The 113,944-nt window shown below is 67.2% G+C and carries 103 protein-coding genes, 1 other RNA gene and 1 riboswitch (1 of these 105 running past the window's edge); of the genes, 63 read left to right on the top strand and 41 right to left on the bottom strand.

Features of this window, described 5'->3' with window-relative positions:
• From leuC to ilvC, 6 genes are all read right to left on the bottom strand, one after another.
• Positions 1–253: the 5' portion of a 3-isopropylmalate dehydratase large subunit gene (gene leuC, locus ABE571_RS12100; RefSeq protein ID WP_346481980.1), read on the bottom strand. It extends 1,169 nt beyond the left edge of the window; only the first 253 of its 1,422 coding nucleotides appear in the window; its start codon is at positions 251–253; the stop codon falls past the left edge of the window.
• A gap of 41 nt (positions 254–294) precedes the next feature.
• A complete protein-coding gene (locus ABE571_RS12095; protein ID WP_313219644.1) occupies positions 295–1,842 on the bottom strand; it encodes a 2-isopropylmalate synthase in 1,548 nt (515 codons plus the stop codon).
• A gap of 2 nt (positions 1,843–1,844) precedes the next feature.
• The gene (locus ABE571_RS12090; RefSeq protein WP_265309319.1) at positions 1,845–2,942 is read right to left on the bottom strand and encodes a threonine dehydratase; all 1,098 of its coding nucleotides are present in this window, start codon (positions 2,940–2,942) and stop codon (positions 1,845–1,847) included.
• A 114-nt stretch (positions 2,943–3,056) separates the two neighbouring features.
• Entirely contained in the window at positions 3,057–3,311 is a 255-nt protein-coding gene (locus ABE571_RS12085; protein WP_019183810.1) for an ACT domain-containing protein, read from the bottom strand.
• Entirely contained in the window at positions 3,295–5,028 is a 1,734-nt protein-coding gene (gene ilvG / locus ABE571_RS12080) for an acetolactate synthase 2 catalytic subunit (protein ID WP_313219645.1), read from the bottom strand. Before ilvG ends, ABE571_RS12085 begins: the two co-directional genes overlap by 17 nt.
• Positions 5,029–5,067: 39 nt before the next feature.
• Positions 5,068–6,042, bottom strand: coding sequence for a ketol-acid reductoisomerase (ilvC, locus tag ABE571_RS12075; protein ID WP_313219646.1), 975 nt, complete (start codon positions 6,040–6,042; stop codon positions 5,068–5,070).
• A 655-nt stretch (positions 6,043–6,697) separates the two neighbouring features.
• Here ilvC and ggt point away from each other — a divergent pair.
• Positions 6,698–8,416 (top strand): gamma-glutamyltransferase, encoded by a 1,719-nt coding sequence (gene ggt / locus ABE571_RS12070; protein WP_313209160.1) that lies wholly within the window; start codon positions 6,698–6,700, stop codon positions 8,414–8,416.
• Positions 8,417–8,958: 542 nt separating this feature from the next.
• Here the strand turns inward: ggt and ABE571_RS12065 are convergent.
• The gene (locus ABE571_RS12065) at positions 8,959–10,527 is read right to left on the bottom strand and encodes a BCCT family transporter (protein WP_102788207.1); all 1,569 of its coding nucleotides are present in this window, start codon (positions 10,525–10,527) and stop codon (positions 8,959–8,961) included.
• 290 nt (positions 10,528–10,817) lie between these two features.
• Positions 10,818–10,919, top strand: a riboswitch (TPP riboswitch).
• Positions 10,920–11,060: 141 nt separating this feature from the next.
• Between ABE571_RS12065 and thiC the strand changes: the two genes are divergently transcribed.
• The 6 genes from thiC (at position 11,061) to ABE571_RS12035 (ending at position 20,608) form a co-directional block, all read left to right on the top strand.
• Positions 11,061–12,938 carry a phosphomethylpyrimidine synthase ThiC gene (thiC, locus tag ABE571_RS12060; protein ID WP_313209161.1) on the top strand — a complete coding sequence of 626 codons (1,878 nt, stop codon included), beginning with the start codon at positions 11,061–11,063 and terminating at the stop codon, positions 12,936–12,938.
• Between the two features lie 97 nt (positions 12,939–13,035).
• Positions 13,036–13,713 (top strand): ion channel, encoded by a 678-nt coding sequence (locus ABE571_RS12055; RefSeq protein WP_313209162.1) that lies wholly within the window; start codon positions 13,036–13,038, stop codon positions 13,711–13,713.
• A gap of 251 nt (positions 13,714–13,964) precedes the next feature.
• Positions 13,965–16,304: a winged helix-turn-helix domain-containing protein gene (locus tag ABE571_RS12050; protein ID WP_346493780.1), complete on the top strand. Its 2,340-nt coding sequence runs from the start codon at positions 13,965–13,967 to the stop codon at positions 16,302–16,304.
• Positions 16,305–16,417: 113 nt separating this feature from the next.
• Positions 16,418–17,299 (top strand): helix-turn-helix transcriptional regulator, encoded by an 882-nt coding sequence (locus ABE571_RS12045; RefSeq protein WP_313209163.1) that lies wholly within the window; start codon positions 16,418–16,420, stop codon positions 17,297–17,299.
• A 69-nt stretch (positions 17,300–17,368) separates the two neighbouring features.
• Complete coding sequence (locus ABE571_RS12040) at positions 17,369–20,227, top strand: TonB-dependent receptor (protein ID WP_313209164.1); 2,859 nt, start codon at positions 17,369–17,371, stop codon at positions 20,225–20,227.
• 174 nt (positions 20,228–20,401) lie between these two features.
• A complete protein-coding gene (locus tag ABE571_RS12035) occupies positions 20,402–20,608 on the top strand; it encodes a hypothetical protein (protein ID WP_313209165.1) in 207 nt (68 codons plus the stop codon).
• 56 nt (positions 20,609–20,664) lie between these two features.
• Here ABE571_RS12035 and ABE571_RS12030 read toward each other — a convergent pair whose 3' ends face one another.
• Complete coding sequence (locus ABE571_RS12030; protein ID WP_313209166.1) at positions 20,665–21,783, bottom strand: HDOD domain-containing protein; 1,119 nt, start codon at positions 21,781–21,783, stop codon at positions 20,665–20,667.
• Between the two features lie 154 nt (positions 21,784–21,937).
• On the bottom strand, positions 21,938–22,474 hold the full coding sequence (gene ppa / locus ABE571_RS12025) for an inorganic diphosphatase (protein ID WP_019183821.1): 537 nt from the start codon (positions 22,472–22,474) through the stop codon (positions 21,938–21,940).
• Between the two features lie 240 nt (positions 22,475–22,714).
• On the opposite strand from ppa, the gene ABE571_RS12020 reads away from it, so the two are divergent.
• The 5 genes from ABE571_RS12020 (at position 22,715) to ABE571_RS12000 (ending at position 28,517) form a co-directional block, all read left to right on the top strand.
• On the top strand, positions 22,715–23,209 hold the full coding sequence (locus ABE571_RS12020) for a hypothetical protein (RefSeq protein ID WP_313219650.1): 495 nt from the start codon (positions 22,715–22,717) through the stop codon (positions 23,207–23,209).
• Between the two features lie 37 nt (positions 23,210–23,246).
• On the top strand, positions 23,247–23,726 hold the full coding sequence (locus ABE571_RS12015) for a hypothetical protein (RefSeq protein WP_346493768.1): 480 nt from the start codon (positions 23,247–23,249) through the stop codon (positions 23,724–23,726).
• A 116-nt stretch (positions 23,727–23,842) separates the two neighbouring features.
• Complete coding sequence (locus ABE571_RS12010) at positions 23,843–24,343, top strand: sigma-70 family RNA polymerase sigma factor (RefSeq protein ID WP_313209169.1); 501 nt, start codon at positions 23,843–23,845, stop codon at positions 24,341–24,343.
• Positions 24,344–24,477: 134 nt separating this feature from the next.
• Positions 24,478–25,428 carry a FecR domain-containing protein gene (locus ABE571_RS12005; RefSeq protein ID WP_313209170.1) on the top strand — a complete coding sequence of 317 codons (951 nt, stop codon included), beginning with the start codon at positions 24,478–24,480 and terminating at the stop codon, positions 25,426–25,428.
• A 173-nt stretch (positions 25,429–25,601) separates the two neighbouring features.
• On the top strand, positions 25,602–28,517 hold the full coding sequence (locus ABE571_RS12000) for a TonB-dependent receptor (RefSeq protein WP_346493767.1): 2,916 nt from the start codon (positions 25,602–25,604) through the stop codon (positions 28,515–28,517).
• Between the two features lie 93 nt (positions 28,518–28,610).
• Here ABE571_RS12000 and ABE571_RS11995 read toward each other — a convergent pair whose 3' ends face one another.
• Entirely contained in the window at positions 28,611–28,868 is a 258-nt protein-coding gene (locus ABE571_RS11995) for a DUF2789 domain-containing protein (protein ID WP_259259230.1), read from the bottom strand.
• A gap of 165 nt (positions 28,869–29,033) precedes the next feature.
• Between ABE571_RS11995 and ABE571_RS11990 the strand changes: the two genes are divergently transcribed.
• The 5 genes from ABE571_RS11990 to ABE571_RS11970 all read left to right on the top strand — a co-directional run bounded on the left by ABE571_RS11990 (position 29,034) and on the right by ABE571_RS11970 (position 32,066).
• Complete coding sequence (locus tag ABE571_RS11990; protein WP_313209172.1) at positions 29,034–29,621, top strand: biliverdin-producing heme oxygenase; 588 nt, start codon at positions 29,034–29,036, stop codon at positions 29,619–29,621.
• A gap of 49 nt (positions 29,622–29,670) precedes the next feature.
• On the top strand, positions 29,671–30,063 hold the full coding sequence (locus tag ABE571_RS11985; RefSeq protein WP_346482129.1) for a YbaN family protein: 393 nt from the start codon (positions 29,671–29,673) through the stop codon (positions 30,061–30,063).
• Between the two features lie 111 nt (positions 30,064–30,174).
• Positions 30,175–30,906: a tonB-system energizer ExbB gene (gene exbB, locus ABE571_RS11980; RefSeq protein ID WP_313219655.1), complete on the top strand. Its 732-nt coding sequence runs from the start codon at positions 30,175–30,177 to the stop codon at positions 30,904–30,906.
• Positions 30,907–30,915: 9 nt separating this feature from the next.
• The gene (gene exbD / locus ABE571_RS11975; RefSeq protein ID WP_313209174.1) at positions 30,916–31,341 is read left to right on the top strand and encodes a TonB system transport protein ExbD; all 426 of its coding nucleotides are present in this window, start codon (positions 30,916–30,918) and stop codon (positions 31,339–31,341) included.
• Positions 31,338–32,066: an energy transducer TonB gene (locus ABE571_RS11970; RefSeq protein WP_346493766.1), complete on the top strand. Its 729-nt coding sequence runs from the start codon at positions 31,338–31,340 to the stop codon at positions 32,064–32,066. The genes exbD and ABE571_RS11970 overlap by 4 nt, the downstream gene beginning before the upstream one ends.
• 60 nt (positions 32,067–32,126) lie before the next feature.
• Here ABE571_RS11970 and ABE571_RS11965 read toward each other — a convergent pair whose 3' ends face one another.
• On the bottom strand, positions 32,127–34,154 hold the full coding sequence (locus tag ABE571_RS11965; protein ID WP_313209176.1) for a sodium-translocating pyrophosphatase: 2,028 nt from the start codon (positions 34,152–34,154) through the stop codon (positions 32,127–32,129).
• Positions 34,155–34,493: 339 nt separating this feature from the next.
• On the opposite strand from ABE571_RS11965, the gene ABE571_RS11960 reads away from it, so the two are divergent.
• Positions 34,494–34,997, top strand: a complete 504-nt coding sequence (locus ABE571_RS11960; protein ID WP_346493765.1) for a hypothetical protein — start codon at positions 34,494–34,496, stop codon at positions 34,995–34,997.
• Positions 34,998–35,231: 234 nt separating this feature from the next.
• Here the strand turns inward: ABE571_RS11960 and ABE571_RS11955 are convergent, their stop codons facing one another.
• The gene (locus ABE571_RS11955) at positions 35,232–36,488 is read right to left on the bottom strand and encodes a 6-phosphofructokinase (protein ID WP_346464628.1); all 1,257 of its coding nucleotides are present in this window, start codon (positions 36,486–36,488) and stop codon (positions 35,232–35,234) included.
• 141 nt (positions 36,489–36,629) lie between these two features.
• Between ABE571_RS11955 and ABE571_RS11950 the strand changes: the two genes are divergently transcribed.
• From ABE571_RS11950 to ABE571_RS11940, 3 genes are all read left to right on the top strand, one after another.
• A complete protein-coding gene (locus ABE571_RS11950; protein ID WP_019183836.1) occupies positions 36,630–37,193 on the top strand; it encodes an adenylate kinase in 564 nt (187 codons plus the stop codon).
• Between the two features lie 334 nt (positions 37,194–37,527).
• On the top strand, positions 37,528–38,892 hold the full coding sequence (gene mpl / locus ABE571_RS11945) for a UDP-N-acetylmuramate:L-alanyl-gamma-D-glutamyl-meso-diaminopimelate ligase (protein WP_313209179.1): 1,365 nt from the start codon (positions 37,528–37,530) through the stop codon (positions 38,890–38,892).
• Between the two features lie 12 nt (positions 38,893–38,904).
• A complete protein-coding gene (locus tag ABE571_RS11940; RefSeq protein ID WP_313209180.1) occupies positions 38,905–39,483 on the top strand; it encodes an LON peptidase substrate-binding domain-containing protein in 579 nt (192 codons plus the stop codon).
• 53 nt (positions 39,484–39,536) lie between these two features.
• Here the strand turns inward: ABE571_RS11940 and ABE571_RS11935 are convergent, their stop codons facing one another.
• Positions 39,537–41,540, bottom strand: a complete 2,004-nt coding sequence (locus ABE571_RS11935) for a VTT domain-containing protein (RefSeq protein ID WP_313209181.1) — start codon at positions 41,538–41,540, stop codon at positions 39,537–39,539.
• A 102-nt stretch (positions 41,541–41,642) separates the two neighbouring features.
• On the opposite strand from ABE571_RS11935, the gene ABE571_RS11930 reads away from it, so the two are divergent.
• Positions 41,643–42,305 (top strand): serine/threonine protein kinase, encoded by a 663-nt coding sequence (locus ABE571_RS11930; protein WP_346493764.1) that lies wholly within the window; start codon positions 41,643–41,645, stop codon positions 42,303–42,305.
• Between the two features lie 69 nt (positions 42,306–42,374).
• Here ABE571_RS11930 and ABE571_RS11925 read toward each other — a convergent pair whose 3' ends face one another.
• Positions 42,375–43,046: a hypothetical protein gene (locus ABE571_RS11925; RefSeq protein ID WP_346493763.1), complete on the bottom strand. Its 672-nt coding sequence runs from the start codon at positions 43,044–43,046 to the stop codon at positions 42,375–42,377.
• Positions 43,047–43,163: 117 nt separating this feature from the next.
• On the opposite strand from ABE571_RS11925, the gene ABE571_RS11920 reads away from it, so the two are divergent.
• Positions 43,164–43,982, top strand: coding sequence for an NAD(P)-dependent oxidoreductase (locus tag ABE571_RS11920; RefSeq protein WP_313209184.1), 819 nt, complete (start codon positions 43,164–43,166; stop codon positions 43,980–43,982).
• Positions 43,983–44,064: 82 nt separating this feature from the next.
• A complete protein-coding gene (locus ABE571_RS11915) occupies positions 44,065–45,030 on the top strand; it encodes a YiiG family protein (protein WP_313209185.1) in 966 nt (321 codons plus the stop codon).
• A gap of 42 nt (positions 45,031–45,072) precedes the next feature.
• Here ABE571_RS11915 and ABE571_RS11910 read toward each other — a convergent pair whose 3' ends face one another.
• Positions 45,073–45,945, bottom strand: a complete 873-nt coding sequence (locus ABE571_RS11910) for an ion transporter (protein ID WP_313209186.1) — start codon at positions 45,943–45,945, stop codon at positions 45,073–45,075.
• Positions 45,946–46,010: 65 nt separating this feature from the next.
• Between ABE571_RS11910 and ABE571_RS11905 the strand changes: the two genes are divergently transcribed.
• Positions 46,011–47,240 (top strand): acetylornithine transaminase, encoded by a 1,230-nt coding sequence (locus ABE571_RS11905; RefSeq protein ID WP_313209187.1) that lies wholly within the window; start codon positions 46,011–46,013, stop codon positions 47,238–47,240.
• 66 nt (positions 47,241–47,306) lie between these two features.
• On the opposite strand, the gene ABE571_RS11900 is transcribed toward ABE571_RS11905, so the two are convergent.
• Positions 47,307–47,918, bottom strand: coding sequence for an HAD-IA family hydrolase (locus ABE571_RS11900; RefSeq protein ID WP_346493762.1), 612 nt, complete (start codon positions 47,916–47,918; stop codon positions 47,307–47,309).
• Positions 47,919–48,031: 113 nt separating this feature from the next.
• Between ABE571_RS11900 and azu the strand changes: the two genes are divergently transcribed.
• Complete coding sequence (gene azu, locus ABE571_RS11895) at positions 48,032–48,490, top strand: azurin (protein WP_346483141.1); 459 nt, start codon at positions 48,032–48,034, stop codon at positions 48,488–48,490.
• A 272-nt stretch (positions 48,491–48,762) separates the two neighbouring features.
• Here the strand turns inward: azu and hemL are convergent, their stop codons facing one another.
• Together hemL and thiE are read right to left on the bottom strand one after the other, a co-directional pair.
• The gene (gene hemL, locus ABE571_RS11890; RefSeq protein WP_313209190.1) at positions 48,763–50,052 is read right to left on the bottom strand and encodes a glutamate-1-semialdehyde 2,1-aminomutase; all 1,290 of its coding nucleotides are present in this window, start codon (positions 50,050–50,052) and stop codon (positions 48,763–48,765) included.
• 15 nt (positions 50,053–50,067) lie between these two features.
• Positions 50,068–50,700, bottom strand: coding sequence for a thiamine phosphate synthase (gene thiE / locus ABE571_RS11885; protein ID WP_346493761.1), 633 nt, complete (start codon positions 50,698–50,700; stop codon positions 50,068–50,070).
• Between the two features lie 72 nt (positions 50,701–50,772).
• Between thiE and ABE571_RS11880 the strand changes: the two genes are divergently transcribed.
• Positions 50,773–50,964, top strand: coding sequence for a rubredoxin (locus ABE571_RS11880; protein WP_313209192.1), 192 nt, complete (start codon positions 50,773–50,775; stop codon positions 50,962–50,964).
• A gap of 31 nt (positions 50,965–50,995) precedes the next feature.
• On the opposite strand, the gene ABE571_RS11875 is transcribed toward ABE571_RS11880, so the two are convergent.
• The 8 genes from ABE571_RS11875 to ABE571_RS11840 all read right to left on the bottom strand — a co-directional run bounded on the left by ABE571_RS11875 (position 50,996) and on the right by ABE571_RS11840 (position 55,079).
• Positions 50,996–51,841 carry a tetratricopeptide repeat protein gene (locus tag ABE571_RS11875; protein ID WP_123730293.1) on the bottom strand — a complete coding sequence of 282 codons (846 nt, stop codon included), beginning with the start codon at positions 51,839–51,841 and terminating at the stop codon, positions 50,996–50,998.
• 62 nt (positions 51,842–51,903) lie between these two features.
• Positions 51,904–52,356: a DUF192 domain-containing protein gene (locus ABE571_RS11870; protein ID WP_123730294.1), complete on the bottom strand. Its 453-nt coding sequence runs from the start codon at positions 52,354–52,356 to the stop codon at positions 51,904–51,906.
• A gap of 45 nt (positions 52,357–52,401) precedes the next feature.
• Positions 52,402–53,049 carry a ribose-5-phosphate isomerase RpiA gene (gene rpiA / locus ABE571_RS11865; protein WP_346464634.1) on the bottom strand — a complete coding sequence of 216 codons (648 nt, stop codon included), beginning with the start codon at positions 53,047–53,049 and terminating at the stop codon, positions 52,402–52,404.
• A 26-nt stretch (positions 53,050–53,075) separates the two neighbouring features.
• Positions 53,076–53,552 carry an EVE domain-containing protein gene (locus ABE571_RS11860; protein WP_313213073.1) on the bottom strand — a complete coding sequence of 159 codons (477 nt, stop codon included), beginning with the start codon at positions 53,550–53,552 and terminating at the stop codon, positions 53,076–53,078.
• 13 nt (positions 53,553–53,565) lie between these two features.
• On the bottom strand, positions 53,566–54,165 hold the full coding sequence (locus ABE571_RS11855; protein WP_313213075.1) for a 5-formyltetrahydrofolate cyclo-ligase: 600 nt from the start codon (positions 54,163–54,165) through the stop codon (positions 53,566–53,568).
• Positions 54,166–54,244: 79 nt separating this feature from the next.
• Positions 54,245–54,429: non-coding RNA, 6S RNA (gene ssrS / locus ABE571_RS11850), on the bottom strand.
• Positions 54,430–54,561: 132 nt separating this feature from the next.
• Complete coding sequence (locus ABE571_RS11845) at positions 54,562–54,861, bottom strand: cell division protein ZapA (RefSeq protein ID WP_313213077.1); 300 nt, start codon at positions 54,859–54,861, stop codon at positions 54,562–54,564.
• Positions 54,858–55,079: a TIGR02449 family protein gene (locus tag ABE571_RS11840; protein WP_019183857.1), complete on the bottom strand. Its 222-nt coding sequence runs from the start codon at positions 55,077–55,079 to the stop codon at positions 54,858–54,860. The genes ABE571_RS11845 and ABE571_RS11840 overlap by 4 nt, the downstream gene beginning before the upstream one ends.
• Before the next feature lie 165 nt (positions 55,080–55,244).
• Between ABE571_RS11840 and ABE571_RS11835 the strand changes: the two genes are divergently transcribed.
• The gene (locus ABE571_RS11835) at positions 55,245–55,793 is read left to right on the top strand and encodes a UPF0149 family protein (protein WP_121039475.1); all 549 of its coding nucleotides are present in this window, start codon (positions 55,245–55,247) and stop codon (positions 55,791–55,793) included.
• A 7-nt stretch (positions 55,794–55,800) separates the two neighbouring features.
• Positions 55,801–57,126 carry an aminopeptidase P N-terminal domain-containing protein gene (locus ABE571_RS11830; protein ID WP_346464637.1) on the top strand — a complete coding sequence of 442 codons (1,326 nt, stop codon included), beginning with the start codon at positions 55,801–55,803 and terminating at the stop codon, positions 57,124–57,126.
• Positions 57,127–57,337: 211 nt separating this feature from the next.
• On the opposite strand, the gene pepQ is transcribed toward ABE571_RS11830, so the two are convergent.
• The 7 genes from pepQ to rph form a co-directional block, all read right to left on the bottom strand.
• Positions 57,338–58,666 (bottom strand): Xaa-Pro dipeptidase, encoded by a 1,329-nt coding sequence (gene pepQ / locus ABE571_RS11825; RefSeq protein WP_346493760.1) that lies wholly within the window; start codon positions 58,664–58,666, stop codon positions 57,338–57,340.
• An 82-nt stretch (positions 58,667–58,748) separates the two neighbouring features.
• Positions 58,749–59,099 (bottom strand): PilZ domain-containing protein, encoded by a 351-nt coding sequence (locus ABE571_RS11820; protein WP_313209935.1) that lies wholly within the window; start codon positions 59,097–59,099, stop codon positions 58,749–58,751.
• Entirely contained in the window at positions 59,096–61,549 is a 2,454-nt protein-coding gene (locus tag ABE571_RS11815; protein ID WP_346493759.1) for a DUF1631 domain-containing protein, read from the bottom strand. The genes ABE571_RS11820 and ABE571_RS11815 overlap by 4 nt, the downstream gene beginning before the upstream one ends.
• Positions 61,550–61,717: 168 nt before the next feature.
• A complete protein-coding gene (gene hemW, locus ABE571_RS11810) occupies positions 61,718–62,935 on the bottom strand; it encodes a radical SAM family heme chaperone HemW (RefSeq protein ID WP_346493758.1) in 1,218 nt (405 codons plus the stop codon).
• Positions 62,935–63,528 (bottom strand): RdgB/HAM1 family non-canonical purine NTP pyrophosphatase, encoded by a 594-nt coding sequence (gene rdgB / locus ABE571_RS11805; RefSeq protein WP_259259267.1) that lies wholly within the window; start codon positions 63,526–63,528, stop codon positions 62,935–62,937. The genes hemW and rdgB overlap by 1 nt, the downstream gene beginning before the upstream one ends.
• A complete protein-coding gene (locus tag ABE571_RS11800) occupies positions 63,525–63,914 on the bottom strand; it encodes a VOC family protein (protein WP_259259268.1) in 390 nt (129 codons plus the stop codon). The genes rdgB and ABE571_RS11800 overlap by 4 nt, the downstream gene beginning before the upstream one ends.
• Entirely contained in the window at positions 63,911–64,639 is a 729-nt protein-coding gene (gene rph / locus ABE571_RS11795; RefSeq protein WP_123730306.1) for a ribonuclease PH, read from the bottom strand. Before rph ends, ABE571_RS11800 begins: the two co-directional genes overlap by 4 nt.
• A gap of 120 nt (positions 64,640–64,759) precedes the next feature.
• On the opposite strand from rph, the gene ABE571_RS11790 reads away from it, so the two are divergent.
• From ABE571_RS11790 to ABE571_RS11745, 10 genes are all read left to right on the top strand, one after another.
• Entirely contained in the window at positions 64,760–65,620 is an 861-nt protein-coding gene (locus ABE571_RS11790) for a YicC/YloC family endoribonuclease (protein WP_313209949.1), read from the top strand.
• Complete coding sequence (gene gmk, locus ABE571_RS11785; RefSeq protein ID WP_313209951.1) at positions 65,617–66,282, top strand: guanylate kinase; 666 nt, start codon at positions 65,617–65,619, stop codon at positions 66,280–66,282. Before ABE571_RS11790 ends, gmk begins: the two co-directional genes overlap by 4 nt.
• A 112-nt stretch (positions 66,283–66,394) precedes the next feature.
• Complete coding sequence (gene rpoZ / locus ABE571_RS11780) at positions 66,395–66,694, top strand: DNA-directed RNA polymerase subunit omega (protein ID WP_005410877.1); 300 nt, start codon at positions 66,395–66,397, stop codon at positions 66,692–66,694.
• Positions 66,695–66,850: 156 nt separating this feature from the next.
• Entirely contained in the window at positions 66,851–69,010 is a 2,160-nt protein-coding gene (locus ABE571_RS11775) for a bifunctional (p)ppGpp synthetase/guanosine-3',5'-bis(diphosphate) 3'-pyrophosphohydrolase (protein ID WP_121039451.1), read from the top strand.
• Positions 69,011–69,549: 539 nt separating this feature from the next.
• The gene (locus ABE571_RS11770; RefSeq protein ID WP_102788192.1) at positions 69,550–69,942 is read left to right on the top strand and encodes a RidA family protein; all 393 of its coding nucleotides are present in this window, start codon (positions 69,550–69,552) and stop codon (positions 69,940–69,942) included.
• Between the two features lies 1 nt (position 69,943).
• Positions 69,944–72,055 carry an ATP-dependent DNA helicase RecG gene (recG, locus tag ABE571_RS11765; protein WP_346493757.1) on the top strand — a complete coding sequence of 704 codons (2,112 nt, stop codon included), beginning with the start codon at positions 69,944–69,946 and terminating at the stop codon, positions 72,053–72,055.
• Between the two features lie 211 nt (positions 72,056–72,266).
• Positions 72,267–73,202: a nucleoside hydrolase gene (locus ABE571_RS11760; RefSeq protein WP_088432679.1), complete on the top strand. Its 936-nt coding sequence runs from the start codon at positions 72,267–72,269 to the stop codon at positions 73,200–73,202.
• Between the two features lie 112 nt (positions 73,203–73,314).
• A complete protein-coding gene (locus ABE571_RS11755) occupies positions 73,315–73,575 on the top strand; it encodes a type B 50S ribosomal protein L31 (protein WP_019183873.1) in 261 nt (86 codons plus the stop codon).
• Positions 73,576–73,891: 316 nt separating this feature from the next.
• Positions 73,892–75,169, top strand: a complete 1,278-nt coding sequence (locus tag ABE571_RS11750; protein WP_313219666.1) for a citrate synthase — start codon at positions 73,892–73,894, stop codon at positions 75,167–75,169.
• 149 nt (positions 75,170–75,318) lie between these two features.
• A complete protein-coding gene (locus ABE571_RS11745; protein WP_070471146.1) occupies positions 75,319–75,684 on the top strand; it encodes a NirD/YgiW/YdeI family stress tolerance protein in 366 nt (121 codons plus the stop codon).
• Positions 75,685–75,746: 62 nt separating this feature from the next.
• Here the strand turns inward: ABE571_RS11745 and ABE571_RS11740 are convergent, their stop codons facing one another.
• Positions 75,747–76,523: a helix-turn-helix transcriptional regulator gene (locus ABE571_RS11740; protein ID WP_070471149.1), complete on the bottom strand. Its 777-nt coding sequence runs from the start codon at positions 76,521–76,523 to the stop codon at positions 75,747–75,749.
• 96 nt (positions 76,524–76,619) lie between these two features.
• On the opposite strand from ABE571_RS11740, the gene ABE571_RS11735 reads away from it, so the two are divergent.
• Positions 76,620–77,387, top strand: a complete 768-nt coding sequence (locus ABE571_RS11735; RefSeq protein ID WP_346493756.1) for an alpha/beta hydrolase — start codon at positions 76,620–76,622, stop codon at positions 77,385–77,387.
• 18 nt (positions 77,388–77,405) lie between these two features.
• On the opposite strand, the gene ABE571_RS11730 is transcribed toward ABE571_RS11735, so the two are convergent.
• Together ABE571_RS11730 and ABE571_RS11725 are read right to left on the bottom strand one after the other, a co-directional pair.
• Positions 77,406–78,053 carry a hypothetical protein gene (locus tag ABE571_RS11730; protein ID WP_313209970.1) on the bottom strand — a complete coding sequence of 216 codons (648 nt, stop codon included), beginning with the start codon at positions 78,051–78,053 and terminating at the stop codon, positions 77,406–77,408.
• A gap of 165 nt (positions 78,054–78,218) precedes the next feature.
• The gene (locus tag ABE571_RS11725) at positions 78,219–80,648 is read right to left on the bottom strand and encodes a penicillin-binding protein 1A (protein WP_346482845.1); all 2,430 of its coding nucleotides are present in this window, start codon (positions 80,646–80,648) and stop codon (positions 78,219–78,221) included.
• 223 nt (positions 80,649–80,871) lie between these two features.
• On the opposite strand from ABE571_RS11725, the gene ABE571_RS11720 reads away from it, so the two are divergent.
• From ABE571_RS11720 to tkt, 13 genes are all read left to right on the top strand, one after another.
• Positions 80,872–81,930: a pilus assembly protein PilM gene (locus ABE571_RS11720; RefSeq protein WP_019183880.1), complete on the top strand. Its 1,059-nt coding sequence runs from the start codon at positions 80,872–80,874 to the stop codon at positions 81,928–81,930.
• Positions 81,930–82,787 carry a PilN domain-containing protein gene (locus ABE571_RS11715; protein WP_346493755.1) on the top strand — a complete coding sequence of 286 codons (858 nt, stop codon included), beginning with the start codon at positions 81,930–81,932 and terminating at the stop codon, positions 82,785–82,787. Before ABE571_RS11720 ends, ABE571_RS11715 begins: the two co-directional genes overlap by 1 nt.
• Positions 82,784–83,458, top strand: a complete 675-nt coding sequence (locus tag ABE571_RS11710; protein WP_121039421.1) for a type 4a pilus biogenesis protein PilO — start codon at positions 82,784–82,786, stop codon at positions 83,456–83,458. Before ABE571_RS11715 ends, ABE571_RS11710 begins: the two co-directional genes overlap by 4 nt.
• A 38-nt stretch (positions 83,459–83,496) precedes the next feature.
• The gene (locus ABE571_RS11705) at positions 83,497–83,991 is read left to right on the top strand and encodes a pilus assembly protein PilP (protein ID WP_226956626.1); all 495 of its coding nucleotides are present in this window, start codon (positions 83,497–83,499) and stop codon (positions 83,989–83,991) included.
• 20 nt (positions 83,992–84,011) lie between these two features.
• Entirely contained in the window at positions 84,012–85,976 is a 1,965-nt protein-coding gene (locus tag ABE571_RS11700) for a type IV pilus secretin PilQ family protein (protein WP_313219671.1), read from the top strand.
• Between the two features lie 139 nt (positions 85,977–86,115).
• Positions 86,116–87,138: a MoxR family ATPase gene (locus ABE571_RS11695; RefSeq protein ID WP_121041204.1), complete on the top strand. Its 1,023-nt coding sequence runs from the start codon at positions 86,116–86,118 to the stop codon at positions 87,136–87,138.
• Between the two features lie 5 nt (positions 87,139–87,143).
• Positions 87,144–88,067 (top strand): DUF58 domain-containing protein, encoded by a 924-nt coding sequence (locus ABE571_RS11690; protein ID WP_346493754.1) that lies wholly within the window; start codon positions 87,144–87,146, stop codon positions 88,065–88,067.
• A complete protein-coding gene (locus ABE571_RS11685) occupies positions 88,064–88,525 on the top strand; it encodes a DUF4381 domain-containing protein (protein WP_313209990.1) in 462 nt (153 codons plus the stop codon). Before ABE571_RS11690 ends, ABE571_RS11685 begins: the two co-directional genes overlap by 4 nt.
• Before the next feature lie 5 nt (positions 88,526–88,530).
• Positions 88,531–89,529: a VWA domain-containing protein gene (locus ABE571_RS11680; RefSeq protein ID WP_346464016.1), complete on the top strand. Its 999-nt coding sequence runs from the start codon at positions 88,531–88,533 to the stop codon at positions 89,527–89,529.
• On the top strand, positions 89,526–91,274 hold the full coding sequence (locus ABE571_RS11675) for a VWA domain-containing protein (RefSeq protein ID WP_346493753.1): 1,749 nt from the start codon (positions 89,526–89,528) through the stop codon (positions 91,272–91,274). The genes ABE571_RS11680 and ABE571_RS11675 overlap by 4 nt, the downstream gene beginning before the upstream one ends.
• A complete protein-coding gene (locus ABE571_RS11670; protein ID WP_346493752.1) occupies positions 91,271–92,974 on the top strand; it encodes a BatD family protein in 1,704 nt (567 codons plus the stop codon). The genes ABE571_RS11675 and ABE571_RS11670 overlap by 4 nt, the downstream gene beginning before the upstream one ends.
• Before the next feature lie 67 nt (positions 92,975–93,041).
• Positions 93,042–94,385 (top strand): dicarboxylate/amino acid:cation symporter, encoded by a 1,344-nt coding sequence (locus ABE571_RS11665; RefSeq protein ID WP_346493751.1) that lies wholly within the window; start codon positions 93,042–93,044, stop codon positions 94,383–94,385.
• A gap of 150 nt (positions 94,386–94,535) precedes the next feature.
• Positions 94,536–96,545 (top strand): transketolase, encoded by a 2,010-nt coding sequence (tkt, locus tag ABE571_RS11660; protein WP_313209998.1) that lies wholly within the window; start codon positions 94,536–94,538, stop codon positions 96,543–96,545.
• Positions 96,546–96,747: 202 nt separating this feature from the next.
• Here tkt and ABE571_RS11655 read toward each other — a convergent pair whose 3' ends face one another.
• Together ABE571_RS11655 and ABE571_RS11650 are read right to left on the bottom strand one after the other, a co-directional pair.
• Positions 96,748–98,700 (bottom strand): acetyl-CoA hydrolase/transferase C-terminal domain-containing protein, encoded by a 1,953-nt coding sequence (locus ABE571_RS11655; protein WP_346466541.1) that lies wholly within the window; start codon positions 98,698–98,700, stop codon positions 96,748–96,750.
• A 31-nt stretch (positions 98,701–98,731) separates the two neighbouring features.
• Positions 98,732–99,289, bottom strand: a complete 558-nt coding sequence (locus tag ABE571_RS11650; protein WP_313210003.1) for a flavin reductase family protein — start codon at positions 99,287–99,289, stop codon at positions 98,732–98,734.
• 117 nt (positions 99,290–99,406) lie between these two features.
• Here ABE571_RS11650 and ABE571_RS11645 point away from each other — a divergent pair, with 117 nt between their 5' ends.
• Genes ABE571_RS11645 through ABE571_RS11635 form a run of 3 tightly spaced genes read left to right on the top strand, consistent with a single transcriptional unit; the run spans position 99,407 to position 101,545 of the window.
• Positions 99,407–99,772, top strand: a complete 366-nt coding sequence (locus tag ABE571_RS11645) for a BlaI/MecI/CopY family transcriptional regulator (protein ID WP_313210006.1) — start codon at positions 99,407–99,409, stop codon at positions 99,770–99,772.
• A complete protein-coding gene (locus ABE571_RS11640) occupies positions 99,765–100,976 on the top strand; it encodes a TonB family protein (protein WP_346493750.1) in 1,212 nt (403 codons plus the stop codon). Before ABE571_RS11645 ends, ABE571_RS11640 begins: the two co-directional genes overlap by 8 nt.
• The gene (locus tag ABE571_RS11635; protein ID WP_313210010.1) at positions 100,973–101,545 is read left to right on the top strand and encodes a hypothetical protein; all 573 of its coding nucleotides are present in this window, start codon (positions 100,973–100,975) and stop codon (positions 101,543–101,545) included. Before ABE571_RS11640 ends, ABE571_RS11635 begins: the two co-directional genes overlap by 4 nt.
• A gap of 33 nt (positions 101,546–101,578) precedes the next feature.
• Here the strand turns inward: ABE571_RS11635 and ABE571_RS11630 are convergent, their stop codons facing one another.
• Together ABE571_RS11630 and ABE571_RS11625 are read right to left on the bottom strand one after the other, a co-directional pair.
• Complete coding sequence (locus ABE571_RS11630; protein WP_346493749.1) at positions 101,579–102,391, bottom strand: MBL fold metallo-hydrolase; 813 nt, start codon at positions 102,389–102,391, stop codon at positions 101,579–101,581.
• A 10-nt stretch (positions 102,392–102,401) separates the two neighbouring features.
• The gene (locus ABE571_RS11625) at positions 102,402–103,217 is read right to left on the bottom strand and encodes a S1/P1 nuclease (protein ID WP_346493748.1); all 816 of its coding nucleotides are present in this window, start codon (positions 103,215–103,217) and stop codon (positions 102,402–102,404) included.
• 119 nt (positions 103,218–103,336) lie between these two features.
• On the opposite strand from ABE571_RS11625, the gene ABE571_RS11620 reads away from it, so the two are divergent.
• Entirely contained in the window at positions 103,337–104,035 is a 699-nt protein-coding gene (locus tag ABE571_RS11620) for an aspartate/glutamate racemase family protein (protein ID WP_346493747.1), read from the top strand.
• Between the two features lie 81 nt (positions 104,036–104,116).
• On the opposite strand, the gene ABE571_RS11615 is transcribed toward ABE571_RS11620, so the two are convergent.
• On the bottom strand, positions 104,117–104,746 hold the full coding sequence (locus tag ABE571_RS11615) for an OmpW family outer membrane protein (protein WP_259259304.1): 630 nt from the start codon (positions 104,744–104,746) through the stop codon (positions 104,117–104,119).
• A gap of 200 nt (positions 104,747–104,946) precedes the next feature.
• Between ABE571_RS11615 and gap the strand changes: the two genes are divergently transcribed.
• From gap to pyk, 6 genes are all read left to right on the top strand, one after another.
• The gene (gap, locus tag ABE571_RS11610; RefSeq protein WP_346466536.1) at positions 104,947–105,948 is read left to right on the top strand and encodes a type I glyceraldehyde-3-phosphate dehydrogenase; all 1,002 of its coding nucleotides are present in this window, start codon (positions 104,947–104,949) and stop codon (positions 105,946–105,948) included.
• Between the two features lie 176 nt (positions 105,949–106,124).
• Complete coding sequence (locus ABE571_RS11605; protein ID WP_346481880.1) at positions 106,125–108,809, top strand: DUF2339 domain-containing protein; 2,685 nt, start codon at positions 106,125–106,127, stop codon at positions 108,807–108,809.
• Positions 108,806–110,167: a DUF3999 domain-containing protein gene (locus tag ABE571_RS11600; RefSeq protein ID WP_346466534.1), complete on the top strand. Its 1,362-nt coding sequence runs from the start codon at positions 108,806–108,808 to the stop codon at positions 110,165–110,167. The genes ABE571_RS11605 and ABE571_RS11600 overlap by 4 nt, the downstream gene beginning before the upstream one ends.
• Before the next feature lie 159 nt (positions 110,168–110,326).
• Complete coding sequence (locus ABE571_RS11595; RefSeq protein WP_313210031.1) at positions 110,327–111,502, top strand: phosphoglycerate kinase; 1,176 nt, start codon at positions 110,327–110,329, stop codon at positions 111,500–111,502.
• Positions 111,499–112,140 (top strand): HAD-IA family hydrolase, encoded by a 642-nt coding sequence (locus ABE571_RS11590; protein WP_313210033.1) that lies wholly within the window; start codon positions 111,499–111,501, stop codon positions 112,138–112,140. The genes ABE571_RS11595 and ABE571_RS11590 overlap by 4 nt, the downstream gene beginning before the upstream one ends.
• A 213-nt stretch (positions 112,141–112,353) precedes the next feature.
• Positions 112,354–113,820, top strand: a complete 1,467-nt coding sequence (gene pyk, locus ABE571_RS11585) for a pyruvate kinase (RefSeq protein ID WP_123730337.1) — start codon at positions 112,354–112,356, stop codon at positions 113,818–113,820.
• The last annotated feature ends 124 nt before the right edge of the window (positions 113,821–113,944 follow it).

Genomic DNA, 113,944 nt, shown 5'->3' with positions numbered 1-113,944 from the left:
CGCTGGCATAGGGCAGCTTGCCGTCGGCACCGGCCGGCAGGGTGGGGGTGGAGTGGTCCATCGTCGCCTTGGTCCGGTCCGGCCGGCGCGGGGAGAGGCCACGCTCGCGCAGTTCGGTGAAGGCCTGCGGCGAGGTCACCTCGTGGATCAGGTGCAGGTCGATGTACAGCACGGCGGGCGCGCTGTCGGTCTCGGGAACGACGACGTGGGCATCCCACAGTTTGTCGTACAGGGTGCGGGGAGCTGGGGTCATGGACTGGCCTTGCTGCGGTTCGGGGTACGTAGTGGGGGTGCTCAGGCCGCGGCGGTGGCCGCGGGCTGCTCGGCCGTCGCGTTGCGCTGGCGCAGCAGACGGTTGGCGACCTCCAGCCACGCCAGTGCGGAGGCTTCGATGATGTCGCGGCTGGTGCCGGTGCCTTCGTACTCCACGCCCTCATGGCGCACGCTCAGGTTGGCTTCGCCGCGCGCATCGGCGCCGATGCCCACACTGTGCACGTGGTAGCTGTCCAGCATCAACTGCACGCCGGTGGCGGCCGACAATGCGCCGAACAGCGCATCGACCGGACCATCGCCCTGCGCCGTCTCGGCAACGCGGTTGCCGTCAGGATCGGACAGCTCGACCAGCGCGTTGGCGCGGCTGCCGACGTCGCTGATCGTCATCGAGGCCAGCCGGTAGCCGTTCTGGGTAGCGCTGCCCTGCATCAGGGTCTGCAGGTCGGCGTCGGTGACCACGCGCTGCTGTTCGCACAGTGCCTTGAACTGTTCAAAGACGTGCTTCAGTTCCTCCTCGTACAGGAAGAAGCCCAGCGCACGCAGGCGTTGTTCGACCGCAGCGCGGCCACTGTGGCGGCCCAGCACCATCTGCGAGGATTCCCAGCCCACGTCTTCCGGGCGCATGATTTCGTAGGTGCCGCGGTGACGCAGCATGCCGTGCTGGTGGATGCCCGACTCGTGGGCGAAGGCGTTGGCGCCGACGATCGCCTTGTTGCGCTGGACCGGCATGCCGACCAGGCGCTGCAGCAGCTGCGAGGTGGCGACGATGCGCTGGGTGTTGATGTGCGTGTCTTCGTCGTAGAAGGCGTTGCGTACCTTCAGCACCATCGCGATTTCTTCCAGCGAGCAGTTGCCGGCGCGCTCGCCGATACCGTTGACGGTGCACTCGACCTGACGCGCGCCGCCTTCGATGGCGGCCAGCGAGTTGGCCACGGCCAGGCCCAGATCGTTATGGCAGTGCGCGCTGAAGATGATGCGGTCGCTGTCCGGGACGCCGGCGATCACGCGCTGGAACATCCCGCGGATCTCTTCCGGCGTGGTGAAGCCCACGGTGTCGGGCAGGTTGATGGTGGTGGCGCCGGCGGCTACCGCCACGCGGGCGACCTCGATCAGGAAATCTTCCTCGGTCCGCGTGGCGTCTTCAGCGGAGAACTCCACATCACCCACGTAGCTTCGGGCCAGGCTGACGTGCTTGTGCACCGACTCCAGCACCTGCTCGCGGCTCATGCGCAGCTTGTGCTCGCGGTGCAGCGGGCTGGTCGACAGGAATACATGCAGGCGCGGGTTCGCCGCTGCCTCCAGCGCCTTGGCCGAGGTTTCGATATCGGCGGCCAGGCAGCGCGACAGCACGGCCAGGGTCGGGCGGCGGACTTCGCGGGCGATCATGGCCATCGCTTCGCGGTCGGACTGGGAGCTGGCCGGGAAGCCGGTTTCCATGACATCCACGCCCAGCTCGTCCAGTGCGCGGGCCATTACCAGCTTCTGCTGCGGGCTCATGCTGCAGCCGGGCGATTGCTCGCCGTCGCGCAGGGTGGTGTCGAAAATTCTGATTCGGGGGGAGTTGGGCATGGTCACCAGGAGGTCTCCTCGACGGCAAGGTCGGATGGGATGGCAGAGGTAGGAATCGAAGCGGAAATCGGGGATGTCGCGAGCACGGTTGGTAGGGGCGGGCGTGTTCGCTCGCTGGCGCGGCGGCGCGGCTTGCGCGGGGGGCGGGGACGGATGTCGGCCAGCAGCTGGGCCAATACCAGCGCATCGATGTTGCCGCCGGAGACCACCGCGCACTTGCGCTTGCCGGCGACCCGGCGGCCGGCGGCCAGTGCCAGCGCGCCGGCACCTTCGGCGATGACGTGCTCTTCCAGCGCCAGCCGCACCAGGGTCTCGCGCAGCTCGGCTTCACGCACGATCACCACATCGTCCAGCAGCGCACTGCACAGCTTGCGGGTCAGGAAACCGGGAATCTTCACCTTGACGCCGTCGGCCAGCGTGGCGACGGGGGCGATTTCACGCACGTCGCCGCGGATGGCGCGGGCCATCGAATCGACGCCCTCCACCTGCGCACCGACGATGCGCACGCCCTGCGATTTCAGCGCCAGCGCGACGCCGGAGGCCAGGCCACCGCCGCCGATCGGCACGATCACCACGTCCGGCGCATGCGGGGCCAGTTCAATGCCCAAGGTGCCCTGGCCGGCGATCACGTCCGGGTCGTCGAAGGCGGACAGGAAGCGATAGCCGTGCTGGTCGGCCAGGGCACGGGCGAAGGCGTAGGCCTCGTCGTAGCTCTCACCGTGCTGGCGCACGGTGGCGCCCCAGTGGGCGACCCCGGCGATCTTGGTGGCCGGTGCACCGTGCGGCATCACCGTGATCGCCGGAATGTTCAAGCGGTAGGCGGCCCACGCCACGCCCTGGGCGTGGTTGCCGGCCGAGGCGCAGATGACCGGGCGGTCATCGCCGCGCTCACGCCCGGCCAGCAGGGCGTTCAATGCACCGCGCACCTTGTAGGACCCGGTGCGCTGCAGGTTTTCCAGCTTCAGCCAGACGCCGAAACGCTCGGCGTAGTGCAGCGGCGTGGGCGGCAGGAAGCGGCGCAGCCGCGCCTGCGCGGCCAACACATCGGCGACGCTTACGTCGCCTACCTCCGGTTCCTGCGGGGTACGGCTAGCCGGCATCACGCACCCGGCCATGGTGATCGTCGCGGCGCGGTACGCGCTGCGACGGCGCACGGTGCGACGCACGACCGAGAAGACACCTCCGTACCGGCACCGATGCAACGGTGCGGGCGTTCATGCGGATACTCCGGGTTCCAGCGCGCTGATGCGCACCGAAACACAGTCGTAGATCTTCTCGATCTGGCGACGCAGGGTTTCCGGCGGGCGGGTGGAATCGACCACCAGCTGCAGGTGCCAGCGGCCGTCGTCGGCGGCATTGGGCGCACCGGCGATCGCGCGCGGCGCGAAGCCGCGGCGTTCGGCCATGCCGATCACGCGCAGCAGCGCGCCTTCGGCCGGGGTCAGCACCAGGTCAAGCCGGTATTGCATTGGGGAACTCCTGGGACTGATGAGCGGGGTTGCTTTCCAGCATGGTGCTGTTGGCGTTGTTGGGCGGCACCAGCGGCCACACGTTGGCACGCGCATCGATGGCCACATGCAGCAGCGCCGGGCCGGGCTGGGCCAGCATCGCGGCCAGGCCACCTTCGACATCGTCACGCGCCTCGATGCGCGTGGCCGGAATGCCAAACACCTGGGCCAGTGCGGCGAAGTCGGGGTTGTCGGACAGATCGATCTCGCTGTAGCGCTCGGCGAAGAACAGTTCCTGCCACTGGCGGACCATGCCCAGCGAGCTGTTGTCCAGCAGCACGATCTTCACCGGCAGGCGGCAGCGGGCGATGGTGACCAGCTCCTGCACGTTCATCATGAAACTGCCATCGCCGGAGACCAGCACCACGGTGCGATCCGGGCAGGCGAACTGCGCACCCATCGCCGCGGGCAGGCCGAAGCCCATGGTGCCCAGCGCACCGCTGGTCAGGTGGTTGCGCGGGTGGGTGAAACGGCAATGCTGGGCGACCCACATCTGATGCTGGCCGACATCGCAGGCGATGATCGCGTCGCTCGGCGCCAGCTCGCTCAGCCGCTTCAGCAGCGCCGGTGCGTAGATGTGCTTGCCCGGTGCGTCGTAGCGCGGGGCGAAGCGTTCACGATGGCCCTGGCAGCGCTTGGCCCAGGCCTCCTGCGTGGCCGGTGCGGTGGCCGCGGCGGTCAGTGCGCGCAGCGCCGTACCGACATTGCCCGGCACCGCGATGTCGGCGGTGCGCAGCTTGGAGATCTCGTACGCATCGGCATCGATATGCACGACGCGGGCAAACGGGGCGAACTCGTTCAACTTGCCGGTCGCGCGGTCATCGAAACGCGCCCCGACCACGACCAGCAGATCGCTTTCCTGCACGGCCATGTTGGCCGCGCGGGTGCCGTGCATGCCCAGCATGCCCAGGTAGTGAGGGTGCTGCGGCGGCAGCGCCCCCAGGCCGCGCAGGGTCAGCACGGTCGGAATACGGGTTGCCTCGACGAAGGCACGGAAGTCCTCCACCGCATCGCCCAGCGCCACGCCACCCCCGGCATAGATCACCGGCTTTTCGGCCGCGGCGATGGCGGCGATGGTCTGCGCGATGGCCTCGTCCTGCGGCGCAGGCGGTGCCACCACCGTGGACGGCACGTGGTCGGGCAGGTGCGACGCATCGGCCACCTGCACGTCTTTGGGCAGATCGATCAGCACCGGACCAGGACGACCCTCGCGGGCGATCCGGAACGCATCGGCGACCACCTGCGGCAGGTCATCGACCGAGCGCACCAGCCAGCTGTGCTTGACGATCGGCAGGGTCAGCCCGAACACGTCCAGTTCCTGGAACGCGTCGGTGCCCAGCAGCGGGGTGGCGACCTGGCCGGTGATGCAGACCATCGGCACCGAATCCAGCATCGCATCGGCGATGCCGGTGACCAGGTTGGAGGCGCCCGGGCCGGAGGTGGCGACGCAGACGCCGACCCGGCCGCTGGCACGGGCGAAACCGTTGGCGGCCAGGGCCGCGCCCTGCTCATGGCGGACCAGGATGTGCTTCAGCCCGGAATCCACCAGGGCGTCATAGAACGGCATGATGGTGCCGCCCGGATAGCCGAACAGCGTATGCACGCCCTCGGCTTCCAGGGCCTGCGTCAACCAGCGTGCGCCGTTGCGGGGCGCGGTGCTGTGTGCGGAGGTATTCATGCGGTGACCTTTACGAAAGCGGGTGGGGGAGCCGCGCGGTTACGCGGCTTGACTTTGCAACCAGACCATCTTGGCGCGCAGTTCCTTGCCTACCTTCTCGATCGGGTGCTCCAGGTCGGCCTGCTTGAACTTGTTGTAGTTCGGCAGGCCCGCTTCGTACTCGGCCACCCAGTTCTTGGTGAAGGTGCCGTTCTGGATATCGGTCAGCACGTCCTTCATGCGCGCCTTGGTGCCGGCGTCGATCACGCGCGGGCCGCTGACGTAGTCGCCGTACTGCGCGGTTTCGGAGATGAATTCCAGCATGCGGGTGATGCCGCCTTCGTAGAACAGGTCCACGATCAGCTTCAGTTCGTGCAGGACTTCGTAGTAGGCGATTTCCGGCTGGTAGCCGGCTTCGACCAGGGTTTCGAAACCGGCCTGCACCAGGGCCGAGGCGCCACCGCACAGCACGGCCTGCTCGCCGAACAGATCGGTTTCGGTCTCTTCCTTGAAGGTGGTCTGGATCAGGTTGGCGCGCGCGCCGCCCAGGCCACCGGCGTAGGCCAGGGCGTACTCGGCGGCCTTGCCGCTCTTGTCCTGGTAGACCGCCCAGATGCACGGCACACCGCGGCCGATCTCATACTCGCGACGGACCAGTGCACCCGGGCCCTTCGGCGCGACCAGTACCACGTCCAGATCCTCGCGCGGTTTGATCATGTCGAAATGCACGTTCAGGCCGTGCGCGAACAGCAGCACCGCGCCCTGTTTCATGTTCGGCGCGAGCACGTCTTCGTAGAGCTTCTTCTGCACCATGTCCGGGGTCAGCACGGCGACCAGATCGGCATCCTTCACCGCCTCGGCGGGGGCTTTGACGGTGAAGCCGTCGGCCTGTGCCTTGACCTCGGTCGGACCGCCCGGGCGCAGCCCGACGACGACATCGAAACCGGATTCACGCAGATTCAGCGCGTGCGCGCGGCCCTGGCTGCCGTAGCCGACAACAGCGATCTTGATCTGGGGCAGGTCGTTGGTGCTCATGGGGGAGGTCCTTTGGAGGCAAGAAAAAAGAGGGCCGACGGTCAGCGACGCGTCGGCCCATCAGGGGAAGGGGTGGCACCGGCCTGGCCGCGACCACACGCGAACGCACCCGCCGTGGGGGCGGTAGGCGTCGGCTGGCTCGAGGTGGGCTGGCGGGTCATGGTGGAAGGCAACTCGGAGGGGAGGTGGGAAATCAAAGGGTTCTGAAACGAAAAAACCCGCACCTGGTCGGGTGCGGGTTTTGATGGATACCTGGCAGTCTTGCTTACACGCCGGTCCGTCCCGCACCTGTTGGTTGGGTAATAAGTACGAGGACGAGAAGCGAATGGATGGAGGCCGCGCCGTGGTCGGCGTGCTCGATGGATTCGCGGGTGGCTGTGCGCTGCAACATGAGATCGAGAAAACCACACGGCTTTTGGCGGTGTCAACCCTGGAAACACAATTTCCATCGGTTTCGCCTGCATCCACCGCAAGGCCCCGCCGTACAAGGATGGTTGCGGCTGAAAGCGTTCCGATGAACTGGAATTCAGCATTTTGCAGGGCCTGATTGCGCGGATTCGCGGCGGATTTGTGGGAGGTGCATGACCATAGTGGGATGTGCTCCGGCGGCATCTGCCGCCACCATCAGCTCGCTACCACCCTCAGGAACCACCCCGTGTCCTCACGCCTTGCCCGCGGCCTGCTCGCCGCCGCCGTCCTGTGTGCCCTGCCTGCGGCCGCCATCGCCGCCGACCGGATCACCGGCCACACCTTCGCCACCCGCTCGGAGGTGATCGCCCCGCACGCGATGGCCGCCACCTCCCAGCCCCTGGCCACCCAGATCGCCCTGGACGTGATGAAGTCCGGTGGTTCGGCGGTGGATGCCGCGATCGCGGCCAATGCCGCTCTCGGTTTGATGGAACCCACCGGCAACGGCGTCGGCGGTGATCTGTTCGCGATCGTATGGGACCCCAAAAGCGGGAAGCTGTATGGGTACAACGGCTCGGGTCGCTCGCCGAAGTCGCTGACCCTGGCCGAGTTCCAGCGCCGGGGCCTGAAGGAGATTCCGGCCACCGGTCCGCTGCCGGTCTCGGTACCCGGCGCGGTGGATGGCTGGTTCGCCCTGCATGACCGTTTCGGCCGCAAGCCGATGGCCGACAACCTCGCGCCCGCCATCCGCTACGCCCGCGAAGGCCACCCGGTCGCCGAGGTGATCGCCTACTACTGGGACCGCTCGGTGCCGCGACTGTCCAAGTACCCTGGCTTCACCGAGCAGTTCACGATCAACGGCCATGCCCCGCGCAAGGGCGAGATGTGGAAGAACCCGAACCTGGCCCACACGCTGGAGCAGATCGCCCAGGGCGGCCGCGATGCCTTCTACAAAGGCGAGATCGCCCGCACCATCGGCACCTACTTCAAGGCCAATGGCGGCTACCTGAGCTATGAGGACATGGCCAGCCATCACGGCGAGTGGGTGGAGCCGGTCAGCAGCAACTACCGCGGCTATGACGTGTGGGAGCTGCCGCCGAACAGCCAGGGCATCGCCGCGCTGCAGATCCTCAACGTGCTGGAAGGCTACGATTTCTCCAACATCCCCTTCGGCTCGCCCGAACACGTGCACCTGTTCGTGGAAGCCAAGAAGCTGGCCTTCGCCGACCGCGCGCGCTTCTACACCGATCCGGCGTTCCACCCGGCCCCGGTCGACCGGTTGATTTCCAAAGGCTACGCCGCTGAGCGCCGCAAGCTGATCTCGATGGACAAGGCGCTGAGTGAAGTGCAGCCGGGTACGCCGAAGCAGCTGCAGGAAGGTGACACGATCTACATGACCGTCGCTGATGCCGACGGCATGATGGTCTCGCTGATCCAGTCCAACTACCGCGGCATGGGCAGCGGCATGGCGCCTCCGGGCCTGGGATTCATCCTGCAGGACCGTGGCGAGATGTTCGTGCTGCAGAAGGATCACCCGAACGGCTATGCGCCGGGCAAGCGTCCGTTCCAGACCATCATCCCGGGCTTCGTCACCAAGGACGGCAAGCCGTGGATGAGCTTCGGCGTGATGGGGGGCGCGATGCAGCCGCAGGGCCATGCCCAGATCGTGATGAACATGGTCGATTTCGGAATGAATCTGCAGGAAGCCGGGGATGCGCCGCGCATCCAGCACGAGGGCTCGACCGAGCCGACCGGGCAGGCCACCGCGATGAGCGACGGTGGCGAAGTCAACCTGGAAACCGGCTTCCCGTACGAAACAGTGCGCGCGTTGATGCGCAAGGGCCACCGGGTGGTGTTCGCGGATGGTCCCTACGGTGGGTACCAGGCGATCCTGCGTGATCCGGAGACCGGGGTGTACTACGGCGCGTCGGAAAGCCGCAAGGATGGGCAGGCGGCGGGGTACTGACTCCCTCGTGCTTCGTAGCGCCGACCGTTGGTCGGCAGAGTCGCAGGGCAGAGCGTCAAGCAGGGCGTAAAGCAGGGCGTAAAGCAGGGCGCTTTGGGGCTGCGGGTAGTGGGCCGCCCTGGGTGGGTTGGCGGGACCCGCCGTGAATCCATCCATGGAGGCTCATGTCGCCGCATCCATGCGGCTCATGGTCCCGCCAACCCACCCACGCCGACCCACCCACAGTGGGTCGGTGCGCATGGCAAAAAGCGAACACGGCCGAAGCGGTAGAGCCACGCCATGCGTGGCTGCTTTGCCTCAACCAGGAGCCAAGGCGTCAGGTGCACGCTGCTGCGCCGAGCTTGGCCCGGCGGCTCTCCCCAGAACCACCTTGAAACTGTGAGCGGGACGGGGCGGGTGGGTTGTCGGCCCCATGAGCGCCATGGATGGCGCGACATGAGCCTCCAAGGACGGATTCACGGCGTGTCCCGCCAACCCACCCGCCCCGGCCCGCCCACCGATAGCCCGGGAGCGTGCCGCTCTAAGCGACCAACCCAGCCACCCTAAGGCGCCCGAGCCGCCTCATCGCGTGTCTCTTCCTGCGCCGCGATCTCCCGCTCGATCCACTCGTCCATCAACCGCCGCGCGCGCTGCGCACGGCGCCGCTGCAGCGCATGCTCCATATCCAGTACCCGGTACAACGACCACATCACCGCCAGCATCAACAACGCAAACGGCAGTGCCGCGATCGTGATCATCCCCTGCAGCGCATTGAGGCCGCCGGCCAACAGCAGCACGCCCGCGATCAACGCAATCGCCACGCCCCACACCATCCGGCGCGCCAGCGGCGGATCGCCGGCCTCCTCCGTCGACATCGTCGCCAGCACCAGCACCGCCGAATCGGCCGAGGTCACGAAGAAGATCATCAACAGCACCAGCGCGATCACCGACAACACCGTCGGCATCGGCAGGCTGTCGAACATCGTGAACAGCACCGTCTCGTAGCCATTGCCCAGCGCCTGGGCCAGATCCACGTGGCCGAAGATCTGCGACCACAGCGCCGTGCCACCGAATACCGAGAACCACAGGAAGCCCAGCACGCTCGGTGCGATCACCACGCCCAGCACGAACTCGCGGATGCTGCGCCCACGCGAGACGCGCGCGATGAACGAACCCACGAACGGCGCCCACGCGATCCACCACGCCCAGTAGAAGATCGTCCAGTCCGCCACCCACGTGCTGCCCGAGAACGGGGACATCCGCAGGCTCATCGTCACCAGCGAATTGAGGTAGGAGCCGATCGTGGTGGTGAACGTATCGAAGATGAAGCCGGTCGGCCCCAGCACCAGGATCAGCGCCAGCAGCAATGCCGCCAGGCCGAGGTTGAAGTTCGAGAGCCATTTGATGCCGCGGTGCACGCCACTGGTGGTGGAGGCCATGTACAGCACGAACGCCACCGCGATGATGGTCAACTGCACGGGTACCGAGGCCTGGATACCGAACACGCGCTCAAGGCCGGCCGCGATCTGGATCGTGCCGAAGCCCAGCGTCGTGGCCACACCGATCGCCGTGGCGACCACGGCGGCGACGTTGACCACGGTACCCATCCAGCCGCGGTGATGCGCGCCGATGATCGGCTGCAGCAGATCGCTGATCAGCCCGCGGCCGTTGCGGTTGAACTGGAACCAGGCCATCGCCAGGCCGATCAGCGCGTAGATCGCCCAGGGATGCAGGCCCCAATGGAAGAACGCATAGCGCATCGATGCGCGCGCCGCTTCCATGCTTTGCGGGGCCAGTCCCTCGGGCGGCTTCACGAAGTGCGAGATCGGTTCGGCCGCGCCCCAGAAGACCAGGCCGATGCCCATGCCGGCGGCGAACAACATCGACATCCAGCTCGCATTGGAAAAATCAGGCTCGGCATCCTCGCCGCCGATGCGCAGCGAACCGAAGCGGCCGAAGGCCAGGTACATCAGGAACGACAGCGTGATGAACACCACCAGCAGATACAGCCAGCCAGTACTGCGGATGATGGTGGACAGGCCGCTCTGGACGACCTCGTTGAAGGGGCCCGGCGCGAGGCCGGCGATCAGCACCAGCAGTGCGACCAGTGCGATGGAAATGCGGAACACCATGCAGGCGTGTCTCCGATCAGTAGGGGCGAGCCGAGGCTTGCAATCTCCAGCGGCACAACGGCAACAACTGGGGCGGATCAAGCCGGTCGAGGCCGGTCAGTACGGACGTCAATGGCGTCGAGCAGAGCGCGGTGTGCGCACGATCCGGAGGCTACCCCCTGACCGCACCGCATACCGCGCTGCAGCATGGTAGTGCATGGGGTGTCGGCGCTCTGTTCACATGCAAAGGCCCATCACGTCAGTGTGCGGCTCGGTCGTGCGCCCGTGGGCGCCGCTTTGTGCTCTAATTCGCCCCGAAGCGGGGGTACCGCGGCCCAGTGGCCAAGGTTGAGACAGTCCCTTCGAACCTGATCCGGTTGATACCGGCGTAGGGAAGCTTCGCATCTGCAGATGCATTGCGCCGTAGGGCCACCGCGCCCGGAGACCGCCCGCAATCCGTCCGTCGAGCGCCGCCGTTTCGTCCCTCCCATGCGAATCCCTCGCATAGAACCGCACAGTCCCTGTGCGGGGATTGAACCTAGGACGATGCCTCGATGAACGCACAGCTCTCCGCCCTGCAGCAACAGGCCCAGCAACTCTCCGAATCGGTCACGCGGCCGATTCCCGGCTCGCACAAGATCCACGTGCAGGGCTCGCGCAGCGACCTCCAGGTGCCGATGCGCGAGATCACGCTGACCCGCACGCCCACCTTGTTCGGTGGCGAAGAGAACGCGCCGGTCACGGTGTACGACACCTCCGGCCCCTACACCGATCCGGCTGTCGCCATCGACCTTTCCGTCGGCCTGCCTGCGCTGCGCGCGGCCTGGGTGGCCGAGCGCGGCGATACCGAGGTGCTGGACGGCCTGAGCTCGGCATTCGGCCGCTCGCGCGAAACCGATGCCCGTCTGGACGCGGTGCGCTTCCCCGCGCGGTTGCAGCCTCGCCGTGCGCGGGCCGGCGCCAATGTCACCCAGATGCACTACGCACGCCGCGGCATCATCACGCCGGAGATGGAGTTCGTGGCGATCCGCGAGAACCAGCGGCTCGATGCGATCCGCGACGCCGCACTGCTGCAGCAGCATCCCGGCGAGTCCTTCGGTGCCTCGATCCCCAGGATCATCACCCCCGAGTTCGTCCGCGATGAGATTGCGCGTGGCCGTGCCGTGCTACCCAACAACATCAACCACCCGGAAAGCGAGCCGATGATCATCGGCCGCAACTTCCTGACCAAGATCAACGCCAACATCGGCAACAGCGCGGTGTCCTCGGGCATTGCCGAGGAGGTGGAAAAGCTGGTCTGGGCGATCCGCTGGGGCGGCGATACCGTGATGGACCTGTCCACCGGCAAGCACATCCATGAAACCCGCGAGTGGATCCTGCGCAACTCGCCGGTGGCGATCGGCACCGTGCCGATCTACCAGGCCCTGGAGAAGGTCGATGGCCGCGCCGAAGAACTGAACTGGGCGATCTTCCGCGACACGCTGATCGAGCAGGCCGAGCAGGGCGTGGACTACTTCACCATCCACGCCGGCGTGCTGCTGCGCTACGTGCCGCTGACCGCCAAGCGCGTGACCGGCATCGTCTCGCGCGGTGGCTCGATCATGGCCAAGTGGTGCCTGGCGCATCACAAGGAGAACTTCCTCTACACGCACTTCGAGGACATCTGCGAGATCATGAAGGCCTACGACGTGACCTTCTCGCTGGGTGACGGCCTGCGCCCGGGCTGTATCGCCGATGCCAACGATGCCGCGCAGTTCGGCGAGCTGGAGACGCTGGGCGAGCTGACGAAGATCGCGTGGAAGCATGACGTGCAGACCATGATCGAAGGCCCCGGCCACGTGCCGATGCAGCTGATCAAGGAGAACATGGACAAACAGCTGCGCGAGTGCGGTGAAGCCCCGTTCTATACGCTCGGCCCACTGACCACCGATATCGCGCCGGGCTACGACCACATCACCAGTGCGATCGGTGCGGCCATGATCGGCTGGTACGGCACCGCGATGCTCTGCTATGTCACCCCGAAGGAACACCTGGGCCTGCCCAACCGCCAGGACGTACGCGACGGCATCATGGCCTACCGCATTGCCGCGCACGCCTCGGACCTGGCCAAGGGCCACCCCGGCGCGCAGGTCCGCGATAACGCGCTGAGCAAGGCGCGTTTCGAATTCCGCTGGGAAGACCAGTTCCATCTCGGGCTGGATCCGGAAAAGGCCAAGGAATTCCATGACGAGACGCTTCCCAAGGACGCGCACAAGCTCGCCCACTTCTGCTCGATGTGCGGCCCGCACTTCTGTTCGATGAAGATCACCCAGGATGTGCGCGATTACGCCGCCGGGCAGGGGCTGGAGGCGCACACGGCGCTGGAGGCCGGCATGGCCGAGAAGTCCGCCCAGTTCCGCGAGCTCGGGGCGCAGGTGTATCGCCAGGAGTGAGGCAGCGGCCGTGGCGGCGCACAACGCCACGGCCATCATCCGCCGCCTGCGTGATTCCCGCTAAGCTCGGCGCGACCAGGCAGGGATGGGGACGACGATGGCGATAGCACGCAGCACCAAATGGCTGGCCATCGCGCGCCGGCATCCCTCGGCCTGGTTGTTGGCCGTGCAGCTGCTCGGCGTCCTGCTGTATCCGGCAATGGACGAGGCTGGCGCCAGCCGCGCCCTGTTCGGGGCGTTCGGCATCGCCGTGCTTGGCCTGGCGTTGTGGGTGGTACGACGCAGCCCGCTCGGCATGTGGGTGGCGCTGGTGCTGGCCATTCCTTCGGTGGTGTTTTCCATCTCAGGCGCTCTGTTGGAGCGCCCGGCGCTGGTCACCACCGCGCAGCTGCTGGAATGCCTGCTGTATTTCTATACGGCGGGCAGCCTGATCGCCTACATGCTCCAGGACCACAAGGTGACCCGCGATGAGCTGTTCGCGGCGGGCGCCACCTTCACGCTGTTGGCGTGGGCCTTCGCCTTCGCTTTCGCGGTGTGCCAGCAGTGGTACCCGGGCAGTTTCGTGGCGGCCAGCGAGAGCGAACTGCGCACCTGGATGGAGCTGCTTTATCTGAGCTTCAGCTTGCTGTCCGGGGTCGGTTTGAGCGATGTGGTGCCCATCCATTCCCAGGCGCGCGCGCTGGTGATGCTGGAGCAGTTCGCAGGCGTGATGTACGTGGCGTTGGTGGTCTCGCGGCTGGTGGGACTCACCATGCTGACCCGTGCACGAAACTGAATCCAACATAAAAAATTCGCGCCAGAAGGCGCGAATGTTGACGCGTTTTATGTGAATTCATCGGCGAGAGAGAGCCTGTTGTCGGCCGCACGCACAGGCGCGGTTAACCGGCATAGGCTAGTATTCGCGCGCCTCGGTGTTTTTGCGGTTTGCGCCGATGGCGTGTGCGGAATCTGGCGGTTCGTCCTCGTGTATCGATTGTGACGTTCGCGTGAATTCCAGTGGTTTTTTGCATTTTCCTCGTGTCCTGGATGATCAGCAACGACAGTGAGCGCCCCTCCGCCGATGTGATTCGAATCGGCGACTTCCTCGTTACTCTCTCCTCGCGGGAAGTGATGAGCGAAGGCCTGCGTCGCCCACGTCGACTGACACCCAAAGCATTGGGTGTTCTCAAGGCGCTGCTGCGTTCTCCAGGGGCGGTGGTTACCCGTGATGAACTGTTTGCGGAGGTCTGGCCGGATACGCTGCCGACCAACGACGTGCTGACCCAGGCGGTCACCCAGCTGCGCAAGGCCTTCGCCACTGATGACGATGCGGCCGAACCCTATATCGAAACCATTGCCAAGACCGGTTACCGCCTGCTGATGCCGGTCAGCGTGGTCGACGATGCCGCACCTGTGCTGCTGCTCGAGCCCGCGCTGCCGTCGGCCTCCACGCCTGTGCTCGCCGCCGCGCACGTACCGGCGGCACTGCCGCATGCACCGCCCCCGCAGGACCCGATCAAACGTCGTCGGCGGCGCATCCGCCGCTACGCGGTCATGGTCGTCGGGCTGGTGATGGTGGTGGCGCTGCTGGTGATGGCCGCCATGCTGATGCAACGTGATCCGCCGGCCTCAGCGGTCGAGGCCGCGGTGGAGGACGGCACGCGGGTGATCGGTAGTCCTCAACGCCCGTATCGCCTGATTACCGCCACGGCAGGATTTGAAACGTATCCCACGCTGTCCCCGGATGGATCGCAGATCGCCTATGAAGCCGATGTGCCCAGCCGACCGGGCAGTGTCATCAAGGTGCAGACCTCCGGTAATGCACCAGCACGCGTGCTGGTCGAGCCGCCCACGGGCATGTCCGACCGCTTCCCGAGCTGGTCGCCCAATGGCCGTGAGATCGCGTTCGCCCGGTTCGGCCCGGCCGAAAGCTGCGAGGTGTTGATCGCCAGTGCGACGGGTGGGGCGGTGCGCCATGTGACCCGTTGCGACGGCACTGAGCTGCTCAGTTTCGACTGGACCCCGGACGGTCGCGGCCTGGTCTTCGGCTCGCTGTCCGGACGGTATGCGCAGCGCGGCATCCGCACCCTGGATATCGCCAGCGGCCGCTGGCAGCCGCTCGACTACGACATTGGCAGCGACAACTTCGAATATGCACCGCGGTACTCACCGGATGGGCGCTGGATCGTGTTCGTGCGCAATCCGCAGATCGGCGATCTGTGGCGCATGCCGGCCGAGGGGGGCAGTCCGGAGCAGCTGACCGATGATTCGGCGGAGATCCGTGGCTGGGCGTGGCGCGGCGACAGTCGCCACATCGTGTTCGGCCGCCGGGTCGACAGCGAATCGCGCCTGTATGAGCTCGATACCGATACGCGCGTTCTGCGCGACGTTGGTCTTGACGATGCGCAGTCCCCCACCGTTTCCCGGGCGAACGACATGCTCGCCTTCGTACATCGGCGCCCCCAGTTCGGCTTGTTCCGCGTGCCGGTGGAGGCAGCCGGGCTGGGTGTGCCGCAACGGCTGTTCCCCTCGGGAGGCCGTGACTCGCAGCCCATGGTCTCTCCGGACGGTCAGCAGATCGTGTTTTCTTCGGACCGTTCGGGCAGCTATGCGCTGTGGTGGGCGGATCTGCAGCGACCTGAGTCGTTGCGTCCGATCGAGGGCCTCAGGCCCGAAGCGCGCCAGGCCTCGGACTGGTCGCATGACGGCAAGCGGGTGCTGGTGTTGGGGCGCGATGAGCATGCCAACCCCGGGATCTATGAGGTCTCCCCGCGCGATGAGCAGACGTTGCGTCTGCCGGTTCCGGTGCGCCAGCCATTGCAGGCGCTGTACGGCAAGGATCCGCTGCAGGTGCTGGTGGTGGAACGCGACCGTGATGAGCGGATGCGTCTGTCGCTGTTCGATCGCAGCCTGACCCCGTGGCGACTGATCAGCAGCATCGAGGGCGTTTCCCAGGCGCGTTATGACGTCGCCGGCGAGCGCGTATTGTTCACCCGGCTCTCGGCAGGGGGGCTTTGGCAGGCCGACGCTGCGCTGAGTTCACGGAGCATCCGCCAGATCAGCGAAGACCGCCCCACGCGCTGGCGGTATCGCACCTGGACCGTGTCCGCGCAGGGGGGGATCGACTATCTTTCCAATCGCTCTGATTGCGCCACGGTGTTCACCCGGATCGCACAGCCGATCGCCGATCAGGAGCATTGCCTGGATGCAGACCGCCTCAGCGCCAGCAATGGATTCAGCGCAGGACCCGGCGGGGAGGCGCTGTATGTCGCGCTGGCGGTGGCCGATGGTACTGACATCGGCGTGATGTCGCTCCCCGAGCGCGTACCGTCGCTGTTTCCGGGGTTCGTCAAGTCTATGATTTTAAAAACAAAAAACCCTTCGTAACTTCTTCGTGGCGTCCTCGTCTCGAATTCGTATCAATCTCGCCAGGACTTCCTGAGGCAGCGGCCTGATTTGGCAAGACTGCAGGCCAGCAAAGGCAAACTCTTGGTGAAGTCATGCGTCAGCTCTCCCTGGCCGATCGCGGTCAATCGCTCTCCCTGGACAAGGTCGTTGACGACGGTCCGTTGCCCACCTGTCTGGGTGTGGCCCGGTTGGGCAGTCTGCAGAGTCCTGGGACGACCTTCACCGTGTGGATCCAGTTGCGGGGCAGTGCGTGGGTCGAGTCCAAGGAAGGGCGGTTCCGCTTGCGCCAGCGTGAGTGGATCGCCTTCGAGAAGGAATCCCGCCCCATGGTCCAGGCCGGCCGCGACGGCTTGTGCATCGGGCTGAGCCTGGCGCCGGACGCGCTGCGCGCGCTGGGTGAGCTCACCGACTGCAGTCTCTACGCGGGTCGCGGCAGCATGAGCCGCAGCGACGCCCGCGTCGCCCTGCGGCTGTGGCGTGACGTCCTGGCCACTGGCCATCCTACCCAGGCCCTGCGCCCGGTGCTGCTGCATCTGGCCGCCCTGCAGCAGGGCATGGCGACGGGCGTACAGCGCTGCCCGGGGCGTTCGCGCAGCCGCAAGCGCCAGGTCTTCGGACGCATGCAGCGCGCCCGTCTGTACCTTGAGGGCAACAGCCACCGCGTCGTGCGCATTGGTGAGCTGGCCGAACTGACCAATTTCTCCAGCTGGTACCTGTCAAAGACGTTCCAGAGCCTGTACGCGGAAAGCCCGCAATCGCTTTCCGCGCGCCTGCGCCTGGAGCGCGCCGCCGATCTGCTGCGCGACACGGACATGATGGTGGGCGAGGTGGCGGCAGCGAGTGGATTTGACAACTGCTGCAGCTTCGCACGGGCGTTTCGAGCCCGCTTCGGACTGTCCGCGTCACGCTATCGTGAGGCCGGTGCGAATCTCTCGCCAGATTCGGCAAAGTCTTCGGTTGTCTCACGCAAATAATTCACTGCAACGCAATCGTAACTTTCCGAGGCGTTTTTAACACGCTACTAACGTACCTCGGAGAGATAAATGAATTTTCGTACTCCCGCAGTGCGGCTGGGCCTTCTGCCCGCCGGCATTGCGCTTGCCCTGACGCCGGCCTTTGCTTCGGCGCAGGAAGCAAGCGGCACGACCGACCTGGACCGCATCCAGGTCACCGGCTCGCGTATCCGTCAGGCCAGCACCGAGACCGCCCAGCCGGTGATCGCGCTGCAGCGCGCCGACATCGAGAAGCAGGGCTTCACCAGCGTCGCCGACATCGTCCAGAACCTGTCGGCCACCGGCTCGCCGGCCATCAGCCGCGCCGATGCGCTGTCCTCGGGTGAAGAAGTTGGCGGCCAGTACGTCGACCTGCGCAACCTCGGCCCGGAGCGCACGCTGGTGCTGCTCGACGGCAAGCGCATGGGCGTCAGCTCCGGCGGTTACACCGACCTCGCCTCGATCCCGACCTCGGTCGTGGAGCGCATCGAAGTCCTGACCGATGGCGCTTCGGCGATCTACGGTTCCGACGCGATCGCCGGCGTGGTGAACATCATCACCCGCAAGAACTTCGACGGTCTGGAAGCCAGCGTCTACAAGGGCCAGTACGGCCAGGGCGACGGCGACAAGACCACCTACAACTTCGTGTACGGCCAGACCGGCGATCGCGGTTCGATCACCCTTGGCGCCGAGTACAGCGAGGAAAAGCCGGTTCTGGCCAAGAACCGTCGCTACAGCGCCTCGGCCAACGGTTACCGCCATCCGGTCCCGACCGATGAGGACACCAACGGCTGGAGCGCGATCACCGAGAAGGGCGTGCTGGTTACCGATGATGGCAACTACGTCCTGAACCCGGGCGGCGCCTCGAACAACTTCGGCGATTACCACGATCTGGGCAACGCCGATCTGTCCAACCCGTCGCAGCAGATGTTCCTGTCGACCGGCATCAAGCGTCGTTCGGTCTTCTCCAACGGCCAGTTCGATTTCACCGACAACATCCGCGGTACCGCCAGCGTTCTGTACACCGAACGCGAAGCGCTCCAGCAGATCGCCGGCTACCCGTACCGTTCGGCTGCCTACGACACCCAGATGGACGCCAACAGCGTCTTCAACCCGCTCGATACCGACGTTGATTTCATGCGTCGTACGTGGGAAGTGCCGCGTCAGACCAAGTCCGAGCTCAACACCTTCCGCTTCAGCGGCGGTCTGGAAGGCTCGTTCGAGTTCGCCGACAAGTACTTCGACTGGGATGTGGGCTACGTCTACAACCGGAACAAGGGCGTCAAGACCGGCACCGGCAATCTGTTCATTCCGAACGTGAAGAATGCCGTGGGCCCGTCGTACCTGGATGCGAATGGTGTCGCCCAGTGCGGTACCGCCGCGGCTCCGATCGCCGGCTGCACCCCGTGGAACCCGCTGCTGCCGTACGGCTCCACCGCCGACGGTTCGCTGTCCAACCCGGATCTGCAGAAGTACCTGTTCCTGCCGACCCACGACACCTCGCTGACCACCAGCAAGGTCTACAGCGCCAACCTGAGCGGCGCCATCGTGACCCTGCCGGCCGGCGACCTGTCCTTCGCGACCGGCTACGAGCACCGCGAAGAAGAAGCCGAGTACAACCCGGATGCGCTGCTGCAGTCGGGCCTGAGCACCGACCTGGCCGGTGCGCCGACCGCCGGTGGCTACAAGCTGGACGAGTTCTACCTGGAACTGAACGTGCCGATCCTCGCCGATCTGCCGTTCGCCAAGGAACTGTCGGTCGACATGGCCGGCCGTTACTCGGACTACAACACCTTCGGTGACACGTTCAACTCCAAGTTCGGCCTGAAGTGGAAGCCGATCGACGACCTGCTGGTCCGTGGCACCTATGCCACCGGCTTCCGTGCGCCGACCGTCGCCAACCTGTACGGTGGCACCTCGCAGAGCTTCGACAAGTACACCGACCCGTGCGACACCGCCTTCGGTGCAGCCGTGCGCAACCCCGACGTCGCTGCCCGTTGCGGCGGCGCGGTGCCGGCCAACTTCCGTCAGGAAGCGTCGGGTGGCATTGATGCCACCGGCCCGGGTGCACAGTCGAACTACCCGTACCTGTCCGGTTCCAATGATGGCCTGCTGCCGGAAACCTCCAAGACCTGGACCGTCGGCCTGGTCTACAGCCCGAACTTCGTGCAGGGCCTGGATGTCAGCCTGGACTGGTGGAAGATCCGCATCGACAACGTCATCGCGGCGGAGTCGGTCACCTCGATCCTCAACCAGTGCTACGTGCTGAACAACGCCAACGCCTGTGACCGTGTCACCCGTGACACCGACTCCGGTCAGGTCGTCGACGTGACCCGTACGCTGATCAACGGCGGCTACCAGGAAACCGCAGGTTACGACCTGGGTATCCGTTACCGTCTGCCGGAACTGTCCTTCGGCAATGTCGTCATCGACTGGAAGACCACCTATGTGGACTACCTCGAGTACAAGCGCGACAACGAAGCTGAAACCGCTGTCGAGCAGCACACTGGCTGGGGCACCGGCGATTGGGGCGGCAACTTCCGCGTGCGTTCCAACCTGAACATCGATTGGAGCCTGGGCAACTTCGGCGTCAACTGGGGCATGCGTTACTACTCCGGCCTGAAGGAAGAGTGCGCCTACGATCGCGAAGGCGGCCCGGAGTGCAACAACCCGAGCTACTCGTCGGCCTATACGCTGGCGATCCCGGTGCGCAACACCGGTTCGAACACGTTCCATGACCTGCAGGTGCGTTACACCACCCCGTGGGATGCCACCATCTCGGCGGGCGCGAACAACGTGTTCAACCACGAAGGCCCGGTGATGTACAGCCAGCCGAACTCGAGCTTCTCCTACTACGGCGGCTTCGACATCGGTCGGTTCTACTACCTGAAGTACACCCAGCGCTTCTGATCCATCGAAGCAATGGCGTAAAAAGAAAGGAGGGCGGGCCGCAAGGTCCGCCCTCCTTGCGTTGTGGGGTAAGGAAAGTCTGAGTTTTAGCGAAAGGTGATCCGCCTCACGTTTCGGGCGTAAATTCAGTTGATACCGTCAATCGGTCCAATCGTGGACGATTGAGAGATCGATATGAAAATGACGCTCGCTCAGAAGATTTCCGCTGTACTGCTTGCCTCCCTGGCGACCGCGGCCAGTGCATCGCCCGGCTTGATCGTCTGCGCAGGAGGGCGTTACTGCCAAGAGGTCCGCATCGAATGCCTCGCCGACGGTGGCTCCGCCGCCATGTGCGAGCGCCTGTGGCGCTTGTGCGTGCTGGACGCCTGTCCGCAGCGCTGAAACGACGATGGCGCGCCACAGGGCGCGCCATCCTTTGAGAACGCTTTACCCCGCACTCAGGCGTCGCTGGCGACCAGCCCCATCAGTGCGTTGGCGTGATCGCGCCACTGCGGGAGCTTGTTGAGCACGCCGGCCCGCTGCAGATACTCCTCGTCCACCGGATCGCCATTGATCAGCGCCAGTGCTACATGCACCGCACCGGTCACCCAGAAACTGCGGGTGTTCGAGCGCTGCGGCTGCAGGTGGAAGGCCACCGCCTCGATGATCGGCATCGGCAGGCCCCACAGCCCCAGCAGGTAGGCGCCTGCCTCGGCGTGACCCGGGCGATTCTCTGCCGGGTCTTCGGCGGTGCGTTCGTTGCGTACGCCCGGCAGCAGCAGGCCGATGTCGGCCAGCAGGGCCGCGGTGGCGCCCAGTTCGGCGCTGGACTCCGGCAGCAGCTTGGCGGCCAGGCGGGAGGCCAGCAGCGCACGCTGTTGCAGCGAGTTGCGCTCGGCACCGGACAGCGGCTGCGCGGAAAACACTTCGCTGGCCAGGACCAGATCACGCAGGGTCGACAGCCCCAGGCGGGTCACGGCGGTGCGCAGGTCGGAAATGATCCGGCCATTGTTGAAGAATGCCGAGTTGGACAGCTGCAGCACCTTGGCTGCGATGGCCGGGTCGGCCGCGACCAGCTTGGCCACGTCGGCGGTGTTGGTATCGTCGTCGTGCTCAAGCGCCTGGGTCAGGGTCAGGTACAGATGCGGCGGGGAGGGCAGCTTCTCGATCCGGCCGATGGCGCTGCGCAGGCGCGCGCTGTCCAGCAGTTCGCGCAGCTCTTCCAGGCTGGTCAGGGCTTCGAGCAGGACCTCCGGGGCCAGCGGCATCGGCAGGAAGCGATGGGCCACGCCGATCAGGCGCGCCGGCGGCGGGCGGTTGCCATGCTCGGCATCCACCAGCGCGATCCGGATGGTTTCAGGGCGCAGCGTGCGGATCTGGCCGAGCAGTGTCGTAGCGTTGAGATCGGGCAACTGCGGGCACACGATCACCGCATCCACCGGCGAGCCGGCAACGATGCCCATGGCGCTCTGGCCATCGGTCGCGGTCAGCGGTTGCCACTCTTCCCCAAGATCGGCAATGAATTCCAACAGCTCAGCCGACAGGCTGGCTTCGTCCCCAACAAGCAGAATGCGCACGACACGGTCCCCTGGCTGACCACGGTGAAACGCACCGTGGACGGTGTGAAGAGACGCAATGTACCCAATCCGGCACGAATAGTGATGTGCCGCATTGAAAAAACGTGATGCGCATCGCTCCGGCAATGGTGTGCCGGAGCGACGCCGGTCAGTCTCAGGCGATGTTGCCGAGGTAGCGCTGGTGCGCTTCGACCAGGATCTTCTTGGCTTCGGCGGCGCCGCCCCAGCCATCGAGCTTGACCCACTTGCCCTTTTCCAGGTCCTTGTAGTGCTCGAAGAAGTGGCCGATGCGCTCCAGCCAGTGGCTGGACACCTGCTCGATGTCCTCGACGTGGGCATAGCCACTGAACACCTTGGAGATCGGCACGGCCAGGATCTTCTCGTCGCTGCCGGCTTCATCGCTCATCTTGAGCACGCCGACCGGACGGCAACGCACCACCGAGCCCGGGACCAGCGGCAGCGGCAGCACCACCAGCACGTCGGCCGGATCGCCATCACCGCACAGGGTGCTCGGCACGTAGCCGTAGTTGCACGGGTAGCGCATCGGGGTGGAGAGGATGCGGTCGACGAAGATCGCGCCGGTTTCCTTGTCCACTTCGTACTTCACCGGCTCGGAATCCTTCGGGATTTCGATGATGACGTTGATTTCTTCCGGCGGGTTCTTGCCCGGCGAAACGAGTTCCAGACCCATGGGTGTGCTCCAGCTGAGAGGGGGTACGGCGCAAAGTCCGCCATTTTAGGCCCATTGGCGGCCAGCGTGCAGCGCGACGGCGGCGCGGATGTGGCGCTGCACCCGAAAGGGGGCGTCCGCTGGGTGGGGGCTTGGCCACATCGGCCTGCCGGGAACCCCGACCGTTCATCGGGATGGCGCCTGATGTCGGGAACCAGAGCGCATGAGGATCATGCAGCTCTACCCGCCAGGAGCATGCCGATGACACTGACCCGCCTGATGGCCCGCACGCTGCTCCCCTTCTCGCTGGTGGCCAGCGCGGGTGTCCAGCCCGCCGATGCCCACCCGGGAAGGTATGTCGACCTGGTCGACTACCCGGACAAAGAGGCCAACTGGGACCGGTTCTACGCGCTGCAGGACCACCTGGGCGCCGAGTTCCATGACCTGTGCGGGGATACCTACTGCGAAGGGGCGTACAGCAACCACGTGCTGCTGCAGTTCCGATGCTCGGTGTGGCGGGCGACGGGGACGGTACACGCGTGCGCGCTGGTCGTCGGCGCCGGCAACCTCGATGTGGACACCCCGACGGGCCGGGTTCTGCCTGACAGCCGTGCCTGGGTCTGCGCCGCCCCATTGGGCGCCGATACGCCGGTGGAGATGCTGCAGGCAGCGCTTGAGCGCCGGGGGGCCTTGCTCCGGCCCTTGCCAGGCTCGTTCTTCTCGCTGCATGACGCCTTGTCTGATTGCCTGAACTGATCGCCCGGCATTGGATGCCATCTACAGGAGAACACTCATGCGTACCGCTATCGCCGGTGTAGTGCTGTTGGTTACTGCCTGGGGCGCTGCTGCCGTGGAGGCCAACGGCGGACGCGCGTATGTCGATGCGCGGCTGTATCCGAACCAGACGGCGGGCTGGGAGCGCTTCCGGGCGGCGGAGGCACGCCTGGTGCGCGGCTTCGATCAGGTCTGTGGCGATACCTTCTGCGAGGGGGAATACCACAACCTGCAGGCGCTTCGTTTCCGCTGCTCGGTGGACGCGGCTACCGGCCACGTCGGCGAGTGTCTGTGGACGTTTACGGGCAGTACGGCCCGTGTAGACATGGGGAGCGGCCGGATACAGGTGGATGCGCAGACCTGGGCGTGCCGGTTGCCGTTGGCTGGCAACACGCCGTTGTCCGATCTGCTGGGTACGCTGGAAGGCGAGGATCCACTCCATGCGCCGTTGCCTGGTACCCGCGACAGCATTTATGAGGGTCTGACCGTCTGTCTGTGAGCCAGGGGCTGTCGCCATGACGGCTGCGCCAAACGTGACTGATTCTCATTTGCGGAGTAACATGCCGCGCCTTACGGGTTGCCGTGTCCCTGCGGTCCCGCTTCGTGCATCGGCCCATGTCCACCAACGCCACTACCCTGACCGAGCTGTTGATCCGCGAACGCCCGGCGCTGCTGCGTCTGGTGCAGCGCATTCTGGGCAGCGACAGCGGCGCAGAGGATGTGATCCAGTCCATCTGGTTCAAGGCCCGGGGCGTGGACAGCGGGCAACCGATCAGCAACCCGCGTGCCTATCTGTACCGACTGGCCGCCAACCTGGCGACCGATCATGGCCGTGAGCGCACGCGCCGCACGCGCCTGTTGGCCGAGCACTACCTGTGGGGCCCGGAGGAGGCGCTCTCGACCGAAGAGCAGGCGATGGCGCAGGACGAACTGCAGCGCGTGCTGGACGCGGCCGAGCACCTGCCCGAGCCGACCCGCACCATCTTCCGCCTCAACCGCCTGCAGGGCATGACCCAGGTGGACGTCGCCAAACGCCAGGGCGTGTCCGTGACGACCGTGGAAAACCACGTGCGCACTGCACTGCAGCGATTGGCCTGGGCGCGCACCGGGCGCTGAGCGGCACCCGCTGGGCTTGGGGAAGCCCGTTTCCCATCCGTCTTGATCATAATGCCGTCCCTTCCGGCCTCTTCTTCGTCCGCGCGTGATCGCGCGATCCACCGCCAGCCATGAGCCCGCCCCAACAGCCTCCGATGTCCCGACCTTTGCCGCCATCCGACCCTGCTGCCGTCCAGGCCCGTGCCTGGATTGCCTGGCTGGCGTCCGGCGCGGTCGAGCCGGTGCAGATGCAGGCCTTCGAGCAGTGGCTGGCCGAGCCGGACAATCGCCGCACCTTCGAGTACGAGCGCCAGCTGTGGCGCAGCCTCGGGCCGCGACCGGTACCCGCGGCGGCGGCAACACGGTCACGGCGTCGGCCGCGGTGGCCGCTGGTCGGGGCGGCCACCGCGGCGGCGCTCGCGCTGGCGTGGATGGCACCGGAGGCGTGGCTGCGGCTGCAGGCCGATCACCGCAGCGGGACGGGCATCCAGGCCGTGGCGCTGCCCGATGGCAGCCGCGCCGTGCTCGATGCCGACAGTGCCATCGCGGTCCGGTACGACGGGCAGGTGCGCCGCATCGCGCTGTTGCGCGGGCACGCCTGGTTCCAGGTGACGCCCGATCCGGCGCGTCCGTTCCAGGTGGAGGCGCAGGGCGGTGTGATCGAAGACATCTCCACGGCGTTCGCGGTCGCCAGAGAAGACGATCACGTGGAAACGAGGGTCGAACAGGGCCGGGTCCGGGTCGCAGCGGCCGATCGGGCGGGCTGGACGTATCTCGACGCGGGGCAGCGCGCGCGCTTTGCACCGGGCGGGCGGGTCACGCGGGAGCAGGACGTCGCCCTTGACCGCATCGCCGCATGGCGCGAGGGCGAACTGCTGCTCGAGGCGACCGGGGTCGAGGATGCGGTGCGGCGCATCGCGCGCTATCGCGCTGGCGCCACCTTCGTGCGTGGCGATCTGTCGGCTCTGCCCGCCGTCAACGCCGCCTTCCGCATCGACCGGCCCGAACAGGCACTGGACGCGCTGGCGGTCAGCGCTGGCTTGAGCGTCACCCGGCTGCCGATGGGGGTGGCGATCGTGGCACCGGCCAGCATCACGGCGGAGTAGCGCCGCGAATCCGCCGTCGTGGCATCACGCACACGCACCGGTCTTGGGGCTGTGCCCGGTTCGTTCGTCTTACTCGGCACAACGTACCCGCCGCCGCCACGTACGTCCGCTGCATCCGCACCCGTGTGCGGGTGACCCGCCTCTGCGGCACTGATCTTCTGACAGGTTTTTCCATGCGCATCTCCACCCGCGCGGGCCATCGTCCGCGCCCGTCACGTCTCTGCATCGCTCTGCTCACGGCTGGCCTGGCGGCTGCGCCCGGCCTGCCGGCATTCGCCCAATCCAGCGCGGCACCCGCTGCGGCAACGCTGCGGTTCGACATTTCCGCCCAGCCGCTGTCCGATGCGCTGCGCACCTACATGCGCCAGTCCGGTGTGCAGGTCGCCTATCCGGCCGCGCTGGCCGAAGGCGTGACCTCCACGGCGGTGGCCGGGCAGATGGATGTGCAGTCTGCCTTGCTGCGCCTGCTGCAGGGCAGCGGGCTGAGCCTGCGCCAGGTCGGGCCGGAAGCGGTCACGCTGGAGCGTGCCGTGGCGGCAGCCAACGACGATGGCCTGATCGTCACCGATGCGCTGAGCGTGGCCGGCAACCGCATCGAGGGCGGCGGCGATGCCGAGCGTGCGCTGGAGGTGTACCGCACGGCGGGTTCCAGTGCCTATATCGCGCGCGCCACCATCGAGCGCTTCCGCGGCACCTCCACCTCGGACATCGTCAAGGGCGTGGCCGGCGTCACCGCGGGCGATCCGCGTACCGCCAACGCGCTGGACGTGAACATCCGCGGCATCCAGGGCCAGAGCCGCATCCCGGTGATCATCGACGGTGGGCAGTCCACCATGGATACCTACCGTGGCTACGCGGGCCAGTCGCAGCGCACCTATCTCGATCCGGACCTGATCTCCAACATCACCATCACCAAGGGGCCGAGTCTGGGCGTCAATGCGTCCGGTGGCATCGGTGGCGTGGTCGAGATGGAAACGCTGAAGATCGACGACGTACTGCGTGATGGTCGCGATGCCGGGCTGCGCGTGCGCACCGGCATGGCCAATGCCAGCGCCAACAACGTACCCGCCTATGACGCCGCACCGCGTACCGACCGCAGCGCGCTGGGCAGCCAGTTCTTCAACATCGCCACGGCCAAGCAGTGGGATCGCGTCGACCTGGTCGCGGCGTACGCATGGCGCGAGAACGGCAACTACTTCTCGGGCAAGCACGGCTACGACGATTTCCCGCAGACGCGGCGCACCCTGGCGCCGTTGAATCCGCCGGATACCGAGGTGTTCAACACCTCCTCGCGCTCGGCGTCGTTCCTGCTCAAGGGCACCTGGCGCATCGACGACAACCAGACGCTGGAAGCCGGCTACCGCCGCTATGAAGGCACCGCCGGCGAAATCATGGCCTCGCAGATCATCCGCGTGGACCGCGACCGCGTGCCGCAGTGGGATCCGGGCCATGTGGACATGGATGCCTACAACCTGCGCTACCGCTTCAACCCGGACAATGAGCTGATCGATCTGAAGGCCAACCTCTGGTACACCGACGCCGACAGCCTGATGTACAACGGCCTGACCGGCATCACTCCGTGGTACTTCGATCGCCGCACCGAGTGGTACGACGGCCCGTCGTTCAATACCGATCCGGGCTACAAGGACGCCTACCGCAATGAGCTGACCCAGACCCGGCTCGGCTTCGATGTGGGCAACACCACGCACCTGGATTCCGGCGCCGGGCTGTTCACGCTGGACTACGGCCTGTCCTTCAGCGATGAGGACGTCGGCCCCGGCCCGCATTCGCCGGTCATGCACGACGACCTGGTCAACAACCGCTTCCTGCGCAACGCCGAGCGCAAGGAGTACAGCGCGGTGGCCTCGGTCAAATGGCAGCCGGACGAGCATTGGGAAGTGGTGGTCGGTGGCCGCTACAACCGCGTCAATGTGCATGACCGCAACCGCCTGGCCACGCCGGACAGCTACGGCGTGATCGGTCAGTATCGCTACACCCAGCTGCTGGACGGCAACCCGAACCTGCCGGCCTGGCGCGCCAAGCGCATCGCCATGTTGAACTGGTATCCCGATGCCAACGGCCAGTTCACCGAGGCCTCGTTGCTGGCCTCCCCGTACGAGAAGGGGACGGTCGGTGACATCACCGGTTGGAACTTCTACGACGCCGATGACGCCGAAGACCTGCGCGTACCGGTCAGCTGGACCTGGTCGCAACCGATCCGTCGCCGCGACAGTGCCTTCATGCCCAGCGCCAGCGTCGCCTACCGCTTTGACGAAGACACGATGGTGTACGTGAAGTACGCCGAAGGCGTGAAGCTGCCGAGCCTGTTCGAAACCACGCTGGGCCTGTTCACCGCGGCCAAGCCCACCGGTGAGCTCAAACCGGAGCGGGCAGGGACCTGGGAAATCGGCGCGAGCACGGTGCGCCACGGCCTGTTCACCGAGGGCGACCAGGCCGGGTTCAAGCTGGCCTACTTCAACACGCGCATCGATGATCTGATCACCCGCGATTACCGCACTCTTTCGGCCGGCCTGATCCGCAACGTGGACCGCTTCAAGGTCGCCGGCGTGGAGTTCCAGTCCAGTTATGACAGCGGCACGGTGTTCGCCGATCTGTCCGCGCATTACTACCTCCAGGCCAAGACCTGTGCGCCGGACATTGCCGCCGAGCGCCGCGCCTACGGTATCCAGCGCAGGATCGAGGAACTGAAGAACACCCCGGACTGCGTGGATGGTGGCTTTGAAGGGTCCTACAGCAACACCCAGAACCCGCCGCGCTACAACGTCAACCTGACCCTGGGTTCGCGGCTGTTCGACCAGCGCCTGAGTTTTGGTACCCGGGTGATCCACAACGCCGGCCCGATCAGCGCGCTGGACAAGGAATGGAACGTCGGCCTGTCGGCGATCCAGCAGCTGTACCGCGCGGCGAGCATCGTGGATCTGTTCGCCAGCTGGCAGGCCAGCGAGCAGTTCGCGGTGGACCTCAACGTGGACAATCTGACCGACCGCTACTACCTCGATCCGCTGGCGTTGGGCGTGATGCCCGCACCGGGCCGGACCGTGCGTCTGGCGCTGACCTACCGCTACTGATGCCCGGACACGACAGGGGCCGGCATTGCCGGCCCCTGCGTGCCTCCGGCCTGCACACAGGGTGCGCGGCCGGTATCGGCATCCGGCGATCGCTCAGCCGGCGTTGGCCTGTACGGTCGCATCGGCGTGCAGCGCTTCACTGAGCTCATCGACCACGATCGCCCACTCCGCATCCGAGCGCAGCTGCTCGGTCAGGAACTGGCGCTGCCCGTCGTTCCAGTAGGGCGCTTCGATCAGGCGGATCTCGTTGGACAGCTGGTGATCGCGGATGAAGGCGGCAATCGCTTCCTCGCTGGCGTCCAGGCCGAGCTGCAGGAACAGATTGGTCATGCGCGGTTCGGTGGTGATCATCGTGTCATTCCAGTGGCAGGGCGTGGTCCGTATTATCGGGGCAAGGCCGTGACGGTGGCATGTGACGGTCGCACCGCTGATCACGCGACAATGGGCTTGGGGTTGCCCCCGTGCCAGACGTCTTCAACAGAGAACCGTGCCCCACTTCCCCACCCAAGCAGTGCCATGATCGTCATCGATACTCCCGAAGCCACCCGCAGCCAACGTCTCAAGGCGGCCACCCGTGACAGCCACGGCGCGCTGGACAAGCGCATCATGGCCGGCGACATCTTCGCCAGCCGCGACCTGTTCGCAAAGTTCCTGCGCGTGCAGTACCGCTTCCACCGCGATATCGACGCGCTGTACGGCAACCCCGCGCTGGATGCACTGCTGCCCGATCTGGACGAGCGCCGCCGGCTGCCGCTGATCGCCCGCGACCTGTCCGACCTGGAACAGACCCTGCCGCTCCCGGCATCCACGTACCTGGATGGCGACCTGCCGCTGCCGGTCGCCCTGGGCTGGCTGTACGTCGCCGAAGGCTCCAACCTCGGTGGCACCGTGCTCTACAAGATGGCTGCCAGGCTGGGTCTGGACAGTGGTTTTGGCGCGCGCCATCTGGCCGCCCATCCCGATGGTGCTGCCCGCCACTGGCGCGAGTTCACCGCCGCGCTGGATGGTGTCGCGCTGACCGAGGTGCAGGAGCAGCAGGTGATCGATGCGGCCGATGCGGCGTTCCGCAGCGTGCACGGGCATGTCGAGGAAGAATTCGCATGACCGCTGCGCCTTCCAGGCGCGTCGCGCCGGGCCGCAACTGCCGCCCATGATGCGCTGGCTCTGGTTCGGCCTGGGCTGGATCATGGTGGCGCTGGGCGTCATCGGCGCACTGCTGCCGGTGATGCCGACCACGATCTTCCTGATCCTGGCCGTCGGCTGCTTCGCGCGCAGCTCGCCGACGTTCGAACGTCGGCTGCTCGAGCATCCTCGTTATGGTCCACCGCTGCGCCTGTGGCGCGAGCAGGGCGCGATCAGCCGCAAGGGCAAGGCCTTCGCCGGCGCCGGCATGGCGTTCGGCTTCGTCATGTTCTGCTGGGGCGCGCATCCGTCCTGGCCGCTGCTGGTGGGCGTCGGCCTGTTCTTTGCGGCCAGTGCGGCCTATGTGCTGTCACGGCCTGCGCCGCGGCCGTCGGCCACGGCCGACCGTCCGCCGGAGCGCTGAACGTGCTGTCTGCCCGGTACTGATTCCCACCGCCTAGCCGCGATACTCTTCGCCCCTTTCCTGCCTCCGGCGCTGCACGGTGCCGCGATGCCTCTGACTGATGACGTCCCCATGACCTTGCCCATCGCTCTTCCTGCCGCCGTGGCGGCACTGCCGCATGACCTGACCCCCTGGGGCATGTACCAGGCCGCCGATGGCGTCGTGCAGACCGTGATGATCGGGCTGGCGCTCGCCTCGATCGCCACCTGGACGGTGCTGGTGGCTAAGACCTGGGAACTGGGCCGGCAACGCACGCGGCTGCGCCAGGCACGCGCGCTGCTGTTGCAGGCCGCGCAGCTGCCGGTGCCGCAGACGCATCCGTTGCTGGACGACGGCGCAGCGCATGAACTGATCGACGCGGCCCGCACCGAGCTGCGCCTCTCGCAGGACGCGCAGGATCCGGTCGGGATCAAGGAACGGGTCGCCTCTCGCCTGGAACGCATCGAACTGGCGCATGCACGCCAGCTGCGCACCGGGGTCGGCCTGCTCGCCAGCATCGGCGCGATCGCCCCGTTCGTCGGCCTGTTCGGCACGGTGTGGGGGATCATGAACAGTTTCATCGGCATCGCCCACGCCAACACCACCAATCTGGCCGTGGTCGCGCCGGGTATCGCAGAGGCGTTGCTGGCCACCGCGCTCGGCCTGGTCGCGGCGATTCCCGCCGTCGTGATCTACAACCACTTCACCCGTGTGCTGGCCGGTATCCGCGGGCTGCTCGGTGACCTCTCGGCCGGCGTGCAGCAACTGGTCTCGCGCGATCTGGACCGCCTCGGCAATGCGCCGGCCGTGCGCGACGCGCGCTGAGGACCGGCCATGGCCATCAAGACCGCCCGCCACGACGACGACGCACTGGAAGAAAGCCACGACATCAACGTCACCCCCTTTATCGACGTGATGCTGGTGCTGCTGATCATCTTCATGGTCGCCGCGCCGCTGGCCACGGTGGATACGCCGGTGGATCTGCCGGCCAGCACCGCGCAGCCGCAGCCACGCGATGCCGAACCGGTGTTCCTCTCGGTGCAGGCCGATCTGTCGCTGAGCGTCAACGATGTGCCGGTCGGCACTGACGGGCTGGATGCCACGCTGGAGCGGCTGACCGCTGGCGACCACGAACAGCGCATCTACCTGCGTGCCGATCAGAGCGTGCCCTATGGCGAGCTGATGCAGACCATGAACGCGCTGCGCGCGGCCGGGTATCGCAGGATCGCGCTGGTGGGCGTGGAGCAGCGCAGCGAATGAGCCGCGACACCGCCGCAATGCTGCGCTGGGTAGGCAGTCTGGCGCTGGTCCTTGCCGCGCATGCCGTGCTGATCGGCGGCGCGCTGTGGTGGCAGCAGCGAGCGCCGGTGCGGGTCAACGATACGCCGGTGGAAGCGGTGATGGTGGAGTTGGCGCCGGTACCCGAGGCGCCGTCCGTACCGCCGAAAGAAATCCCACCCGGGCCGTTGCAGCAGGAACAGCATCGGCCCGAGCCGACGCCGGTGCCGAAGGTGGATCTGCCGCCGGACGACACCCCGGACGCGCAGGACGTCCTGCGTCGCCAGACACCGCGCGAAGCAGCGCCGACGGACCAGCACAACGTGGACCAGACGCTGGCGCCGCCGGCGGTGACCGCACGGCCATCCGAGCGCTATGCCGCCACGCAGACGGTCGCCGGCCGCCAGGGCAGCGCGGCCGTGACCTGGCAGGGCCTGCTGCTGGGCCATCTGGAACAGTACCGCCGCTACCCGCGCCAGGCCGAGCGTCTGCGCCAGCAGGGTGTGGCCCATGTGCGCTTCTCGGTGGACCGGCAGGGCAACGCCTCCAACATCCGGCTGGGCCAGAGCAGCGGCCATCCGCTGCTGGACGAGGAAACGTTGGCCACGGTGCGGCGCGGCAGCCCGTTGCCGCCACCGCCAGCGGAGATCACCGGCGACCCGGTGGAGGTGATGGTGCCGGTGACGTTCTTTCTCCGGCGGCGCTGAAGCGGGTGTCACACGCGCGGCACGGACGCGCTGGCATGAGGCCAGCGCGTCCGTCCTGCCTCAGAGCAGTGGCACCAGCAGCAATGCCACGATGTTGATGATCTTGATCAGCGGGTTGATCGCCGGGCCGGCGGTGTCCTTGTAGGGATCACCGACGGTATCGCCGGTGACCGCGGCCTTGTGTGCCTCGCTGCCCTTGCCGCCGAAGTGGCCATCCTCGATGTACTTCTTGGCGTTGTCCCACGCACCGCCGCCGGTGGTCATCGAGATCGCCACGAACAGGCCGGTGACGATGGTACCGATCAGCAGGCCGCCGAGTGCGCGCGGCCCGAGCAGCAGGCCGACCACCACCGGCACCGCGACCGGCAGCAATGACGGGATGATCATTTCGCGGATCGCCGAGCGGGTCAGCAGGTCCACCGCGCGGTCGTACTGCGGTTTGCCGGTGCCGTCCATGATCCCGGGAATCTCGCGGAACTGGCGGCGTACTTCCTCCACCACCGCGCCCGCCGCACGACCCACCGCTTCCATCGCCATCGCGCCGAACAGATAGGGAATCAGGCCGCCGATCAGCAGGCCGATGATCACCTCATGGTTGGACAGGTCGAAGGCGAAGACCTCGCCGGGATTGGCCGCCTGCAGGTTGTGGGTGTAATCGGCGAACAGCACCAGCGCGGCTAGGGCGGCCGAGCCGATCGCGTAGCCCTTGGTCACCGCCTTGGTGGTGTTGCCGACGGCATCGAGGGGATCGGTGATGTCGCGGATTTCCGGCGGCAGTTCGGCCATCTCGGCGATGCCGCCGGCGTTGTCGGTGATCGGACCGTAAGCGTCCAGCGCCACGATCATGCCGGCCATCGAGAGCATCGCGGTCGCGGCGATGGCGATGCCGTACAGGCCACCAAAGTAGTGCGCCAGCCAGATTGCCACGCACACCGCGATCACCGGCAGGGCGGTGGACTTCATCGAGACACCAAGGCCGGCGATGATGTTGGTGCCGTGCCCGGTGGTGGAGGCCTGCGCCACGTGCTGCACCGGTTTGTACTGGGTGCCGGTGTAGTACTCGGTGATCCACACGATCAGCCCGGTCAGCACCAGCCCGATCAAGGCGCAGAAATACAGGTTCAGCGCACCGTGCGCGTTGTCGGGCATCAGTTGCGTGGTGATCGGGTAGAACGCGATGGCGGCCAGGACACCGGACACGATCACGCCCTTGTACAGCGCGCCCATGATCGAGCCACCGGGCTTCACCTTGACGAACAGCGCGCCGACGATGGAGGCAATGATCGATACGCCGCCCAGCACCAGCGGATACAGCACCGCATTCGCACCGGCCTCGGCGATCATCAGGTTGCCGAGCAGCATCGTGGCGATCACGGTGACGGCGTAGGTTTCAAACAGGTCGGCGGCCATGCCGGCACAGTCGCCGACGTTGTCGCCCACGTTGTCGGCGATCACCGCCGGGTTGCGCGGGTCATCCTCGGGGATGCCGGCTTCGACCTTGCCGACCAGGTCCGCGCCGACATCGGCGCCCTTTGTGAAGATGCCACCGCCCAGCCGCGCGAAGATCGAGATCAGCGACGAGCCGAACGCCAGCCCGACCAGGGCGTGCAGCGTCTGCGCCACATCCAGCCCGAGTCGCAGCAGCAGCGCGTAGTAGCCAGCCACGCCCAGCAGGCCCAGCCCGACCACCAGCATGCCGGTGATCGCACCGCCGCGGAAGGCCACATCCATGGCCGCACTCAGGCCGTTGCGGGCAGCCTCGGCCGTGCGCACGTTGGCACGCACCGAAACGTTCATGCCGATGTAGCCGGCCGCGCCGGACAGCACGGCACCGATCGCGAAGCCGATCGCGGTGTACCAGCTGAGGAAGAGGCCAACCAGCACGAACAGCACGGCACCGGCGATGGCGATGGTCAGGTATTGACGGTTGAGATAGGCGCGCGCGCCTTCCTGGATGGCGGCGGCGATTTCCTGCATGCGGGCATTGCCAGCCGGTTGCCGGAGGATCCAGCGTGCCGACACGATGCCGTAGAGAATCGCGAGGATGGCGCAGAACAGCGCCAGAGAAAGCCCGTAACGTTCCAGCATGTCCCCTCCCGGGTGATGGAATGACATCCAGTGAACGGATGAACGTCTCCACGCGGGGGCACAACAGGCTGCAACCATGAACCAACCCGTTCAGACCGTGCCGGTCTTCAAGCGTGTGGCGGTGTTCAGCAATCCCTGGTGGCCGGAGTATGCGGGTAAATCCTCGATGCATGCCAGCAAGGATTTCAAACTGCGCGTGCGTGCCCGGATCGCCAACGACGGAGGTAGTGCCGGCCGCTGGCCGGCAACCACGCAGATCCGGACGAAGGGCCGCCTTTGCCACGCCGTTCAGCCATCCACTGGCAGCCTCGGCCCATCCCCCGCCGTTGGAGTCCTGCCATGTCCCCCCGTCATCTGTTGTGGCTGGCCCTGTTGCCCGCCGTGTCCGCCTTCGCCGCCGAAACCCCCGAGCTGCAGCGCGCCGCCGGCACACCGCAGGCGGTAGGCGCGGCCCACACGCTGCGCCAGATTCCCGAAGCCTGCGCACGGCTGGAAGGCGTGTTCACCGGCGAGGCGGCACAGCCGTACAAATTCGCCGTGGTCCGCACCAGCGAGCAGTGCCAGCCGCGTGCCCGCTTCGTCGATTACGAGAAGGCGCAGCCCAGCGAAGCCAAGGGCTGGAAGCTCAATGATGTGATCCGCGTGCCGAATGCCTCCTGCCCGGCGCAGCAGGCGGTGGTGCGCGTGTGGCGGATGCCGGTTACCACCAAGCCGGAACTCGATGGGCAGGGCCAGTCGCGCATCTACCTGGAAGACGCCAAGAAGCAGGCGGCTGCCGGCAAGATCGCCCAGGTGCCGATGTTCGCCGCGAAGATGAAGGTCGAGGGCAAGGCCTGCAACTGACGCCCCGTAACGGCGGGTAGTGCCGGCCGCTGGCCGGCTCCACGCGGACCGTCAGATGCGCGATGAAACCGGCCGCTGGCCGGCGCCCAGGACGCTCCCGGACACCGCGATGCCGGCCAGCGGCCGGCACTACCCGAGCGCCGGACAGCCCGACGATGCCGGCCAGCGGCCGGCACTACCTGAGCGCCGGACAGCGCGACGATGCCGGCCAGCGGCCGGCACTGCCGGGCTTGTTCATGCCTCGAAGGCAGGCAGCTTCTTCTTCACCGCCACGTTCTTCAGCGTCACGTATTTCGGCAGCCCATCGGACCCGTACGGCAACGGGGCTTCCCCCTTGATCAGCGGGGCGAGATAGGCGCGGGCCTTGTCGGTGATGCCGAAGCCATCGCGGCGGATGAAGCCGGCCGGCATCTTCTTCTCGTGGTTGGCCACCTTGTGCAGCGGGGCCGCTTCAATCTTCCAGCGGTAAGGCGTGTCGCTGGTGCGCACGATCACCGGCATCACCGCGTTCTGGCCCTTCAGCGCGAACTGCACCGCCGCCTTGCCCACCGCCTGTGCCTGCTCCCAGTCGGTCTTGGAGGCCAGATGGCGTGCCGAGCGCTGCAGGTAGTCGGGCAGGGTCCAGTGGACCTTGTAGCCCAGCCCATCCTTGACCCGCGCGGCCAGCTGCGAAGCCACGCCACCGAGCTGGGTGTGCCCGAACGAATCGGTGCCGCCGCCCGCATCGGCGACGAAGCGACCGTCGGCGGTCTGGATGCCTTCGGAGGCGACCACTACGCAGTAGCCCACGCGCTCGACCACCTGTTTCACTTTGGCCAGGAACGCCGCTTCGTCATACGCGCGCTCGGGCAGCAGGATGATGTGCGGGGCGTCATCGGCGCCCTGGCCGGCCAGGCCCGCAGCCGCCGCGAGCCAGCCGGCGTGGCGGCCCATCGCCTCGTAGACGAATACCTTGGTCGAGGTCTCGGCCATCGCGGCCACATCCAGCGCTGCTTCGCGTACGGAGACGGCGGTGTACTTGGCGGCCGAGCCGAAGCCCGGGCAGGTATCGGTCACGGCCAGATCGTTGTCGATGGTCTTGGGCACGCCGATGCAGGTCAGGTCGTAGTCGAAAGCCTTGGCCAGCTGGGAGACCTTCCAGGCGGTATCGGCCGAATCGTTGCCGCCGTTGTAGAGGAACCAGCGCACGTCATGGGCGCGCAGCACCTCGAGCAGGCGCGCGTACTTATCGCGGTCGGCCTCCAGCGATTTGAGCTTGTAGCGGCACGAGCCAAACGCGCCGCCGGGGGTATGGGCGAGGGCGGCGATGGCGGCGGCGGTCTCCTTCGAGGTATCGATCAGGTCCTCGCGGAGCGCGCCGAGAATGCCGTTGCGCGCGGCCAAGACCTTGATTCCTTTGGCCCTTGCGGTGCTGATGACCGCCGAGGCGGTGGCATTGATGACGGCGGTGACGCCGCCTGACTGGGCGTAGAGCAGGGTACCGTTGGACATGATGCGACCTTGGTCTGGGGGAAGGACATTGCAGAGACATTACCGGTATGGGGTAAAGTGCGCGTATTGCGGTGCAGCGTGATTGTGGACAATCCCGGGGCGCGCGCCCTTCCATTTTCTTACCAAGTTGGAGTCAGGTTGATGCGATTGGTTCTGTTGGGACCGCCCGGTTCGGGCAAGGGGACGCAGGCGACGCGCCTGAAGGAACATCTCTCGATTGCGCACATTTCCACCGGTGATCTGCTGCGCGCTGAAGTCGCCGCCGGCACCGAGCTGGGCAAGCAGGCCAAGGCTGTGATGGATGCCGGCAACCTGGTGTCCGATGACATCCTGCTGGGCATGCTCGAGTCGCGCCTGGGCCAGGACGATGTGGCCAAGGGCTTCATCCTCGACGGTTACCCGCGCAACGTGGCCCAGGCCAACGCGCTGGACAGCCTGCTGGCCAAGATCGGCCAGCCGCTGGATGCCGTGGTGCAGCTGGACGTGCCGACCGAACTGCTGGTCGAGCGCATCGCCGGCCGCGCCGCCGAACAGGGCCGCGCCGATGACAATCCCGAATCGGTGCGCCAGCGCCTGCAGGTCTACAACGACCAGACCGCGCCGGTGGTGGATTTCTACGCTGGCCGCGGCACCCTCGCGCGCGTTGATGGCGTGGGCGAACTGAACGACGTGGAAGCGCGCATCCGCGCCGCGATCCAGGCCTGATGCGGGTCGGTGCCGCTACGGCGGCACCGCGCCGGCTGTACGTTTGCCGGCGCCGCAAACACACACGCCCGGCCCCCGAAGGGACCAGGCGTGTGGTTTGAAGGTGCCAGCGAGCGGGCTTGCTCAGAGCCCCGCAGCATGAGCCCCCCTGGGGATGGCCTCTTGGGGAGTAGGACCAATGGGGTACTGCGGCTGGCCAATAGAATTGTGTCCGTCTTCACAGTATGGCGCTATCGGGAATTCCCCGACACCGCGCTGGATTTTTCTGATAGTCGACTAGGAGTTGTCTGACGGCGATCTCCATCGACGGTGGCGATCGGCGACAATCGTACGCATGAGCACGATCCACATTCTTGGCATTGCAGGCACTTTCATGGGCGGCGTGGCCGCACTGGCGCGCGAGAAGGGCCATACGGTCCGCGGCAGCGATCAGGCGATCTACCCCCCGATGTCCACCCAGCTCGAACGGCTGGGCATCGCCCTGGATCCGGGCTACCGCGCCGACAGCGTGGCGCCGGACTGCGACGAGGTGGTGATCGGCAATGCGCTGTCGCGTGGCAACCCCGCCGTGGAAGCGGTGCTGGATGCAGGCCAACGCTACATCTCCGGCGCCCAGTGGCTGTCCGAGCAGGTGCTGCCGGGCCGCGATACCCTGGCGGTCGCCGGCACCCACGGCAAGACCACCACCACCACCATCCTCACCTGGCTGCTGCACAGCGCCGGGCGTGAACCCGGCTTCCTGATCGGTGGCGTGGCCGAGGATTTCGGCGTCTCCGCGCGCGTCGGCAGCGGCCGTGAGTTCGTGGTCGAGGCCGATGAGTACGACACCGCGTTCTTCGACAAGCGCAGCAAGTTCGTGCACTACCGGCCGCTGGTGGCGATCCTCAACAACCTCGAATACGACCACGCCGATATCTTCCCGGACGTGGCCGCGATCCAGCGCCAGTTCCACCACCTGATCCGCACCGTGCCCGCGCGTGGGCGCCTGATCGTCAACGGCGAAGATGCCTATCTCGCCGACGTGCTGGCGATGGGCTGCTGGACCCCGGTGGAGCGCTTCGGTTTCGATCCTTCGCTGGAATGGCATGCCGAGCTGGTGGAGGCCGACGGCAGTGTGTTCGTCGTGCACCATCGCGGCGAGCGGGTCGGTGAGGTGCGCTGGTCGCTGCTCGGCCGCCACAATGTCCTCAACGGGCTGGCCGCCCTGGCTGCCGCGCATGCGGTCGGCGTCGAGCTGGCCACCGTGATCCCGGCGCTGGCCGCGTTCCGCAGCGTCAAGCGCCGCATGGAAGTGATCGGCCAGGCACGCGACATCACCCTCTACGACGATTTCGCGCATCACCCCACCGCGATCCGTACCACCCTCGAAGGCCTGCGTGCCAAGGTGGGCGATGCCCGCATCGTGGTGGCCATGGAGCCGCGCAGCAATTCGATGCGGCTGGGGGCACACGCACAGGCGCTGGCGCCCTCGCTGGACGGTGCCGACGCGGTGGTGTTCCTGCATCGCCCGGAACTGGCCTGGGATGCGGCGAGCGTGATCGCCGCCGTCCGGGGTGAGGCCCATGCCGTGCCCGATACGGATGCGCTGCTGGCTCAGCTGGGCGCGATCGCAGCGCCGGGTGACCATGTGGTGTTCATGTCCAACGGCGGTTTCGACGGGGCCCCGCGCCGCTTCCTGGCGCAGCTGCAGCACCCCTGAGGGACGCGGGCCATGACCGACACCGCTTCACTGCCCCTGTTCCCGCTGCACACCGTGCTGCTGCCCGGCGCGGCGCTCGGCCTGCGGGTGTTCGAACGCCGCTACCTGGACATGCTGCGCGAATGCAGTCGTGCGGGGACTGCCTTCGGGGTGTGCCTGATCCTGGACGGTGAGGAGGTCGGTGCGCCGGCATTGCCGGCCGCCTACGGGGTCGAGGCGCGGATCGAGGATTTCGACGTGGGCGCCGATGGTGTTCTGGTGCTGCGCCTGCGCGGCCAGCGCCGCTTCCATGTGGATCACACCCGCGTGCGCGACAACGGGCTGATCATTGCCGAAGTGACCTGGTGCGCCGCCGACAGTGACGATGAACTGCAGCCCGAACACGCGCTGATGGCCACCGTGCTGGAGCACATCATCGAGCAGGCCGGCGCGGCCTTCGCACCGGTCAGCCCGGCGCAGATGGAGCAGGCCAGCTGGGTTGGCTGGCGCCTGGCCGAACTGCTGCCACTGCAGGATGCGCAACGCCTGCAACTGCTGCAACACGATGACCCGCACCAGCGCCTGCAGGCGCTGCTGGACTGGATGCCGTAACGCGCGGTTCCCCCCGCGTTACGCCCCCTCGGCCGGGTAGCTCCGGCGCTGCATCACTCGGCCGGTGGCATGCGCACGCGCAGCACCGGCATCTCGGTGTCTGGATGGGTATCGACCTGCTGCGGCAGCCCGTCCAGTGCCTGGCGGACCGCATTGAGCGACGGGTCGATGCCACGCATCGGCCGCCACATCCCGATCAGCTTGAAGTGCTGCTGGTAATGCAGCGTCTGCGCACTGCCCAGCCACAGCGGTTCATTGTCCGGCGCCGCCAGGCGTGCCGGTGCCGGCCACAGGCGCAGCGCGAAGATCTCATTGGGCGCATTGCCAGCCCGCAGCATCAGCAGCGATTCGACCTGGGTATCCAGCGTGGCCGGCAGTACCGGCACCTTGTCCTTGTCGGAGGACTTGTCGAGCATCAACAACGCCTGCTCCCAGCCCGCCTGGGGCTGCACGCGCCAGCCCTGGCTTTCCAGCCGGCGCTGCAGCGGCGCCAACGGACCGGCCACCTGCACATCCAGCGGCCAGCGCTGATCGTCGTCGAACTCATTGCGACGCGAGGGCAGGTGCTGCCATTCGGTCGTCCACCAGGCCTGGGCATCCAGCGGCGCCGGGGTCGGCTGGGCAGGCTCGAAGCGCGCCAGTTTCACCGGGATGTTGCGTGGGGCATACCAGAGCGCGGCGATGGCGAAGGTGCCGTAGAACAGCCATGCCACCGGCTTGACCCAGAACGAGCGGTTGAACCGGCGACGGTAGGCGATGCCCAGCACCAGCAGCCAGAACAGGCCGAACAGCATGCCGCCGATCACATCGCTCAGCCAATGCGCGCCGAGGTAGATGCGGGCGAAGCCGATCAGGCTGACGATGATGCCCGACAGCAGGTAGGGCCATACGCGGGTGCGCCCCGGCAGTTCACGGGCGATCAGCACGGCGAAGAAGCCGAAGGTGATCGTGGCCATCGTCACCGACACCGACGGGAAGCCGAAGCCGCTGCTCGCATCCGGCGGGCGGACCACGTCCACCGTCGCACCGAGCAGCTTGCACAGCGCCAGCCCGAAGGCGAGGGCGGCCAGCCAGTGCGCGGCCGCCATCCAGCGCCGGCGCCAGACCAGGTAGCCCATGCCTGCCGCGGTGGCCGGCAGCAGGACCTGCCAGGCGCCCAGCGAGGCCAGTGCGGCCATCGGGTAATCGGCCAGTGGATTGCGCAATGCCAGCATCGCGTGGTGCACGGCCAGATCGACCATCAACGGCTCGCCGTGGGCGACCACCGCCATCAACAGCACGAACCAGCCCCAGCCGAGCAGCAGCAACATCACCGCCAGCATCGCCAGCGGCACCGACTCGCGGCGCTGCGGGTCGAACACGGCGACCGAGTAACGGCCCAGCGTCGGGTGACGCTGCGACCAGGCCAGCAGGCTGGCCAGCCAGCTGTCCATGCGCGAGGCCGACCAGCGGTAGCCATACAGCACGATCGCCCACACCAGGCCCATGATCACGCCGAGCAGGGCCAGCACCATCACCAACCGGCCGGCGACCGCGGCGACCGCGTCGTAGGCCTCGCCCAGCACCCAGCCGGGCGCCAGGAACAGGACGGCCCAGGACAGGCTGGCGATGCCGCTGGCCTGGATATAGCGCGACAACGGCATCTTCATCATGCCGGCGATGGCCGGCACGAACGGGCGGATCGCGCCGACATAACGCGCCACCAGGATGCTCTTGAAGGCATTGCGGCGGAACATCGTCTCGCCGCGATCGAGCAGCTGCGGGTATTTGCTGAAGGGCCAGAAGCCCCGCAGCCGATCGCCCCAGCGCCGGCCTACCCAGTAGCTGATGCCGTCACCGGCGAATGCGCCCAACGCCGCGCAGGCCACGGCATACGGCCCGGAGATCTGGCCCAGCCCGATGAACACCCCGACCGCGAACAACAGCGGCAACGCGGGCACGATCGCGCCCAGCACGATGACCGCATCGCAGAAGGCAATGAGGAAAATGACCGCGCCGGCAAGCACGGGGTGAGCTGAGATCCACGCAAGCGTGGCATCGATCCATGACGAGTCCATCGGGGGATTATAGGGGGGGCAAAGTGACTGACTGCCCGCCAGAGGCCGGGAATGTGCGGCATCTGCAGTGAATGAACGCGATCACCCGCCTAGAATGGCGGCATGACACGCCCTGCCGATCCCGCCCCGACCGCCCTCAAAGCCGACAGCTTCGGCCGCATCCTGCTGATGGAAGAGGATGGCCAGCGCTTCGTGCGCCGTGACCTGGAGGCAACGCCGTGGTGGTTGCGGGCACCGGCGTGGTGGCTGGCCCGGCGCGAGGCACGCGCGCTGGCGCATCTGGATGGCATGCCGGCCACGCCGCGGCTGCTGCGCTGGAACGGGCGCTGGCTGGACCGCAGCTTCATGGCCGGAGATGCCATGTACCAGCGTCCGCCGCATGGCGACCTGGCCTACTTCCGCGCGGCCCGACGTCTGCTGCAGCAGGTGCATCGCCACGGCATCGCACACAACGACCTGGCCAAGGAGGCCAACTGGCTGGTGCGCGAAGACGGCTCGCCGGCCCTGATCGATTTCCAGCTGGCGGTGATCGGCAACCCCCGCTCACGCTGGATGCGCCTGCTGGCCCGCGAGGACCTGCGCCATCTGCTCAAGCACAAGCGCATGTACTGCCGGCAGTCGCTCACCCCGGTGGAAAAGCGGCTGCTCAAGCGCACCTCGTGGGTGCGTGATCTCTGGTTCCGCACCGGCAAGCCGGTCTATCGCTTTGTCACGCGAAAGATCCTGCACTGGGAAGACAACGAAGGGCAGGGTCCCAAGCCGTGAGCGCAGGCAGCGCGCACGCGCCGCAATGACCGGGCGAGCGCCCGGCAGACGCTGACCACGCGCAGCTGATCAGCGCAGATCGAGGATCTGCTTGCCGGCGAAGCGGCGTTGCGCATCGAAATCGTAGGCGACCCGCAGCACCCCATCCTCTGCACACGCATGGCAGGTGCGCAGCGGCGTGCTGTAGATCAGGCGCACGCCGCCGTTGGGCAGTGCTTCGCTGCCGCTGGCTTCGGCCGGGGCAAACGGTGAGGCATCCGGGTGTGCATCCAGGAACGGTTTGACGGTGGCATCGGCGCGCGACATTTCCGGCAGCACGTCCGCATCCACATCCAGCGTGTGCCCGGCGCTGTCGACCAGCAGCGTGCCTTCATTGGTGTTGGCACGGAACGGGTATTCGATGGTGGCGATGCCCACGCCGTCCTGGTCCCGCCATGCGCTCACGTAGCCGGGATTGCCCTGCGCCCCCAGTTGATGGGCGGCGGCGATCGCCTGCGGGCTGGCCTTGGCGGCCTGCATCGCCTTGGACAGGCAATCATCGGCGACCGGTGCCTGGCCACGGCAGGCATCGACCTCGCCGTCCCAGATCGCCGCTTCGCCGAACGGGGAGGTGCCCCCGGCGGTGCCCGGGACGGTAGCTGCGTTCTGCGTCGCGGAGGCGGCAGGATCGCCAGCGGGTTGGCAGGCGCCAAGGGCCAGCACCAGGGCCAACGCGGTCAGGGGAAGGCGGATCGCCGTCATGTCGCTCATTCCATGCAGAACGTGAACGCCCAGTATCGGCGCGGCGCATGAATCCGGCGTGTGCGCCGGGGCGGCATAATGCGGATTCACTGCACCCGCATCCAAGGAATTCCGCGCATGGCCAGTCTGCAAGGCAAGACCCTGTTCATCACCGGCGCCTCGCGCGGCATCGGCCTGGCCATTGCGCTGCGTGCGGCACGCGACGGCGCCAACATCGCGATCGCGGCCAAGTCCTCGGTGCCCAATCCGAAGCTGCCCGGCACCATTCACAGTGCCGCCGAGGCGGTGACCGCTGCAGGCGGGCAGGGGCTGGCACTGAAGTGCGACATCCGCGAAGAAGACCAGGTGCGCGCGGCCGTCGCTGCCACCGTGGATACCTTCGGTGGCATCGACATCCTGATCAACAACGCCAGCGCGATCTGGCTGCGCGGCACGCTGGACACGCCGATGAAACGCTTTGACCTGATGCAGCAGGTCAATTCGCGCGGCAGCTTCCTGTGCGCGCAGGCCTGCCTGCCGCATCTGCTGCAGGCGCCCAACCCGCACATCCTCACGCTGGCGCCGCCGCCGACGCTGGACCCGAAGTGGTGGGGCCCGCATACCGGTTACACGCTGGCCAAGATGGGGATGAGCTTCGTCACCCTCGGCCTGGCGGCCGAATTCGGCCCGCAGGGCGTGGCCGTCAACGCGTTGTGGCCGCGCACGGTGATCGCTACCGATGCGATCAACATGATTCCCGGCGTGGACATCCGTGGCTGCCGCACGCCGGCGATTCTGGCCGACGCCGCGCACGCGGTGCTGTGCCGTGAGGCGGCCGGTTTCAGCGGACAGTTCCTGCTCGATGACGAGGTGTTGGCGCAGGCGGGCATCACCGATCTGAGCGGCTACGCCGTCGATCCATCGCGCCCGTTGATGCCGGACCTGTTCCTGGAGTGACGCGCGTTCGCTGCGCGCGATGACAACAGCTGCACACACTGGGCTGCTATGGTGCGTCCCCCCAATTGGTATGGACACTCGCATGTCATCTCGCACACGGACCGCGCCGCTCGCCGCCGCCATCGCATTGATCAGCCTGCTCGGCGCCTGCAGCAAGGGGCCGGGCAGCGTCGCCGATACCCAGGGCGTGGAGAAGGTGAACGCCTACATCGCCTGCTTCAACGCCGTTGAACAGCCGATCCACGAAGGTTTCCAGCAGTACATCGGCTGGATGCAGGACCCCGAGGCCGGCCCGACCGGCAACGAGAAAAAGGTGCGTGGGCCAGGTACGGTGCTGTCGCATCGCGTGGAGGCATGCAATGCCCCGATGGTGGCGGCGCTGGCGATGACGCCGGCGGAGCCCGAGCTGGATCCGGCGGCAAGCGCTTACCAGAAGACGTTCGTCGACCTGTACGCCCTGATCGAGCAGGCCGACCGTTACTACAGCCGCGAGGACTACCTGCGCGATGACCATGCCGGCATGCGCGCCCAGCATGCGCCGTTGATGAAGGCCTATATGGCGTTCTTCGATGCAGGTACCGCACTGGATGCCGCACTGGAAAAGCGCGAAGACGAACGCCGTGCCGAACAGCTCAAGGAGATTGAAGCCTCCGAAGGCCGCTCGATGGCGTACTACCAGATCAAGATCCTCGGCGACGGCAAGCAGCTGACCCAGCTGCTCAACAGCGAGACGCCCGATCTGGCCGTGGCCCGCACCCAGCTCACCGCGTTCCAGGCGCTGCTGCAGCAGGCGCAGGAGGACAAGGTCGGCAAGGGCGATGCGATGTGGGGGCACGTGGAGCGTGCGGCCGATGCGCTGGCCCGCGATGCCGGCCGTCGCATCGAGCGCGTGGAATCCAGGACGCCCTACACCCGCAGCGAGCAGATGCTGATCGAGAGCGGCGGCCGGATCAACAACCCGCAGGGCTCGGCCGAAGCGTTGCTGGTCAGCTACAACGACCTGGTCGACATGAGCAACCGCCTGGCCCAGACCAGCGGCGCACGCTGAGCGAACGCGGGGCCGGCTGCCAGGCGGCCCGCCCCGCGTTGATCAGACGTTGAAGACCGGGGGCAGTTTCTCGCCGCAGTGTCGGCAATGCACGGCATCCGGTTCGTGGCCTTCCAGCCCGCAGTGCGGGCAGCCGCGCGCATCCCGGCGCGCGGCATGCTCGGCATCGCGCATGGTATTGGCCAGTTCGGCGGTGTAGATGCCGGTGGGTACGGCGATGATGCTGTAGCCGATCAGGATCAGCACCGAGGTGACGAAGCGGCCCAGCACGGTCTGCGGCACGATGTCACCGAAGCCCACCGTGGCCATGGTCACCACCGCCCAGTACATGCTGCTGGGGATGCTGGTGAAGCCGTGGTTGGGGCCTTCGATCACGTACATCATGGTGCCGGCGATGATGGTGATGGTGATGACCGTGAACAGGAACAGCAGCACCTTGCGCCGGCTGCGCCACAGTGACTCCATCAGCACGCCGCTTTCTTCGATGTAGCGGGTCAGCTTGAGGATCCGGAACACCCGCAGGATGCGCAGCGCGCGCACCACCAGCAGGCTCTGCGCGCCGGGGATGAACAGCGACAGGTAGGTCGGCAGGATCGAGGCCAGATCGATGATGCCCCAGATGCTGAATGCGTAGCGCAGCGGGCGTTTGACCACCACCAGCCGCAACAGGTACTCGGCGGTGAACAGGATCGTGAAGCCCCATTCGAGCACGTAGAGCCCGTCGGCATAGGCCGCATGGAAGCGCTGCACGCTGTCGAACATGACCACCACCACGCTGGCGACGATCGCGTAGACCAGCAGCAGGTCGAAATTGCGCGAGGGCCGGGTGTCGTGGCGGTAGATGATGTCGAACCATTGGCGGCGCCAGCCGGATTCGGTGGCGGGGTTGAGCTGGGGGGCAGTGAACGGTCGCATGGGGCGCATTGTGCCCCACCGGCTCAAAGCGCGAGAATGGGATCTTTCCTGAGCCGTTGACTGCCATGACTGCCGCTGCCACCGATCCGCTGTTGTCCCTGTCGCATTACTACCTGCCGGTCTACAAACCGCGCCAGGTGGTGCTCGAACGTGGCCAGGGCGCGCGTGTCTGGGACAACCAGGGCCGTGAATTCATCGATCTGGCCGCCGGCATCGCGGTGTGTGGCCTGGGCCACAACGATCCGGACCTGAAGGCCGCGCTGATCGAGCAGGCCGGCAAGTTGTGGCATACGAGCAACGTGTTCTACAGCGAGCCGCCGCTGCGCCTGGCCGAAGAACTGGTCACCGCCTCGCGATTCGCCGAGCGCGTGTTCCTGTGCAACTCCGGCGCGGAAGCCAATGAAGTGGCGATCAAGCTGGTCCGCAAGTGGGCCTCCTCGCTGGGCCGGCCGGCGCATCAGCGCGTGATCGTGACCTTCCGCGGCAGCTTCCATGGCCGCACCCTGGCCGCGGTGACCGCCACTGCCCAGCCGAAGTACCAGGAAGGCTACGAGCCGCTGCCCGGTGGCTTCCGCTATGTCGACTTCAATGACGAGGTCCAGCTGGAAACCGCGATGGCCGCCGGCGATGTCGCGGCGGTGATGCTGGAGCCGATCCAGGGCGAGGGCGGCGTGATGCCGGCCAAGCCGGGCTTCCTGCAGCGCGTGCGCGAGCTGTGCGACCAGCACAACGCGCTGGTGGTGCTGGATGAGATCCAGGCCGGCATGGGCCGCACCGGCACCTTGTTCGCGCATTGGCAGGACAACATCAAACCGGACATCGTCACCCTGGCCAAGGCGCTGGGCGGCGGCTTCCCGATCGGCGCGATGCTGGCCGGCCCGAAGGTGGCCGAGGTGATGCAGTTTGGCGCGCACGGCACCACCTTCGGTGGCAATCCGCTGGCCGCCGCCGTCGCCCGGGTGGCGCTGCGCAAGCTGTCCTCGCCGGAGATCGCGCACAACGTGAGCCGTCAGTCGCAGGCGCTGCGCGATGGCCTGGGCAAGATCAACGACGAGTTCAAGGTGTTCAGCCAGGTCCGCGGTCGCGGGCTGATGCTGGGCGCGGTGCTGGACAAGGATTTTGCCGGCCAGGCCGGTCCCATCCTCGACCACGCCGCCGAACACGGCCTGCTGACCCTGCAGGCCGGGCCGGACGTGCTGCGCTTCGTGCCGTCGCTGAACATCACCGATGAGGAAATCGCCGAAGGCCTGAAGCGTCTGCGCGCGGCCGTGCAGTCGTTCATCGCGTCGCGGTAGAGCCGACCGTTGGTCGGCTGCTGTTGCTGTTGCTGTGGCGCGGGCGCAGCCGACCGTTGGTCGGCTCTACGCCAGGGCGTACCGCTTGATGACCTTGCCGAACGCGCGGCTGTCCGTCGCGGTCTCGGCCGGCAGACCGGCCAGCCGAGCCCCGCGCACGTTGACGAACAGGTCATCGATGAACAGCGTGCGCTCGGCGCGCGCCCCCAGCAGCGTCACCGCCTTGGCGAATATCGCCGGATCCGGCTTGCGCCCGCCCAGCGCACCGCTGCACAGGATGCGGCCGTGCAGGGCATCGGCCAGGGTGGGAACAAGCTGTGGAATCGTCTGCGCCATCAGCGCGCCGTTGTTGGTCAGGATGCCGATCGGCAGTGCCTGCGCGATCCGCGCCACGCGTTCGATCACCCCTGTTTGCGGTGCGCACGCGGCGATGCGCGCGGCCTGCCACTGCGCGATGCTGATCGTGGTCTGCAGTGCATCACCCAGTCGCTGCAGGTAGGCGTCCGTGGCCATGCCGCTGTCGTAGGCGCGCTCCAGCCCAGTGTCGAACAGCGCCGCCTGCACCTGCGCCGCACTGCAGCCGACGCTCGCGGCCAGATGGCGCACACGCAGGTGCCGCGCATAGCGCACCAGCACGCCATCGAAATCCAGCAGCAGGCACTCGATCACATGCGGCATGGGGCCGTCTCGTCCAGATCCAGTGCTGACCGTAACCCACCCAGTGCCTGCGCTGCGACATCGCGTCGCACGTCGCCTGCACGGTCGGTCACTAGAATCGCGGGGACTGCCTGATGGAGATCGCCTTGAAACTGCTTGCCCCCGTGTTGCTTGCCGGCTTGATGCTGGCCCCGGCCGCCCATGCGCGTGTCTGCGCGATCGCCATCGACAGTACCGACCAGATGAGCTTCAGCCAGAAGGAACTCAAGGTTGCCGCGGACTGCACCCAGGTGAAGCTGACCCTGCGCCACACCGGCAAGCTCGCCGCGACCGCGATGGGCCACAACTGGGTACTGACCCGCGCCGCGGATTACCAGCCGGTGGCGATGGCCGGCATGCGCACCACGTTGGCCGACAGCTACCTGCCCAAGGGCGATGCACGCGTGCTGGCGCACACGCCGGTGATCGGCGGGGGCCAGAGCACCAGCGTCACCTTCTCCACCGCCAAGCTGACCAAGGGCGGCGACTACACCTTCTTCTGCTCGTTCCCCGGCCATTTCGCGATGATGAAAGGCCGTTTTCTGTTCGGCTGAGCGCCGAAAACGGCCGGTAGCTACCGACCATTGGTCGGTAGACGCCGTGACGACCAACGGTCGTCACCTACCCGGGATGATCGGTACGCACACCGTGACGACCAACGGTCGTCACCTACGCGGGGTGATCGGTACGCACGCCGTGACGACCAACGGTCGTCACCTACCCGGGATGATCGGTACGCACACCGTGACGACCAACGGTCGTCACCTACCCGGGATGATCGGTACGCACACCGTGACGACCAACGGTCGTCACCTACCGCGTTCTATCAGCCCTTGACGACCTTGAAGGCTTCGCGCGCGGCTTCGAGCGTCGCATCGATGATGCTGTCGTCATGGGCGCTGGACAGGAAGCCGGCTTCATACGCCGAGGGGGCCAGGAACACGCCGCGCTCCAGCATCGCGTGGAAGAAGGTGTTGAAGGCGGTGATGTCGCACGCGGTCGCCTGCGCGTAGGTCTCCACCTTCTGGTCAGTGAAGAACAGGCCGAACATCGCGCCGACCTGGGTGGTGGTCACTGCCACGCCTGCATCGGCCGCCGCTGCTTCCAGCCCTGCGCACAGGCGCGCGGCCGAAGCACTCAGGCGATCATGGAAGCCCGGTTCCTGCACCAGTTCCAGCATCGCCAGGCCGGCTGCCATGGCCACCGGATTGCCGCTCAGCGTGCCCGCCTGGTAGATCGGGCCAGCCGGGGAAATCTGCGACATCAGCTCGCGGCGGCCACCGTACGCACCCACCGGCATGCCGCCGCCGATGATCTTGCCGAAGGTGGTCAGGTCCGGGGTGACGCCGTAATGCGCCTGCGCGCCACCGAGGGCCACGCGGAAGCCGGTCATCACTTCATCGAAGATCAGCACCGTGCCGTACTGCGTGCACAGTGCGCGCAGGTGCTGCAGGTAGCCCTCGCGCGGCGGGATGCAGTTGGCGTTGCCGACCACCGGCTCGATGATCAGCCCGGCGATGTGCTCGCCCTGTTCGGCGAACAGCGCCGTGGCGGCCTCGAAGTCATTGTAGGGCAGGGTCAGGGTGAGTTCGCTCAGCCCGGCCGGGACGCCTGGCGAGGTCGGCACGCCCAAGGTCAGCATGCCGCTGCCGGCCTTGACCAGGAACGAGTCGCCATGGCCGTGGTAGCAGCCTTCGAACTTGACGATGCGGCTGCGGCCGGTGGCACCGCGTGCCAGCCGGATCGCCGACAGGGTGGCCTCGGTGCCCGAGTTGACCATGCGCACCATCTCGCAGGACGGCACCAGCCGGGTCAGCGTTTCGGCCATGGTCACTTCGGCTTCGCACGGCGCGCCGAAGGACAGGCCGTTGCCGATCGCCTGCTTGACCGCCTGGCGCACGGCGGTGTGGTTGTGGCCGACGATCATCGGGCCCCAGGAGCCGACGTAATCGATGTAGCGGTTGTCGTCCACGTCATACAGATAGGGGCCATCGGCGCGCTTGACGAAGAACGGCTCGCCGCCGACCGACTTGAACGCGCGCACCGGCGAGTTGACGCCACCCGGCAGCAGCTTCTGGGCGCGGGTGAACAGGGCGTGGGACTGGTCGTGGTTCATGGAGTGTCCTGGGTCTTACGGAAACTGGGCGAGGAAGGCGCGCTGGGCGGCAACCGGGTCGGGGGCGGCGAAAATGCCGCTGACCACGGCCACCAGGTCGGCACCGGCCGCGATGATGGGACCCACATTGTCCGGGCTGAGCCCGCCGATCGCCACCCGCGGCACGCCCAGTGCGGCGCTTTGCCGCAGCAGGTCCGGCGTGGCACGGCTGGCGGTGACCTTGGTGGTGGTGGGGAAGAACGCGCCGAAGGCCACATAACTGGCGCCTTCGGCCACGGCACGCGCGGCATTGGCCAGCTGGTCGTAGCAGGACGCGCCGATGATGGCGTCGGGCCCCAACAGGGCACGCGCCGCGCCGATGTCGCCGTCGGCGCCTCCCAGGTGCACGCCAGCGGCGCCCACGGCATGGGCCAGCGCCGGGTCGTCATTGATGATCAATGGCACGCCGTGCTGCCCGCACAGCGCCTGCAGCGCGGTCGCCTGCTGCAGGCGCAGGGCGGCATCGGCGGTCTTGTTGCGGTACTGCAGCCAGGTGGCCCCAGCCGCCAGCAGCGGCGCGGTGCGCGCCAGCAGCCGTGCGGTATCGGGCTCGTCGGGGGTGATGAGGTAGACACCGCGGGGCGGCGTGGGGGCTGAAGCGTGATTCATCAATGGCTACCGGTAGCGCAACGGGAGTGGGACAATGAGCGCTGTCAGCTCTTGTCCTGCCGTGATTATCCGATGACCGACGCAACCGCCACCACCTTCCGCACCTGGATGTGCGTTGTCTGCGGCTTCCTGTACCGGGAAGAAGACGGGCTGCCGGAAGAGGGCATCGCCCCGGGCACGCGCTGGGACGACATTCCCGATACCTGGACGTGCCCGGACTGCGGCGTGACCAAGGATGATTTCGAGATGGTCGAAGTCGACTGAGACACCAGCCAGCCGCCGTGTCGCGGCGCCGTCAGTGCAGACGCGGCACCACGCCACCGAGGCCGACCAGCTTCTCACGCACGAACTGGGCATCGCTGGCCTTGGCATTGCGCTTGAGATACAGCCCCAGGTCGCTGCGCGCGCCGGCCTCGTAATCCAGCTGCAGGTAGGCCATGCCGCGGTCACGCAGGGCGTCGTCCTGCTCGGGCGCCAGCTTCAGCAGGCGGTCGGCACTGCGCGCGGCGCGGTCCCATTCGCCGCGTTCCACGTACACGCCGTGCAGGTTGCGCAGCATCCGCATCAGGATCGCGCGTGCCGGGGCCGGGTCCAGGATCTGCGCGAGCACGTCGTCGTCGGGCACTTCACCGCCCAGGTGTGAGCGTGCGCGTTCGCGCAGTTCCTCCACGCCCAGTGGTCGGCCGCCGTTGAACGGGTCCATCACCAGCACGCCGTCGTTGAGCGGCAGGCGCACCAGGAAGTGCCCCGGGAAGGACACCCCGTCCAGCGGGATGCCGAGCCGGCGCGAGACTTCCATCTGCACCAGCGCCAGCGAAATCGGATTGCCCAGGCGGCGTTCGAAGACCTGGTTCAGATAGCTGTTGCGTGGGTCGTAGTACTCGCCGTGGTCGCCGCTGTAGCCCAGCTCGTCGAACAGGTGGCGGTTGACCGCGGCGATCTTCAGCGGCCACATGTCGATCGTGGCGATCTCGGTGCGCAGGTGGTCGGCGTGACTCTGCAGGACCGCGTCGTAGACGGCGGGGTCCAGATCCGGGTATTCGTCCCGGGCGATCAGCAACGCCGTCGGCAACAGCGGCAGCGCCTCGTCATCCAGCTCGGCCAGTGAGTCCCACGTCGGCAATGTGATCTGCCCCTGCATGGGACAAGACTGGCGACAAACGCGCCGCGATTCAAGGGCGCGGCGCGTTTATCGGTGCCCTTTTACTTGCCGTCGGCGATGCCGGGGCCGAACGTGAGTTCGGTGCCGTCCTTGAGCGCCATCTTTTCGGCCTGCCCGGCGTTGAGTTCCAGCACGTAGCGGGCCGGTTCGCTGCTGGGGTAGGGCGGGCAACGATCGCCGGCCGAACACGGCGGCACATCGCGCTGCTGGCTGACCAGGCGGCGCTGCGCATCGAAGTACAGGATGTCCAGCGCGATCTTGGTGTTCTTCATCCAGTACGCCTGCAGTTCTTCGCGTTCGTGGATGAACAGCATGCCGTGGTCCTCGGGCATCTGGTCGCGGAACATCAGCCCGCGGGCGCGGGTGTCGTCATTGGTGGCCAGTTCAACGTGGTAACGGTTGCCGTCCAGCTCCACCCAGTGGCGGGCGTTGGTGCTGGCGCAGCCGGTCAGGGTGAACAGCAGGAGCAGGGGCAGCAGGCGCAACAGGGACATGGGCGTACCTCGTTGGGGTGGCCGGCGCACAGGCCGGCCACGGGGTCAGATCACGATCGGCGGCTCACCGCCGATGATCACCACATCGGCCGGGCGGCGCGCGAACAGGCCGACGCTGACCACGCCCGGCAGCTGGTTGAGCTCGCGCTCCAGCTTGACCGGATCGGTGATCTCCAGGTGGTGGATGTCCAGGATCACGTTGCCGTTGTCGGTGACCACGCCCTCGCGCCAGGCCGGCTGGCCGCCGGTCATGTCCATGATGCGGCGGGCGACCAGGCTGCGCGCCATCGGGATCACTTCCACCGGCAGCGGGAACCTGCCCAGCACCTTGACCTGCTTGCTCGGGTCGATGATGCACACGAAGCGCTCGCTGGCCTCGGCGATGATCTTCTCGCGGGTCAGCGCGGCGCCGCCGCCCTTGATCAGGTTCTTGTTGCCGTCGCACTCGTCGGCCCCGTCCACATACAGCGACAGGTTGCCGGTGTGGTTGAGCTCGAGCACCTCGATGCCGTGCTGCTTCAGGCGCGCGGTGCTCTGGTCCGAGCTGGACACGGCGCCCTTGATGCGGTGCTGGATCTTGGCCAGGGCATCGATGAAGTAGGCCACGGTGGAACCGGTGCCGACCCCCACGATCATGCCGTCTTCGACGTATTCAATAGCTTTTTCAGCGGCCAGGCGCTTGGCTTCGGACATGGCGGGCAACTCTTGGAGGAAAGGGGTCAGTGCTTTTCCAGCGACAGCAGCAGCTTCCACTGCGCAGCGGTCACCGGGAGGATCGAGAGACGGTTGCCGCGCGCGGTCAGCGGGAATCCTTCGCCCAGCGCATCGGCGTGCAGCTTGATCTCATCCAGCGAAATGGTGTCGCGCAGTTTGCGTTCGAAGGCCACGTCCACCAGCATCCAGCGCGGTTCTTCGCGGGTCGCCTTGGCGTCGTAATAGTCCGATCCGGGATCGAACTGGGTGTCGTCCGGATAGGCCTCGCTGGCCACCGTGGCCAGCCCGACGATCCCCGGCACCTTGGTGTTGGAGTGGTAGAACATCACCCCGTCGCCCACCTTCATGCCATCGCGCATGAAGTTGCGCGCCTGATAGTTGCGCACGCCGTTCCAGGGCTCCCGGCCCACGCGCTGCAGATCATCGATGGAAAAAGCGTCCGGTTCGGACTTCATCAGCCAGTAGCGCTTGCGTGCGGTCATGCGGAGTCTTTGATTACGGTAGGTGCCGACCGTTGGTCGGTACGCAGACGTGGGTGGAGATGTCGGTGCAGATCGCATCCACCGCGACGTCCCAGGGGTGCACCGGCAGGTCATCGACCTGCTGGACCGAGAAGCCGACCCCGACCAGCCACGGCGGCGCCGGGCGCTGGTGGCGGAATGCGAAGCTGCGATCATACCAGCCGCCTCCCATGCCCAGCCGCCGGCCCTGTGCGTCGAAACCAACCAGCGGCGCCACGACCAGCGCCATCTGCTCCGGTGCGAGCGTGTCGTCCAGCGCGAGATCGGGTTCGGGGATGCCGAAGCGGTTGGTGGTCAGTGCCTGCCCCGGGCGCCAGGGCGCGAAGCGCAGCGTCTTCTCGTGCAGGACCGGCAGGCAGTAGGTCAGGCCGGCGGGCAACTGCATCTGCCAGCGGTGCAGCGCGATTTCCCCATCCATCGCCCAGTAGCCGGCGACATGGCCCTGCGTGGGCGCGAAAGGAAGGGCGAGCAGGCCATCGGCCAGGTGTTCGGCGGCGGCCAGGCGCACGGCGGCGGGGAGATCACGGCGGCGTTGGCGCAGCTGCTGGCGCAGTGCGGAGCGCGGGTCGGTCATGCCTGGGTCCGGAGCGTGCGGGGGAAGCGGATAAAACAAGAGCGACGTCCCAAGGGAACGCCGCTCTTGCTGGAATATTGCATTCTCCGCCGTGACGATGCATGCGAAACGACCTTGAACCCGGGGTTCAAGTGGGTACGCTGGGGTTCCATCGGGCTTCCCGCTACAAGGCGGACTTGCACTCCCGGCGCCGTCGCGCACCCGTGGTCGTAATTAAGGGACAAGGCGAATGTTTGCACACGCCGTCGTTCACAGCAGAGAACGCAACGAGGATTATAGCCCTCTTGTGCGATTCGGCCAGTCCGTTCGTCGGTCGAATTGCACTTCAATTCAGATCGATGAAGACCATGCGATGCACTTGTGCAATCGACCACCGCGTGGAACCGGTCGCGTGGATCAACCCGCGTTGTCGAACGCCCGATCCAGGCGGCGATTGAGATCGCTCAGCGTCTGCTGCAGGGCAATGGCCTGCCGGGCGTGCTCATCACGCAGCTGCTGCAGCTCGTGGGCCAGGTTCAGGGCGGCCAGCACCGCGACCCGGTCGACCGCGGCCATCCGGTTGCTGCCGCGGATCTCGCGCATCTTGGCATCCAGCAGCCGGGCGGCGGCGGTCAGGCTCTCGCGTTCCTCGGCCCCCACCCCCACCGTGTATTCACGATCCAGGATGCGGACACTGACCGGTTCGGTCTGGCTCATGTGTGCTGCTCCAGGGACTTGAGGCGGGTGATCATCGCTTCGACCCGGGAGCGGGCCTGCTCGTTCTTGGCCAGCAGCTGGGAGCGCTCGGCCACCAGCTGTTCCTGCTGATGGCGCAGGCTGCGGTTCTCGTCGGCCAGACGCTGGTTGCGCTCAAGCAACGCCTCCACGCGGGCGGCGAAGGCCTGCAATTGGGCGATGGCGTCGGCGGGTTCCATGTCCGGCACCATAGGCAAGGGCGGACGGGGCGGTCAAGCGAATAATGACGGGGCCTGCCGGCCGTCGGCCCACCGGTGCCGGGGCAGGGCCTCGGGCGGGCCATGGCAACCCGGTGGACACAGGTGGATTGCTACACTGTGGCGCTCACAAACCGTAGCCCCAAGATGACCGAACTCCCGAGTGTCGACGACGTAAACCAGGCCAGCCAGGCCCTGGGCCTGGGCGCCAGCGCCGCTGAACTGCACGGCGGCCTGTGCGGCTGGCTGTCCGCCGGCGGTGCGCCGGTGCGTGAATGGCCGGCCCGCGTCCTGGCCGATGACAACCTGCCGACCCCGGCCGAAGGTGACGCCCTGGCGCGCCTGCTCGATGCCAGCGTGGCGCAGATGGAAGACCGCGATTTCGCTTTCGAACTGCTGCTGAGCGATGCCAGCGATACCGCCGCGCAGGCCGATGCCCTGTTCACCTGGGCGCGCGCGTTCCTGGGCGGCTTCGGGCTGGGCTCGGGCCAGAACCGGCCGGCCTTGTCCGAAGAGGGCGATGAAGCCCTGACCGATCTGGCCAAGCTGGCCCAGGCCTCCAGCGAAGACTTCGAAAGCGGCAACGACGATGACGAAGACGCGCTGGCCGAGATCGAGGAGTTCATCCGCGTGGCGGTGCTGCTGCTGCACGGTGACTGTGTCATGGCTGCGCGCCACCGGCAGCGCTTGAACTGAGATGGATATCCGGCAGCTGACCGGCATCTCCGCCGCCGAATACACCCGCCGCCGCCAGCAGTTGATGGAGATGGCCGGCGATGACGCCATCCTGGTGCTGCCGGCTGCATCCGAGCGCGTGCGCAGCCTGGATACGCATTATCCGTTCCGCCAGGACTCGGATTTCTGGTACCTGAGCGGCTTCCCGGAACCGGAGGCCGTGCTGGTGCTGATCCCGGGCCGCCGCCATGGCGAGGTGATCCTGTTCTGCCGCGAGCGCGATGCGGACCGCGAAGCCTGGGACGGCGCGCGCGCTGGCCAGGAAGGTGCGGTGTCGCAGTACGGCATGGATGACGCCTACCCGATCGACGATCTGGACGACATCCTGCCCGGCCTGCTGGAAGGGCGCTCGCGGGTGTACTACCACTTCGGTCGCGATGCCGAGTTCGATCTCAAGCTGATCGGCTGGGTCAACCGGGTACGCTCGCAGGTGCGGCATGGCGCGCAGCCGCCGCATGAATTCCTTGAGCTGGGCCACCTGCTGCACGAGCAGCGGCTGTTCAAATCGACCGCGGAAATCGCCGTCATGCAGCGCGCCGCCGACATCAGCGTGCAGGCCCACCGTGCCGCGATGCACGTGGCGCGGCCGGGCATCCACGAGTACGAACTGCAGGCCGATCTGGAGCGTGTGTTCCGTGCGAATGATGCGTGTGCGGCCTACAGCAGCATCGTCGGCGCCGGTGCAAACGGCTGCATCCTGCATTACCGCGACAACAACGCGCGCTCGCACGATGGCGATCTGGTCCTGATCGATGCCGGTGCCGAGTACCGCGGCTACGCCAGTGACATCACCCGTACCTTCCCGGTCAACGGCCGCTTCAGTGCCGAGCAGCGCGCGCTGCATGACCTGGTCGGTGCGGCGCAGGCGGCGGCGCTGGCCCAGGCCCGCCCGGGCAATGCGTACGAAGCCGGCCATCTGGCCGCCGTGGAAACCCTGACCGACGGCCTGCTGCGGCTGGGCCTGCTCAAGGGCACGCTGGAAGAGAACATCGCCGAAGCGCATTACCAGCGGTTCTACCGGCACAAGACCGGGCACTGGCTCGGTCTGGACGTGCACGACGTCGGCGATTACCGGCTGGCCGGGGATTCGCGGATGCTGGAGCCGGGCATGGTGTTCACCATCGAGCCGGGCCTGTATGTCTCACCGGACGACCGCAGCGTGGAAGCGCGCTGGCGCGGTATCGGCATCCGTACCGAAGATGACGTGCTGATCACCGAGGACGGCCATCAGGTGCTCACCGCTGCACTGGCACGCAGTGCCGATGAGATTGAAGAAGAAATGGCGAAGCGCTGATCCGCTTCAGGGTAGAGCCACCCCATGGGTGGCTGCGGGGTGCGTGACGAAGGCACCGGTGGCCGTGCGGCGCATCACACCGGTAGTGCCGGCCGCTGGCCGGCTCCTCATGGAATCCAGGCATCGTGAGGAGCCGGCCAGCGGCCGGCACTACCGCGATGTCGGGATTGTCGGGGTGGTGCCGACCGTTGGTCGGCACCCGCATGTCCCCTCAGCTGGCCGCCGCGAACACCGGCCGGGTCAGGTTGTCGGCATCGCCTTCGGTGCACAGCACTTCATCCTCGATGCGGACGCCGCCATACGGACGGAAGAAGTTCACGCGGTCCCAGTTGATGCTGGCGCCGTTGCCGGCCTGCTTCACTTCGTCCAGCAGCATGTCGATGAAGTACACGCCCGGCTCGATGGTCACCACCATGCCCGGCTCCAGCGCGCGGGTCATGCGCAGGTACGGGTGGCCCTGCGGACGCTCGATGCGGCCACCGCGGTCACTGGCCGCAAAGCCGGCCACGTCATGCACCTGCAGCCCGATCAGATGGCCCAGGCCATGCGGGAAGAAGGCCGCGCTCACGCCGGTGGCCAGCGCCGCTTCCGGCGAGACGTTGAGCACGCCGAAGTCCTTGAGGATGCCCATCAGCGACAGGTGCGCGTCGATGTGCAGCTGCTTGTAATCCACGCCCGCGCGCACGCCGGCGCCCATCTGCTGCTGGGCCGCATCCACCGCATCGATCAGCGCCTGGAATTCGTCATGGCCGCTGGCCGCATAGGTGCGCGTGATATCGCTGGCATAGCCGTACGCGCTGGCGCCGGCGTCGATCAGGAAGCTGCGCAGCGGGGTCGGCGCGCTGCGGCCCAGATCGGTGTAGTGCAGCACGGCCGCGTGTTCGTTGAGGCCGATGATGTTGCCGTAGGGCAGTTCGTTGGCGTCCTGGCCGACCGCACGGCAGTACGCCATGTGGATCTCGAACTCGCTGGTGCCAGCGCGGAAGGCGGCTTCGGCGGCACGGTGGCCGCGCACGCCCAGTCGCTGCGCTTCGCGCATCAAGGCGATTTCATACGGCGTTTTGTAGCCGCGCTGCCAGTCCAGGTAATCGATGACCGGTGCGGGATTGTTCGGCACGAAGGCGCCCAGCGCACTCTGCGGCTCACCGAGGATCGCGCAGCGCGCGGCATCCTTGGGCAGCAGCGCCAGCGCCTCGTCCGGCGTGCGGATGATCTGGATATCGACATGCTCCACCCACCAGCCATTCGGCGCACCGGGCACCACGTGCCAGTAATCGAAGGGCTGATGGAAGATCAGGGTCGGGCGCTTGCCGGGGGTGTACACCAGCCAGCTGTTGGGCAGCTTGGTCAGCGGCAGCCAGGCCTTGAAGTTCGGGTTCACCGCATACGGGTAATCGCGATCATCAAAGGCCTGGTAATGCAGGGTGCCACTGGGAATCACCAGATGGTCGAAGCCGCCACGGGCCAGCGCTTCATCGGCGCGCTGGCGCATCACGCTGGCATGGTGGGAATACAGGGCGCCGAGGTCTGGCTGGTTCATGGCATGAAGCTCGCTGGCAGTGCGGAATGCAGCCCTAGATTCTGCCGCAATCCGCCAGCGGGCGCTGTGCCGGAACCGGCGCTCAGACTGCCGAAGTTTCCTCGGCGATCCATTGCCGCAGCTGCTCGCGTGATTCGCGCGCCAAGGTCAGGAAGCGGAAGCCCACCCAGGCCTGGCCCGGTGCATGGGTCTGCTCGCTCCAGAGCAGGTGCACGCCGACGTCGATCAGCAGCGGCTGACCCTGCGGGCCGGGGATGGTGAACTGCAGCTGGTACAGCGCATCGTCCTGCATCGGCACCGAGGCCAGCATCAGCATGCCGGTTTCGGAGACATTGCCGAGTCGGCCGATCACGGTCTCGGCCATCAGATCGGTCACGGGGACCAGCTCGGCCACCTGGCGACGCGGCGCGCGGCGGGTATCGGGTGTGGTCATTCGGCGCTCTCCGCAGGCGTGCCGGCCAGCGAGCGCAGGGTCCGCAGGGTGGCCTGCCAGGCACGATCAATCAGCCTGCCCTTGTCTTCGGTGACGATCCGCACCTGGCCATGGGCCATCAACCGCGACAGGGCATCCAACGAATGCTCGCCCACTTTCTGCCCACGTTGATTGACGAACAGCGCGTTATCGGTGATCAGGCTGTACCAGGACAACCGCTGCCGGCGCACGTCGCCCTGCTGGTTGGTGGTGAACTCGAACCAGGTCCCGAACGGCAGGGTGCGCAGCTGGCGATAGCAGTCGTCCTCGGCGGTGCTGCGCGCGAGTGGGGCGACCTTGCGCGGATCACTGGCATCGGCCTGTTCGCCCAGCCGGGTGCGGGCGCGCAGGCGGGCGGTGAGTTCGGTACGTGAACTGCTGTCATCCTCGCCGCCGGGCGTGGACAGGCGCCGCGCGATCGCGGCTGCTTCGTCCTGGTGATAGCCGACCTGCAGCAGAGCGGACTCGACCTGCTGGCCCAGCGCATCATCGCGCTCGGCCACGCCCGGCGCCAGGCAGGTCACCTCGGCGATCCGGGCGGTTTCCTGCTGGCGCTGCTGCCACTGCGGCGAGGTCTCGCCGTTGCGCAGCAGGGTGAGCGTGAGCACATCCGACCACGCCTGTTTCAGCAGCGCCTGCACGAAGCGCGGGGGCGCGGCCTGCGCGCACACCTGCTCGATGCTGGTGCTGGCCTGTTGCTTGGCCGCCTCCAGGCGCTCCTTGCCGCGGGCGGCTTCGACATGACGGCGCTCGGCCAGTTCGGCCTTGTGCGCCAGCGCGCGGAAGTGCTGCTGGATCTCCTCGTTGGCGGTGTCGAAGACCGCCACATCGCCGTCGTACGCGTTGACCACCTGGTCGACCGCGTGGCCGAGCTTCTGCACCAGCTGCGGATCCACATCTTCCTCGCCCAGCCAGTTGGCGCCGGCCTCGGCTACCGCATTGAGCAGCTCGCGCGCCGGGTGCTGGTCGCGCACGAAGAAGGCCGGGTCGGACAGGGCCGCGCGGGCGACCGGCACCTGCAGGCGGGTCAGCAGGTCGGCGGCCACGGCCTCGGGCCGCACCTCGCGCTGGATCTGTCCATACAGCATGTCGAGCAGGTCGAAGGTGTCGCTGTCCTTGACCGTCAATGAGGCCTGCGCGCCATGCTCGGCCCGGACCTGGGCGAGCAGCGCGTTGTGCAGGTCGGCCATGCTGCGGCGGGCGCCGCCGGGAGCGACCGCTTGGCCCTGCAGCCTGGCCAGCGTGGCGTGCACGGCTTCGGCGGGTACCGCCAGCGCGGGGAGCGCCTCGGGCGCCAGGAAGGCGTTTTCCGTGGGGGTGGCAACGGCCTGGGCCGAGGCGCCGACGGCTTGCGCGGCCAGCGCTCCGCCGCCAGGTACCGCGCCGGCCGCATGTGCCTGCCGGGCAGCCCCCAACAGCTGGTGCAGCGCTGACATCGCCGGTGCACCGAGGTCGGCGGCAGTGGGGCTGGTGGGGAGGCTCGGCGCTGACACAGACACAGACACTGACGCCGATGCCGTCGGCGAGGCCGCCGCCGCGCCACCGATGGGTGTGGTGCTGTCCGGCGCGGTGGACGCCGTGGTCAAGGCCATGGCGTGCTCGGTCATTGCTGCCCAGCCGGTGCTCGGCGCGCTGCCGTTCCAGCCGGTCAGGGGCCGCGCCGCCGCGCCGCCGCGTGCGCCGGGCAGGCCGCGCTCGGGGCCGGTGATGATCCGGCGCGTCGTGGCCGAGCGCGCCAGGTACGGGGTGTAGACCAGCCCGGGCAGGACGCCTTCGTGCCCCAACAGGATATTGGCGCGCTCCAGCAGTTCACCCAGCCGCTCCAGCAGTTGACGGTCGAACACGCGGTACAGCGCCAGCTGTGTTTCCAGGCCCAGCGCGAAGTCTTCACCCAGTTCGCGCACGATCCGGCACAGCGCCTGCGGGCCGAACGGCAGGTCATCGACATCGAAGGCCGGTCCGGCGGCGAGCACCCCGAAGCGTTGGCCGAGCAACTGCAGGGCGGTGGCCGAGCGCTGGGCTTCGCGGCGGATGATGTCCACCAGCACGATGTCGCGGTCCACGTCGGTGTCGTTGACCAGGGTCAGCGCGGTGGCCGAAACGGATACCTCGGTCGGGACGATGCGCTGGGCGTGGCGTGGGCCGCGCAAACTGGCCAGGCTCACCGCCACCGCCTCCAGGAAGCGTGGGCCGAACTGCGCGTTGACCTCATGCAGCTGGCGGGCCTGCGCGAAAATGTCGGCCTGGATCTGGCTGTTGCGCGCGCGCTCGGCATCGCGGAACAGCTCGCGCTCGAGCTCCACGATGGTCAGTTTGAGTGGCGCGGTGAGGGTCTGCACTGCCAGCCCGTGCAGCGCGGCCAGCAGGCGACGCACGCGCGGCGGCGCGGCCACGTCCGCAAAGCGGGTCATGTCGGGCTGGGACGACGAAGGTGCGGGCGCAGACATCCGATGTTCTTCCAGCTCCCCTGAGAACACGGAATCTAACGGTTTCGCCCGGTCCCTGCCAGAAGCGACAAGGTTCGAGGTTCCCGGCGCCGGCCAGCGGCCGGCATTACCGTCCGGGCAGGCGCCGCCTGCTCAGGGCAGGAACAGCTCGACCACGTCGTTGGTGAAGCGCCGGCCCAGTTCGGTTGGCATGGCGTCATCGCCGGCCACGGTCATCCAGCCCTTGGCCACGGCAATGCGCAGCGGCTCGGCGATCCGTGCCCGGTGCAGGCCGGTCCGCGATTCGAAATCCTTCAGGCTGAAGCCTTCATGCAGGCGCAGCAGGTTGAGCATGTACTCGAACGGCAGTCGCTCGGCGCTGATCACATCGTCGCCGCCGATCGAGGCTGCGGTTCCGGCAGTGTCCATGAAGGTCTGCGGATGCTTGTGCTTCCAGCGGCGCAGCACGTGTTCTTCAGCGCCGCTGCTGATCTTGCCGTGTGCACCGGCGCCGATCCCCAGGTAGTCGCCAAAGCGCCAGTAATTGAGGTTGTGCTGGCTCTGCCGGCCCGGTTTTGCGTAGGCGCTGACCTCGTACTGCGCATAGCCGGCCTCGGCCAGCATCTGCTGGCAGTGCTCCTGGATGTCCCATGCCGAATCTTCATCGGGGATGCCCTGCGGCGGCCGCGCGAAGAACACGGTGTTCGGCTCCAGGGTGAGCTGGTAGTGCGACATGTGGGTGGGCTGCAGCGCGAACGCGCGTTCCAGGTCATGCTCGGCCTGGGCCAGCGTCTGCTGCGGCAGCGCGTACATCAGGTCGATGTTGAAGTTGTCGTAGCCCGCATCCTGGGCCAGCTTCACCGCACGCTCGGCTTCGCCGCTGTCGTGGATGCGGCCCAGGCGCTTGAGCGCCTCGTCGTTGAAGGTCTGGATGCCGAAGCTGATCCGGTTCACACCGGCGGCGCGATAACGGTCGAACCGGCCGTGCTCGGCGGTGCCCGGGTTGGTCTCCAGCGTCACTTCCAGGTTCGGTGCGAAGCGCAGCCGGGCCGAGGCCGCCTGCAGGAAACGGTCGATCGCCTCCGGCGGGAACAGGCTCGGCGTGCCGCCACCGAAGAACACACTGCTCACCACCCGGCCCCAGACCAGCGGCAGATCCTGATCGAGATCGCGGATCAACGCGTCGATGTACGCCTCGAACGGCAGCTCGCCCTTGGCCGCATGCGAGTTGAAATCGCAGTACGGGCATTTGCGCACGCACCACGGCAGATGCACGTACAACGCCAGCGGCGGCGTAACCAACCGCGGAGCGTGGTCATGATCACCCGTGCAGGTTTCGCCGGGCAGGTGGGAGCAGGGGGCGTGTGCCATCACAGCAGGGCGGGCAGCTTCTGCTTGAGCAGCTGCAGGGCTTTGGCGCGGTGGCTCATCGCGTTCTTCAGGTCCGGTGCCATTTCAGCCGCGGTCTGCGCCAGCACCGGGTCCAGGAACAGCGGGTTGTAGCCGAAGCCGTGGCTGCCACGCAGCTCATCGAGGATCACGCCTTCCCAGCTGCCTTCACAGATCAGCGGCTGCGGATCATCGGCATGGCGCAGCAGCACGATCACCGCATAGAAGCGGGCGCTGCGCCGATCGGCCGGTACATCGCGCATCGCCTCGAGCAGCTTGGCGTTGTTGGCGGCATCGTTGGTCGGGCTGCCGGCATAGCGCGCGCTGTACAGGCCGGGTGCGCCGTCGAGCGCATCCACGATCAGGCCCGAATCGTCGGCCAGCGCCGGCAGGCCGGTGCTCTGGCAGGCATGGCGCGCCTTGATCAGGGCGTTCTCGACGAAGGTCAGGCCGGTTTCCGGGACGTCGCTGACGCCCAGTTCGCCCTGCGCCACGATCTCCAGCGGCAGGCCGCCGAGCATGGCCTGCAGTTCCTTCAGTTTGCCGGCGTTGCCGCTGGCCAGGACCAGTTTCATTGCTTGGGCTCCAGCAGATCCCACGTGTTGCCGTACAGATCGCGGAACACCGCGACCGTCGCGTAGACCTCCTCGCGTGGGGTTTCGAGGAAGACCACGCCACGCGCGGTCATCGCTGCGTGGTCGCGCCAGAAATCATCGGTGTTCAGGAAAAATCCGACCCGGCCACCGGTCTGGTTGCCGATCCGCGCGCGCTGTTCGTCGTTGCTGGCACGTGCCAGCAACAAGGCGGCCGCGCTGCCGTCGCCCGGCCCGACCACCACCCAGCGCTTGTCGCCCTGGTCGATGTCATCGATCAGGCTGAAGCCCAGAGCGCCGGTGTACCAGGCGATCGCCTCGTCGTAGTCGGCCACTACCAGGGTGGTCAGGGCGATACGACGGTTCATGCCTTGGCCAGGGCCGCCTGCTGCGCAGCGAACAGATCCTTGATGCCCTTTTCGGCCAGGACCAGCAGCGCATCCAGTTCATCACGGCGGAAGGCGTGGCCTTCGGCGGTGCCCTGCAGTTCGATGAAACCGCCACCGTCGTTCATCACGACGTTCATGTCGGTATCGCAGTCGCTGTCTTCGGCGTAATCCAGATCCAGCACCGGGGTGCCGCGGTACACGCCCACCGACACCGCCGCGACGGCGCCGAAGATCGGGTTGCGCTTGATGTCGCCGCGCTTGATCAGGAAGTTCACCGCATCCACCAGGGCCACGTAGGCGCCGGTGATGGCGGCGGTACGGGTGCCGCCGTCGGCCTGCAGCACGTCGCAGTCCAGGGTGATGGTGCGCTCGCCCAGCGCGCCGCGGTCGATGCAGGCGCGCAGCGTGCGGCCGATCAGGCGCTGGATTTCCAGGGTACGGCCACCCTGCTTGCCGCGGGCGGCTTCGCGGTCGTTACGGGTGTGGGTCGAACGCGGCAGCATGCCGTACTCGGCGGTCACCCAGCCTTCGCCCTTGCCACGCAGGAAGCCCGGCACGCGGTTTTCCACGCTGGCCGTGCACAGCACGCGGGTCTCGCCGAAGCTGACCAGGACCGAGCCCTCGGCGTGACGGGTGAAGGCGCGCTCGATGCGCACTTCGCGCAGCTGGTCGGCCTGGCGGCCACTGGGACGGGAATCAGTCATGCTCAAGTTCCGGTAAGACGGGGGATGCGGGGCCACGCCCGGGCCGGGGACCGGCGGGCGAGGAGGCTCTAAGGAGACCGCTAGGGTACCATTTGCACTTTGAGAGCACCGGAAACCCGCATGATTCGAAGCATGACCGCCTATGCCAACGGCGAGCGCGCCACCCGCTGGGGCACGCTGGCCTGTGAGCTGCGCTCGGTCAACCACCGGTTCCTGGAGGTCGGCGTCCGCCTGCCCGAAGAACTGCGTGCGTTGGAGCCGCACCTGCGCGAGCGCGTCGCTTCCCGCTGCAGCCGCGGAAAAATCGATCTGGTCATTCGCCTGCGCGCGCCGGAGGTCACCGGTGCACTGGTGGTCAACGATGCGCTGCTGGGCCAGCTCGGCGAGCTGGCGACCCGGCTGTCCTCGAGCTTCCCGAGCCTGCAGGTGAGCTTCACCGAACTGCTGCAGATGCCGGGTGTCATGCAGGGCGAGGCGGTCGATGCCGCCGCGCTGCATGCCGAAGCCCTGGCGCTGCTGGATACGGCGCTGGACGGCTTCGTTGCCGCGCGTGAGCGTGAAGGTGACAAGCTGGCCACCGCGATCCAGGAGCGCGTGGACAGCATCGAGCGCATTGCCGCCGAGGTCACCACCCTGATCCCGCTGATCCGCGAAGGCCAGCGCACCAAGCTGGCGGCCCGCCTGGCCGACCTGCCGCACCCGGTCGATCCCGGCCGTGCCGAACAGGAACTGGTGATGTGGCTGCAGAAGCTGGACGTGGATGAGGAGCTGGACCGCCTGGGCAGCCACATCGCCGAGATCCGCCGCGTCTTCAAGCAGCGTGAGCCGGTCGGTCGCCGCCTGGACTTCCTGCTGCAGGAGTTCAACCGCGAGGCCAACACGCTGGGCTCTAAATCGGTGGACAGCCGCACCTCCAATGCCGCCGTCGAGCTGAAGGTGCTGATCGACCAGATCCGCGAACAGGTGCAGAACATCGAATGAGCAGCCCGATCCCGCCCGTCGGCGCGCCTGCGCGCGGCACCCTGTACATCGTGGCCGCGCCTTCCGGGGCCGGCAAAAGCAGCATCGTCAACGCCACCCTGGCCCGCGACCCGCAGATCGCCCTGTCGATCTCGTTCACCTCGCGCGCCACGCGCCCGGGTGAAATCAATGGTGAGCACTACCACTTCGTCAGCGCCGAGGAATTCGAGCGGATGATCGCCGCCGGCGACTTCTTCGAACATGCCTGGGTGCATGGCGACTGGAAGGGCACCGCGCGGCAGTCGGTCGAGCCGCAGCTGTCGGCCGGCCAGGACGTGCTGCTGGAGATCGACTGGCAGGGCGCGCAGCAGGTCCGCCAGCTGGTGCCAGGCACGGTCACCGTGTTCATCCTGCCGCCGTCCAAGCAGGCGCTGCAGGACCGGATGCGCAAGCGCGGGCAGGACAGCGAGGCGGTGATCGCCCAGCGCCTGGCCGCCGCGCGTGAAGAGATGCTGCACTTCAACGACTTCGACTACGTGATCGTCAACGAGGTCTTCGAGACCGCGGTGGACGAGCTGTGTGCCATCTTCACGGCCAGCCGCCTGCGCCGGGAAGCCCAGAAGGTCCGCCACGCGGGCCTCATCCAGGCCCTGCTGACCCAGGATCCGGCCACAACCGACTGATTCTCAACGGGGTGCTAGCCGGTTGGCTTGATTTTGTCCAGCCCTGGCCGGTACAATCCATCCCCTTTCCCTCATTCGATTGAGCAGCCCTCACCGGCTGCCGGGAGCCCGCATGGCCCGCATCACCGTAGAAGATTGTCTGGAAGTCGTGAACAACCGTTTCGAACTGGTCATGATGGCGTCCAAGCGCGCCCGTCAGCTGGCCAATGGCGTCCAGGCCACCCTGGACAACAGCGAAACCGAAGACAAGCCGACCGTGCTGGCGCTGCGCGAAATTGCCGCCCGCAAGATCGACAACGCCCTGATCGACGAAGTCGAGAAGGCCGAGCGCGAGCGTGCCGAGCGTGAAGCACTGGAATGGGCCGCTGCCGAAGTCGTCGCCGACGAAGACATGTCCAAGAACGACGACTGATCGCCTCGCGCGTCCGTTGTTGTTGCTGCGAACAGCCCGCCTTTTGGCGGGCTGTTTCGTTTGTGCCGCCAGTGGCTGCGGCGGGGCCGTGTTGTTGCAGGTGAAACTCCCTGTTCAGGATTTGCCGATATCACGCCGCTGGCATAGTCTTTGAGCATGAACCCAGGCCCCACTGCCAAGGTCGCCACGCCCGCCGGCGCGGCCGTACCCGACTATGTCCTCCAGCTTGAGCGCGCAGCGCACTATCTGCCGCCCGACCAACTGCCACTGCTGCGCCGCGCCTGGGAAGTAGGCGCCGCCGCGCATGCCGGCCAGACCCGCAAGTCGGGCGAGCCCTACATCACCCATCCGGTCGCCGTGGCGCAGGTGCTGGCCGAGCTCGGCCTGGACGTGGAGGCGCTGATCGCCGCGATCCTTCACGACACCATCGAAGACACGCCGCTGACCCGCGAGGAGCTGGCCGCCGAGTTCGGCGAAGCCGTGGCCGAACTGGTCGATGGCGTCACCAAGCTGGACAAGCTGAAGTTCCGCGACCGCCAGGAGGCGGCGGCGGAGAGTTTCCGCAAGATGCTGCTGGCGATGTCGCGCGACCTGCGCGTGATCATGATCAAGCTGGCCGACCGCCTGCACAACATGCGTACGCTGGGTGCGCAAAGCCGCGAAGCGCGCGGCCGCATCGCCCGCGAAACGCTGGAAATCTACGCGCCGATCGCGCAGCGGCTGGGCATGAGCCTGGTCAAGAGCGAGCTGCAGAACCTGGGCTTCAAGGCGCTGTATCCGTGGCGCCACGCGATCCTGGAAAAGCACATCCGCAGCCAGCCGGTGGTGCGCCGGGAGGCGATGGCGCAGGTGGAAGTGCAGCTGTCCCAGCGCCTGGCCAAGGAAGGGCTGGAGCACCGGCTGGTCAGCCGCATCAAGACCCCGTGGAGCATCTACAACAAGATGCACGACGAGAACAAATCCTTCGACCAGGTGATGGATGTGTTCGGCTTCCGCCTGGTCGTGCGCAACGTGCCCAGCGCCTACCACGCGCTCGGCGCGGTGCATGCCACCTTCAAGCCGCTGGACGGGCGCTTCCGCGATTTCATCGCGATCCCCAAGGCCAACGGTTACCAGTCGCTGCACACGGTGCTGTTCGGGCCGTATGGCTCGCCGATCGAAGTGCAGATCCGCACCGAAGAAATGGACCTGATCGCCGAGCGTGGCGTGGCCGCGCACTGGACCTACAAGTTCGGCGGCGACTCGCCCAACAGCGCGCAGAGCCGCGCGCATGCCTGGATCGTGGAACTGATCGATTCCCAGCGCGCCGCCGGTTCGTCGCTGGAGTTCCTGGACAACGTCAAGGTGGACCTGTTCCCGGACGAGGTCTACCTGTTCACCCCGAAGGGCAAGATCCTGGCGCTGCCGCGCAATTCCACCGCGCTCGATTTTGCCTACGCGGTGCACACTGATGTGGGCAACATGGCCGTGGCCTCGCGCGTGGACAAGAAGCTGGTGCCGCTGCGCACCAAGCTGGTCAGTGGGCAGACGGTGGAAGTGATCACCGCGCGCTCGGCCACGCCCAAGCCGCAGTGGCTGGAGTTCGTGGTCAGTTCCAAGGCACGCACGGCGATCCGTCATCAGCTCAAGCAGCTGGAGCACGAGGACGCGGTGCAGCTGGGCCATCGGATGCTGGACCGCGCGCTGGAGGCGATGGACAGCTCGCTCGAACGCCTGCCGAAGGGGCGGCTGGATGCGTTCCTGGCCGAACACCGCTACCCGCGCCTGGAGGCCCTGCTGGCCGAAGTGGCGCTGGGCAACTGGATGCCCAACCAGGCCGCGCAGGCGCTGATGGCGTATGCGGAGCTGCGCGGTGGGGCGCATTCGAAGCATTCGCAGGAAAAGATCCTGATCAACGGCAGCGAGCGCGGGGTGGTGAGCTTCGCGAACTGTTGTCAGCCGATTCCGGGCGACGACATCATGGGCTACCACACGGCCGGCAAGGGCATCGTGGTGCACCGTCTGGACTGCCCGAACCTGGCCGAGCTGCGCAAGTCGCCGGAGCGCTGGGTGCCGATCGGATGGGATACGACGGTGTCGGGGGATTACGACACGTCGTTGATCGTGGAGGTGGAGAACGGGACCGGCGTGCTGGCGCAGTTGGCGGCGGCGATCGCGCAGAGCCATTCCAACATCGAGCGGGTGGATTATCTGGACCGCGATTTCAATGCGGCGGTGCTGGCATTCAATATCCAGGTGCGTGATCGGAACCATCTGGCGGAAGTGATGCGGCGTCTGCGGCGGTTGTCGGTGGTGCAGTCGGTTCGCCGGCAATAAACCGCGTTCCGCGCGGCGATGATGGGGCCGGGCGCTCTTGGCGCACCACCGGGGTAGAGCCGACCGTTGGTCGGCTGCTCGCACACCGCGCGGCGATGATCGGCTCGAACGCCTCTTCGCCGGGCAATGGGCACACCACCGGGGGGTAGAGCCGACCGTTGGTCGGCTGCCGTGCACCGTGCGGCGATGGTCGGCTACCGTGCACCGCGCGGCGATGATCGGCTCCAATGCCTCATCGCCGGGCAATGGGCACACCCCGGGGTAGAGCCGACCGTTGGTCGGCTGCTCGCCCCCCCGCGCGGCGATGATCGATATGGTCGGCCAGCCGACCAATCGTCTTCGTCATTTTCCGGCCAGCCGACCAACGGTCTTCGTCATTTTCCGGCCAGCCGACCAATCGTCTTCGTCATTCTCCGGCCAGCCGACCAACGGTCGGCTCTACCAGAGATTGCGGCTTCGATTGCGGCTTCGGATGCTTCTCGGGGAGGGCGAGTCCGGCGGTACAATGGTGGGCCCATTTTTGTCCCCCTGGAGCTTCCATGTCCCGTCAGATCATTACCAGTGCCAAGGCCCCGGCGGCCATCGGTCCGTATTCGCAGGCTGTGCGCGCGGGCAATACCGTGTATTTCTCGGGCCAGATTCCGCTGGATCCGGCCACCGGTGACATCGTGGGTGCAGGCGATATCGAGGCGCAGGCGCGTCGTGCGTTCGACAACCTGAAGGCCGTGGCCGAAGAGGCCGGTGGCTCGTTGGATCAGATCGTGCGCCTGGGCCTGTACCTGACCGATCTGGGCGAGTTCGCCAAGGTCAATGCGGTCATGCAGGATTACTTCAAGGCGCCGTTCCCGGCACGTTCGACCATCGAAGTGGCGGGTCTGCCGAAGGCTGCCAACTTTGAAGTCGATGCGGTGATGGTGCTCGACCAGGCCTGACGTGGCGCGGTCACGGGCTCCTGCACCGGCGCTGGCCGCGGCCGGGGAGGCATCGTTGTCGATGCTCTCCGGTATCGGGCCGGCGGTGGCGATCAAGCTGGCCGCCCGTGGCCTGTCGTCGCTGCAGGATCTGTGGCTGCATCTGCCACTGCGCTATGAAGACCGTACCCGGCTGACCACCATTGCCCAGTTGCAGCCGGGGCTGGCGGCGCAGGTGGAGGGGCGGGTGAGTGCGGTGGAGCGCGGGTTCCGCTATCGGCCGGTGCTCAAGGTCGCGATCGAGGATGATTCGTACGGCACGCTGGTGCTGCGTTTCTTCCATTTCCGTGCCCAGCAGGTCGCGCAGTTTGCCGTGGGCACGCGCATCCGCTGCTACGGCACCGCCAAGCCTGGCCATCACGGGCTGGAGATCGTCCATCCCAGTTACCGGGTGATGGGCGGCAATGAGGATGACGAGCTGGGCGACAGCCTCGATCCGGTCTATCCGGCAGTCGAGGGGGTCGGGCCGGCGACGATGCGTAAGTTCATCGGCCTGGCGCTGGACAGGCTGCCGGAAGAATCCACGCTGGAACTGCTGCCAGCCGGTTGGTTGTCGGGGCTGGGGTTGCCCTCGCTGCGCAGTGCGCTGTTGACCGTGCACCGGCCACCGCCGGACGCCGATCTGGTGGCGCTGGCCGCGGGCCGGCATCCGGCGCAACGCCGGTTGGCCCTCGAAGAACTGCTGGCGCACCACTTGAGTCTGCGCCGTCAGCGCATGGCGTTGCAGGCGCATCACGCGCCATCGCTGCGCGGGCAGGGTGCCTTGGTGGCGCAGTTGCGCGACAGCCTGCCGTTCCAGCTGACCGGTGCGCAGCAGCGCGTGTTCGAGCAGATCCGCAAGGACCTGGCCAAGGCGCATCCGATGCTGCGGCTGGTGCAGGGCGATGTCGGCTCGGGCAAGACCGTGGTGGCTGCGTTGGCGGCGATGCTGGCGGTGGAGCGGGGCAAACAGGTCGCATTGGCCGCACCCACCGAGCTGCTCGCCGAGCAGCACATGAACAATCTGCGCGCCTGGCTGGAGCCGCTGGGCGTGCGCACGGCGTGGCTGGCCGGCAAGGTCACCGGCAAGGCGCGCGCCAAGGTGTTGGCCGAGGTCGCCTCCGGCGAGGCGCAGGTGGTGGTCGGTACGCACGCGCTGATGCAGGACAGTGTGGTGTTCAAGGACCTGGCATTGGCCATCGTCGATGAGCAGCACCGCTTCGGTGTGCACCAGCGGCTGGCGCTGCGCGACAAGGGGGCGGATGGGCGCAGCGTGCCGCACCAGCTGGTGATGACCGCGACACCGATTCCGCGCACCCTGGCGATGTCCGAATACGCCGATCTGGATGTCTCGGCGATCGACGAACTGCCGCCCGGACGCACGCCGGTACAGACCGTGGCACTCAACAATGATCGCCGGCCGGAGTTGATCGAGCGCATCGCGGTCGCGTGCCGCGAAGGTCAGCAGGTGTACTGGGTCTGCACGCTGATCGAGGAAAGCGAAGAGCTCGATGCCACGCCGGCGCAGGCCACGTTCGAATCGCTGCAGGCGCTGCTGCCGGGCGTGCGCGTGGGGCTGGTGCACGGGCGGCTGAAGGCGAGTGAGAAACTTGCCACGATGGTCGCCTTCAAGGCCGGCCAAATCGATCTGCTGGTGGCCACCACGGTGATCGAGGTCGGCGTGGACGTGCCCAATGCCTCGTTGATGATCATCGAGAACGCCGAGCGTCTCGGCCTGGCCCAGCTCCACCAGCTGCGCGGCCGGGTAGGGCGCGGCTCGGCGGTCTCGCGGTGCGTGCTGCTGTATCAGGCGCCGTTGTCGACCATGGCGCGCGAGCGGCTGGAAACGATGCGGCAGACCAACGATGGCTTCCTGATCGCCGAGAAGGATCTGGAGCTGCGCGGCCCGGGCGAACTGCTGGGCACACGACAGACCGGCCTGGCCGGCTTCAGGATGGCCGATCTGGCCCGCGATGCGGATCTGTTGCCCGGCGTGCACGCGCTTGCCGAGCGGCTGCTGGCGGAGGCGCCGGACGTGGCCGACCAGGTCGTGCGGCGCTGGATCGGCACGGCCGTGCGGTACGCGTCGGCATAGTCCGCCGCCAGGCGGATACCGGGGGACATTCGCAGACAGGCCTGCCTGCCGCGGAGTGGCCCATCCGACTGCGAGGAAACCAAGCGAAGCAGCAGCCACGCACATCTGCTGCCGATAAGCCTTCTGGCTACCATGAGGAGCAGGCGGGCACCGCCTTGTATTTGTCATGACAGGGTGCGAAAGTCCCTTGCCGATTATCAAGACGGCAACGATGAGCAAGAAGATTCCGCTGTTGATCGACACCGACCCCGGTGTCGATGATGCCCTGGCGCTGTTGATGGCCTTTGCCGATGAGCGCCACGATATCGTTGGCCTGACCATCGCCGCCGGCAACGTAGGCCTGGACCACACGGTCCGCAATGCCCTGAAGCTGTGCGAAGTGGCTGGCCGTGACGACGTGCCGGTCTACGCCGGTACCGCCGACCCGCTGCTGCACCCCTCCGTCGATGCCGCCCATGTGCACGGCGCCGATGGCTTTGGCGATGTGAACCTGCCGGCCGCCAAGCGCCAGGCCGAGGCCGAGCACGCCGCGCTGGCGATCCTGCGCCTGTCGCACGAATACGCCGGTGAGCTGTTCCTGGTTGCACTCGGCCCGCTGACCAACCTGGCGCTGGCCCTGAAGCTCGACCCGACCCTGCCGCAGCGCGTGAAGCGCTTCCTGGTCATGGGCGGGGCGGTGACCTGCCACGGCAACATCACCCCGGCCGCCGAGTTCAACATCGCCTTCGATCCGGAGGCGGCGCACATCGTGTTCACCGGCTTCCCGCACATCGAAGTGGCCGATTGGGAGGCCACCGTCGCCCACGGCCTGCTGCATGCCGACGTCGAGCAGTGGCTGGCGGCCGATAGCGACAAGGCCCGTTTCTACGAACTGATCTCGCGCCAGACCCGCCTGTGGTCCGAAGACAGCCGTGGCGAGCGCTGGTACGCCGCCGATGCCCTGGCGATGGCCTGGGCGCTGCAGCCGGAAGGCGCGTTGCGGGTCGAATCCCGTCCGCTGAACGTGGAACTGGCCGGTGTGCACAGTCGGGGTGCTACCATTGTCGACTGGAACCGCCAGACCGGGCAGCCTGACAACACTCAGCTGCTGATGGCCTACGACCAGGGTCGCTTCGAGGCCCAGGTGAGGGCGGCACTCGGCGTCTGATGACGCCGCTGCGGCGGACCTTTCGCACGGTTGATGGACCCGGCTTGCCCTTTGCGGCGGCCGGGACTATAATGCCGCTCTTGACCACCAGCCCTTATTACGGTGCGCGCCCATGAAGGCCGATATTCATCCTGCTTACCGCGACGTGGTTTTCCACGACGTTACCTCTGATTTCAAGATCCTGACCCGTTCGACCATGTCCACCAAGGACACGATCAAGTGGGAAGACGGCAACGAGTATCCGCTCGTCAAGGTTGAAATCTCCTCGGCTTCGCATCCGTTCTACACGGGCAAGCACAAGGTGATCGACACCAGCGGCCGTATCGACAAGTTCCAGAAGCGTTTCGGCAAGCCGGCGCCGACCGCGGCCTGATCTGTCGACGCAGCTGCTTGAAAACAACGGTCGCCTTGGCGGCCGTTGTTTTTTGTTGTTCCCGGTTTGCTGAACGCCAGGTGAGGCCCGCATGCCCCGCCGACGGAACGCTGTGTCCGTGCGTTGGCGCGAGCCCTTGCGCGCGCTGGGATAGCGCCTGCGGCGCGGTCCGGAACCTGCGTCTACGACTTCCGTCCTAGGGCGTCGAAAATGTTGCTGTGCGATAATGGCGGGATCCACGATAACGATCGTGGACTTCCTTCACGTGCCTGACCCATGCGCTTGGGCGGGCGCCTTCCCTCGAGGAGCGCACACAGTGTCCGATCTTGATCAGGTCACGCTCAACGCCGGCGACACGTCGGTTGTTCTGCCAGTCATCAAACCCACGCTCGGCAACGATTGCGTCGATATCTCGAAGCTGACCAAGGAAACCGGTCTCTTCACGTACGACTCCGGCTTCACCGCCACCGCCAGCTGCAAGTCCGCCATCACCTATATCGACGGTGACAAGGGCGTGCTGCTGTATCGCGGCTATCCCATCGAGCAGCTCTCGGAAAAGTCGAGCTACGTCGAAGTGGCCTACCTGCTGATCAACGGCGAGCGTCCGAGCGCCGAGCAGCTGAAGGCCTTCACCGACGAGCTGGCGGCCGAAGCCGATGTGGATCCGTCGATCAACACGCTGATCGGCAGCTTCGCCAAGGATGCCCATCCGATGGCCATCCTGACCGCCGCCATCGCGCAGCTGTCGGGCATCTACCACGCCTCGCTGGACCTGTCCGACGCCGAACAGCGTCGTCATGCCGCGGTGCGCCTGATCGCCAAGGTGCCGACCCTGTCGGCCCTGATCTACCGCCACGGCAAGGGCCTGCCGGCCAACAAGCCGGACACCTCGCTGGATTACGTCAGCCGCTTCCTGAAGCAGACCTTCGAGTCGGCCGATGGCCAGTACGAGCTGAACCAGGACGTGGTCAAGGCGCTGGATCTGCTGTTCATCCTGCACGCCGATCATGAGCAGAACGCCTCGACCTCGACCGTGCGTCTGGTCGGTTCGACGGGTGCCAACCCGTACGCGTCGGTCGCCGCTGGCGTCACCGCGCTGTGGGGTCCGGCCCACGGCGGTGCCAACGAAGCCGTGCTGAAGATGCTCGAAGAGATCGGTTCGGCCGACAACGTCGAGTCCGCCGTGCTCAAGGCCAAGGACAAGACCTCCGGCTTCCGCCTGATGGGCTTTGGCCACCGCGTGTACAAGAACTTCGACCCGCGCGCCAAGGTCATCGGTGTGATGACCGGCAAGGTGCTGGAACAGCTGGGCGTGCAGGATCCGCTGCTGGACGTGGCCGTCAAGCTGGAGCAGGCCGCGCTGCAGGATGACTACTTCGTCGCCCGCAAGCTGTACCCGAACGTCGATTTCTACAGCGGCATCATCTACAAGGCGCTGCAGATCCCGACCGAAATGTTCACCGTCATGTTCGCCCTCGGCCGTACCTCCGGCTGGGTGGCCCATTGGCTGGAACAGCAGGTCGATCCGGAAATGAAGATCGGCCGTCCGCGCCAGGTCTACACCGGCAGCGACGTGCGCGACTACCAGGGCTGATCGCCCCGGCAGGTTGTGATGAAAACGCCCCGCACTGCGGGGCGTTTTTTTTGGGCGCCGCCGGTCACCTCTTTTCGTACTTCTTGCATGGGCCTCACTTCGATCGAGGTACAACCTTGGCGGTCACCCTCACGCCCATGGAGTCCCTCATGAATCGTCTGATCGCCGTAGTCCTCATCGCCGCACCGCTGAGCGTGGTCAGCGCCGGCGCACATGCCCAGTACACCGGCCCTGGCGCAACCAGCGCGGTCACCACCGTCGCCGAAGCACGCGACCAGCGCGATGACCAGCCCGTCGTACTGCAGGGCACGCTGATCGCCAAGATCGGCCACGAACGCTATCGCTTCAAGGATGCCACCGGCGAGATCGACGTCGAGATCGATGACAAGGATCTGCCCGACCGGCAGCCCGTCAGCGCGACGACCGTGGTGGAGCTGCAGGGAGAAGTCGATACGCATCGCTTCAAGCCCACCGATATCGATGTGGAGCATGTGCGGATCATCGGCACGCGCTGATTCTCCTGCACCGTCGGATGCCCCGCATTGCGGGGCGTTTGGCGTTCAGCGCATGGTGATCGTCAGCGTGCTTCCGCGTAACGGCTGGGCGATTCCCCCAGCACGCGGCGGAACGCCGACGAAAACGCGCTTGGGCTGGCGTATCCCAGATCCAGTGCGATCCGCGTGACCGGCTGCCCGGCACCCAGGCGTTCGATCGCGGCGAGCAGGCACACCTGCTGGCGCCATTCGGCAAAGCCCACCCCGGTGTCCGCGCGGAACTGGCGGGTGAACGTGCGCCGGCTCATGCCCGCCTCGGCGGCGACCTCATCGAGCGAGGCGGCGATCGAGGGCGCATCGAACAGCTGCTGGCAGGTGCGCACAAGGCGCGGGTCGCGGGGCAGCGGTGCATGCAGTGACAGGCGTGGCATCGCGGCGATCTCCGCGACCAGCAGCTGCATCAGCCGACCGCCGCGACCGTCCAGGTCGTACATCGCCGGCAGGTCGACCGCATCGTCCATCAGGTGCCGCAGCAGCGCCGATACGGCATACACGCCGCAGCGCGCAGGCAACCGGACCGCCGCCACTTCGTCCGCTGCCACGAACACATTGAGCATCGTGACCGGGCCACGCATCGCCATGGCGTGGGCGACGCCTGCGGGCACCCAGCAGGCACGCTGCGGTGGTACCAGCCAGCGTCCCTCGGGTGTGGTGAGGCTGATGGTGCCGCGCGAGGCAAACGCGAACTGACCGCGCCGGTGCGCGTGATCGGGGAAGACGGATCCGGCGGCGTAGTCGTTGGCGGTGACCACCACGGCGCGAGGTAGATCTTCAAAGGGATCGAGCAGGGTATTGCGCATGGCCCGGATTCTATCGCCATCGGCCTGATATCGACGGCGGGCCACGCGCAGTCGACCTAACATCGCGGCCCGACCTCACGTCCGCACGGTGCAGCCATGCCCACTACTACCTTTCATCGCGTCGGCACTGGCGCCCATCCTGTCCTGGTCCTGCATGGCTGGTTTGGTGACGCCCACGCCTTCGAACCGATCGAGCCATGGCTGTCCGGCGAGGCGTTCAGCTACCTCTTCATGGATTGCCGCGGCTACGGTGGCATGCGCGGGGTGCCCGGTGACTACACGATCGACGAGATCGCCAATGACGCGCTGACCTTGGCCGACACGCTGGGCATCGCGACCTTCAGCCTGGTCGGGCATTCGATGGGTGGCATGGCCATCGAGCGGATCGCGGTGCTCGCCCCGGATCGCGTGCGCGCGCTGGTCGCCGTGGCACCCGTGCCGTGCGGTGGCATCGCCTACGATTCGCCCGCGCGGCAGGTGCTTGAAGCGGCCGCAGGCAGCGTGAGCATCCGTCGGGGCATCATCGATCGCAGCACCGGAGGGCGGTTGCCCGCCGCGTGGCTGGACTGGAAGGCGCAGTACTCGATGGCGCACGCGTCGCCGGAGGCATTCGCGGCGTACCTCCCGGCCTGGGCGGACACGGACTTCAGCATGGAGATCATCGGCCGACATCCGGTGAAGGTGCTGATCGGTGAGCATGATCCCGTGTTCAACGCGGCCCTCATGGACAGGACCTACCTGCACCGTTATCGGCAGGCGACCCTGGAGGTGCTGGAGGATGCGGGTCACTACCCGATGAACGAAACGCCGCTGGCCCTGGTCGCGGCGATCGAGCGCTTTCTGGTCACGTTCGCCGAGGCCTGAAGGAGGCCGGGCGTCGTTTCAGCGACCGCCCAGATAACCCTCGATCTCGCCGTCCGCCAGCAGCTCACGCAGCTGCGTGGCCGACGCGCGCCGCATCGGCTTCTCGTCGATCGCCGACAGCGGCGGCTGGCGCAGGCCGTCATACGGCAGCACGGCGATGTCGAAGGTCAGGTCTTCGGCGCTGAACACCCAGACCGGCGCATCCAGGCTGCGCTCGCGGTCCAGCCGCAGCCGGCGCGTCCGTGATTCGGCCGGAATGCCGTGCTCATCGAGATAGCGCTGCACGGCATCGGCATCGTCGCTGTGCACCTGCAGCTGCACGGGGCTGTTGGCGTCTGCGGTGCCTTCCAGTACCGGGCCACACAGGCGGGGTGAGAAACCCTGCAGAAAGTCCATCGCCCGCAGGGCGGCCTCGCGGCGCTGGCGCAACTGCGCGCCATGGTCGGCACCGGCGAACAGGCGCTGGTACTCGCGCAGGGCATCTTCGATCTCGGTGTTGCGGGGCAGGGAGGCATCATCGTGGATGCCGAGCCGGGTGGCGGCCTTGAGCTTGGCCTGGTGATAGTCGCGGATGCCGCCCTCGGCCATCAGCCGGGCGGCTTCGTGCGCCAGCTGGTGGCGGCGCTCACGGGTCTGCGTGGCTGCATGCTGGCGGGCTCGATGCATGACCGATACTCCTTGGCGACCTGCACGGCAATGTACACCGGCGATGTGACAGGCGGGTAGAGCCACCCCATGGGTGGCTGTGCCTGCGATCAGGGCTTGCGTGCAGCCACCCATGGGGTGGCTCTACCGGGGCGATGGGGCGCCGGGCGGACCCGGCGCATGCGGTCAGAAGATATCGAACGCGGCGTCGTCGGCCTGCGGCGCATGGCTGTTGAAGTCGTACTCCTCCAGCTTCTCCATGTCCTCCACCTTGACCCACTCGGTTGCGCCGTTGAGGGTGGCCTGGACCATGCCCGAGGGCGGCTCGTTCTGCGCGATCGGGGTGTCCTTGAGCGCAACGCGCATGTACTCGATCCAGATCGGCAGGGCAGCGCGGCCGCCGTACTCGCGGTAGCCGAGCGAGCGGAAGTCATCGCGGCCGACCCACACCGTGGTCGCGTAGGGGCCACCGAAACCGGAGAACCACGCATCACGGTGATCGTTGGTCGAGCCGGTCTTGCCGCCGACGTCCTCGCGGCCGAGCACCTTGGCCGCGGTGCCGGTGCCGCGCTGGACCACGTCGCGCATCATCGAGTTGAGCTGGTATGCGGTACGCGCATCGATCGCGCGCGGGGCGACCTTGGCATCCGGGTTCACCGGCACCGGCGTTTCGGTGGCGGCGGTGGACGTAGCCTGCTGCGGCTTGGCCGGCGCGGCATTGGCCGCCGGCGCGGAGCCGAAGTTGAAGCCATCCACCACCTGGCTGACCGGCACCCCGCTGGTGCCGGCGCAGTCGCGGCAGGCGATGGCCGGGTTTTCCTTGAAGACTTCCACGCCGTCGCGGTCGGTCACCCGGTCGATCAGCCAGGTGTCCACGCGCGAGCCGCCGTTGGCGAACACCGCGTAACCGCGGGCCACCGAGAGCGGCGTCAGCGATGCGGTGCCCAGCGACATCGACAGGTTCGGCGGCAGCTCGGCCTCGGCGAAGCCGAACTCGCTGATGTACTTGCGCGCGTAATCCACGCCCATGCCATCGAGCAGCCGCACCGAGACCAGGTTGCGCGACTGCACCAGCGCTTCACGCAGGCGCATCGGGCCGCGGAAACCGCCGCCGTCGTTCTGCGGCGACCAGGTCTTGCCGCGGCGGTCGCGGAACACGACCGGCGCATCGAGCACGATCGAGGCCGGGTTGAAGCCCTTGTCGAAGGCGGCCGCGTAGATGAAGGGCTTGAAACTCGAGCCCGGCTGGCGACGCGCCTGGGTGGCACGGTTGAACTTGTTGCCGGAGAAGCTGAAGCCGCCCACCAGTGCCTTCAGTGCGCCGTTTTCAGCGTCCAGCGAGACCAGCGCGGCCTGGCCGCGCGGGATCTGGTCGAGCAGCCACTCGCCTTCCTTCTCGCCGGCGCGCACGCGCACGATGTCGCCGCGGGTGACCAGCTTGGCCGGCGTCTTGTTGGTCCAGCGGGCGGCGCTGGCCGGCAGCACCACTTCGCTGCGGTTGCCCAGCACCACGGTCGCGCTGCCATCGGCAGCGGTGGCTGCCACGATCGCCGGCAGCAGGCCGGTCTGTGCCGGAATGCCGGACAGCTTGGTGGCCAGCGCGGCGGCATCGGCATCGGCCGGCACCTCCACGTGCTGCTCCACGCCGTGCCAGCCGTGGCGGTGGTCGTAGGCCAGCAGGCCATCGCGCACCGACAGGTTGGCCGCGGTCTGCAGCTCGGCGTTGATCGTGGTGGTCACGTGGTAACCCTTGTTGACCACGTCGCCGCCGAAGCGGGCGATCATTTCCTGGCGCACCAGCTCGGCCACGTAAGGCGCTTCGACCTGCACCGGCGGCTCGTGCGCGGTGGCATGCATCGGCACGGCCTTGGCCGCGTCGGCCTCGGCCTGGGAGACGAAGCCCAGGCTGGCCATGCGCTGCAGCACATAGAAGTCACGGCGCTCGCGGGCACGCTCGGGATTGCTGATCGGGTTGCCCGAGGAGGGGAACTTGGGGATGCCGGCCAGCGAGGCCATCTCATCCAGGTCCAGCTCCCCCAGCTTCTTGCCGTAATAGAACTCGGCCGCGGCGGCCACGCCGTAGGCGCGGTTGCCGAAGAAACTCTTGTTCAGGTACAGCTCGAAGATCTCGTCCTTGCTCAGCTCGCTCTCGATCTTGCGTGCCAGCAGGATCTCGGCCAGCTTGCGGGTGTAGCTGTATTCCGAGCTCAGGAAGAACTGGCGGGCGACCTGCTGGGTGATGGTCGAGCCACCGGGCACGCGCCTGTCATTGGTGGTGGCCAGCAGCCAGACCGCGCGGCCGATGCCCTTGTAGTCCACGCCGCCATGCTCGTAGAAGCGGGCATCCTCGGTGGCGAGGAACGCCTGCTTGAGGCGCTCGGGGACGTCCTTCATGGTGATGGGGGTGCGCCGGGTTTCCCCGAACACCGCCATCAACTTGCCATCGCTGGCATAGACGTACATGGGCTCCTGCATCTCCACGTCGCGCAGGGTCTGCACGTCCGGAAGCTTGGAGGAGACGGCGTAATACAGGCCACCGGCAACCGCGGCGCCGATCAATGCCAGGACCAGGAACGCGACCAGCATCCAGCGCAGCCAACGGCGAAGACGTGTCATCAGTGACAGATTCCGATTGCGAATTTCGTGGTCGCAGAGTATAGATTACGCAAGGGAACGGCTGGGGGTGTTCCCGGGGAGAGCAGTCGATCACCGTCTGGGGACGCGTGAAACGAGCCGTAGTGCTCGTTTTACAGCTTGACGGTTGCGATTTGCAAAAAAAACGTTATTAATGCGCGGTCGCAGGTTCTGCGTCCAAGTGCCCATCGGCAGGGGAGAAACCGTGGGGCTTATCCCAAAAAGCCAGTCGCCTCTTATCGGCGTCGATATCAGCTCGACTGCAGTAAAGCTGTTGCAGTTATCCCGCAGCGGCAATCGTTTCCGCGTGGAACATTACGCCGTGGAACCACTTCCGCCGAATGCGGTCGTGGAAAAGAACATCGTGGAGGTCGAAGCGGTCGGGGAGGCCATTCGACGTGCCGTGAACCGCTCTGGAACCAAGGCACGGCACGCCGCCGCCGCCGTGGCCGGCTCGGCCGTGATCACCAAGCTGATCCCGATGCCTGCCGATCTGGACGAGAACGACATGGAAGCCCAGGTCGAGCTCGAAGCGGTCAACTACATCCCGTACCCGATCGAGGAAGTGAACCTCGATTTCGAAGTGCTGGGTGCGATTCCGAACAACCCGGAAATGGTCCAGGTGCTGTTGGCCGCCTCGCGTTCAGAGAACGTCGAGCTGCGCCAGTCCGCGCTGGAACTGGGCGGGCTGGTGGCACGGGTCATGGACGTGGAGGCCTTCGCGGTCGAGAACGCCTTTGCCCTGGTCGCCAGCGAGCTGCCGGTGGCCAGTGATGGCGTGGTCGCGCTGGTGGACATCGGCGCCACCATGACCACCCTGAACGTCCTGCGCGGTGGCCGCAGCCTGTACAGCCGCGAGCAGGTATTCGGCGGCAAGCAGCTGACCGACGAAGTGATGCGCCGGTATGGGCTGACCTACGAAGAAGCCGGGCTGGCCAAGCGCCAGGGCGGGTTGCCGGAAAGCTACGAGATGGAAGTGCTCGAGCCGTTCAAGGAAGCCACGGTCCAGCAGATCAGCCGTCTGCTGCAGTTCTTCTATGCCGGCAGCGAGTTCAACCGGGTCGATCACATCGTGCTCGCCGGGGGCTGCGCAGCCCTGACCGGCCTGCCGGACATGGTGGAAGAGCAGCTGGGCGTGGCCACCGTGGTGGCCAACCCGCTGGCACAGATGACGCTCGGCCCGAAGGTGCAGGCACATGCCCTGGCCCAGGATGCCCCGGCGCTGATGATCGCCACCGGTCTGGCGCTGAGGAGCTTTGACTGATGGCGCGCATCAATTTATTGCCCTGGCGCGCCGAGCGGCGCAAGCAACGCCAGCGCGACTTCTACGCCATGCTCGGTGCCGCCGCCATCGGTGGGTTGCTGCTGTCGCTGTTGATCTGGTTCTACTACGACCGTCAGGTCAGCGGGCAGAGCGATCGCAACACCTTCCTGCAGGCCGAGATCGAGAAGGTCAAGGAGCAGAACAAGGAGATCGAGCGTCTGGACCGCCAGAAGGACCGCCTGCTGGCGCGCAAGGCCGTGATCGAGGAACTGCAGGCCAAGCGCTCGCAGATGGTGCACCTGTTCGATGCGCTGGTCCGGACCATCCCCGACGGGGTAGTGCTGACCACGCTCAAGCAGGAGGGCGACGTGCTGACGCTGGAAGGCCGCACCCAGTCCAATGCCCGTGTCAGTGCTTACATGCGCAACCTGGAAAGCTCGGGCTGGATGACCAATCCGGAGCTGTCGATCATCGAGGCCAAGGCGCCGGAGCGTGACAGGGCCGGTGCCGCCAGCAGCCCGGTGGCGGACATCAAGTCGCTGCCGTACATGTTCGTGGTCAAGGTCAATCTGCCGGCCCAGAGCAGCGTTACCGAGCTGGCCGCCGATGGCAGCGTGATCGAGCCGACCGCCGATCCGGCACCGCCGGGCGCTACCCCGGTTCCGCCGGTGGCCCCGTTGTCGCCGGCCCCGGCGTCCAACGCACCGGCCTCGCCCGATGCCGCTGATCCGGCCCCGCCGGCCGGCAACAGCCGCATCGTGCCGCCCACGCCCACGCCCTCCGCGCAACCTGCACAACCTGCACAACCTGCACAACCGGCGGCGCCGGCCCCGGCCCAGAAGGGGGCCGCCGCATGAGCCAGAAGATCAACCTCAAAGAGCTGGACTTCAACAACATCGGCAATTGGCCGCAGAAGGCCAAGGTCGTGTTCTGCGCGCTGTTGGCGCTGTTCATCGTGATCATGGCCTGGTTCCTGCTGATCAGCGGGAAGCGCGATGAGCTCGCGTCGCTGGAAAGCACCGAGACCCAGCTGCGCACCGAGTTCGAAAAGGAACAGGGCCGCGCGGTCAATCTGGAGCCGCTCAAGCAGCAGCTGACCCAGATGGAGCAGGTGCTGCAGCAGATGCTGCGCCAGCTGCCCAGCAAGACCGAGATGCCCGATCTGATCATCGACATCTCCCAGACCGCGTTGTCTAGCGGCCTGTCCAACGAATTGTTCCAGCCCGGTGCGGAGCAGCCCAAGGAGTTCTACGCCGAAAAGCCGATCGCCCTGCGCATGGTGGGCAGTTACCACCAGTTCGGCGCGTTCGTCAGTGGTGTGGCCTCGTTGCCGCGCGTGGTCATCCTGACCATGCACGACATCAACCTGAAGCCGAAGGATCCCAAGACCGGCATCACCGCCCGCAGCGGTGCGCTGGAGTTGTCCGGAACGGTCAAGACCTACCGTTACCTGGATGACGTGGAGATGGAAGCCCAGGAGAAGGCCGCCGCCGAGAAAGAAAAGGCTGCGAAGGGAGGCCGGAAATGAGCCCTCTGACGTCGACCGCACGGGTAGGTGGTCTGTTGATGGTGGTACTGCTGGCCGGCTGCGCACGCGGCGTGACCAGTACGCCCGGCGATGCACCGAACCTGGAGAAGTGGGTGGCCGACGTGCGTGCACGTCCGGCACCGCCGCTTGAGCCGCTGCCGGTGATGCAGCAGTTCGAGACGTTTGAATATTCCGCGCAGGGGATGCGCGACCCGTTCACCGACGCCTGGACCAATCCGCAAGGGGGATCGGGGCTGCGTCCGGATCCGAACCGCCGCAAGGAGCCGCTGGAAGATTTCCCGCTGGACAGCCTGGACATGGTGGGTTCGATCGGCCGTGGGGGCGGACTCGTCGTGCTGGTGATGGCACCGGACAAGGTCACCTATCGGGTGCGTCCGGGCGTCTATCTGGGGCAGAGCGACGGGCGGGTGACCGGGGTCTTCGAGGACCGGATTGAGCTGATTGAACTGGTGCCGGATGGCGCGGGTGGCTGGCTGGAACGGCCGGCAACGCTCGCGCTTGAAGATCAATGAATGATTATGGGGATAGCACGATGACCTTTTCCAACGCCATGCGGCTGCGTTCCGTCCGGCGCCAGAAGTTGCTTCACCTGTGCGCGCTGGGAGTCGCGCTCATGGTGGCCAACGGCACGCTGATGGCGGCCACGCCCAGCGGCGCAGTGCCCAAACCGGCGGCCACCACCGCGCCGGCCTCGCTGTCGGTGTCCAAGATCGACTTCAAGCGCGGCGACGATGGCGCCGGCCGGCTGATCCTGCAGTTCGATGGCCAGGGCGCGAGCCCGGATCTGCGCAGCCAGGGCAACAGCGTCGTGATCGACGTCGGCAACGCACGCCTGCCGGAAAACCTGCAGAAGTCGATCAACGTGACCGACTTCGCCACGCCCGTGCAGCGCATCGATCCCAAGCCGTATGGCGGCGGCACGCAGCTGGTGCTCAACACCAACACCGCGTTCGAGTCGCTGGCCTACCAGAGCGGCAACGAATACGTGGTCGAGATCAGCCCGCGCCAGGCCGCCCCGGCGACGGGCGCGGTCACCGCCAGCTCGGTCAGTCAGGCCGCGGCGGCCCTGGGCCAGCGCGGCTACAGCGGCAAGCCGGTCACCTTCAACTTCCAGGACGTGCCGGTTCGCACCGTGCTGCAGCTGGTCGCGGAGGAATCCAACCTCAACGTGGTCGCCTCCGACAGCGTGCAGGGCAACGTGACCCTGCGCCTGATCAACGTGCCGTGGGACCAGGCGCTGGACATCGTGCTGCGGGCCAAGGGCCTGGACAAGCGTCGCGATGGCGGCGTGATCTGGGTGGCACCGCAGCCGGAACTGGCCAAGTTCGAGCAGGACAAGGAAGACGCGCGCATCGCGATCGAGAACCGCGAGGATCTGGTCACCGATTACGTGCAGATCAACTACCACAACGCCGGGGCGATCTTCAAAGCGCTGACCGAAGCCAAGGGTATCGGCGGCAGCAGCGGTGGCAGTGGTGGCAGCTCGCAGGAAGACAGCGGGTTCCTGTCCTCGCGCGGCCGTATCGTGGCCGACGAGCGCACCAACACCCTGATGATCAGCGACATTCCGAAGAAGATCGCGCGCATGCGTGAGCTCATCAGCGTGATCGACCGTCCGGTCGACCAGGTGCTGATCGAAAGCCGGATCGTGATCGCCACCGATACCTTCGCGCGTGAACTCGGCGCCAAGTTCGGCATCAGCGGCAGCCGCCAGGACGTGTTCTTCGGGGCCAACACCGATCAGAACCACAACAACATCAACGACCGCGGCACCAAGGACACCGAGTACCAGAAGGCGATCAACGAGTGGGTGGCCGGTGGCCGCACCGGCGCGATCCCGGTGCGTGGTGCGACCAAGTTCGCCGAAGGCCTGAACTGGAACCTGCCGGTGGCGGCGATCAACAACCCCGGTTCGCTGGCGCTGTCGATCCTCAATGCCGGTTACCTGCTGGATGTGGAGCTCTCGGCGATGCAGGCCGAATCGCGCGGCGAAGTCATCTCCAACCCGCGCGTGGTGACCACCAACCAGCGCGAAGCGGTGATCAAGCAGGGTAAGGAAATCGGCTACGTCACCATCAGCGGTGGTGGTGCGGCCGGCGCCGCGGCCCAGCCCAACGTCCAGTTCAAGGAAGTGGTGCTGGAGCTGAAGGTCACCCCGACCATCACCAACGACAACCGTGTGTTCCTCAACATGGCGGTCAAGAAGGATGAAGTGGAGAGCTACATCCTGCTGGCAGGCTATGGCCAGGTCCCGACCATCAACCGCCGCGAAGTGAATACCGCGGTGCTGGTGGACGACGGCCAGACCGTGGTGATCGGTGGCGTGTACGAGTTCACCGACCGCACCAGCATCAACAAGGTGCCGTTCCTGGGCGACGTGCCGTTCCTGGGCAATCTGTTCAAGAAGCGCAGCCGCAACAAGGACAAGGCCGAACTGCTGGTGTTCGTGACCCCGAAGGTGCTGCGCGTGGCCAAGGCCAATCCGGCCGTCAACTGAGCCGCGCCGCTGCTGCAATGACGAAAGGGCCGCCCCGTGCGGCCCTTTCTGCGTTCAGCCAACCTTGATGTCGTAACCGGCGCTGTCCTGCCATCATGGCGATGGAACCTCTGCCCACCGTGGAGGTCACATGGATGCCATGAATCTGCCGCCCCCCATGCCCGATACCCCCACGCCCGCTCCGGTGGAGCACGACCGCCTGCATGAGGCCTTCCGCGCGCTGCGCGACGGCCTGTCTTCCGAGATCGTCGGCCAGAGCGCGCTCGTCGAGCGCCTGCTGACCGCATTGCTGGCCGATGGTCACCTGCTGGTCGAGGGTGCCCCCGGCCTGGCCAAGACCACCGCGATCCGTGCGCTGGCCGCCCGGCTCGATGCGGATTTCTCACGCGTGCAGTTCACCCCGGATCTGCTCCCGGCCGATCTGACCGGTACCGAGATCTGGCGCCCGCAGGAAGGCCGCTTCGAATTCGTGCCCGGTCCGATCTTCCATCCGATCCTGCTTGCCGACGAAATCAACCGTGCCCCGGCCAAGGTGCAGTCCGCGCTGCTTGAAGCGATGGGCGAACGCCAGGTCACCGTCGGCCGCCATACCTATCCGCTGCCGTCGCTGTTCCTGGTGATGGCCACGCAGAATCCGATCGAGCAGGAGGGCACCTTCCCGCTGCCCGAAGCCCAGCTCGACCGCTTCCTGATGCATGTAAGGATCGGTTATCCGGATTCGGAGGCGGAAACCGAAATCCTGCGCCTGGCCCGCGAGCGTGCGCGCGAAGCGCTGTCCACCCCGGCCGCCGCGCCCGCCCGCATGCCGTTGAGCGATGTGTTCGCCGCTCGCAAGGCCGTGCTCTCGCTGCATGTCGCGCCCGCGCTGGAGCGCTATCTCATCGAGATCGTGCTGGCCTCGCGCGATGCCGCGCGTTACGACCCGGCGCTGGCCCGGCGCATCGCGTGGGGCGCGAGCCCCCGTGGCTCGATCGCGCTGGAGCGCTGCGCCCGCGCCCGGGCCTGGTTGGCCGGCCGCGACTTCGTCACCCCGGAAGATGTGCGCAACGTTGCGCCCGACGTGCTGCGGCACCGCGTGCTGCCCAGCTATGAAGCCACCGCCGAAGGCTGGGATGGCGAGCGCCTGGTCGCCGAGCTGCTGGCCCGCGTGCCGGCGCCCTGAGCGCGATGGATACGCCCGTGCATACGGCCACGCCGCTTGAAGGCGATGGCCTGCAGCCGCGTCTGGCCGAGCTGGTGGCATTGCGCCGCAGTGCGCACCGCGCGCCGCCGGCGCGGCGTGGCCGTCTGGGTCACGCCGGCAGTGCGCCGTCGCCCGCGCGCGGGCGTGGGATGGAATACGCCGAGTCCCGCGACTATGTACCGGGCGATGACGCGCGGCATATCGACTGGCGCGTCACCGCACGTACCGGGCGCGCGCATACCAAACTCTTTCAGGCCGAGCGCGAACGCTTGACGCTGCTGGTCGCCGATACCGATCCGGTGCTGTATTTCGGCACCCGGGTCCGCTTCAAATCCGTGCAGGCCGCGCGCGTCGGTGCGGTTGCGGCGTGGTTGGCGCAGCGCCAGGGCGACCGCCTGGCTGCGGTGCGTGGCAGCACCCAGGAGCCGCCGATCGCTCCGGCCGGCGGCACCCGCGGTGTATTGCGCGTGCTTGACGCCCTGACCCGCTGGTATGCCGAACCGCCTGCCGAGGACGCCGGCCTGGATCGGGCGCTGGAGCAGGCGGCACGACTGCTGCGCCCCGGTGCCCGTGTGGTGGTGCTGGCCGATCCGGCGCGCGCCGCCACCATCAGCAGCGCTCGCTGGGCCGCATTGGCCATGCACCACGAGGTGGTGGTGATGCTGCTGCTCGATCCGCTGGAGCTGGCACCGCCGGCCGATGCGCTGCCGTTTCTTTCGCAGGGGCGTCGCGTGCTGCTGGATCTGGGTAGCGCCGCGGTGCGTGAGCACTGGCGCGAACGCTTCGTTGCGCCCCTGGAAGCGCTGCAGAACCGCTTGGCGGCTCGGCGCATCCAGGTGCATGTGGTGGCCACCGACGATGCCAGTGACAGCTGGCTCAGCCCCTTGCCGACGGCGGTGGTGGCATGAGCGCCGCCGCATCGCTGCCGTTGCGCGATGTGCAGCTGCCGCCGTCACCGCCCTGGTGGCCGCCCGCGCCGGGCTGGTGGCTGGTGTTCGGCGCGATCGTGCTGGTGGTGACGGGAATCTGGGTCTGGCACTGGCGCCGGCGGCGCGCGCGCCAGCGCTGGCTGGCGCTGTTCGATGCACAGGTGGCCCAGGCCGGTTCGCCGGTGCTGGAGGTGGCGGCGATCGCCGAGCTGTTGCGCCGCGCGGCACGTCAGTCCCAGCCCGGGGCGGAACGTCTGCAGGGCGACGCGTGGCTCGCGTTCCTGGATGAGAAGAACAGCCGGGCGTTTTCCGAGGGCGATGGTGCGCTGCTGCTCGATGGTGGCTATCGACCGAGCGTGGATGCCGAGGCGGTGCAGCGGCTGCGCGTGCTGGCCCGCCGCCGTTATCTGTCGCTGCTGACGGAGCGGCGCCGATGATCGCGATGACGATGCCCACGTGGTTGACCTGGGTGGACAGCCTGGCGTGGCCGTGGATGTTGTGGGCGCTGCCCTTGCCGATCCTGATGCACTGGTGGCCATCGCGGCCCGGGGCGGGTGCCGCGTTGCGGGTGCCGTATGCGGCCGATCAGCTGCAGTCGCTCGGGGCTGCCTCGGGCGGTGCCGGGCCACGACTGGGGCGCGCGCTGCTATGGCTGGCGTGGGCCTGCCTGTGCGTGGCCGCCGCGCGACCGCAGCAGCTGGGCGAAGCGGTGACGCCGCCACAGCAGGGCCGGCAGATGATGCTGGCGGTGGACGTCTCCGGCAGCATGAGCGAAGCGGACATGATGCTTGGCAATCAGGTGGTCGAGCGGCTGACCGCGGCCAAGGCCGTGCTCGCCGATTTCCTCGATCGCCGTGTGGGCGATCGTGTCGGCCTGCTGATCTTCGGTGAGCGTGCCTATACGCTGACCCCTTTGACGGCCGACCTCACCAGCGTGCGTGACCAGCTGCGCGACAGCGTGGTCGGCCTGGCCGGGCGCGAGACCGCGATCGGCGATGCGATCGCGCTGGCGGTCAAACGCCTGCGCGAACAGCCGGAAGGGCAGCGCGTGCTGATCCTGCTCACCGACGGGGTCAGCAATGCCGGCGTGCTTGAACCGCTGCGCGCGGCCGAGCTGGCCCAGGCCGAAGGTGTGCGCGTCTATACAGTGGCCTTCGGCGGCGACGGGGGCATCAGCCTGTTTGGCGTGCAGATCGCCCCCGGCGAAGACCCGGTCGACGAAGCAACCCTGAACAAGATTGCCGAGCTCACCGGCGGCCGCTCGTTCCGTGCGCGCAATACCGATGAGCTGGCCGGCATCTATGCCGAGCTGGAACGGCTGGAGCCGGTCAAATCGGCGGGCCCGGCGGTGCGGCCGCGGATCGAACGCTACGCCCCGCCGCTGGCACTGGCGTTGCTGCTGGCCGGCTTGGCGGGGTTGTTGCCGAGGCGCTGGACATGAGCGCGAGCTGGAACGCCCTGCATTTTGTCCGCCCCGATGCCTTGTGGGCGCTGCTCGTGCTGCCGCTGCTGGTCGCGATCTGGTGGCTGCGTCGCCGTCGCGCCAATGTCTGGCGTCAGACGGTGGATGCGCATCTGCTGCGCCATCTGCTGGTCGGCCGCGACCGTCGCGCCTGGGGCGGGTTGATCCTGCTGCTGCTTGGCACGGCGACCGCCATCGTGGCGCTGGCCGGCCCTTCATGGCGACAGGTCGCACAGCCGTTGTGGCAGACGCCGTCGCCGCTGGTGGTCGCGCTGGATCTCTCTTCGCGGGTGACCGCGACCGATCTGCCACCGTCGCGCCTGCTGCAGGCGCGCGCCAAGCTGGCCACGCTGCTGCGCGAGCGCCAGGGCGGCGAAGTCGCGCTGCTCGTCTACGCCGACGATGCCTACACCGTGGCGCCGCTGACCGACGACATGGCCAATGTCGCGCTGTATCTGGATGCGCTGGCGCCGGACGTGATGCCGCGCGATGGCCAGCGTGCCGACCGTGCGCTGGAGACGGCGGTGAAGCTGCTGCAGCAATCCGGCGCACGCGGTGGCGACATTCTCCTGCTGACCGATCGCGCCGATGCGGATGCCGAACAGGCCGCTGCCTCGGCACGCGCGCAGGGCTTCGTGGTCTCCGTGCTCGGGCTGGGTACGCCGCAGGGCGCGGCCTACCGCAACGGCGAGGGTCAGATCGTGCCGGCGCGGCTGGAGGAGGGCACGCTGCGGGGTGTCGCCAGCCGTGGCGGCGGCCGCTATGCGCGTATCGCCTCCGATGACAAGGATCTCGCGGCGCTGGACGTATTGACCCCGCGGGTCAGTGCCGATGACAGCCGCGAAGGGCAGGGCCGCACGTGGCGCGATGAAGGGTTCTGGCTGTTGCCACCGCTGATGCTGCTGGCCCTGTTCGCCTTCCGGCGGCGCGGCGCGCTGGCCGTGCTGGTGATGATGGCGGCGCTGCCGATGGCGCTGCCGACGACGGCACATGCCGCCGAGGGAACGTGGTGGCAACGCGCCGACCAGGTCGATCAGCAACGCCTGTCCACCGGTGTGGATGCGTACCGCAAGGGTGACTTCAAGGCGGCGCAGCAGCAGTTCGAGGGCATCGATACGGATGCCGGCTGGTACAACCTGGGCAACGCGCTGGCGCGACAGGGCCAGTACGACGCCGCCATCGAGGCCTACGACCGTGCGCTGAAGCAGCATCCGGGCATGGCCGATGCGGTCGCCAACCGCGCCGCCGTCGATGCCGCCCGCAAGCGCAAGCCGCCACAGAACAACGATCAGAACAACGATCAGAAGGGCGGGAAAAAGCCGCCCTCCGACCCGCCCGATCCCGGCAAGAACCCGGGTCAGGGTAACGACGGTCAGTCCTCGCCGCCGCAGGACAAGGGCGAACAGGGGCAGTCACCGCCGCCGGCATCCGGTGATCCAAAGGATGGCCAATCCGAGGGCGGGAAGTCGCCGCAGGCCGCCGACAGCCAGGCGCAGGCCGAGGCTGACGCGGCCCAGCGCGAGCGCATGCAGCAGGCGATGCAGCGCCAGGGGCAGAACGACGGCAACGACAAGGCGCAGGGCCAGGTCAGCGGCACCCCGCAGCAGCGTGAGCAGCAGCAGGCGGTCGAGGCGTGGATGCGGCGGGTACCGGATGACCCCGGCAGCCTGCTGCGGGCCAAGTTCCAGCTGGAAAACGAACGCAGGAAACGGGAAGGGCGATGACACATTCCACGATACAGCGCTGGTTGCGCGCCGGGCTTGCCCTGCTGCTGTGCGCGAGCATGGCCGCGCACGCGCAGACCCGCGCCTGGCTCGACCGCGAGCAGATCACCGACAGCGATACCGTCACCCTCAACATCGAATCCGATGCGGGCGGCGGCGCGCCGGACTATGGCCCGCTGCGGACCGACTTCGATCTCAGCAGCCAGACCAGCAGCCGCCAGGTGCAGTGGAGCAACGGCGCGATGACCTCGCGCGCGCTGTATGCCGTCGCGCTCAGCCCGAAGCGCACCGGCACCCTGCAGATTCCTGCGCTGCAGGTGGGCAGCAGCCGCACCCAGCCGCTGACCCTGCAGGTCGGCGCCGGCAGCGCGTCCGCCCCCGCGGCCGCCCGTGGTGATGCCGCGGCCTTCCTCGAAACCGAGGTCGACGATCCCACGCCCTATGTGCAGCAGAGCGTCGGCGTGGTGGTGCGCCTGTTCTACGCCGCGCAACTGCTCAGTGGCGAACTGGTGCTCGATACACCGGCCGGCGCCTCGCTGCAGCGGGTGGGCGATGACCGCACCCTGGTGCGCGAGGTCAATGGGCGCCGCTACAACGTGGTGGAACGGCGCTTCCTGCTGATTCCCGAGCGCAGCGGGCCGCTGGTGCTGCCGGCCGCGCAGTTCAACGGGCGCAGCGCGGGCGGCTTCTTCAATGACATGTTCGGCGGCGATGGCCGCCTGCGTGCCGCATCGGCCGAGCGCACGCTGCAGGTCCAGGCGCAACCCGCCTCTGCACCGCAGCCGTGGCTGCCGCTGCACGGGCTGCGCCTGCGCTACACCGCAGCGCCCACCACCGGCCGTGCCGGTGAGGCGGCCACGATCGTGGTGGAGGCCGTGGCCGACGGCGCGACCAAGGCGCAGTTCCCTGAGCTGCCCGTGCCCGATGTCGGCCCCGGCGCGCAGGTGTTCGCCGAGCCGCCGCAGTTCGATGAAACCTTCAACGGCAACACCCCGCAGCTCAAGCTGACCCGGCGTTTTGCGATCGTGCCGCGCCAGGCCGGGCCGCTGACCGTGCCGGGGCTGCGCATGGCGTGGTGGGATGTGGCCGCCGGGCAGCCGCGCAGTGCCAGCCTGCCGGACCTGCCACTGGACATCGCTGCCGGGGTGGCCGGCAGTACCGCGCCGGCGCTGCCGGTGGACACCACCTCGGCGCTGCCGGGCGAACCGGCGGCGGCCTCCACCGATCTGCAGCTGGCGCCGGCGCAGGGCGCGCCGCGGCCGTGGGGCTGGATCGCGCTGTCGGCGGGCCTGGCCCTGCTGTGGCTGCTGACCCTGGTCTGGGGCTGGCGCCGACGCGGTCGTCCTGTCGCCGTGCCCGGTGCCGAAGCGGGTGTGCCGGTCGCTCCGTCCGGGAGCCCGTACACGCGTGCCGACCTGCGCCGCGCGATGGAAGCGGGTGGGCTGGACGAGATCATCGCCGTGCTGGCTGGCATGGGCGGCGTGCAGACCTTGGAGCAGGTGCTGGAGCGCCTCGACAACCCCCGGCAGCGCGACACGTTGCTCCAGATGCAGGCGGTCCGCTGGGGCGGGCAGGGCGGTGATGTGGGCCAGGCACGGCAGGCGCTGCGGCGCGCCTTCCATGACGGACCGCACTGGCGGGCCCGTGCGGCCGCGCAGAACAATGGCCTCGCGCCGTTGTACCCATCCGCGCATTCATAAAAAGGCGTGTCGGTCAGGGCGGCCGGCTTTGCTAAGCTGATTTCATTTTTTCGAGGAACGCCGCTCCATGACTGAGGCCGCAACGACCCGGCAGAAACTGCCTTTGCATTGGAAAATGGGCATTGGCTTCATCATCGGCCTGGTCCTCGGGCTGACCGTCCATGCCCTCGGTGGCAGCATCGACGGCCTGCATATCGGTGCCAAGTGGGTGATGGATTACATCACTACCCCGGCCTCGGGCCTGTTCCTCAATCTGATCTTCATGCTGATCGTGCCGCTGATCTTCTCGGCGCTGATCATGGGCGTGTCGGAGATGGGCGACATCCGCGCCCTTGGCCGCATCGGCTGGAAGACGCTGGCCTACACCATCGTGCTGTCCGGCATCGCCGTGGGCATCGGCCTGGTGCTGGTCAACGTGCTCAAGCCCGGCGTGGGCGTGGACCCGGTCGTGGCCGCGCAGATGCTGGCCGAGAACGCCGAACGCAGCAAGGAAATCGTCGCCGGTATCCATGGCACGCCGAAGGGCATGGACATGCTGCTGTCGATCGTGCCGGGCAATGTGGTCGAGGCCGCGTCCAGCAACAGCGCGATCCTGTCGCTGATGTTCTTCGCGCTGATGTTCGGCATCGGCATGGTGCTTTCGCCTGAAGAGAAGGTGGCCCCGCTGCGTCGTGCCATCGAAGGCATCTTCGAAGTCTCGATGACCCTGATCAACCTGGTCATCCGCCTGGCCCCGTACGCGGTGGCCTGCTTCATGTTCAACCTGGCCGCCCTGTTCGGCTTCGAGCTGATCATCCGCCTGGGCGCCTACGTGGGGGTGGTGGTGCTGGCGCTCGGCCTGCATATGGTGGTGACCTACGGCGTGGCCGTGTGGCTGTCCGGGCGCTCGCCGCTGGCGTTCTTCCGCGACACCCAGGAGGCCACCGTGATGGCCTTCTCCACCGCCTCCAGCAACGCCACCCTGCCGACCGCGCTGCGCGTGGCCGACCAGATGGGCCTGCCGCAGAAGGTCTCGCGCTTCGTGCTGACCGTGGGCGCCACCGCCAACCAGAACGGCACCGCGCTGTTCGAGGGCGTGACGGTGATCTTCCTGGCGCAGTTCTTCGGTGTGGACCTGAGCATCGGCCAGCAGTTCATGGTCATGGCGGTCTGCATCCTGGGCGGCATCGGCACCGCCGGTGTGCCCTCCGGCTCGCTGCCGGTGGTGGCCATGATCTGCGCCATGGTCGGCGTGAACCCGCTGGGCATCGGCCTGATCCTGGGCGTGAACCACTTCCTGGACATGTGCCGTACCGCGCTGAACGTCACCGGCGATCTGGCCCTGACCACCCTGGTGGCCAAGGGCGAGGTGGACGATGGTCCGGTCGTGGCCGCGGTGGCCCCGGCCCCGGCACCGGCCCCGCGCGACTGAGCCTGCGCAGGCTGTGGGTTCCCGACGCCCCGCCTTGTGCGGGGCGTTGTCGTTAAGGGCCTGGCCTGTCTCCGGCCTGACCCCGCCGATCACCTGTGGGACAATGGGCTGCCCGCAGCTCCGCGGGAGCCTCCCGACTCCGACAGAACCATGACGCAGCCTACCCGCCGCCAGTTGGCCAATGCCATCCGCTTCCTTGCCGCTGATGCGGTCGAAACCGCCAAGTCCGGTCATCCCGGCATGCCGATGGGCATGGCCGACATCGCCGAAGTGCTCTGGAACGACTATCTCCGTCACAACCCCAAGAATCCCAAGTGGTTCAACCGCGACCGCTTCGTGCTGTCCAACGGCCACGGCTCGATGCTGCAGTACGCGCTGCTGCACCTGAGCGGCTACGACCTGCCGATCGAGCAGCTCAAGCAGTTCCGCCAGCTGGGCAGCAAGACCGCCGGCCACCCGGAACACCATGAAACCCCCGGCGTGGAGACGACCACCGGTCCGCTGGGTCAGGGTCTGGCCAACGCCGTGGGCTTCGCCCTGGCCGAGAAGCTGCTGGCTCAGCGCTACAACCGCCCGGAACACGAGATCGTCGACCACCGCACCTGGGTGTTCCTGGGCGATGGCTGCCTGATGGAAGGGATCTCGCATGAAGCCGCCTCGCTGGCCGGCACCTGGGGCCTGTCCAAGCTGGTCTGCTTCTGGGATGACAACCACATCTCCATCGATGGCAACACCGATGGCTGGTTCACCGACAACACCCCCGAGCGTTTCGAAGCCTATGGCTGGAACGTGGTGCGCGGCGTCGATGGCCACGATCCGGACAGCATCAAGGCCGCCATCGACAGCGCGCTGTCGCAGTTCGACAAGCCGACCCTGATCTGCTGCCGCACCACCATCGGCTTCGGCTCGCCGAACAAGGCCGGCAAGGAATCCAGCCACGGCGCCCCGCTGGGCAAGGATGAGCTGGACGCGACCCGCAAGCAGCTGGGCTGGCCGTACGGCCCGTTCGAGATTCCGGAGGAAATCTACGCCGGCTGGCGTGCCGGCGGTACCGGCACCCTGCGCCAGGCCGAGTGGGAACAGCAGTTCGACAAGTACGCCGCGCAGTTCCCGGCCGAAGCCGAGGAGCTGATCCGTCGTTCGCACGGCGAGCTGCCGGCCGACTTCATCGCCAAGGCCGATGCCTACATCGCCCAGGTCCAGGCCGATGGCCAGACCATCGCCTCGCGCAAGGCCTCGCAGCTGGCGATCGAAGCGTTCGCGCCGCTGCTGCCGGAACTGGTGGGCGGTTCGGCCGATCTGGCGCACTCCAACCTGACCCTGTGGAAGGCCAGCAAGTCGGTCGCCACCGATGACCCGAACGCCAACTACGTGTACTACGGCGTGCGCGAGTTCGGCATGACCGCGATCGCCAACGGCCTGGCCCTGCATGGCGGGTTCATTCCGTTCGACGCCACCTTCCTGGTGTTCAGCGATTACGCCCGCAACGGCGTGCGCATGAGCGCGCTGATCCCGGCCCACGCGATCCACGTGTACACGCACGATTCGATCGGCCTCGGCGAAGACGGCCCGACCCACCAGCCGGTGGAGCATCTGGCCTCGCTGCGCTACATCCCGAACAACGATGTGTGGCGCCCGTGCGATGCGGTTGAATCGGCGGTCAGCTGGAAGTCGGCGATCACCCGCACCGACGGCCCGAGCTGCCTGGTGTTCAGCCGCCAGAACCTGCCGCACCAGCCGCGCAGCACCGAGCAGGTCGCACAGATCGCGCGCGGTGGGTATGTGCTGGCCGATGCGGAAGGCGGCGTGCCGGACGTGATCCTGATCGGCACCGGTTCGGAAGTGGGCCTGGCCGTGACCGCCAAGGCGGAGCTGGATGCCGCCGGCATCAAGACCCGCGTGGTGTCGATGCCGTCGACCGACGTCTTCGAGCGTCAGGACGCGGCGTACCGTGAGTCCGTGCTGCCCAACGCCGTGCGCAACCGCGTGGCCGTGGAAGCCGGTGTCACCGGTTTCTGGCGCCAGTACGTGGGCCTGGACGGTGCGGTGGTGGGTATCGACACCTTCGGTGCGTCGGCCCCGGCGGAGGCGCTGTACAAGCACTTCGGCATCACCGCCGAGCACGTCGTGGCTGCGGCCAAGGCGCAGCTGGCGAACTGATGACGGCTGGATAGCGTCGAGCCATGCTCGGCGCCATCAAGCGGAAGGCCGGCGAAAGCCGGCCTTTTCGTTTGTTGAAGGGCAAACACCACGGCATCCTTGATCGAGGGTAGATCCACGCCATGCGTGGATGCTGTTGGCGTACCCCTCGACCATTGCTGACGCGTGATCAACACGCATCCACGCATGGCGTGGATCTACATCACCCGGCTGCAGTGCGCGCCAATCCCAACCTCACCAGCCGCGCCTCGATGCGTTCGCCGAACGTCTTCGGCGCTTCGAGCCCCATCCGCTGCAGATAGGCCTGATCCCCATCGCCGGCCGGTTGCGTTACCGCTGACAGCACCGTGCGCAGCTTGGCCATCGGCGTCTGCGTGTTCTGCTTCAGCCAGCCCAGCGCCTTGACCAGGTGCTGCTCGACCTCGGTGAAATCGCTGCCCAGCGGATAATCCGGCAGCAGCCCGGACTGGCGGAACGGCGCCAGCGACGCACTGACCGCCGCAGCCGTGTTGCGCTGTCCATCGGCGGACGGAGTGAAGCCGGTCGCCAGTTTCTTCGAGGCCTTCGCCTTGTCCAGCAACGCGGCCTGGAACTGTGCATCGGTGATTGCAGCCATCGCGATCACGCAGTCCTCGTCGGTCATGTTGCGCAGGTCGGCGATGCCGTACTCGTTGATGTAGAGATCGCGCAGGTGCCGCGGGATCGTGGTGTGGCCGTAGTTCCAGCGCACGTTGGAGTGCAGGACGCCCCTGTCCTCGCGGGTGGCGCGGAAGATCAGCGCGCTGCGGGCGCCGGGCAGGGCATGCGCCATCGCCACGAAGTTGTACTGGCCGCCCACGCCGGAAACCACACGGCCGTCTTCCAGCGCATCGGAAACCGCAGCCCCCAACGCGGTGGCCATCATGCAGGAGTTGAAGAAGCGCGCATCGCGGCGCTGCATCCGCTCCAGCGTTTCATCGCCGCCGTAGAGCTGGTTGATCTCACTGATGCGGCGCATGCCGATCGCGCTGCGCTCCTCATCGGGCAGGTCGCGCAGCCACTGGTAGAACTCCGGCGAGCCCAGATAGAACGCGCCGTGCAGGTACTCGCCCTCGGCCTCGAGCGTGGCGTAGTCGGTGGTCCACGCGGTGCCGTTCTCGATCCGCTGCAACAAGGCCAGATCGTCATGCACCTTGCGCCGGATCACCCCGGTCTGGACCAGACGGCGGAAGCCTTCGTTGAGCATTTCGCTGCAGCCGTACAGACCGATCTCGAACGGCTCCAGGCCACCGCACTCCAGCACGGTCGGGTGGCTGGCCAGGCCGGGATCCAGCGCCTGCAGGATCTGCCGGTAGCGGGCGTTGTCGGTATGCCGCAGCACCAGTGCATGGCTGAGCGCATCGGCCAGCGTGCCGATGCCGATCTGCAGCGTGCCGCCATCGCGCACCAGCGTGCTGGCGTACAGGCCGATGGCGTAATCGGCATCGCTGACCGGTTGGCGGGGCAGGCCGAACAGCGCCGGGTACGGCCCCGGCGGCGTGATCACCAGATCGAAGAACGACACATCCACCGTGGCCGAGCCGGCCAGATAGGGCAGCTGCGGATCGATCTCGGCGATCATCAGCGGGCGTGGCAGCCCGCGCGCGACCATCGCATCCAGCGTGTCCTGGGTGATGTCGTTGTTGCATGACAGCGACAGGCGCCGATCATTCGCGCGCATCGCCACTTTCTGCACGATCGCATGCGGCGCGCGCTGGGCCACCGCATCGGCGGCGTGCGTGTAGTTGAGGCTGGTGTAGCTGCGCTGGGCCTGCGAGGAATTCAACAATGCGCCGGACTGCATGTAGAACTCTTCCACCTGCACATGCGCTGGCAGCTGGTCGCGCACCATTGCATCGGCGTAGGCCAGCCGCGGAAAGTCCTCACCGAAATGACGCTCGGCGAAAGGTTTCATGAAGCGTGCTTCCAGCCCGGCACCGCCGCGTGGTGGGTTCAGTGACAGTGCGGTGTAAAGCTGCAGCGGCCGCGAGGCGTCGTTTTCCACACGGGCATACAGCGCGTTGAGCAGCCGGTGCGGCTTGCCCAAGGCGAGCGGGGCGCCAATGCGCAGGGGGCCATCGACCCGCTGCAGCAGCCAGTCGACGGCGGCGTCCAGGTCGGTCAGGTGTTCGGTCATGCGGCGCTATCCTGCGAAATCATGCGGGTCATTACAGCATTTCCGGTTTGAACAGACGGCGACGCGAGACTTCATCGCCGGAAAGCATGAACTGGCCATCGCCCCGGTAATGCACCGTGCGCGGCAGTTTCGGGGCGCGTGCGACATGTGCTTTGACCACCTCCCAGATGAAGAGACCGTGCTTCTTGATCTGGCTGCGGTCGGCCAGCCGGCATTCGAAACTGGCGTGGCACTGGGCGATCAAGGGGGCGGCAACCTCGCTGGCGGCCACTGCGTCCAGGCCGAAATGCGCGAACTTGTCGATCTCCACGCCGCTGCTGTTGCCGATGCCGATCACCGTATCGAGCATCTCTGCGGTGGGTACATTGATGACGCATTCGCCACTGCGGCGGATCAGCTCGAAACTGTGGTTGCCGGTGGAAATCATGGTCGCCAGGCGCGAGGGCGTGAACTCCAGCACCATGTGCCAGCCCAGCGTCATGATGTTGCGCTGGCCTTTCCAGGCCGAGCTGATCAGCACGACCGGGCCGGGTTCCAGGAAGCGGCGCACATCGTCCACTGGGTAATCGAATTTTCGGTAGCGTCGCATCGAGGGCTCCGCGGGGCATGCGCCGATGCTGGCAGTGGCTGCATGAACCGGCTGTCGAAGGGTTGACACCCGTGCTGATTACGGGCGTAATCGAATCGTCGATTACGGATGTAAATGATGAGCCAGATCAGTGAAGCCGAAGCCGTGGTGATGGAGGTGCTGTGGCGCCACCATCCGCTGGGCGCTGATGATGTGGTGGCCGCGCTGGCCAGCCGTGACTGGGCCGAGCCCACCATCAAGACCCTGCTCAACCGGCTGCTGACCAAGGGGGCGGTCAGTGCCAGCCGCGAGGGGCGTCGCTATCTGTACTCGCCCGTGCTGCAACGGCAGGCCTGGGTGGCCGAGCAGAGCGAGGGCTTCCTGGAGCGCGTGTTCGACGGCCGCGTCGCGCCGCTGGTGGCGCATTTCAGCCAGCGCGGGGAGCTCAGCGCGCAGGACATCGCCGAACTGAAGCAACTCATCCAGGCGCTGGACCATGACTGACCTGCTCGATGGGCTGCTGCAGGCCAGCGTATGGCTGTCGGTGGCGACGCTGGTATTGGCCGCCGCCAGGCCTCTGCTGCTGCGGCTGGGGGGCGCAGCGCTGGCCTATCGCAGCTGGTGGTTGCTGCCGCTGATGCTGGTTGTCCCGTCCCTGCCGGTGCCGCCGCTGACGATCACCGAGACCGCCCCGGTGATGGTCATGGCCTCGGCGCTGCGCGCGCCTGCCGTGCCTCACGATGCCTCGCAGTGGCCGCTGCTGCTGTTGACGGTGTGGCTGCTGGGCGCGGTGGCGATGGCCGGCATCAGTTGGCGCGCGCAGCGCCGCTTCGCGCAGGCCCTGGGCGCCCTGCAGCCGCGCCAGGATGGCAGCTGGCAGGCCAGTGGCGATCCGGGTCTGCCGGCGCTGGTCGGGTTGTGGCGGCCGCGGATCGTGGTGGGCCCGGACTTCGAGCAGCGCTTCAGCCCCGCCGAGCAGGACCTGATCCTGCGTCACGAACACAGCCATCGCCGTCATGGCGATCCCTGGGCAAACGCTGCGTTGGCCCTGCTGCGCTGCGTGTTCTGGTTCCACCCGTTGCTGCCGTGGGCGGCGCGCCGCTTCCTGCGTGACCAGGAACTGGCCTGCGACGCGCGCACGGTCGATCCGCATCCGGCGCTGCGCCGGCTCTACGCCAACGCGCTGCTCAAGGCGCAGTTGGTCTACCCGGTTGCCCCGATGGCCTGCCACTGGCGCAGCCAACCGATGTTGAAGGAGCGTATTGCCATGTTGAAGGAACACAAGCGGAAGGCATTGCCGTGGTTGACCGGCCAGGTGCTGGTGGTCGGGATGTGCGTGGGGCTTTGCACGGTGGCGTGGGCGAGTCAGGGCAGTGGCGGCGTCCCCGCCAGCGGGATCGGCCAGGGCGCAGTGCTGGCCGATCGCAATGCCATCGCCCACAAGATGCCGCCGCCGTCATACCCGAAGATCGCCTTCGAGCAGAGCATCGTCGGCAAGGTCGTGGTGCGGGTGGACGTCGACGCCGAAGGCAAGGCGACCAACGTACGCGTGCTGGAGGCGACTCCGGCCGGTGTGTTCGATGAGGCGACGGTGGCTGCGGCGAAGCAATGGACCTTCGAACCGGCGATCAGAAACGGCAAGGCCGTGGCCTCGGCGCTGAAGATTCCGGTCACCTACGCCATGGATGACGAGGTGCCAACACCATGAGGCAGCCTTACGTCCCCGCACTGGCGGCGCTGTTGATGGCCGGCTGTGCCACCCATGAGACGCTTACGTCAGTGGACACGCGGGCGGAGAACGTGGGCCATCAGCGCTTGGATCCGGCCAACGGCACGGGGACTGCGCAGGTGGCGAGCTACCAGCTGAAGGCTGCCGAAGGCTACCGGATGCCGCAACTCAATGCCGGCCCGGACCCCGTGCTGGGCGATCGCGATCCGCGCAGTGAGCTTGCGCCCACGACGGTCTGTCTGCAGTTGGTCATCGATGCGCAGGGCCGCGTGGAGCGAAGTCTGCCGGTGCAGGACCGTGACGAATGCGCCGCTGGCAATGCCCCTGAGAATGCGCCGTTGTTGCAGTCCGCGCAGGATGCGGTGGCGGTCTGGCAGTACGTACCCGCAGCCGTGTGTCACTTCGCGGAGGGGAAGATTCCAGCCAATCGGGGCGATTGCAAGGATGCCACGCGCATCGAGCCTGTCCCGGTCAGCCTGCTGTATGCCTTCACCTTCGAAATCGTGAAAGGCAAGGCGACCGTGCACAGCGGGACGCGGGCGAAGTAGGGAAGCAGTGCGCCTCACCACGCGGCGCGATGCCTATCCGCCGCGAACGGGGCCGCCCTGTATGTTCGCCTTCACCGAAGGCTCCATCAGCGTCGGTTCGGCCAGCGTGGCATCGCGCGCCTGGCGCGTGGCGACGAACTCGGCTTCGCTGATGCCGTCATGCAGGTGGATGTTGTGCGCGCGCTGCTCGCCGATCGTGGTCTGGTTGGCGACCTTGCGGCCACCGGGGCCGTAGTCGTGACAGATGAACACACGGGTCGCATCGGGCAACGAAAGCAGCCGCTGGATCGAACGGTACAGCTGCGCCGCGTCACCGCCCGGGAAGTCGCAGCGTGCGGTGCCGCCGTCGGGCATGAACAGCGAGTCGCCGGTGAACAGCGCATCGCCGATCCGATAGGCGACGCTGTCGCTGGTGTGGCCCGGCACTGCGATCACCTCGGCGTCGATATCACCGAGCGTGAAGCGCTCGCCATCGGCGAACAGATGATCGAACTGCGACCCGTCGGTCGGCACATCCAGCGCGTAACGCGGTGCGAAGGTGCGCTGCACCTGCACGATGCCCTGGCCCATCGCCAGCGTCGCGTCCGGCCACTGGGATTTCAGCCAGCGCCCGGCACTGACATGGTCGGCGTGGGCATGGGTGTCCAGCAGCCAACGCACCTGCAGGCCGTGCCCGCGCACATGCGCAAGCAACGGCTGCAGCGGTCCGGCGCCGAGTGCATCGGTGTCCGGGTCGTAATCCAGCACGGGATCGATCACCGCCGCCTGCAACGTCGCCGGGTCATGCACCACGTAGCTGAAGGTGTGGCTGTCCGGGTGGAAGAAACTGGCGACGTGCAGTGACATGGTGCAGACCTCAGCGTTTGCCCAGGGTGTCGTTGAGCAGCACGGCCAAGCGTTCACCGGCCACGCGCAGCTCGCGCTCGGCGACCGGGCGGTAGGTCGCCGCATAGCTGGGGCCCAGCGTACGCTTGTCCGGGTAAACGCCAGGTGCAATGGCGATCCGGCAGCTGGCTTCGGCCCACTGCGCGGCGTCGACAGTGATGTTGGAGCGCTTGCCGAATGCGGGCTTGGGCAGGGCTAGGAGGCGCTTGATGTACTGGTCGTCATCCAGCTTCTGCTCATTCAGCATGCCGCTGTCCCACAGCGAGTGCAGGTTGGTACCGCGGTTGTTGAACTGCACCTGGAAATCGTTGCCGCCCTTGTCGTGGCCGTAGCCGGCATGCATCGGCTGGTGGATGTCGCCGGCGAAGTGCACCACGAACTTCAGCGCCTGCGCGCGCTCTGCATCGGACTTGCTGCGGTCGCCGAGAATCGCGGTCTGTACCTTCAGCGCCTCGACCACGCAGTTGCCGTTCTTGCAGTGCTTCTGCACTTCATAGTGGCAATCGTCTTCGCCGATGTTGACGTAATGCCAGCCGGCCGAGCGCTTGCCCAGGTCCGGGTCCTCGGCGCGCAGCTGATCGGCCCAGGGGGCGATGGCGTGCAGTGTCGGGTCCGGCTCGGCGGCGAGCAGACGGTCAACCTCGGCCTGGGTCTGCGGGGTCAGCCGGGTCTCGGCGATCCGCGCCACCAGGCGGTGGCCCTGTGCGCCCCAGGCCAGGGCATCGGTGGAAACAAAGGTGAGGGCCAGCGCGAGGGCGGTGGCCGGGAGCAGGGAAGGCATTTTCATCCGCGGCATTCTAGCGGGCTGGCCGCGCGCGGGCTTGCCGGGATCTGGCCGGCTGCAGCATCCGGCGGCGTGGGCTAGTCTCGCCGGGTGCCCGCATCGGGCGGAATCCGGAGGTCCCCATGGCCCACATCGTTGGCCTGATCGGCGGCATGAGCTGGGAAAGCTCGGCCCACTACTACCGGCTGATCAACGCGCAGGTGCGCGACACCTTGGGCGGCCTGCACTCGGGCCGGATCCTGCTGTGGTCGTTCGATTTCGCCGAGATCGAGGCGCTGCAGCATGCCGGCGACTGGGACACCGCCACCGAGCGGCTGATCGATGCGGCCCAGCGCCTGCAGGGTGCGGGTGCGACGACCATCGTGATCTGCACCAACACGATGCACCGCCTGGCCGACGCGGTGCAGGCGGCGATCGCGATTCCGCTGCTGCATATTGCCGATCCCACGGCAGCGGCGATCAAGGCCGCCGGGCTGCAGCGGGTGGGCTTGCTGGGCACCGCGTTCACCATGGAGCAGGATTTCTACACGGGGCGGCTCACCCAGGCGCATGGCCTGGAGGTGCTGATTCCCGAGGCCGATGACCGCGCGGCGGTGCATCGGATCATCTATGACGAGCTGGTGCAGGGGCAGGTGCTGCCGGCGTCGCGCGAGACCTACCGGGCGGCGATGCAGCGACTGGTGGACCGCGGTGCACAGGGCATCATCCTGGGCTGCACGGAGATCATGCTGCTGGTCGGCGCGCAGGATGCAACGGTGCCGGTGTTCGATACGACGACGCTGCATGCGCAGGCAGCGGGGCGGCATCTGTTGGCCGAATGAGCCCCAAAAAAAACCCCGGCCGAAGCCGGGGAAACTGTCTTGCTGCGAGGGGTGTTGCGCTTGTCAGTCCTGATCCGCCGATCAGAACTTGAACACGTACGACACGCCGTAGGCGAGCGGGTCGATATTGACGGTGCCGATCTTTTCGCCATCGAGCTTGACCTTGCTGTCGATGTCCATCCAGCGCACATCAACGCGCAGCGAGCCCTTGTCGTTGATCGCGAAGTCCAGGCCCGCATGGGCGGCCAGGCCCCAGGAGTCTTCCATCTTCAGCGTGCTGCCGGCCAGCGCGCCGCCGGTCTTCTCGCTGAAGAAGGTGGTGTAGTTGATGCCGGCGCCCAGGAACGGGGACACCTTGCCCTTGCTGTTGAAGTGATACTGCAGCGACACCACCGGCGGCAGGTGCTTGGTGCTGCCCACGTTGCCCAGGCCGGCGATGTTGATGTCGTGCTTGAACGGCAGCGCGGCGAGGAGCTCGATGCCCAGGTTGTCGGCGATGAAGTACTCGCCGGTGATGGTCGGCTTGATGTCGTTGTCCACATCGACCTTCAGCGTGCCGCCGGCCAGCGAGCCGTTGTTGGACTTCGGGGCAACCTGGTGCACGCCGGCACCGATCGTCCAGTCACCCTTGGACTGGGCCATGGCGGGGGCGGCGGCCAGCGCCAGGGCGGCGGCCAGGCTGGAGAGCAGGAGGGGGGAGGTCTTGCGCATGAGACGGTCTCGTGGCGGGTTGGAATGGCGCCAGTTTTCCCGTCCATGCGCCTGCGCGCCTTGATCCGGATCAATCCGGGTATTTACCGTTGTAACCGGTTCCCATTCGTCATCCCCGGGCCGGGCCGGTTCCGGCCCTGCTAGAATGAACGCCCCTTTCCATCGGCGCCGCACCGTCGCGGCTGCAGGAGCTTGTGAACATGGCAATCAAGGTTGGCATCAACGGTTTCGGTCGCATCGGGCGCAACGTGCTGCGCTCGGCCGTGCTGAACTTCGGCAATGACATCGAAATCGTCGCCATCAACGATCTGCTGGAGCCGGACTACCTGGCGTACATGCTGAAGTACGACTCCGTGCATGGCCGCTTCAAGGCCGACGTGGAAGTCTCCGGCAACCACCTGCTGGTCAACGGCAAGAAGATCCGCCTGACCCAGGAACGCGATCCGGCCAACCTGAAGTGGGACGAGGTCGGCGTGGACGTCGTCATCGAATCCACCGGCCTGTTCCTGACCAAGGAAACCGCGCAGAAGCACATCGATGCGGGCGCCAAGAAGGTGATCCTGTCGGCACCGTCGAAGGACGACACCCCGATGTTCGTGTTCGGCGTGAACGACAAGACCTACGCCGGCCAGGCGATCGTCTCCAACGCGTCGTGCACCACCAACTGCCTGGCCCCGCTGGCCAAGGTCATCAACGACAAGTGGGGCATCAAGCGTGGCCTGATGACCACCGTGCACGCCGCGACCGCCACCCAGAAGACCGTCGATGGCCCGTCCAACAAGGACTGGCGCGGTGGCCGTGGCATCCTGGAAAACATCATTCCGTCCTCCACCGGTGCGGCCAAGGCCGTCGGCGTGGTGATCCCGGAATTGAACAAGAAGCTGACCGGCATGAGCTTCCGCGTGCCGACCTCGGACGTGTCGGTGGTCGATCTGACCGTCGAGCTGGAAAAGGAAGCCACCTACGCCGAGATCTGCGCTGAAGTGAAGGCGCAGAGCGAAGGCGCGCTGAAGGGCATCCTGGGCTACACCGAAGACAAGGTCGTGGCGACCGACTTCCGCGGTGAAACCCACACCTCGGTGTTCGACGCCGATGCCGGCATCGCGCTCGACAGCACCTTCGTCAAGCTGGTGTCGTGGTACGACAACGAATGGGGCTACTCCAACAAGTGCCTGGAAATGGTCAAGGTCGTCGCGGCGTAAGCCAGCGCTGCCCCTGCGTCATTCCACAGACCCCGGCCCCGTGCCGGGGTCTGTCGTTTCAGGGCGCCCGCCAGGCCTTGATCCCGCGTGTGCCGCCGATCCTTTAGCATGGCCCGCGTGCCCTGGCACTGCGCCTGCCGGGTGCAGCCGGGGCGACCTCTTGAGGATGGCCTGGAATGGAAGCTCTGATTGTCCTGCTGGTGCTGGTACTGCTGGCGATCCCGCTGCTGCTGATCGTGGCGCTGGTGATGATCGCCGGCCTGCGCCGCCGCGTGGCCGCGCTGGAGCAACGCGCGGCAGGTTCGGCCTGGGACGCCACGCCGGTGCCAGCCGAACCCGAACGGCCGCTGCGCTGGACGGATATCCAATCCGTCGACACCGTGGCCGCGCCGCTGGACGTCGGCATGCAGCCCGGGGTTAAACCGCCGGTCGAGACCGCGGATACCACGGCTGCACCCGCAGCGGCGGCCGCCATGCCGCCCCCACTGCCGTCCTCGGCGTCGATTCCCCCCAGGCCCGCGCCGCCGGTGGTGCCGGTTGAACCGCAGGACCCGGGTATCGGCGAGCGCATCGTCGGCACCCTCAAACAGTGGTTCACCGAAGGCAACGTGCCCGTCAAGATCGGCATGCTGGTGCTGCTGGCCGGTGTGGCCGCGCTGCTCAAGTACGCCAGCGACCAGGGCTGGTTGAACGCCCCGATCGAGCTGCGCCTGGCCGCCATCGCGCTGGCGGCGCTGGCCGGGCTGGTGTTCGGCTGGGTGCAGCGCGATACCCGGCGCCTGTTCGCGCTGGCGCTGCAGGGCGGGGCGATCGGCGTCCTGCTGCTGACCATCTTCGCCGCGTTCAAGCGCTACGACCTGATTCCCGCCGTGCCGGCGTTCGCGCTAAGCGTGCTGCTGATCGCCGGCATGGGCGTGCTGGCGGTGGTGCAGAACTCGCGCACGTTGGCCGTGCTCGGCATCCTGGCCGGCTTCATGGCGCCGATATGGCTGTCCACCGGCAGCGGCAACCATGTCGCGCTGTTCTCGTATTACGCGGTGCTCAATGCGGCGATCCTGGCGATTGCCTGGTGGCGACCGTGGCGCGCGCTGAACCTGCTCGGCTTTGCCTTCACCTTCGGCATCGGTACGGCCTGGGGCGTGCTCCAGTACAGCGCGGACAAGTTCGCCAGCACCGAGCCGTTCCTGCTGCTGTTCTTCGCCTTCTACCTGCTGATTCCGATCCTCTATGCGCGTCGGCAGAGCGCGGGCAAGCGCGACCTGATCGATGGCAGCCTGGTGTTCGGCACGCCGCTGATCGCGTTCTCACTGCAGGCCGGCCTGCTGCAGGACGACCGCCTGCTGCTGGCATTGTGCTCGCTGGCACTGGCCGCGCTGTACGCGGGGCTGGCGTGGGTGCTGATCAAGCGCGAGCGCTATGCCGCGCTGGGCCAGTCGCATGCGGTGCTCGCAGTGGGCTTTGCCACGTTGGCGGTGCCGCTGGCGCTGTCCGCACGGGCCACCGCCAGCGTGTTCGCGCTGGAAGGGGCCGCCTTGGCCTGGCTGGGCCTGCGCCAGCAGCGCTGGCTGCCGCAGATCGCCGGTGCGCTGCTGACCCTGGGCGCCGCGTTCGGCTTCGTGGTCGGCGCGGACTACTGGCATCTCGATGCCACGGCCATCGCCAACCCGACCTTCATGAGCGGCCTGCTGCTGGCGCTGGCCGGTTTCGCCGCGGCCTTCAGCTATCGCCGTGCGCAGCGCGACGCACCGGCCATCGTCTACTACCTGTGGGGCCTGCTGTGGTGGCTGGGCAGTGGCACCCACGAGATCCTGCGCTTCGTCGCGCACCGCAGCGAACCGGATGCGCTGCTGATCGCCGCGGCCGTCACCGGTTGGCTGGCCGCCGAGATGCATCGACGCTGGCCGGCACGCGCCCTGGTGCTCACCACGCTGGCGATGGTGCTGGCCGCGTTCCCGTTGGCGCTGTGGCAGGCGGACGTGCACGACCAACCGTTCGCCGGGTATGGCGCGCTGGCCTGGGCGGTGTTCGCGCTGCTGGGCGTGCGCAGCCTGTGGTGTCTGCGCGCGGGCGACGACCGCACGTCGCTGGCGGCGCAGTTCCTGTGGTGGTTGCTGTGGCCGTGCGTGGTGTCGCTGGCCTGCCTGTGGCTGGCCGACCGTTTCGCGCTGGCACAGGGGTGGGGCCTGGCCCTGATGCTGCTGCCGTGGCTGCTCGTCACCGCGGTGGCGCTGTTGCGCTGGCGCTGGCTGACGGTGCCGCTCGGCGAACGTTTCGATCCGATGCGTACGCCGCTGCAGGGCACGTTGTTTGCGGTGCTTGGCGTGAGCTGGGCGGGCCTGTTGCTGGTCCCGGCCGGCGCTGCACCGCTGCCGTGGCTGCCGCTGCTCAACCCCGTGGAACTGGCGCAGCTCGCTGTTCTGGTACTCGCCGCGCGCTGGCTGTGGTCCACGCAGGCGCCGGAGGGCCTGCGTGCGATGCGCATACCGGTGCTGGCGATTGCCGGCTTTGTCGCCCTGACCAGCATCACCCTGCACGCCGTGCATCACTGGGGCGGGGTGCCGTGGAACGAACGCTTGTGGTCCTCGACCTTGGCCCAGACCAGCCTGACCGTGGTGTGGAGCGTGCTCGGCGTGATCAGCTGGGTGTGGGGCTCGCGCCGCGGGCAACGCGTGCTGTGGCTGGTCGGTGCGGTGTTGATGGGCGTGGTGCTGGCCAAGCTGGTGCTGATCGACCGCCAGCACCTGGGCAACCTGCTGGGCATTTCTTCTTTCATTGCTTACGGCCTGCTGTGCACGGTCGTGGGCTATCTGGCACCGGCGCCGCCGCGCGCGCCGGACCCCGCCGTGGAGCCGCAGTCTTGACGACCTTTCGCCCGCTGATCCTCCTCACCGCGCTGGCGCTTCCGGCGCTGGCCCAGGCCCAGGCCGCCGATGACCGCCAGGCCTATCGCCAGCAGTGGCCGCTGCAGCTCGCGCAGCCACAGGCCGGTGCCTACCGGCTGACGCTCGACGATGGCGTCTACCGCACCGCGGTGTCGCCACGCCTGGCCGATGTGCAGGTGTTCAATGCACAAGGTCAGGCACTGCCCTCGGCCCTGCTGGCGGCCGACCAGCCACTGGCGCAGGCCCCGCAATGGCAGACGCTGTCATGGTTCCCATTGCCGCCGATGGCCGGCACCTCTGGCGACGATCTGCAGCTGCTGACCGAGCGCAATACCGACGGCAGCGTGCGCCGGGTGGAAGCGCGGCTGGGGCGCGGTGGCGCGGCCGGGCAACCGGCCGGCTGGCTGATCGACGCCAGCGCGCTGAACACCGGCGTGCAGGCGCTGCGCCTGGACTGGCAGACACAGTCGCCACTGCAGGCGCGCGTGCGCGTGGAGATGAGCAACGATCTGCGCGATTGGCTGCGCATCGCCGACGACGTGCCGCTGGTGGATCTGCAGCACGAAGGTCGCCGGCTGCAGCAGCGCCGCATCGAGATCGCGCGCCAGGCCAAGTACTTCCGCATTCTGCCGATCGGCGCCGATGCCTTGCCGGCGCTGTCCACGGTGCAGGCCGAGCTGGCGCCGACCGCGCAGGCGATCGCGTGGCGCTGGCAGTCGCTGACCGGTACCGCTGGCAAGCCCGGTGAATTCGAGTATCAGCTGGACGGGCGCTTCCCGATCGCGCAGGCCGATATCGCCACCGCCGACAACAGCGTGGTGCAGTGGACGCTGTTGAGCCGCGACGATGCCGATCAGCCGTGGCAGGTGCGCGCCGGCCCGTGGGTGGCCTACCAGCTGCAGGACGCCGCCGACCGTCGCCAATCGCAGACCCAGCCGCTGACGCGCAGCACGCGCGACCGTTACTGGAAACTGATCGCGGGCCAGCCGCAGTCGATGCCGGCGCCAACGCTCAAGCTCGGTTACCAGCCCGAAACGCTGGTGTTCCTCAGCCAGGGCGAGCCGCCGTATGCGGTGGCCGCCGGCAGCGTGCGCGCCGAGCGCCAGGACGCGCCGGTCGCCACCGTGATCGCCCAACTGCGCGAACAGCATGGCGCGCAGTGGCAGCCGGCACAGGCCACCGTGCAGGGTGCACCGGAAGTGCTCGCCGGCGATGCCGCAGTGGCCCCGCAGCGCGACTGGAAACAGTGGCTGCTGTGGGCGCTGCTGGTGATCGGCGTGCTGATCGTCGGCGGGTTCGCGGTCAGCCTGCTGCGTCAGCCAAACCGGAACGGGTAGGTACCGACCGTTGGTCGGTACGGCATGTCCGCATGCGACGACCAACGGTCGCCGCCTACCTCCGTCCCGGTCATGGATTTGCGATGCACCCGCGCAGCCGGGACAATGATCGTCTGCGCCGCACGGCGCCCTTCCTTCTTCAGAGCCAAAGAGTTGCTTATGTCCATCGTTCGCATGACCGACCTCGATCTCTCCGGCAAGCGCGTGCTGATCCGCCAGGATCTGAACGTGCCGATCGACAACGGCCAGATCACCTCCGAGCAGCGCATCACCGCCTCGCTGCCGACGCTGAAGCTGGCGCTGGAGAAGGGCGCCGCCGTGATGGTGACCTCGCACCTGGGACGTCCGAAGGAAGGCGTGTGGAGTGAAGCCGACTCGCTGGCCCCGGTGGCGCTGCGCCTGTCGCAGCTGCTGGGGGTCGAGGTGCCGCTGGTGCGTGATTGGGTCGATGGCGTGGACGTCGCGCCCGGTTCCATCGTGCTGCTGGAAAACTGCCGCATGAATGTCGGCGAAGGCAAGGACGATGAAGCGCTGGCGAAGAAGTACGCCGCGCTGTGCGATGTGTTCGTCATGGATGCCTTCGGCACCGCGCACCGCGCGCAGGCCTCCACCCACGGCGTGATCCGCTTCGCTCCGGTCGCCGCTGGCGGTCCGCTGCTGATGGCCGAACTGGACGCGCTGGCCAAGGCGCTGCTCGCGCCCGCCCAGCCGCTGCTGGCGATCGTGGCCGGCAGCAAGGTCAGCACCAAGCTCGAACTGCTCTCCAGCCTGGTCGGCAAGGTCGACCAGCTGATCGTCGGCGGTGGCATCGCCAACACCTTCATCGCGGCGGCCGGTTACTCGGTCGGCAAGTCGCTGTATGAGCCGGACCTGCTGGACACCGCGAAGAAGATCGTGGCCGATGCCAAGGCGCGTGGCGCCGACATCCCGCTGCCGACCGACGTGGTCGTGGCCAAGCAGTTCCTGCCGGACGCCGAAGCCACGGTGAAGGCTGTCGCCGACGTGGCCGAGGATGACCTGATCCTGGATATCGGCCCGGAGACGGCCCAGCACTACGCTGGCCTGATCGCCAAGGCCGGCACCGTGGTCTGGAACGGCCCGGTCGGCGTGTTCGAATTCGAAGCCTTCAGCCATGGCACCGAAGCGCTGGCCCGTGCCATCGCGGCCTCGCCGGCGTTCTCGATCGCCGGGGGCGGCGACACCCTGGCCGCGGTCGACAAGTACGACATCGCGGGCCAGGTGAGCTACATCTCCACCGGTGGCGGCGCGTTCCTGGAGTTCCTGGAAGGCAAGACCCTGCCGGCCGTCGCCGCGCTGGAGGCCCGCGGCTCGTGAGCCGCGATGTGCTGTTCTTCGATCTCGACGGCACGCTGATCGATTCGGCCGTCGGGATCACCGGGTGCGTGGCGCATGCGCTCACGCAGATGGGCCAACCGGTCCCGCCGCAGGCCGAGCTGCGGCGCTGGATCGGGCCGTCGCTGCGCACCAGTTTCGCGCCGTTGTTCAACGATCCAGCCGACGTCGAACAGGCGGTGACGTATTACCGCGAGCGCTTCGACGTGATCGGCTGGCGCGAGCATGAGGTCTACCCGCGGATCGGCCAGGTCGTGCAGACCTTGAAGGATCGCGGCCATCGGCTGGCGATCGTCACCGCCAAGAACGAGCCGCACGCGCGTCGCATCGTCGAGCACCTGCCGTTCGGCGACTGCTTCGAGGACGTGATCGGGGCCACCCCGGATGGCAGCCGCAGCGAGAAGCCGCAGCTGGTGGCCGAGGCCCTGCGCCGGCTGTCGCTGACCCCGGCGCAGTGCTGGATGATCGGCGACCGCCGCATGGATATCGAAGGCGCGCGTCATCACGGGCTGCGCAATATCGGCGTGTTGTGGGGCTTCGGCGGTGCCGAAGAGCTCACGGCGGCCGGGGCGGCGCACCTCGCGCAGGCACCGGACGACCTGCTCACCCTGATCGATTGAGGGGCGCGGCGGCGATCCGTACGCCGCCGCATGTCCTGCGCAAAGCCCCGTCGCGATTGGCGCTGGCCGCCGGGCGGTCAAACGACTGTCCGCGCGGTCGTCTCGGGCTGTCTGCAGGACAACAGCGAAACCCAAGCGTGCCAGCGGTGTAATCGTATTCATGGGACGTGATGGGTGTGCTAATTTCACTCCTTTAACGGGAGCCCATTAACCATGATTGAGCGTCAGCGTCGCACCAAGATCCTTGCCACCCTCGGACCGGCGACCGACCCGCCGGGCGTGCTGGAGGATCTCTTCCGCGCCGGCGTGAACGTGGTTCGCCTCAACTTCAGCCACGGTGACCCCTCCGGCCAGGCCAAGCGCGCTGCCGATGTGCGTGCCGCCGCCGCCCGCGTGGGCGTGGAAGTGGGCATCCTGGCCGATCTGCCGGGCCCGAAGATCCGTATCGAGCGTTTCGCCGAAGGCAAGATCAAGCTCAAGGCGGGCGACCGCTTCGACCTGGTCGCCTCGGCCACCCCGCCGCCGGGCGACACCACCCAGGTCGGCGTGAGCTACCTCGGTCTGCCGCAGGACGTGGTGGCCGGTGACGTGCTGCTGCTCGACGATGGCCTGATGCAGCTGCAGGTGATCGAAGTGCAGGGCGAGCGCATCATCAACACGGTGCTCAACGATGGCGTGCTGTCCGACCGCAAGGGCCTGAACAAGCAGGGCGGTGGCCTGTCGCTGGGCGCGCTGACCGAGCGCGACAAAGAACTGATCGGCATCGTGGCCAAGATCGGCGTGGATTTCATCGCCGTCTCCTTCTGCCGCAACGCGCAGGACATGAACGACGCGCGCGAGATCGCCGAGTCGCACGGCTGCTACGCCGCGCTGGTCTCCAAGATCGAGCGCACCGAAGCGATCGAGAACCTCGAAGAGATCGTCGACGCCAGTGACGTGGTCATGGTCGCGCGTGGCGATCTGGGCGTGGAAATCGGCGATGCCGAACTGCCGGGCCTGCAGAAGAAGATCATCAAGGCCTCGCTGGCGCAGAACAAGGTGGTGATCACCGCCACCCAGATGCTGCAGTCGATGGTCGAAAGCCCGATCCCGACCCGCGCCGAAGTGCTGGACGTGGCCAACTCGGTCATCGACGGTACCGATGCGGTGATGCTCTCGGCCGAAACCGCCGCTGGCATGTACCCGGTCAAGGCGGTCGAAGCGATGGCGCGCATCTGCCTCGGTGCCGAACGCCAGTTCCAGACCGAGACCGACTTCGGCGCCTCGCCGCGCAACCTGGAACGTGCCGACCAGGCGATCGCCATGGCCACCATGTTCCTGTCCCAGCACGTGGGCGTGCGCGCGATCGTGGCGATGACCGAATCCGGTGGCACCGCGCGTTACCTGTCGCGCTTCCGTGCCTCGGCACCGGTGTTCGCGGTGACCCGCCATGACGGCGCCCGCCGCCAGATGGCGCTGATGCGCGATGTGTTCCCGATCAACTTCGACAGCCGCGGCCTGACCCCGCGCGAAGCCGCGCGCGGCAGCATCCGCCTGCTGTTCGAAGCGAACCAGCTGCAGAGCGGCGACCGCGTCGTCTTCACCAGCGGTGAGCACATGGAAACCCATGGCGCCACCAACACGCTGCGCCTGCTGGAAGTGGGCGAAGACGGCCGTGCGAGCGGCCTGGGCGAACTCTAACCGACCCACCCCGCAAGACCCGGACCCGCGTGGCCTCACGGCCGCGCGGGTTCGTCGTTTCAGATGGAATCGTTTCCAGATTCCGTGGACGGTCAGTTCACGGGAGGCGGGGTCTATAATTGGG

Origin of the sequence: Stenotrophomonas sp. TWI273 (genome assembly GCF_039674765.1) — a bacterium.
Lineage (GTDB): Bacteria > Pseudomonadota > Gammaproteobacteria > Xanthomonadales > Xanthomonadaceae > Stenotrophomonas.
The sequence above is the reverse complement of the archived record's forward strand: the minus strand, read 5'-3'. Positions and strand labels throughout refer to the sequence as shown.

Coding starts and splice junctions, on each gene's coding strand:
- ABE571_RS11800 (WP_259259268.1), bottom strand. CDS start 63,914: ATGAACCGTCGTATCGCCCTGACCACCCTGGTAGTGGCCGACTACGAC.
- ABE571_RS11955 (WP_346464628.1), bottom strand. CDS start 36,488: ATGTCCAACGGTACCCTGCTCTACGCCCAGTCAGGCGGCGTCACCGCC.
- ABE571_RS11760 (WP_088432679.1), top strand. CDS start 72,267: ATGAGCAAGAAGATTCCGCTGTTGATCGACACCGACCCCGGTGTCGAT.
- ABE571_RS11670 (WP_346493752.1), top strand. CDS start 91,271: ATGACACATTCCACGATACAGCGCTGGTTGCGCGCCGGGCTTGCCCTG.
- thiE (WP_346493761.1), bottom strand. CDS start 50,700: ATGAATCACGCTTCAGCCCCCACGCCGCCCCGCGGTGTCTACCTCATC.
- ABE571_RS11920 (WP_313209184.1), top strand. CDS start 43,164: ATGGCCAGTCTGCAAGGCAAGACCCTGTTCATCACCGGCGCCTCGCGC.
- ABE571_RS11860 (WP_313213073.1), bottom strand. CDS start 53,552: ATGACCGCACGCAAGCGCTACTGGCTGATGAAGTCCGAACCGGACGCT.
- ABE571_RS12005 (WP_313209170.1), top strand. CDS start 24,478: ATGTCCCGACCTTTGCCGCCATCCGACCCTGCTGCCGTCCAGGCCCGT.
- ABE571_RS12015 (WP_346493768.1), top strand. CDS start 23,247: ATGCGTACCGCTATCGCCGGTGTAGTGCTGTTGGTTACTGCCTGGGGC.
- ABE571_RS12010 (WP_313209169.1), top strand. CDS start 23,843: ATGTCCACCAACGCCACTACCCTGACCGAGCTGTTGATCCGCGAACGC.
- hemL (WP_313209190.1), bottom strand. CDS start 50,052: ATGAACCACGACCAGTCCCACGCCCTGTTCACCCGCGCCCAGAAGCTG.
- ABE571_RS12000 (WP_346493767.1), top strand. CDS start 25,602: ATGCGCATCTCCACCCGCGCGGGCCATCGTCCGCGCCCGTCACGTCTC.
- ABE571_RS11710 (WP_121039421.1), top strand. CDS start 82,784: ATGAGCCAGAAGATCAACCTCAAAGAGCTGGACTTCAACAACATCGGC.
- ABE571_RS11770 (WP_102788192.1), top strand. CDS start 69,550: ATGTCCCGTCAGATCATTACCAGTGCCAAGGCCCCGGCGGCCATCGGT.
- ABE571_RS11745 (WP_070471146.1), top strand. CDS start 75,319: ATGAATCGTCTGATCGCCGTAGTCCTCATCGCCGCACCGCTGAGCGTG.
- ABE571_RS11615 (WP_259259304.1), bottom strand. CDS start 104,746: ATGCGCAAGACCTCCCCCCTCCTGCTCTCCAGCCTGGCCGCCGCCCTG.
- ABE571_RS11635 (WP_313210010.1), top strand. CDS start 100,973: ATGAGGCAGCCTTACGTCCCCGCACTGGCGGCGCTGTTGATGGCCGGC.
- pepQ (WP_346493760.1), bottom strand. CDS start 58,666: ATGAACCAGCCAGACCTCGGCGCCCTGTATTCCCACCATGCCAGCGTG.
- ABE571_RS11650 (WP_313210003.1), bottom strand. CDS start 99,289: ATGCGACGCTACCGAAAATTCGATTACCCAGTGGACGATGTGCGCCGC.
- ABE571_RS11855 (WP_313213075.1), bottom strand. CDS start 54,165: ATGACCGACCCGCGCTCCGCACTGCGCCAGCAGCTGCGCCAACGCCGC.
- ABE571_RS11965 (WP_313209176.1), bottom strand. CDS start 34,154: ATGCTGGAACGTTACGGGCTTTCTCTGGCGCTGTTCTGCGCCATCCTC.
- ABE571_RS12090 (WP_265309319.1), bottom strand. CDS start 2,942: ATGCCGGCTAGCCGTACCCCGCAGGAACCGGAGGTAGGCGACGTAAGC.
- ABE571_RS11715 (WP_346493755.1), top strand. CDS start 81,930: ATGGCGCGCATCAATTTATTGCCCTGGCGCGCCGAGCGGCGCAAGCAA.
- ABE571_RS11640 (WP_346493750.1), top strand. CDS start 99,765: ATGACTGACCTGCTCGATGGGCTGCTGCAGGCCAGCGTATGGCTGTCG.
- ABE571_RS12050 (WP_346493780.1), top strand. CDS start 13,965: ATGATCAGCAACGACAGTGAGCGCCCCTCCGCCGATGTGATTCGAATC.
- ABE571_RS11595 (WP_313210031.1), top strand. CDS start 110,327: ATGTCCATCGTTCGCATGACCGACCTCGATCTCTCCGGCAAGCGCGTG.
- ABE571_RS11735 (WP_346493756.1), top strand. CDS start 76,620: ATGCCCACTACTACCTTTCATCGCGTCGGCACTGGCGCCCATCCTGTC.
- pyk (WP_123730337.1), top strand. CDS start 112,354: ATGATTGAGCGTCAGCGTCGCACCAAGATCCTTGCCACCCTCGGACCG.
- ABE571_RS11870 (WP_123730294.1), bottom strand. CDS start 52,356: ATGTCCCTGTTGCGCCTGCTGCCCCTGCTCCTGCTGTTCACCCTGACC.
- ABE571_RS11925 (WP_346493763.1), bottom strand. CDS start 43,046: ATGACGGCGATCCGCCTTCCCCTGACCGCGTTGGCCCTGGTGCTGGCC.
- ABE571_RS11685 (WP_313209990.1), top strand. CDS start 88,064: ATGAGCGCCGCCGCATCGCTGCCGTTGCGCGATGTGCAGCTGCCGCCG.
- ABE571_RS11995 (WP_259259230.1), bottom strand. CDS start 28,868: ATGATCACCACCGAACCGCGCATGACCAATCTGTTCCTGCAGCTCGGC.
- ABE571_RS11645 (WP_313210006.1), top strand. CDS start 99,407: ATGAGCCAGATCAGTGAAGCCGAAGCCGTGGTGATGGAGGTGCTGTGG.
- ABE571_RS11665 (WP_346493751.1), top strand. CDS start 93,042: ATGACTGAGGCCGCAACGACCCGGCAGAAACTGCCTTTGCATTGGAAA.
- ABE571_RS11690 (WP_346493754.1), top strand. CDS start 87,144: ATGGATACGCCCGTGCATACGGCCACGCCGCTTGAAGGCGATGGCCTG.
- exbB (WP_313219655.1), top strand. CDS start 30,175: ATGACCTTGCCCATCGCTCTTCCTGCCGCCGTGGCGGCACTGCCGCAT.
- ABE571_RS11930 (WP_346493764.1), top strand. CDS start 41,643: ATGACACGCCCTGCCGATCCCGCCCCGACCGCCCTCAAAGCCGACAGC.
- ABE571_RS11730 (WP_313209970.1), bottom strand. CDS start 78,053: ATGCATCGAGCCCGCCAGCATGCAGCCACGCAGACCCGTGAGCGCCGC.
- ABE571_RS11740 (WP_070471149.1), bottom strand. CDS start 76,523: ATGCGCAATACCCTGCTCGATCCCTTTGAAGATCTACCTCGCGCCGTG.
- ABE571_RS11630 (WP_346493749.1), bottom strand. CDS start 102,391: ATGTCACTGCACGTCGCCAGTTTCTTCCACCCGGACAGCCACACCTTC.
- ppa (WP_019183821.1), bottom strand. CDS start 22,474: ATGGGTCTGGAACTCGTTTCGCCGGGCAAGAACCCGCCGGAAGAAATC.
- ABE571_RS11775 (WP_121039451.1), top strand. CDS start 66,851: ATGAACCCAGGCCCCACTGCCAAGGTCGCCACGCCCGCCGGCGCGGCC.
- ABE571_RS12045 (WP_313209163.1), top strand. CDS start 16,418: ATGCGTCAGCTCTCCCTGGCCGATCGCGGTCAATCGCTCTCCCTGGAC.
- ABE571_RS11905 (WP_313209187.1), top strand. CDS start 46,011: ATGACTGCCGCTGCCACCGATCCGCTGTTGTCCCTGTCGCATTACTAC.
- ABE571_RS11755 (WP_019183873.1), top strand. CDS start 73,315: ATGAAGGCCGATATTCATCCTGCTTACCGCGACGTGGTTTTCCACGAC.
- ABE571_RS12040 (WP_313209164.1), top strand. CDS start 17,369: ATGAATTTTCGTACTCCCGCAGTGCGGCTGGGCCTTCTGCCCGCCGGC.
- ABE571_RS11910 (WP_313209186.1), bottom strand. CDS start 45,945: ATGCGACCGTTCACTGCCCCCCAGCTCAACCCCGCCACCGAATCCGGC.
- ilvC (WP_313219646.1), bottom strand. CDS start 6,042: ATGAGCACCAACGACCTGCCCCAGATCAAGATCGCTGTTGTCGGCTAC.
- ABE571_RS11915 (WP_313209185.1), top strand. CDS start 44,065: ATGTCATCTCGCACACGGACCGCGCCGCTCGCCGCCGCCATCGCATTG.
- rpiA (WP_346464634.1), bottom strand. CDS start 53,049: ATGTCCGAAGCCAAGCGCCTGGCCGCTGAAAAAGCTATTGAATACGTC.
- ABE571_RS11620 (WP_346493747.1), top strand. CDS start 103,337: ATGGCCCACATCGTTGGCCTGATCGGCGGCATGAGCTGGGAAAGCTCG.
- ABE571_RS11725 (WP_346482845.1), bottom strand. CDS start 80,648: ATGACACGTCTTCGCCGTTGGCTGCGCTGGATGCTGGTCGCGTTCCTG.
- ABE571_RS11900 (WP_346493762.1), bottom strand. CDS start 47,918: ATGCCGCATGTGATCGAGTGCCTGCTGCTGGATTTCGATGGCGTGCTG.
- ABE571_RS11990 (WP_313209172.1), top strand. CDS start 29,034: ATGATCGTCATCGATACTCCCGAAGCCACCCGCAGCCAACGTCTCAAG.
- ABE571_RS12095 (WP_313219644.1), bottom strand. CDS start 1,842: ATGCCCAACTCCCCCCGAATCAGAATTTTCGACACCACCCTGCGCGAC.
- ABE571_RS12085 (WP_019183810.1), bottom strand. CDS start 3,311: ATGCAATACCGGCTTGACCTGGTGCTGACCCCGGCCGAAGGCGCGCTG.
- ABE571_RS11845 (WP_313213077.1), bottom strand. CDS start 54,861: ATGAGCCAGACCGAACCGGTCAGTGTCCGCATCCTGGATCGTGAATAC.
- ABE571_RS11655 (WP_346466541.1), bottom strand. CDS start 98,700: ATGACCGAACACCTGACCGACCTGGACGCCGCCGTCGACTGGCTGCTG.
- ABE571_RS11700 (WP_313219671.1), top strand. CDS start 84,012: ATGACCTTTTCCAACGCCATGCGGCTGCGTTCCGTCCGGCGCCAGAAG.
- ABE571_RS11950 (WP_019183836.1), top strand. CDS start 36,630: ATGCGATTGGTTCTGTTGGGACCGCCCGGTTCGGGCAAGGGGACGCAG.
- ABE571_RS11940 (WP_313209180.1), top strand. CDS start 38,905: ATGACCGACACCGCTTCACTGCCCCTGTTCCCGCTGCACACCGTGCTG.
- ABE571_RS11790 (WP_313209949.1), top strand. CDS start 64,760: ATGATTCGAAGCATGACCGCCTATGCCAACGGCGAGCGCGCCACCCGC.
- thiC (WP_313209161.1), top strand. CDS start 11,061: ATGAACGCACAGCTCTCCGCCCTGCAGCAACAGGCCCAGCAACTCTCC.
- rdgB (WP_259259267.1), bottom strand. CDS start 63,528: ATGAAACTGGTCCTGGCCAGCGGCAACGCCGGCAAACTGAAGGAACTG.
- gap (WP_346466536.1), top strand. CDS start 104,947: ATGGCAATCAAGGTTGGCATCAACGGTTTCGGTCGCATCGGGCGCAAC.
- gmk (WP_313209951.1), top strand. CDS start 65,617: ATGAGCAGCCCGATCCCGCCCGTCGGCGCGCCTGCGCGCGGCACCCTG.
- ABE571_RS11840 (WP_019183857.1), bottom strand. CDS start 55,079: ATGGAACCCGCCGACGCCATCGCCCAATTGCAGGCCTTCGCCGCCCGC.
- ABE571_RS11820 (WP_313209935.1), bottom strand. CDS start 59,099: ATGACCACACCCGATACCCGCCGCGCGCCGCGTCGCCAGGTGGCCGAG.
- ABE571_RS11985 (WP_346482129.1), top strand. CDS start 29,671: ATGCGCTGGCTCTGGTTCGGCCTGGGCTGGATCATGGTGGCGCTGGGC.
- ABE571_RS11875 (WP_123730293.1), bottom strand. CDS start 51,841: ATGCAGGGGCAGATCACATTGCCGACGTGGGACTCACTGGCCGAGCTG.
- ABE571_RS11705 (WP_226956626.1), top strand. CDS start 83,497: ATGGTGGTACTGCTGGCCGGCTGCGCACGCGGCGTGACCAGTACGCCC.
- ABE571_RS12055 (WP_313209162.1), top strand. CDS start 13,036: ATGGCGATAGCACGCAGCACCAAATGGCTGGCCATCGCGCGCCGGCAT.
- azu (WP_346483141.1), top strand. CDS start 48,032: ATGGAGATCGCCTTGAAACTGCTTGCCCCCGTGTTGCTTGCCGGCTTG.
- mpl (WP_313209179.1), top strand. CDS start 37,528: ATGAGCACGATCCACATTCTTGGCATTGCAGGCACTTTCATGGGCGGC.
- ABE571_RS11880 (WP_313209192.1), top strand. CDS start 50,773: ATGACCGACGCAACCGCCACCACCTTCCGCACCTGGATGTGCGTTGTC.
- ABE571_RS11835 (WP_121039475.1), top strand. CDS start 55,245: ATGACCGAACTCCCGAGTGTCGACGACGTAAACCAGGCCAGCCAGGCC.
- ABE571_RS12065 (WP_102788207.1), bottom strand. CDS start 10,527: ATGGTGTTCCGCATTTCCATCGCACTGGTCGCACTGCTGGTGCTGATC.
- ABE571_RS11695 (WP_121041204.1), top strand. CDS start 86,116: ATGAATCTGCCGCCCCCCATGCCCGATACCCCCACGCCCGCTCCGGTG.
- ABE571_RS11675 (WP_346493753.1), top strand. CDS start 89,526: ATGAGCGCGAGCTGGAACGCCCTGCATTTTGTCCGCCCCGATGCCTTG.
- ilvG (WP_313219645.1), bottom strand. CDS start 5,028: ATGAATACCTCCGCACACAGCACCGCGCCCCGCAACGGCGCACGCTGG.
- ABE571_RS11625 (WP_346493748.1), bottom strand. CDS start 103,217: ATGAAAATGCCTTCCCTGCTCCCGGCCACCGCCCTCGCGCTGGCCCTC.
- hemW (WP_346493758.1), bottom strand. CDS start 62,935: ATGGCACACGCCCCCTGCTCCCACCTGCCCGGCGAAACCTGCACGGGT.
- exbD (WP_313209174.1), top strand. CDS start 30,916: ATGGCCATCAAGACCGCCCGCCACGACGACGACGCACTGGAAGAAAGC.
- ABE571_RS11815 (WP_346493759.1), bottom strand. CDS start 61,549: ATGACCCGCTTTGCGGACGTGGCCGCGCCGCCGCGCGTGCGTCGCCTG.
- ABE571_RS11680 (WP_346464016.1), top strand. CDS start 88,531: ATGACGATGCCCACGTGGTTGACCTGGGTGGACAGCCTGGCGTGGCCG.
- ABE571_RS11960 (WP_346493765.1), top strand. CDS start 34,494: ATGTCCCCCCGTCATCTGTTGTGGCTGGCCCTGTTGCCCGCCGTGTCC.
- ABE571_RS11970 (WP_346493766.1), top strand. CDS start 31,338: ATGAGCCGCGACACCGCCGCAATGCTGCGCTGGGTAGGCAGTCTGGCG.
- tkt (WP_313209998.1), top strand. CDS start 94,536: ATGACGCAGCCTACCCGCCGCCAGTTGGCCAATGCCATCCGCTTCCTT.
- ABE571_RS12020 (WP_313219650.1), top strand. CDS start 22,715: ATGACACTGACCCGCCTGATGGCCCGCACGCTGCTCCCCTTCTCGCTG.
- ABE571_RS12035 (WP_313209165.1), top strand. CDS start 20,402: ATGAAAATGACGCTCGCTCAGAAGATTTCCGCTGTACTGCTTGCCTCC.
- ABE571_RS11935 (WP_313209181.1), bottom strand. CDS start 41,540: ATGGACTCGTCATGGATCGATGCCACGCTTGCGTGGATCTCAGCTCAC.
- rph (WP_123730306.1), bottom strand. CDS start 64,639: ATGACTGATTCCCGTCCCAGTGGCCGCCAGGCCGACCAGCTGCGCGAA.
- rpoZ (WP_005410877.1), top strand. CDS start 66,395: ATGGCCCGCATCACCGTAGAAGATTGTCTGGAAGTCGTGAACAACCGT.
- ABE571_RS11605 (WP_346481880.1), top strand. CDS start 106,125: ATGGAAGCTCTGATTGTCCTGCTGGTGCTGGTACTGCTGGCGATCCCG.